This window comes from Rahnella sp. BCC 1045, assembly GCF_019049615.1.
GTDB lineage: Bacteria > Pseudomonadota > Gammaproteobacteria > Enterobacterales > Enterobacteriaceae > Rahnella > Rahnella contaminans.
In genome coordinates this window covers 1-115,343 of record NZ_JAFMOZ010000140.1, presented here as the reverse complement: position 1 = coordinate 115,343, position 115,343 = coordinate 1, and the positions used below count along the sequence as shown (strand labels likewise).

89 protein-coding genes and 1 riboswitch (1 of these 90 running past the window's edge) are annotated in these 115,343 nt (G+C 52.7%); of the genes, 55 read left to right on the top strand and 34 right to left on the bottom strand.

The window, feature by feature from the left end; genetic code table 11:
* The 4 genes from dnaK to nhaR all read left to right on the top strand — a co-directional run.
* Window positions 1-1,712: the 3' portion of a molecular chaperone DnaK gene (gene dnaK, locus J1782_RS21260; RefSeq protein WP_152325180.1), read on the top strand. The gene continues 190 nt to the left of window position 1, outside the view; the window shows 1,712 of its 1,902 coding nt (coding positions 191-1,902); its start codon lies off the left edge, out of view; its stop codon occupies window positions 1,710-1,712.
* A gap of 100 nt (window positions 1,713-1,812) precedes the next feature.
* Entirely contained in the window at window positions 1,813-2,946 is a 1,134-nt protein-coding gene (dnaJ, locus tag J1782_RS21255) for a molecular chaperone DnaJ (protein WP_165058956.1), read from the top strand.
* 239 nt (window positions 2,947-3,185) lie between these two features.
* The gene (gene nhaA, locus J1782_RS21250) at window positions 3,186-4,364 is read left to right on the top strand and encodes a Na+/H+ antiporter NhaA (protein ID WP_217153867.1); all 1,179 of its coding nucleotides are present in this window, start codon (window positions 3,186-3,188) and stop codon (window positions 4,362-4,364) included.
* 66 nt (window positions 4,365-4,430) lie between these two features.
* Window positions 4,431-5,318: a transcriptional activator NhaR gene (gene nhaR, locus J1782_RS21245; protein WP_152325177.1), complete on the top strand. Its 888-nt coding sequence runs from the start codon at window positions 4,431-4,433 to the stop codon at window positions 5,316-5,318.
* 88 nt (window positions 5,319-5,406) lie between these two features.
* Here the strand turns inward: nhaR and rpsT are convergent, their stop codons facing one another.
* Window positions 5,407-5,670 (bottom strand): 30S ribosomal protein S20, encoded by a 264-nt coding sequence (gene rpsT, locus J1782_RS21240; protein ID WP_104923385.1) that lies wholly within the window; start codon window positions 5,668-5,670, stop codon window positions 5,407-5,409.
* Window positions 5,671-6,109: 439 nt separating this feature from the next.
* On the opposite strand from rpsT, the gene ribF reads away from it, so the two are divergent.
* From ribF to ispH, 5 genes are all read left to right on the top strand, one after another.
* Window positions 6,110-7,048, top strand: a complete 939-nt coding sequence (ribF, locus tag J1782_RS21235; RefSeq protein ID WP_165058962.1) for a bifunctional riboflavin kinase/FAD synthetase — start codon at window positions 6,110-6,112, stop codon at window positions 7,046-7,048.
* A 62-nt stretch (window positions 7,049-7,110) separates the two neighbouring features.
* Window positions 7,111-9,927, top strand: coding sequence for an isoleucine--tRNA ligase (gene ileS, locus J1782_RS21230; RefSeq protein ID WP_217153866.1), 2,817 nt, complete (start codon window positions 7,111-7,113; stop codon window positions 9,925-9,927).
* Window positions 9,927-10,433 carry a signal peptidase II gene (lspA, locus tag J1782_RS21225; protein ID WP_101075118.1) on the top strand — a complete coding sequence of 169 codons (507 nt, stop codon included), beginning with the start codon at window positions 9,927-9,929 and terminating at the stop codon, window positions 10,431-10,433. The genes ileS and lspA overlap by 1 nt, the downstream gene beginning before the upstream one ends.
* A 5-nt stretch (window positions 10,434-10,438) precedes the next feature.
* Window positions 10,439-10,909, top strand: coding sequence for an FKBP-type peptidyl-prolyl cis-trans isomerase (gene fkpB, locus J1782_RS21220; RefSeq protein WP_165059691.1), 471 nt, complete (start codon window positions 10,439-10,441; stop codon window positions 10,907-10,909).
* Window positions 10,890-11,843, top strand: a complete 954-nt coding sequence (ispH, locus tag J1782_RS21215) for a 4-hydroxy-3-methylbut-2-enyl diphosphate reductase (RefSeq protein ID WP_152325174.1) — start codon at window positions 10,890-10,892, stop codon at window positions 11,841-11,843. The genes fkpB and ispH overlap by 20 nt, the downstream gene beginning before the upstream one ends.
* 65 nt (window positions 11,844-11,908) lie before the next feature.
* On the opposite strand, the gene J1782_RS21210 is transcribed toward ispH, so the two are convergent.
* Both J1782_RS21210 and J1782_RS21205 read right to left on the bottom strand, forming a co-directional pair.
* Window positions 11,909-12,784 (bottom strand): SMP-30/gluconolactonase/LRE family protein, encoded by an 876-nt coding sequence (locus J1782_RS21210; protein ID WP_208950026.1) that lies wholly within the window; start codon window positions 12,782-12,784, stop codon window positions 11,909-11,911.
* 159 nt (window positions 12,785-12,943) lie between these two features.
* Window positions 12,944-14,089 (bottom strand): porin, encoded by a 1,146-nt coding sequence (locus tag J1782_RS21205; RefSeq protein WP_152325172.1) that lies wholly within the window; start codon window positions 14,087-14,089, stop codon window positions 12,944-12,946.
* A 689-nt stretch (window positions 14,090-14,778) separates the two neighbouring features.
* On the opposite strand from J1782_RS21205, the gene dapB reads away from it, so the two are divergent.
* From dapB to kefC, 5 genes are all read left to right on the top strand, one after another.
* Window positions 14,779-15,600: a 4-hydroxy-tetrahydrodipicolinate reductase gene (dapB, locus tag J1782_RS21200; protein WP_195813697.1), complete on the top strand. Its 822-nt coding sequence runs from the start codon at window positions 14,779-14,781 to the stop codon at window positions 15,598-15,600.
* Window positions 15,601-16,077: 477 nt separating this feature from the next.
* On the top strand, window positions 16,078-17,250 hold the full coding sequence (gene carA, locus J1782_RS21195) for a glutamine-hydrolyzing carbamoyl-phosphate synthase small subunit (RefSeq protein ID WP_165058968.1): 1,173 nt from the start codon (window positions 16,078-16,080) through the stop codon (window positions 17,248-17,250).
* 18 nt (window positions 17,251-17,268) lie between these two features.
* Window positions 17,269-20,493, top strand: a complete 3,225-nt coding sequence (gene carB, locus J1782_RS21190) for a carbamoyl-phosphate synthase large subunit (protein ID WP_152325169.1) — start codon at window positions 17,269-17,271, stop codon at window positions 20,491-20,493.
* Window positions 20,494-20,617: 124 nt separating this feature from the next.
* Window positions 20,618-21,172, top strand: a complete 555-nt coding sequence (gene kefF / locus J1782_RS21185; RefSeq protein ID WP_152325168.1) for a glutathione-regulated potassium-efflux system oxidoreductase KefF — start codon at window positions 20,618-20,620, stop codon at window positions 21,170-21,172.
* A complete protein-coding gene (kefC, locus tag J1782_RS21180) occupies window positions 21,165-23,015 on the top strand; it encodes a glutathione-regulated potassium-efflux system protein KefC (RefSeq protein ID WP_217153865.1) in 1,851 nt (616 codons plus the stop codon). The genes kefF and kefC overlap by 8 nt, the downstream gene beginning before the upstream one ends.
* Window positions 23,016-23,077: 62 nt before the next feature.
* Here the strand turns inward: kefC and J1782_RS21175 are convergent, their stop codons facing one another.
* Entirely contained in the window at window positions 23,078-23,692 is a 615-nt protein-coding gene (locus J1782_RS21175) for a LysE family translocator (RefSeq protein ID WP_165058972.1), read from the bottom strand.
* Window positions 23,693-24,108: 416 nt separating this feature from the next.
* Between J1782_RS21175 and folA the strand changes: the two genes are divergently transcribed.
* Window positions 24,109-24,594 carry a type 3 dihydrofolate reductase gene (gene folA, locus J1782_RS21170; RefSeq protein ID WP_152325165.1) on the top strand — a complete coding sequence of 162 codons (486 nt, stop codon included), beginning with the start codon at window positions 24,109-24,111 and terminating at the stop codon, window positions 24,592-24,594.
* A 72-nt stretch (window positions 24,595-24,666) separates the two neighbouring features.
* Here the strand turns inward: folA and apaH are convergent, their stop codons facing one another.
* The 6 genes from apaH to lptD all read right to left on the bottom strand — a co-directional run bounded on the left by apaH (window position 24,667) and on the right by lptD (window position 31,495).
* Complete coding sequence (apaH, locus tag J1782_RS21165) at window positions 24,667-25,521, bottom strand: bis(5'-nucleosyl)-tetraphosphatase (symmetrical) ApaH (RefSeq protein ID WP_152325164.1); 855 nt, start codon at window positions 25,519-25,521, stop codon at window positions 24,667-24,669.
* Between the two features lie 5 nt (window positions 25,522-25,526).
* Window positions 25,527-25,904: a Co2+/Mg2+ efflux protein ApaG gene (apaG, locus tag J1782_RS21160; RefSeq protein WP_152325163.1), complete on the bottom strand. Its 378-nt coding sequence runs from the start codon at window positions 25,902-25,904 to the stop codon at window positions 25,527-25,529.
* A 4-nt stretch (window positions 25,905-25,908) separates the two neighbouring features.
* Complete coding sequence (gene rsmA, locus J1782_RS21155) at window positions 25,909-26,736, bottom strand: 16S rRNA (adenine(1518)-N(6)/adenine(1519)-N(6))-dimethyltransferase RsmA (RefSeq protein WP_152325162.1); 828 nt, start codon at window positions 26,734-26,736, stop codon at window positions 25,909-25,911.
* Between the two features lie 5 nt (window positions 26,737-26,741).
* On the bottom strand, window positions 26,742-27,749 hold the full coding sequence (gene pdxA / locus J1782_RS21150) for a 4-hydroxythreonine-4-phosphate dehydrogenase PdxA (RefSeq protein WP_208950022.1): 1,008 nt from the start codon (window positions 27,747-27,749) through the stop codon (window positions 26,742-26,744).
* Window positions 27,739-29,034, bottom strand: coding sequence for a peptidylprolyl isomerase SurA (gene surA, locus J1782_RS21145; RefSeq protein WP_152325160.1), 1,296 nt, complete (start codon window positions 29,032-29,034; stop codon window positions 27,739-27,741). The genes pdxA and surA overlap by 11 nt, the downstream gene beginning before the upstream one ends.
* A gap of 85 nt (window positions 29,035-29,119) precedes the next feature.
* Window positions 29,120-31,495 (bottom strand): LPS assembly protein LptD, encoded by a 2,376-nt coding sequence (gene lptD, locus J1782_RS21140; RefSeq protein ID WP_217153864.1) that lies wholly within the window; start codon window positions 31,493-31,495, stop codon window positions 29,120-29,122.
* A gap of 181 nt (window positions 31,496-31,676) precedes the next feature.
* On the opposite strand from lptD, the gene djlA reads away from it, so the two are divergent.
* Window positions 31,677-32,498 (top strand): co-chaperone DjlA, encoded by an 822-nt coding sequence (gene djlA, locus J1782_RS21135; protein WP_152325158.1) that lies wholly within the window; start codon window positions 31,677-31,679, stop codon window positions 32,496-32,498.
* Between the two features lie 62 nt (window positions 32,499-32,560).
* Here djlA and rluA read toward each other — a convergent pair whose 3' ends face one another.
* The 3 genes from rluA to J1782_RS21120 form a co-directional block, all read right to left on the bottom strand.
* Window positions 32,561-33,262: a bifunctional tRNA pseudouridine(32) synthase/23S rRNA pseudouridine(746) synthase RluA gene (rluA, locus tag J1782_RS21130; RefSeq protein ID WP_217153863.1), complete on the bottom strand. Its 702-nt coding sequence runs from the start codon at window positions 33,260-33,262 to the stop codon at window positions 32,561-32,563.
* Window positions 33,263-33,329: 67 nt separating this feature from the next.
* Complete coding sequence (rapA, locus tag J1782_RS21125) at window positions 33,330-36,227, bottom strand: RNA polymerase-associated protein RapA (protein WP_217153862.1); 2,898 nt, start codon at window positions 36,225-36,227, stop codon at window positions 33,330-33,332.
* A gap of 223 nt (window positions 36,228-36,450) precedes the next feature.
* Complete coding sequence (locus tag J1782_RS21120) at window positions 36,451-38,856, bottom strand: DNA polymerase II (protein WP_217153878.1); 2,406 nt, start codon at window positions 38,854-38,856, stop codon at window positions 36,451-36,453.
* Window positions 38,857-39,099: 243 nt separating this feature from the next.
* Here J1782_RS21120 and J1782_RS21115 point away from each other — a divergent pair, with 243 nt between their 5' ends.
* From J1782_RS21115 to J1782_RS21105, 3 genes are all read left to right on the top strand, one after another.
* Window positions 39,100-39,867 carry a DedA family protein gene (locus J1782_RS21115; RefSeq protein WP_217153861.1) on the top strand — a complete coding sequence of 256 codons (768 nt, stop codon included), beginning with the start codon at window positions 39,100-39,102 and terminating at the stop codon, window positions 39,865-39,867.
* A 409-nt stretch (window positions 39,868-40,276) separates the two neighbouring features.
* Entirely contained in the window at window positions 40,277-41,041 is a 765-nt protein-coding gene (locus tag J1782_RS21110) for an outer membrane protein OmpK (protein WP_152325154.1), read from the top strand.
* A gap of 44 nt (window positions 41,042-41,085) precedes the next feature.
* Window positions 41,086-42,342, top strand: coding sequence for a nucleoside permease (locus tag J1782_RS21105; RefSeq protein WP_217153860.1), 1,257 nt, complete (start codon window positions 41,086-41,088; stop codon window positions 42,340-42,342).
* Here the strand turns inward: J1782_RS21105 and thiQ are convergent.
* The 4 genes from thiQ to sgrR form a co-directional block, all read right to left on the bottom strand.
* Window positions 42,332-43,045: a thiamine ABC transporter ATP-binding protein ThiQ gene (thiQ, locus tag J1782_RS21100; RefSeq protein ID WP_217153859.1), complete on the bottom strand. Its 714-nt coding sequence runs from the start codon at window positions 43,043-43,045 to the stop codon at window positions 42,332-42,334. The two genes, J1782_RS21105 and thiQ, sit on opposite strands and share 11 nt — an antisense overlap.
* Window positions 43,029-44,639, bottom strand: coding sequence for a thiamine/thiamine pyrophosphate ABC transporter permease ThiP (gene thiP, locus J1782_RS21095; RefSeq protein WP_217153858.1), 1,611 nt, complete (start codon window positions 44,637-44,639; stop codon window positions 43,029-43,031). Before thiP ends, thiQ begins: the two co-directional genes overlap by 17 nt.
* On the bottom strand, window positions 44,615-45,598 hold the full coding sequence (gene thiB, locus J1782_RS21090) for a thiamine ABC transporter substrate binding subunit (protein ID WP_217153857.1): 984 nt from the start codon (window positions 45,596-45,598) through the stop codon (window positions 44,615-44,617). Before thiB ends, thiP begins: the two co-directional genes overlap by 25 nt.
* 43 nt (window positions 45,599-45,641) lie before the next feature.
* Window positions 45,642-45,896, bottom strand: a riboswitch (TPP riboswitch).
* Between the two features lie 40 nt (window positions 45,897-45,936).
* Complete coding sequence (gene sgrR, locus J1782_RS21085; protein WP_217153856.1) at window positions 45,937-47,598, bottom strand: HTH-type transcriptional regulator SgrR; 1,662 nt, start codon at window positions 47,596-47,598, stop codon at window positions 45,937-45,939.
* 101 nt (window positions 47,599-47,699) lie between these two features.
* On the opposite strand from sgrR, the gene sgrT reads away from it, so the two are divergent.
* Together sgrT and J1782_RS21075 are read left to right on the top strand one after the other, a co-directional pair.
* Entirely contained in the window at window positions 47,700-47,885 is a 186-nt protein-coding gene (sgrT, locus tag J1782_RS21080; RefSeq protein ID WP_152325148.1) for a glucose uptake inhibitor SgrT, read from the top strand.
* 260 nt (window positions 47,886-48,145) lie between these two features.
* Window positions 48,146-49,309 carry an MFS transporter gene (locus J1782_RS21075; protein WP_152325147.1) on the top strand — a complete coding sequence of 388 codons (1,164 nt, stop codon included), beginning with the start codon at window positions 48,146-48,148 and terminating at the stop codon, window positions 49,307-49,309.
* 60 nt (window positions 49,310-49,369) lie between these two features.
* Here J1782_RS21075 and leuD read toward each other — a convergent pair whose 3' ends face one another.
* Genes leuD through leuA form a run of 4 tightly spaced genes read right to left on the bottom strand, consistent with a single transcriptional unit; the run spans window position 49,370 to window position 54,068 of the window.
* Entirely contained in the window at window positions 49,370-49,972 is a 603-nt protein-coding gene (gene leuD / locus J1782_RS21070; RefSeq protein WP_152325146.1) for a 3-isopropylmalate dehydratase small subunit, read from the bottom strand.
* 10 nt (window positions 49,973-49,982) lie between these two features.
* Window positions 49,983-51,383 (bottom strand): 3-isopropylmalate dehydratase large subunit, encoded by a 1,401-nt coding sequence (gene leuC, locus J1782_RS21065; protein WP_101075152.1) that lies wholly within the window; start codon window positions 51,381-51,383, stop codon window positions 49,983-49,985.
* A 1-nt stretch (window position 51,384) separates the two neighbouring features.
* Window positions 51,385-52,476 carry a 3-isopropylmalate dehydrogenase gene (leuB, locus tag J1782_RS21060; protein WP_152325144.1) on the bottom strand — a complete coding sequence of 364 codons (1,092 nt, stop codon included), beginning with the start codon at window positions 52,474-52,476 and terminating at the stop codon, window positions 51,385-51,387.
* Window positions 52,477-52,478: 2 nt separating this feature from the next.
* Window positions 52,479-54,068: a 2-isopropylmalate synthase gene (leuA, locus tag J1782_RS21055; RefSeq protein ID WP_152325143.1), complete on the bottom strand. Its 1,590-nt coding sequence runs from the start codon at window positions 54,066-54,068 to the stop codon at window positions 52,479-52,481.
* 748 nt (window positions 54,069-54,816) lie between these two features.
* Between leuA and leuO the strand changes: the two genes are divergently transcribed.
* From leuO to lpxC, 21 genes are all read left to right on the top strand, one after another.
* Complete coding sequence (gene leuO / locus J1782_RS21045) at window positions 54,817-55,764, top strand: transcriptional regulator LeuO (protein ID WP_152325142.1); 948 nt, start codon at window positions 54,817-54,819, stop codon at window positions 55,762-55,764.
* Window positions 55,765-56,054: 290 nt separating this feature from the next.
* Entirely contained in the window at window positions 56,055-57,851 is a 1,797-nt protein-coding gene (locus J1782_RS21040) for a long-chain fatty acid--CoA ligase (RefSeq protein WP_217153855.1), read from the top strand.
* 419 nt (window positions 57,852-58,270) lie between these two features.
* The gene (ilvI, locus tag J1782_RS21035) at window positions 58,271-59,989 is read left to right on the top strand and encodes an acetolactate synthase 3 large subunit (RefSeq protein ID WP_152325140.1); all 1,719 of its coding nucleotides are present in this window, start codon (window positions 58,271-58,273) and stop codon (window positions 59,987-59,989) included.
* A gap of 2 nt (window positions 59,990-59,991) precedes the next feature.
* A complete protein-coding gene (ilvN, locus tag J1782_RS21030) occupies window positions 59,992-60,483 on the top strand; it encodes an acetolactate synthase small subunit (RefSeq protein WP_152325139.1) in 492 nt (163 codons plus the stop codon).
* 167 nt (window positions 60,484-60,650) lie between these two features.
* Complete coding sequence (gene cra, locus J1782_RS21025) at window positions 60,651-61,655, top strand: catabolite repressor/activator (protein ID WP_152325138.1); 1,005 nt, start codon at window positions 60,651-60,653, stop codon at window positions 61,653-61,655.
* Between the two features lie 707 nt (window positions 61,656-62,362).
* A complete protein-coding gene (gene mraZ, locus J1782_RS21020; protein WP_104923345.1) occupies window positions 62,363-62,821 on the top strand; it encodes a division/cell wall cluster transcriptional repressor MraZ in 459 nt (152 codons plus the stop codon).
* A 2-nt stretch (window positions 62,822-62,823) separates the two neighbouring features.
* The gene (gene rsmH, locus J1782_RS21015; protein WP_217153854.1) at window positions 62,824-63,765 is read left to right on the top strand and encodes a 16S rRNA (cytosine(1402)-N(4))-methyltransferase RsmH; all 942 of its coding nucleotides are present in this window, start codon (window positions 62,824-62,826) and stop codon (window positions 63,763-63,765) included.
* Window positions 63,762-64,082 carry a cell division protein FtsL gene (ftsL, locus tag J1782_RS21010; protein ID WP_152325136.1) on the top strand — a complete coding sequence of 107 codons (321 nt, stop codon included), beginning with the start codon at window positions 63,762-63,764 and terminating at the stop codon, window positions 64,080-64,082. Before rsmH ends, ftsL begins: the two co-directional genes overlap by 4 nt.
* Before the next feature lie 27 nt (window positions 64,083-64,109).
* Complete coding sequence (locus J1782_RS21005) at window positions 64,110-65,873, top strand: peptidoglycan glycosyltransferase FtsI (RefSeq protein WP_152325135.1); 1,764 nt, start codon at window positions 64,110-64,112, stop codon at window positions 65,871-65,873.
* On the top strand, window positions 65,860-67,347 hold the full coding sequence (murE, locus tag J1782_RS21000; RefSeq protein ID WP_165058999.1) for a UDP-N-acetylmuramoyl-L-alanyl-D-glutamate--2,6-diaminopimelate ligase: 1,488 nt from the start codon (window positions 65,860-65,862) through the stop codon (window positions 67,345-67,347). Before J1782_RS21005 ends, murE begins: the two co-directional genes overlap by 14 nt.
* On the top strand, window positions 67,344-68,705 hold the full coding sequence (gene murF, locus J1782_RS20995; RefSeq protein ID WP_217153853.1) for a UDP-N-acetylmuramoyl-tripeptide--D-alanyl-D-alanine ligase: 1,362 nt from the start codon (window positions 67,344-67,346) through the stop codon (window positions 68,703-68,705). The genes murE and murF overlap by 4 nt, the downstream gene beginning before the upstream one ends.
* The gene (gene mraY / locus J1782_RS20990; RefSeq protein WP_152325132.1) at window positions 68,699-69,781 is read left to right on the top strand and encodes a phospho-N-acetylmuramoyl-pentapeptide-transferase; all 1,083 of its coding nucleotides are present in this window, start codon (window positions 68,699-68,701) and stop codon (window positions 69,779-69,781) included. Before murF ends, mraY begins: the two co-directional genes overlap by 7 nt.
* Before the next feature lie 2 nt (window positions 69,782-69,783).
* Window positions 69,784-71,100 (top strand): UDP-N-acetylmuramoyl-L-alanine--D-glutamate ligase, encoded by a 1,317-nt coding sequence (gene murD / locus J1782_RS20985; protein WP_217153852.1) that lies wholly within the window; start codon window positions 69,784-69,786, stop codon window positions 71,098-71,100.
* Window positions 71,101-71,105: 5 nt separating this feature from the next.
* Complete coding sequence (gene ftsW, locus J1782_RS20980; RefSeq protein ID WP_370530255.1) at window positions 71,106-72,308, top strand: cell division protein FtsW; 1,203 nt, start codon at window positions 71,106-71,108, stop codon at window positions 72,306-72,308.
* Window positions 72,305-73,372 carry an undecaprenyldiphospho-muramoylpentapeptide beta-N-acetylglucosaminyltransferase gene (gene murG / locus J1782_RS20975; RefSeq protein WP_217153851.1) on the top strand — a complete coding sequence of 356 codons (1,068 nt, stop codon included), beginning with the start codon at window positions 72,305-72,307 and terminating at the stop codon, window positions 73,370-73,372. Before ftsW ends, murG begins: the two co-directional genes overlap by 4 nt.
* Window positions 73,373-73,450: 78 nt before the next feature.
* Window positions 73,451-74,926 (top strand): UDP-N-acetylmuramate--L-alanine ligase, encoded by a 1,476-nt coding sequence (gene murC / locus J1782_RS20970; protein WP_152325128.1) that lies wholly within the window; start codon window positions 73,451-73,453, stop codon window positions 74,924-74,926.
* Window positions 74,919-75,839 carry a D-alanine--D-alanine ligase gene (locus J1782_RS20965; RefSeq protein ID WP_217153850.1) on the top strand — a complete coding sequence of 307 codons (921 nt, stop codon included), beginning with the start codon at window positions 74,919-74,921 and terminating at the stop codon, window positions 75,837-75,839. Before murC ends, J1782_RS20965 begins: the two co-directional genes overlap by 8 nt.
* Before the next feature lies 1 nt (window position 75,840).
* Window positions 75,841-76,680, top strand: coding sequence for a cell division protein FtsQ (gene ftsQ, locus J1782_RS20960; RefSeq protein ID WP_217153849.1), 840 nt, complete (start codon window positions 75,841-75,843; stop codon window positions 76,678-76,680).
* Complete coding sequence (gene ftsA, locus J1782_RS20955) at window positions 76,677-77,933, top strand: cell division protein FtsA (protein ID WP_009634688.1); 1,257 nt, start codon at window positions 76,677-76,679, stop codon at window positions 77,931-77,933. The genes ftsQ and ftsA overlap by 4 nt, the downstream gene beginning before the upstream one ends.
* A 71-nt stretch (window positions 77,934-78,004) precedes the next feature.
* On the top strand, window positions 78,005-79,159 hold the full coding sequence (ftsZ, locus tag J1782_RS20950) for a cell division protein FtsZ (protein ID WP_217153848.1): 1,155 nt from the start codon (window positions 78,005-78,007) through the stop codon (window positions 79,157-79,159).
* Between the two features lie 98 nt (window positions 79,160-79,257).
* Window positions 79,258-80,175, top strand: a complete 918-nt coding sequence (gene lpxC, locus J1782_RS20945) for a UDP-3-O-acyl-N-acetylglucosamine deacetylase (protein WP_152325125.1) — start codon at window positions 79,258-79,260, stop codon at window positions 80,173-80,175.
* A 15-nt stretch (window positions 80,176-80,190) separates the two neighbouring features.
* Here lpxC and J1782_RS20940 read toward each other — a convergent pair whose 3' ends face one another.
* Window positions 80,191-80,715 (bottom strand): DUF721 domain-containing protein, encoded by a 525-nt coding sequence (locus J1782_RS20940; protein ID WP_152325124.1) that lies wholly within the window; start codon window positions 80,713-80,715, stop codon window positions 80,191-80,193.
* Window positions 80,716-80,741: 26 nt separating this feature from the next.
* Between J1782_RS20940 and secM the strand changes: the two genes are divergently transcribed.
* The 3 genes from secM to mutT all read left to right on the top strand — a co-directional run bounded on the left by secM (window position 80,742) and on the right by mutT (window position 84,581).
* Complete coding sequence (gene secM, locus J1782_RS20935) at window positions 80,742-81,269, top strand: secA translation cis-regulator SecM (RefSeq protein WP_152325123.1); 528 nt, start codon at window positions 80,742-80,744, stop codon at window positions 81,267-81,269.
* An 80-nt stretch (window positions 81,270-81,349) separates the two neighbouring features.
* Window positions 81,350-84,067, top strand: a complete 2,718-nt coding sequence (gene secA / locus J1782_RS20930; protein ID WP_152325122.1) for a preprotein translocase subunit SecA — start codon at window positions 81,350-81,352, stop codon at window positions 84,065-84,067.
* Between the two features lie 112 nt (window positions 84,068-84,179).
* Window positions 84,180-84,581, top strand: coding sequence for an 8-oxo-dGTP diphosphatase MutT (mutT, locus tag J1782_RS20925; protein WP_217153847.1), 402 nt, complete (start codon window positions 84,180-84,182; stop codon window positions 84,579-84,581).
* A 79-nt stretch (window positions 84,582-84,660) separates the two neighbouring features.
* Here mutT and yacG read toward each other — a convergent pair whose 3' ends face one another.
* Genes yacG through coaE form a run of 3 tightly spaced genes read right to left on the bottom strand, consistent with a single transcriptional unit; the run spans window position 84,661 to window position 86,248 of the window.
* A complete protein-coding gene (yacG, locus tag J1782_RS20920; RefSeq protein WP_152325120.1) occupies window positions 84,661-84,864 on the bottom strand; it encodes a DNA gyrase inhibitor YacG in 204 nt (67 codons plus the stop codon).
* Window positions 84,865-84,873: 9 nt separating this feature from the next.
* A complete protein-coding gene (gene zapD, locus J1782_RS20915; protein WP_152325119.1) occupies window positions 84,874-85,626 on the bottom strand; it encodes a cell division protein ZapD in 753 nt (250 codons plus the stop codon).
* A complete protein-coding gene (coaE, locus tag J1782_RS20910) occupies window positions 85,619-86,248 on the bottom strand; it encodes a dephospho-CoA kinase (protein WP_217153846.1) in 630 nt (209 codons plus the stop codon). The genes zapD and coaE overlap by 8 nt, the downstream gene beginning before the upstream one ends.
* A gap of 242 nt (window positions 86,249-86,490) precedes the next feature.
* Between coaE and J1782_RS20905 the strand changes: the two genes are divergently transcribed.
* Window positions 86,491-87,534, top strand: coding sequence for a GMP reductase (locus J1782_RS20905; protein WP_165059016.1), 1,044 nt, complete (start codon window positions 86,491-86,493; stop codon window positions 87,532-87,534).
* Window positions 87,535-87,595: 61 nt separating this feature from the next.
* Here the strand turns inward: J1782_RS20905 and hofC are convergent, their stop codons facing one another.
* From hofC to nadC, 4 genes are all read right to left on the bottom strand, one after another.
* Window positions 87,596-88,816, bottom strand: a complete 1,221-nt coding sequence (gene hofC / locus J1782_RS20900) for a protein transport protein HofC (RefSeq protein WP_165059018.1) — start codon at window positions 88,814-88,816, stop codon at window positions 87,596-87,598.
* Entirely contained in the window at window positions 88,813-90,309 is a 1,497-nt protein-coding gene (gene gspE, locus J1782_RS20895; RefSeq protein WP_217153845.1) for a type II secretion system protein GspE, read from the bottom strand. Before gspE ends, hofC begins: the two co-directional genes overlap by 4 nt.
* On the bottom strand, window positions 90,306-90,755 hold the full coding sequence (ppdD, locus tag J1782_RS20890; RefSeq protein ID WP_152325114.1) for a prepilin peptidase-dependent pilin: 450 nt from the start codon (window positions 90,753-90,755) through the stop codon (window positions 90,306-90,308). The genes gspE and ppdD overlap by 4 nt, the downstream gene beginning before the upstream one ends.
* A gap of 292 nt (window positions 90,756-91,047) precedes the next feature.
* The gene (nadC, locus tag J1782_RS20885) at window positions 91,048-91,941 is read right to left on the bottom strand and encodes a carboxylating nicotinate-nucleotide diphosphorylase (RefSeq protein ID WP_217153844.1); all 894 of its coding nucleotides are present in this window, start codon (window positions 91,939-91,941) and stop codon (window positions 91,048-91,050) included.
* A 94-nt stretch (window positions 91,942-92,035) separates the two neighbouring features.
* On the opposite strand from nadC, the gene ampD reads away from it, so the two are divergent.
* The gene (gene ampD / locus J1782_RS20880) at window positions 92,036-92,608 is read left to right on the top strand and encodes a 1,6-anhydro-N-acetylmuramyl-L-alanine amidase AmpD (RefSeq protein WP_152325112.1); all 573 of its coding nucleotides are present in this window, start codon (window positions 92,036-92,038) and stop codon (window positions 92,606-92,608) included.
* A 56-nt stretch (window positions 92,609-92,664) separates the two neighbouring features.
* On the top strand, window positions 92,665-93,519 hold the full coding sequence (gene ampE, locus J1782_RS20875; protein ID WP_152325111.1) for a beta-lactamase regulator AmpE: 855 nt from the start codon (window positions 92,665-92,667) through the stop codon (window positions 93,517-93,519).
* A gap of 67 nt (window positions 93,520-93,586) precedes the next feature.
* Here the strand turns inward: ampE and J1782_RS20870 are convergent, their stop codons facing one another.
* From J1782_RS20870 to aroP, 3 genes are all read right to left on the bottom strand, one after another.
* The gene (locus J1782_RS20870) at window positions 93,587-94,564 is read right to left on the bottom strand and encodes a family 43 glycosylhydrolase (RefSeq protein WP_217153843.1); all 978 of its coding nucleotides are present in this window, start codon (window positions 94,562-94,564) and stop codon (window positions 93,587-93,589) included.
* Entirely contained in the window at window positions 94,557-95,993 is a 1,437-nt protein-coding gene (locus J1782_RS20865) for an MFS transporter (RefSeq protein WP_152325109.1), read from the bottom strand. The genes J1782_RS20870 and J1782_RS20865 overlap by 8 nt, the downstream gene beginning before the upstream one ends.
* Window positions 95,994-96,205: 212 nt before the next feature.
* On the bottom strand, window positions 96,206-97,576 hold the full coding sequence (gene aroP, locus J1782_RS20860) for an aromatic amino acid transporter AroP (protein ID WP_165059021.1): 1,371 nt from the start codon (window positions 97,574-97,576) through the stop codon (window positions 96,206-96,208).
* Between the two features lie 429 nt (window positions 97,577-98,005).
* Between aroP and pdhR the strand changes: the two genes are divergently transcribed.
* From pdhR to yacL, 7 genes are all read left to right on the top strand, one after another.
* Entirely contained in the window at window positions 98,006-98,776 is a 771-nt protein-coding gene (pdhR, locus tag J1782_RS20855; RefSeq protein ID WP_013576986.1) for a pyruvate dehydrogenase complex transcriptional repressor PdhR, read from the top strand.
* 164 nt (window positions 98,777-98,940) lie between these two features.
* Window positions 98,941-101,604: a pyruvate dehydrogenase (acetyl-transferring), homodimeric type gene (gene aceE / locus J1782_RS20850; protein WP_217153842.1), complete on the top strand. Its 2,664-nt coding sequence runs from the start codon at window positions 98,941-98,943 to the stop codon at window positions 101,602-101,604.
* 13 nt (window positions 101,605-101,617) lie between these two features.
* On the top strand, window positions 101,618-103,513 hold the full coding sequence (gene aceF / locus J1782_RS20845; protein WP_217153841.1) for a pyruvate dehydrogenase complex dihydrolipoyllysine-residue acetyltransferase: 1,896 nt from the start codon (window positions 101,618-101,620) through the stop codon (window positions 103,511-103,513).
* A gap of 212 nt (window positions 103,514-103,725) precedes the next feature.
* Window positions 103,726-105,150 carry a dihydrolipoyl dehydrogenase gene (lpdA, locus tag J1782_RS20840; RefSeq protein ID WP_165059027.1) on the top strand — a complete coding sequence of 475 codons (1,425 nt, stop codon included), beginning with the start codon at window positions 103,726-103,728 and terminating at the stop codon, window positions 105,148-105,150.
* Between the two features lie 588 nt (window positions 105,151-105,738).
* Window positions 105,739-108,336, top strand: coding sequence for a bifunctional aconitate hydratase 2/2-methylisocitrate dehydratase (gene acnB / locus J1782_RS20835; RefSeq protein ID WP_152325104.1), 2,598 nt, complete (start codon window positions 105,739-105,741; stop codon window positions 108,334-108,336).
* Between the two features lie 381 nt (window positions 108,337-108,717).
* A complete protein-coding gene (locus J1782_RS20830; RefSeq protein WP_217153840.1) occupies window positions 108,718-112,839 on the top strand; it encodes an Ig-like domain-containing protein in 4,122 nt (1,373 codons plus the stop codon).
* A gap of 106 nt (window positions 112,840-112,945) precedes the next feature.
* A complete protein-coding gene (gene yacL / locus J1782_RS20825) occupies window positions 112,946-113,311 on the top strand; it encodes a protein YacL (RefSeq protein WP_217153877.1) in 366 nt (121 codons plus the stop codon).
* Window positions 113,312-113,314: 3 nt separating this feature from the next.
* On the opposite strand, the gene yddG is transcribed toward yacL, so the two are convergent.
* Window positions 113,315-114,193, bottom strand: a complete 879-nt coding sequence (yddG, locus tag J1782_RS20820; RefSeq protein ID WP_152325102.1) for an aromatic amino acid DMT transporter YddG — start codon at window positions 114,191-114,193, stop codon at window positions 113,315-113,317.
* Between the two features lie 101 nt (window positions 114,194-114,294).
* On the bottom strand, window positions 114,295-115,164 hold the full coding sequence (locus J1782_RS20815) for a hypothetical protein (RefSeq protein ID WP_254303132.1): 870 nt from the start codon (window positions 115,162-115,164) through the stop codon (window positions 114,295-114,297).
* Window positions 115,165-115,343 lie beyond the last annotated feature (179 nt).

Sequence of the window (115,343 nt, the reverse complement as noted above, 5' to 3'; positions counted from 1 at the left end):
ACACCTTGTTTGCGATCAAACGCCTGATTGGCCGTCGCTTCCAGGATGAAGAAGTACAACGCGATAAAGGCATCATGCCTTACCAGATCGTAGGCTCCGACAACGGCGACGCCTGGATCGACATTAAAGGTCAGAAAATTGCACCTCCGCAGATCTCTGCTGAAGTGTTGAAGAAAATGAAGAAAACTGCTGAAGATTATCTGGGCGAACCAGTAACTGAAGCTGTTATCACTGTACCTGCATACTTCAACGATGCTCAGCGTCAGGCAACGAAAGACGCCGGCCGTATCGCAGGTCTGGAAGTCAAACGTATCATCAACGAACCGACCGCAGCGGCACTGGCTTACGGCCTGGATCGTGAAGTCGGTAACCGCACTATCGCGGTATACGACCTCGGTGGTGGTACTTTCGATATCTCAATTATCGAAATCGACGAAGTTGACGGTGAAAAAACCTTCGAAGTTCTGGCAACCAACGGTGATACTCACCTCGGTGGTGAAGACTTCGACAGCCGTCTGATCAACTATCTGGTTGAAGAGTTCAAGAAAGAACAAGGTATGGATCTGCGTAATGATCCGCTGGCAATGCAACGTCTGAAAGAAGCGGCTGAAAAAGCGAAGATTGAACTGTCTTCTGCTCAGCAGACCGACGTTAACCTGCCGTATATCACTGCGGATGCAACCGGTCCAAAACACATGAACATCAAAGTGACCCGTGCAAAACTGGAATCTTTGGTGGAAGACCTGGTTAACCGTTGTATTGAACCACTGAAAGTGGCTCTGAAAGACGCAGGTCTGTCTGTATCTGACGTTCAGGACGTGATCCTGGTCGGTGGTCAGACGCGTATGCCAATGGTTCAGAAGAAAGTTGCTGAATTCTTTGGTAAAGAACCACGTAAAGACGTGAACCCGGACGAAGCTGTGGCAATCGGTGCAGCAGTTCAGGGTGGTGTGCTGGCAGGTGATGTTAAAGACGTTCTGTTACTGGACGTGACTCCGTTGTCTCTGGGTATCGAAACCATGGGCAGCGTGATGACTCCGCTCATCACCAAAAACACCACTATCCCGACAAAACACAGCCAGGTGTTCTCTACTGCGGAAGACAACCAGTCTGCAGTAACCATCCATGTGTTGCAGGGTGAGCGTAAACGTTCAAGTGATAACAAATCTCTGGGTCAGTTCAACCTGGACGGTATTCAGGCAGCGCCACGCGGTCAGGCACAGATCGAAGTGACCTTCGACCTTGACGCCGACGGTATCCTGCATGTGTCTGCGAAAGACAAAAATACCGGCCGTGAGCAGAAGATCACCATCAAGGCATCTTCTGGTCTGACGGAAGAAGAGATCCAGCAAATGGTCAACGATGCTGAAGCGAATGCTGAAGCCGACCGTAAGTTTGAAGAACTGGTTCAGACCCGCAACCAGGCGGACCACCTGATCCACGGAACCCGTAAGCAACTGGAAGAAGCCGGCGACAAACTGCCAGCTGAAGACAAAACTGCGGTTGAAGAAGCCCTGAAAGCACTGGAAGTTTCTGCTAAAGGTGAAGACAAGGCTGATATCGAAGCGAAAATCCAGGCGCTGGTTCAGGTTTCCGGCAAACTGATGGAAATGGCTCAGCAGCAAGGCCAGACCGAAGGCAGCGATGACAGCGCGAAGAAAGATGACGACGTTGTTGATGCTGAATTCGAAGAAGTTAAAGACAAGAAATAATCGCCCTTTAGCGGGCACAGTAAGAGTTCATTACTGAAAACCAGCACGGGCGTCGAGGAAACTCTACGCCCGTGCACGCATGTTGAGGGCAGGAAAAAGCATGGCGAAGCAAGATTATTACGAGCTGTTGGGCGTTTCTAAAACGGCCGATGAGCGCGAAATCAAAAAGGCCTACAAGCGCCTGGCAATGAAGCATCACCCTGACCGTAATCAGGGCGATAAAGAGTCTGAAAGCAAATTTAAAGAAATTAAAGAAGCTTACGAAATTCTGACCGATGCGCAAAAGCGTGCGGCCTATGACCAGTATGGTCATGCAGCCTTTGAACAGGGCGGCATGGGCGGTGGCGGTGGTTACGGCGGCGGCGGTGCAGATTTCAGCGACATCTTTGGTGACGTCTTTGGCGACATCTTTGGCGGCGGTCGCCGTCAGCGTGCCAGCCGGGGTTCAGATCTGCGTTACAACATGGATCTGACTCTGGAAGAGGCCGTTCGTGGTGTCACCAAAGAAATCCGCATCCCGACATTGGATGAATGTGACGTTTGCCACGGCAGCGGCGCGAAAGCGGGTAGCTCACCAACGACCTGTCCAACCTGTCACGGTGCGGGCCAGGTGCAGATGCGTCAGGGCTTCTTTACTGTGCAACAGGCATGTCCGACCTGTCAGGGGCGCGGTAAAGTTATCAAAGATCCGTGCAACAAATGTCACGGTCATGGCCGCGTAGAACGTTCGAAAACGCTGTCCGTGAAAATTCCTGCAGGTGTAGACACCGGTGACCGTATTCGTCTGGAAGGTGAAGGCGAAGCGGGTGAGCATGGCGCACCGTCAGGCGATCTGTACGTTCAGGTTCAGGTCAAAGCGCACAAAATTTTTGAGCGCGAAGGCAACAACCTGTACTGCGAAGTGCCAATCAACTTTGCGATGGCTGCACTGGGTGGCGAAATTGAGGTTCCTACGCTTGATGGTCGCGTGAGCCTGAAGATCCCAGCCGAAACGCAAACCGGCAAGATGTTCCGTATGCGCGGACGCGGTGTGAAATCCGTACGTGGCGGCGCGCAGGGCGACTTAATGTGCCGTGTTGTAGTCGAAACCCCGGTCAGCCTGAGCGAAAAGCAAAAACAATTGCTGCGTGATCTGGAAGAAAGCTTTGGTGGCGTATCGGGCGAAAAAAATAGTCCGCGCTCTAAAAGCTTTCTGGACGGCGTGAAAAAGTTTTTCGATGATCTGACACGTTAACCGGTTCCTGCAAACAGGAACGGTATAGTCCAGACAAATCCCCGGCAGCAATTCGCGCCGGGGATTTTTTTATGGGATTTTTTTAAAAAAACGGTGAAAGCGGCCAATAAATAATTCGTAAAAACCGAGGTATACTCCAGAAATAAACGAGTTTTTACGAAGTGAATCACTGCGTACAATTCGCGCATCCCATTGTGGCGTCCCGTTTTTAGCCACGCTTAATTAACAGGAGAGTCAGAATGTCGAATTTAATTCGTCGTTTTTTGCGTATGGAAGCTGCGGGCGGAATTGTGCTCATCATTGCCGCCGTTGTGGCACTGGTTATGGCAAACAGCCCGTTGCAGGGCGCTTATCAGGCGTTTTTAGATATTCCGGTCACGCTGCGCTTCTCTGAATTGCTGATCGACAAACCGCTTTTGCTGTGGATTAACGACGGCCTGATGGCGGTGTTTTTCCTGATGATTGGTCTGGAAGTTAAGCGGGAGATGTGTGAAGGCGCACTGGCCAATCGCGAGCAGGCGCTGTTCCCGGCTATCGCCGCGCTGGGCGGTATGATCGTTCCGGCGCTGATTTATCTGCTGTTCAACGGCAATGACGAAATTGCACGTCAGGGCTGGGCAATCCCGGCTGCAACGGATATCGCTTTTGCGTTGGGGGTTATGGCGCTGTTGGGATCACGTGTACCGACCGGGCTGAAAGTTTTCCTGCTGGCGCTGGCCATCATTGATGATCTGGGTGCCATCGTGATTATCGCGCTGTTCTACAGCCACGATATTTCGATGATGGCGCTGGGATTGTCGGCAGTCTGCGTCGCCGCGCTGGCCTGCCTTAACTGGCGCGGGGTCACTAAACTGACGCCTTACCTGCTGATTGGTGCAATTTTCTGGGTATGCGTTCTGAAATCAGGTATCCATGCGACATTGGCGGGCGTGGTTCTCGGGTTTCTGATCCCGCTGAATACTAAAAAAAATAAGGCTTCACCGGCACGCCGCCTGGAGCACGGAATTCATCCGTACGTTGCCTGGTTTATTTTGCCCATTTTTGCTTTTGCGAATGCGGGGATTTCTTTGCAGGGCGTGACGGCTTCCGGCGCATTTTCCCTGCTGCCAATGGGGATTGCGGCCGGCTTATTGCTGGGTAAACCGCTGGGCATCATGTTGTTCAGCAGCGTGGCGCTTAAATTGGGCATCACCCGTTTACCGTCAGGGATTTCATTCGGCCAGATTTCAGCCGTTTCCGTGCTGTGCGGCATTGGTTTCACCATGTCGATTTTCATTGGTTCACTGGCTTTCGCCCTGCGGGATCCGGCACTGCTGACTTACGCGAAAATGGGCATACTGATGGGATCAGTGGCTTCGGCACTGCTTGGATATGTGCTGTTGAGCCGTGCTTTGCCAAAGAAAGTTGTTAAACATTGACCGACAGGTTGCGCGCTGAGTCGCGCAACCTGATAGCAATCTCGTGCTTCAGAAAAGGATGAAACCATGCCTCATATTAACTACAACCATTTGTATTATTTTTGGCACGTGTGTAAATCAGGTTCTGTTGTGGGAGCCGCCGAGGCGTTGTATCTCACCCCGCAAACAATCACCGGCCAGATCAAATCACTGGAAGAAAGGCTCGGCGGTAAACTTTTTAAGCGGCAAGGGCGCGGGCTGATACCTTCCGAGCTGGGTCAGCTGGTCTATCGCTATGCGGACAAAATGTTCACCCTGAGTCAGGAAATGCTGGATATCGTGAATTACCGCAAAGAGTCGAGCCTGCTGTTTGATGTAGGCGTTGCGGATGCGTTGTCTAAACGTCTGGTCAGCCGTGTGCTGGAAGCCGCCGTACCAGAAAATGCGCAAATTCATTTACGCTGTTTTGAATCGACACACGAAATGCTGCTCGAACAGCTAAGTTTGCATAAGCTGGATATGATTTTGTCCGATTGTCCGGTGGATTCTACCCAGCAGGAAGGGCTATTTTCAGTCAAACTGGGCGAAAGCCCGATCAGCTTCTTTTGTTGCAAGCCGCTGGATGGCGTAGATTTTCCGGCCTGCCTTGAGCAACGCCCACTGCTTATTCCCGGCCGCCGTTCGATGTTAGGGCGTAAATTGCTGAACTGGTTTACGACACAGGGGCTGAACGTCAATATCCTCGGGGAATTCGATGACGCGGCGCTGATGAAAGCATTCGGAATGAACAACGATGCCATTTTTGTCGCACCGGCTATCTACTCCTCGACGGAGTTTCAGGATGAGAAAATTGAAGAGGTCGGGCGTGTAGAAGGGATCATGGAAGAGTATTACGTGATTTTTGCGGAAAGGATGATCCAGCATCCTTCGGTACAGCGGATTTGTCACACTGACTTTTCGGCGCTATTTACCTGAAACCGGAAACCGGAAACGACTCAAATTTCAGATATAAAAAAACCGGCCTGGGCCGGTTTTTTTATCAAAGCATTTCAGCGTAATGCGATTATTGCATTGCGTTGATTTGCGCAGTCAGGTTTGACTTATGACGCGCTGCTTTGTTTTTGTGGATCAGGCCTTTGCAAGACTGACGGTCCACAATTGGTTGCATTTCGTTAAATGCATTTTGTGCAGCAGTTTTGTCGCCTGCTGCGATAGCCGCGTGTACCTTTTTGATAAAGGTACGCATCATTGAACGACGGCTCGCGTTGTGCTTACGGCGTTTTTCTGACTGTACGGCGCGTTTCTTAGCTGATTTGATATTAGCCAAGGCCAACTCCCAAATATTTTTCTATTGATGAACAATTCAAAGGCCGAGGAATATGCCTTTTCGGTCTTCTTTTGTCAACGGATTTGTGCAAATAAGCGGCGCTTTTAAGCGTAAACTTTAATCGTCGCTTGTTACGTTGTGATGGCGCAGGATTTTAACAGCTTCCGGCATCGGAATACAGTCTTTCGCGAGAAAAATCGACAGGAGAGTGTACAAACTGCCCACTGCGGCCATTAACGCCTTGTTTATGCGAAAAGTCACGCATTCCCTGTATGCAACGAAAGATTTTCATCGCCACTCGTCCATTTGAACCGCAATATCTGCCGTATGCAAGGGAGAATGGTGTGATCCTGTGAATCGCTGGTTAACCTTGGAGGCTGTACAAGGTATAATCCGCCGATTTCCATCTTTATGAGTCAGCATTGGATTTGAGCCAGCTATGGAGCTAATTCGCGGAATACACAATATTCGAGCACGTCATCATGGATGTGTGCTGACTATTGGCAATTTTGATGGTGTACACCGTGGTCATCAGGCCCTGATCAAACAGCTAAAGCTGGAAGGTCAACGTCTGGGGCTGCCGGTGATGGTAATGATTTTTGAGCCACAGCCGCTGGAACTGTTCGCCGGTGATAAAGCACCTGCGCGCCTGACCAGTTTGCGTGACAAAGCCAAGTATCTGGCCGAGTGCGGAGTAGATTATCTGTTATGCGTACGCTTCGAACCCCGGTTCGCAGCGCATATTGCTCAGGAATTTATCTCTAAATTGCTGGTGGAGAAACTGGGCGTCAGATTCCTGACTGTCGGGGATGATTTCCGCTTCGGCGCGCGCCGTCTGGGAGATTTTGAGCTGTTACAGAAAGCCGGTGAAGAATATGGCTTTGAAGTGATCAGCACACAAACCTTCCGCGAAGGCGGCAATCGTATCAGCAGCACTGCAATTCGCGATGCGCTGCGCGATGACGATCTGGCGCTGGCCGAAAATTTACTGGGCCATCCGTTCAGTATCTCCGGCCGCGTTGTTCACGGCGACAAACTGGGGCGTACCATCGGCTTCCCAACGGCCAACGTGCCGCTCAAACGCGTGGTTTCACCCGTGCGCGGTGTTTATGCTGTGGACGTATTAGGCCTCGGGCCTGAGCCTTTGCCGGGCGTAGCCAATATTGGTATACGCCCGACGGTCGGCGGTGTGCGCAAGCAGTTGGAAGTGCACCTTCTCGACACCACATTAGATCTATACGGGCGCCACATTGACGTGGTGCTTCGCGCGAAATTGCGCAACGAACAGCGTTTTTCCTCGCTTGATGCTTTGAAGCAACAAATTGCGAACGATGAGGTGACGGCCCGGGAATTCTTTGGGTTAAAGACACCACGCTAAACATGTACTGACAGGCGTGTAACAAAGCCTGGAATCCAGCCGAAAAACGGAACCGAGAATCTATGAGTGACTACAAGAACACCCTGAATTTGCCGGAAACAGGGTTCCCGATGCGTGGCGATCTGGCCAAGCGTGAACCTGACATGCTGAAAAATTGGTATGACCAGGATCTGTACGGGATTATTCGTGCTGCCAAGAAAGGCAAAAAAACCTTTATTTTGCATGACGGCCCTCCGTATGCGAACGGCAGCATTCATATTGGTCACTCAGTAAACAAAATTCTTAAAGACATGATTATCAAGTCCAAAGGGCTTGCGGGCTTCGATGCGCCGTATGTTCCGGGCTGGGATTGTCATGGTCTGCCGATTGAGCTGAAAGTTGAGCAACTGATCGGCAAGCCAGGTGAGAAAGTGACGGCGGCTGAGTTCCGCGAAGCGTGCCGTAAATATGCCGCAGAACAGGTTGAAGGCCAGAAGAAAGACTTCATCCGTCTGGGCGTGTTGGGCGACTGGGATCACCCATACCTGACCATGGACTTCAAAACTGAAGCCAACATCATCCGTGCGCTGGGCAAAATCATCGGTAACGGTCACCTGCATAAAGGTGCGAAACCTGTTCACTGGTGTACCGATTGCGGCTCTTCACTGGCTGAAGCGGAAGTTGAGTATTACGACAAAACGTCCCCGTCTATCGATGTGATGTTTAACGCCACTGACGCAGCGGCTGTGGCAGCGAAATTCGGTGCGGCTTCCTTTAATGGCCCGATCTCTCTGGTTATCTGGACCACCACGCCGTGGACCATGCCTGCAAACCGCGCAATTTCCCTGAATCCTGAATTCTCTTATCAGCTGGTTCAGGTGGAAGGCCAGTGTCTGATTCTGGCAACCGATCTGGTTGAAAGCGTGATGAAACGCGCCGGTATCGCAGAATGGTCTGTGCTGGGCGAATGCAAAGGTGCAGATCTTGAATTGCAGCGCTTCAAACACCCGTTCCTGGGCTTCGATGTTCCGGCTATTTTGGGCGATCACGTTACGCTCGACGCAGGTACGGGTGCTGTTCATACCGCACCGGGCCACGGTCCTGATGACTTTGTTATCGGCCAGAAATATGGTCTGGAAGTGGCTAACCCGGTTGGCCCGAATGGTTGTTACCTGCCGGGAACTTACCCGACGCTGGACGGCAAGTTTGTCTTTAAAGCCAATGATTTGATCGTCGAACTGCTGCGTGAAAAAGGCGCATTGCTGCACGTTGAGAAAATCACGCACAGTTACCCATGCTGCTGGCGTCACAAAACGCCAATCATCTTCCGCGCCACGCCGCAATGGTTCATCAGCATGGATCAGAAAGGCCTGCGTAAGCAGTCACTGGAAGAGATCAAAGGCGTTCAGTGGATCCCGGACTGGGGTCAGGCGCGTATCGAAAACATGGTCGCTAACCGTCCTGACTGGTGTATCTCCCGTCAGCGTACCTGGGGCGTACCAATGTCTCTGTTTGTTCACAAAGACACTGAGCAACTGCATCCGCGCAGCCTTGAGCTGATGGAAGAAGTCGCAAAACGCGTTGAAGTTGACGGCATTCAGGCGTGGTGGGATCTGAACCCTGAAGATATTTTGGGTGCAGACGCCGCCGATTACGTCAAAGTGCCTGATACGCTGGACGTGTGGTTCGACTCCGGTTCTACGCATTCTTCTGTTGTGGATGTGCGTCCTGAGTTCAACGGCCATTCCCCGGATCTGTATCTGGAAGGCTCCGACCAGCATCGCGGCTGGTTCATGTCTTCACTGATGATTTCGACAGCCATGAAAGGCAAAGCGCCTTACAAACAAGTTCTGACGCACGGTTTCACAGTGGATGGTCAGGGTCGCAAAATGTCCAAATCCATCGGTAACACCATCGCGCCTCAGGACGTGATGAACAAACTGGGTGGCGACATCCTGCGTCTGTGGGTCGCGTCAACGGATTACACCGGTGAAATCGCCGTGTCCGACGAAATCCTCAAACGTGCCGCGGATTCTTACCGCCGTATCCGTAACACCGCGCGCTTCCTGCTGGCGAACCTTAACGGTTTCGATCCGGCGCTGCACAGCGTGGCTCCGGAAGACATGGTCGTTCTGGATCGCTGGGCCGTTGGCCGCGCGAAAGCCGCACAAGAAGAGATCATTGCCGCGTATGAAGCCTATGATTTCCACGGTGTGGTTCAGCGTCTGATGCAGTTCTGTTCCATCGAGATGGGTTCTTTCTATCTGGATATCATCAAAGACCGCCAGTACACCGCCAAAAGCGACAGCGTTGCACGTCGCAGCTGCCAGACCGCGCTGTATTACATAAGTGAAGCACTGGTTCGCTGGATGGCGCCGATCATGTCCTTCACAGCGGATGAAATCTGGGCTGAATTGCCGGGCCAGCGTGAAAAATTCGTCTTCACCGAAGAATGGTTTGACGGTCTGTTTGGCCTGACCGGTAACGAATCCATGAACGATGCGTTCTGGGATGAGCTGCTGAAAGTTCGTGGCGAAGTGAACAAAGTGATTGAACAGGCGCGTGCCGATAAACGTCTGGGCGGTTCTCTGGAAGCGGCGGTCACGCTGTATGCCGATGACGCTCTGGCGGCCGATCTGCGCTCACTGGGCAATGAACTGCGCTTCGTGCTGCTGACCTCCGGCGCTAAAGTGGCTGCGCTGTCAGAAGCTGACGAATCCGCTCAGCCAAGTGAATTGCTCAAAGGCCTGAAAATTGGTCTGGCAAAAGCAGAAGGCGACAAGTGCCCGCGCTGCTGGCATTACACCACTGACGTCGGCCAGAACGCGGAACACAGCGAACTCTGTGGCCGCTGTGTGACCAACATTGCCGGCGACGGCGAAGAGCGTAAGTTTGCATAATGAGTAAATCGATCTGTTCCACCGGACTCCGCTGGCTCTGGCTGGCGGTCGTGGTCATCATCGTGGATCTGGGCAGTAAGTTCCTCATCATGGGGAACTTCCAGCTTGGCGAATCCATGCCGCTGATCCCGTATTTAAACCTGTTCTATGCGCAAAACCACGGGGCAGCATTTAGCTTCCTGGCAGATAAAGGCGGCTGGCAGCGCTGGTTCTTTGCTGTGATTGCACTGGCAATCGTCGTGGCGCTGGTGGTACTGATGTACCGCGGTACCGCGAAGCAAAAACTCAATAACATCGCGTTTGCGATGATTATCGGCGGGGCGTTAGGTAATTTGTTCGACCGCCTGTATCACGGTTTCGTGGTCGACTTTATCGACTTCTATGTCGGCAACTGGCATTTCGCGACGTTCAATCTGGCTGACAGCTTTATTTGCGTCGGTGCAGCGCTGGTCGTGCTGGAAGGTTTTCTGGCAAAACCTAAAGAAGCGGAAAAGAGCAAAGGATAAGTATGATGTCTCAACAGGTGAAACATGACAGCGCCGTGCTGGTGCATTTTACGTTGAAACTGGAAGACGGTTCGACGGCAGAATCAACCCGCGCTAATGGGAAACCCGCGCTGTTTCGCCTTGGCGATGGCAGCTTGTCTGACGCGCTGGAGAATCAGCTGTTAGGCCTGACGGTGGGCGATAAACGCGCCTTTACCCTTGCACCTGAATCGGCGTTTGGCGGCAAAAGCCCCGACCTGGTTCAGTTCTTTTCGCGCCGTGATTTCCAGGAAACAGGCGTGCCGGATGTCGGCACGATTATGCTGTTTTCCGGACGTGACGGCAGCGAAATGCCTGGCGTGGTGCGTGAGGTGACGGAAGATTCTATCACTGTAGATTTCAACCATCCGCTGGCGGGCCAGCATATCGATTTCGATATTGAAGTGCTGGAAATTGATCCGCAACTGGAGGAGAAGCATGCAGATATTGCTGGCTAATCCGCGAGGATTTTGTGCGGGCGTTGACCGTGCAATCAGCATCGTAGAACGCGCGCTGGAAATTTACGGCGCGCCGATTTACGTTCGTCATGAAGTCGTACACAACCGCTATGTGGTTGACAGTCTGCGTCAGCGCGGTGCGATTTTTATCGAGCAAATCAGCGAAGTGCCCGATGGCTCGATTCTGATTTTCTCCGCGCACGGTGTGTCTCAGGCCGTCCGTGCTGAAGCGAAAGCGCGTGACTTGACCATGTTGTTTGACGCCACTTGTCCCCTCGTGACTAAAGTCCATATGGAAGTCGCGCGTGCCAGCCGTAAGGGTACGGAAGCGATTCTGATTGGTCATGCCGGTCACCCGGAAGTGGAAGGCACAATGGGCCAGTACAGCAACCCGAACGGGGGAATGTATCTGGTCGAGGCGCCGGAAGATGTCTATAAATTGCAGGTGAAAGACGAAAATAACCTGTGTTTTATGACACAAACTACGCTTTCTGTTGATGATACGTCTGCTGTGATTGATGCGCTGCGCGAGCGTTTCCCAAAGATTATCGGGCCGCGTAAAGACGATATTTGCTATGCGACAACTAACCGTCAGGAAGCCGTGCGTACGCTGGCTGATGGCGCGGATGTCGTGCTGGTGGTTGGGTCGAAGAACTCTTCCAACTCCAACCGTCTGGCGGAACTGGCACAGCGCGTCGGTGTGCCTTCCTATCTGATCGACTCTGCGGCAGATATTCAGGAAAGCTGGCTCAAAAATGCGAAAAGCATTGGCGTGACAGCTGGCGCTTCGGCACCGGATATTTTGGTACAGGACGTGATCAGCAAGCTGAAAGCATTTGGTGGCCTCGATGTAATTAATATCGAGGGGCGCGAAGAAAATATTGTCTTCGAAGTGCCGAAAGAGTTGCGTGTTGATGTGCGTCAGATCGACTGATGAAATGCATAAAATTAAAAAACCGGCTCACGTGGCCGGTTTTTTTACGTCTTTTTTGACACCCGTTACGGGTTTTCGAGTCTGAAAAGATTCTGCGGCGCGCCAACGGTCGCTGTTTTAGCGTGCAGCAGCGCTCCTTCCAGCGCGTGCGGGGCATTAAGGTTTTTACGTGCCGACGTGATAAATATCTCGGTCATATCCGGGCCGCCAAATGTACAGCAACTTGGCTGCGTGACGGGCACCGGCAGGGTGTCCAGCGTCAGCAGTTCGCCCTGATTGATCTGCTGGCGCAGCAGGCATTTTGAGCCCCAGCAGGCGGTGATGAGCCAGCCGTTTTGCGTCAGCGCCGAGCCGTCGGGGATTTTATCGCCGGAGGAGAAACAGGAAATTTTCAGAGGATTGATGCGGCGGGCGTTAGCGGAATAAAAGCGGTTTTTCCGGCTGTCTGCAAACCAGACTTTGCCTTCATACCAGACCAGCGTATTGGTCGTCCCCACGTTATCGAGCATGGTTTCAGGCTTTTCATCCCCGGCCTCAAAGCGGTACCACGCGCCGGTCATCTTTTCTTCTTCAATATCCATCGTGCCAAACCAAAGTGAGCCATCAGGTGCGACAGCGGCTTCGTTGGGGCGCGTTCCTTCCGCGCCGGGATAATCGCAGAGTTTCTGCCGGGTTTGAGATTCGTAATCGTAGAGGTGAACGCCGTCCTGAGAAATCAGCAAAAAGACGTTACGCTTTTGCGTTAACAATACGCCGCTGGTCAGGGAGGGGAGTTCGTGAATTTCAGTCTGGCCGGAAGCTGGCCAGTAACGTAATACGCGCTGAGCCAGGATATCGACCCACAATAATGACTGGGTGCGCTGGCACCAGACGGGAGTTTCACCCAATTCGGCTCGATAGTCGCCTACGGCAGTTATGTCGGACCGGAAAAATGCTGACATCGCAAAGCTCTCCTGCTGGCTGCAAAGTGGATATAGCGAAAAACTGTCTGTATTCAGTCTAGTCTGGCTTTGCCCGCAGGGATTAAGAATGGTGTAAAAAGAAAGGGCCAGCCCGTCAATAAGACGTAAAGCTGGCCCCTGAAGTTCAATCGTTAAGGCTTAGAAGTCGTATCTCAGACGGATCAGGTTCATGTCGCCGAGGTTATCGGTAGAAGACGTGAACACATGTTCGTAATCAACACGGAAGCCGTAATCGAGCTGGAAGGACACACCCAGACCGTTATCGATACGCTGATAATTGCGGCCAGTAACATAGGTCAGACGGTCACCCATGAAGTATGGCTGAATGGTTTTCACAGCGAACTGGTTGATTGGGAAAGCGTAACCCAGGAAGTATTCCAGACCGTATGCATCGCCTGCGAAGAAGTGATCTTCGGTTTTCAGGCCGGTGGTCAGGAAGTCATGGTAATAACCGCCACCGAAGGACGCTGTCCAGTTGCCTGGTTTCCAGCTCAGAGCGGTACCAACGATGCTCTGATTGTAGTCTTTGGAGGTGTTGTTATTTGGATTTTTCATTTCTGCGTCGGTGTAGTTGTACGCAGTACCCCATGTCAGTTCTTTGGTGATGTGGTAATCCACACCCACAGAACCGCCGCCATTACGTTTATAACGCAGGCTGTTTTTACCGGTCAGCAGATCGTTATCTGAGAACAGGTAAGAGGCATACACATCAGCATCGCCGAAGGTATTTTTGTATTTAAGCATCTTACGTGAACGGTAAGAACCGTCGTAGTCGCCGTTAACACCGTTGCCTGGTGCCTGAGCGAGCATGTCGTAGTCCCAGATATCGGTTTTCGCACCAACAACATCATAATAAACGCTGTTTTGCTGGCCGAAAGTCAGCTGACCGTAGGTTTTGCTTTTCAGACCGGTGTACAGCATACGACGGGTGGTGTTATGCGCGCCGGCAGCGTAGTGATTATCCCAGCCAGTCAGCGCAGGAATATTCACACCCAGCTCGTAATAGTTAATCCAGCTGATGTCATCAAACAGATAGTAGTCAGTGGAGAAACGGAAACGAGTACCGCCGTCAAAACCGTTGGTTTTATAGTTTTTGACGCCGTTCTGGAACTGGAACTGTGGACGAATACTCCCGCCAACCTGGAATTGCAGACGGCTCAGCGGATCGTTAGGCTGTGGGTCTTGTTTAATCAGGGTGATTTCTGCGTGTGAAGCAAAGGAAGCCAGACCGAACAACAGGCCAGCGGTCGCCACTTGCGTGACTTTGTTTAGTTTGAATTTCATGTTATGTCCCTGCGCCAATATACTTACCCGGAAGAACCGGTATGTGAACTGGCGATGTATTTTTATTATTTCCCCTTACCGGTAACTGTCTGGTCAGGGTGAAGACGCGCCTCATGGATCCAGGCTACTTATTTTAGCGATCCTAAAATCAAATTTAGGAGGTTAAAATTAGGTGGCTATTTATTATCACAATCATTGATTTTATCAATATTATTTCACCACATATAATAAAAATTTAATGTTTCAGATCTAAGAAATAGCGTGTTTGTTCTTTTATTTGTCTTTCGTGGCGGGGAGATACAGTGGTGATTATTGCTAACGTGGACTATTCCTGCGGCGCAGGAATGCTGTAATAAAGAGGGAAGTTCATTGAGTTCTCATGAAAGCCGGATAAGGTGCGACATTAGGTGCAGAACTGATGTCAGACGTTTATGCACTAAAGTGAATGATTATGCGAAGTACCCGGATGAAGAATTTTAAGGCGCATTTCTCAATCAGTTCCGCTTTTAAGAACCGTTTAACACAAAATCTTAGATTGCGTAACCTGAAAACAGATGGCTTTTACTGATGTTAACGGACCTATATCATAATTTTCTAATTATGAGGCAATTTCTCTGGCTCCTGGATCGCAGGGTCGATAACCTGATTCTGTTTCACGGCAGAACGACTATAAGAAGAGAGTAGTAATTATGAGTAACGCTGATATTCGCATGGCTATCGTTGGCGCAGGCGGTCGTATGGGCCGGCAACTGATTCAGGCCGTCTCTGATACTGACGGCGTGGTATTGGGCGCGGCGCTGGAACGTCCGGGTTCTTCCCTGGTCGGAGCCGATGCGGGCGAACTGGCGGGAACCGGTACATCCGGTATCCGGGTGAATGATGACCTCGATGCGGTGGCGAATGACTTCGATATTCTGATCGACTTCACCCGGCCGGAAGGCACGCTGGCGCACCTGGCTTTTTGCCAGAAACACCATAAAGGTATGATTATTGGCACTACGGGCTTCGATGACGCCGGTAAGGCCGCAATTAAACAGGCTTCAGAGAGCATTCCTGTGGTTTTTGCCGCTAACTTTAGCGTGGGCGTCAACGTCGTGCTCAAGTTACTGGAAAAAGCCGCGAAGGTGATGGGCGATTATACGGATATCGAAATTGTGGAAGCGCATCACCGCCACAAAGTGGATGCGCCTTCCGGCACCGCGCTGGCGATGGGCGAGGCGATTGCTGATGCGCTGGGCCGTGATCTGAAAGACTGCGCAGTGTATGCCCGCGAAGGACATACTGGCGAACGTGATCCGAAAAGCATTGGTTTTGCGACCATCCGCGCCGGGGATATTGTCGGTGAACACACCGCGATGTTTGCAGATATCGGTGAGCGCGTAGAGATTACGCACAAGGCTTCCAGCCGCATGACATTCGCAAATGGCGCAGTTCGTGCAGGAAAGTGGCTTTCCTCGCATAAAAATGGCCTTTACGACATGCGGGATGTGCTTGGGTTAGATGATTTATAGAATTTGATTTAGATGTGATGTGGTTGTTTTGGTCATAATGTTTTGATAAAAGGGCAGTTCCTTGATTGCCCTTCTCTTTTTTATTCTAAAATATCGATTTTGACTGTTATTTCCTTCCTGATTGCCATTTCTATAAATATTCATGCTTAACACCCCTCCTGATGTATGCTTTTTAAACAATGCAACTCCTCCGGTTTGTAATAATCTCGTTTACATCACCCTTTTCCAGACATCCCCTTCCGCAAACGGTTACTATACTGACTTGAGCTATGTTTTTATGGCAGTGACAGAGGCTTTTCGCTGAGTTGTGCAAAAAACAAAGAAATATTGGTGCTTTTAGTAGACAAACCCCATCGCCCTCTCTAAAATGCCGCCGTTTGCCAAAAATTGGCTTTGGGAGCGATTTTTGCATTGATTTAGATCCTGTTATCTGAATTAATATGCAAATATTGTGATTTATTATTCTTGGAGGATGCTTTGATAAAGTCAGCGCTATTGGTTCTGGAAGACGGAACCCAATTCCACGGTCGGGCCATCGGGGCAGAAGGGTCGGCAGTGGGGGAAGTGGTCTTCAATACGTCGATGACCGGTTATCAAGAAATCCTCACTGATCCTTCCTATTCCCGCCAAATTGTCACTCTCACTTATCCCCATATCGGTAATGTCGGCACCAATGCCGCTGATGAAGAATCCTCCGCAGTACACGCTCAAGGTCTGGTCATTCGCGATTTACCTCTGATTGCCAGCAACTACCGCAGTGAAGAAAACCTCTCTGATTACCTTAAGCGCCATAACATCGTGGCCATCGCCGATATTGATACCCGTAAACTGACCCGCCTTCTTCGTGAAAAAGGTGCGCAAAATGGCTGCATCATCGCGGGCGATTCACCGGATGCTCAGCTGGCGCTGCAAAAAGCCAAAGCATTCCCGGGGCTGAAAGGCATGGATCTGGCAAAAGAAGTCACCACTGCGGAATCCTACAGCTGGCAGCAAGGCAGCTGGACGCTCGAAGGTGAGTTGCCTGAAGCCAGGAAAAATGAAGAATTACCGTTCCACGTTGTGGCCTATGACTACGGCGCGAAACGCAATATCCTGCGTATGCTGGTAGACCGCGGTTGCCGCCTGACGGTGGTTCCGGCGCAAACTCCGGCGGCCGACGTGCTGAAACTCAATCCGGACGGCATCTTCCTGTCCAACGGCCCGGGTGACCCGGAGCCTTGCGATTACGCCATCGCCGCGATTAAAGCTTTCCTCGAAACCGACATTCCGGTGTTCGGCATCTGCCTCGGTCATCAGTTACTGGCTCTGGCCAGCGGCGCGAAAACGCTGAAGATGAAACTCGGCCACCACGGTGGTAACCACCCGGTTAAAGATATCGATAACAACGTAGTGATGATTACGGCGCAGAACCACGGCTTTGCGGTAGATGAAAATAATCTGCCTGCGAACCTGCGCGTGACGCACAAATCGCTGTTTGACCACACCGTTCAGGGCATTCACCGCACCGATAAAGCGGCGTTCAGTTTCCAGGGACACCCGGAAGCCAGCCCGGGCCCGCACGATGCAGCGCCATTGTTCGATCATTTCATCGAACTGATTAACGCTTACCGCGCTTCTCATAACAACAACGCCACTCTTATAAGCAAATAAATCAGGAGCGAATAAAAAATGCCAAAACGTACAGACATAAAAAGCATCCTGATTCTGGGCGCAGGCCCGATTGTTATCGGCCAGGCGTGTGAGTTTGACTATTCCGGCGCACAGGCGTGTAAAGCGCTGCGTGAAGAGGGTTACCGCGTCATTCTGGTGAACTCCAACCCGGCAACGATTATGACTGACCCGGAAATGGCTGATGCGACGTACATCGAGCCGATTCACTGGGAAGTTGTGCGCAAGATTATTGAGAAAGAACGTCCGGACGCCGTGCTGCCAACCATGGGTGGCCAGACTGCACTGAACTGTGCACTGGAACTGGAACGTCAGGGCGTGCTGGCAGAATTCGGCGTGACCATGATTGGCGCGACCGCAGACGCCATTGATAAAGCCGAAGACCGTCGCCGTTTCGATATTGCGATGAAGAAAATCGGCCTTGATACCGCTCGTTCAGGCATTGCGCATACCATGGAAGAAGCGCTGGTGATCGCGGCTGACGTCGGTTTCCCGTGCATCATTCGTCCTTCATTCACCATGGGCGGCACCGGTGGCGGTATCGCTTACAACCGTGAAGAATTTGAAGAGATTTGCGAACGCGGTCTGGATCTTTCCCCAACCAAAGAGCTGCTGATTGATGAGTCGCTGATTGGCTGGAAAGAGTACGAGATGGAAGTCGTGCGTGATAAAAACGACAACTGCATCATCGTTTGCTCAATCGAAAACTTCGATGCGATGGGCATCCACACCGGTGACTCCATCACCGTGGCACCCGCGCAGACCCTGACCGACAAAGAATACCAAATCATGCGTAACGCCTCGATGGCGGTACTGCGTGAAATCGGCGTAGAAACCGGCGGTTCCAACGTCCAGTTCTCGGTGAACCCGAAAAATGGCCGTCTGATTGTTATCGAGATGAACCCGCGCGTATCCCGTTCTTCCGCGCTGGCCTCTAAAGCGACCGGTTTCCCGATCGCCAAAGTGGCGGCGAAACTGGCGGTGGGTTACACCCTCGATGAACTGATGAACGACATCACCGGCGGCAAAACGCCTGCGTCGTTTGAACCGTCCATTGACTACGTTGTGACGAAAATCCCACGCTTCAACTTTGAGAAATTTGCCGGTGCAAACGACCGTCTGACCACGCAGATGAAATCCGTTGGCGAAGTGATGGCGATTGGCCGCACCCAGCAGGAATCGCTGCAAAAAGCCCTTCGCGGTCTGGAAGTGGGCGCAAGCGGCTTCGACCCGAAAGTGAGCCTGGACGACCCGGAAGCGCTGACGAAAATCCGTCGCGAGCTGAAAGAAGCGGGTGCGGAGCGTATCTGGTACATCGCTGACGCCTTCCGCGCCGGGATGTCCGTTGATGGTATCTTCAACCTGACCAACGTCGACCGCTGGTTCCTGGTGCAAATTGAAGAGCTGGTGAAACTGGAAAATGAAGTCGCCGAAGGCGGTTTCAACATACTGACGCCGGAATACCTGCGCATGCTTAAACGCAAAGGCTTTGCTGACCTGCGCCTGGCTAAACTGGTGGGTGTATCCGAAAGCGAAGTGCGCAAACTGCGCCACAAATACAATCTGCACCCCGTTTACAAACGTGTGGATACCTGTGCGGCTGAATTCTCAACTGACACGGCGTACATGTACTCCACGTACGAAGAAGAGTGCGAATCCAACCCGACTAACGACAAACCAAAAATCATGGTGCTGGGCGGCGGTCCGAACCGTATCGGTCAGGGCATTGAGTTCGACTACTGCTGCGTACACGCCTCACTGGCGCTGCGTGAAGACGGTTACGAAACCATCATGGTCAACTGTAACCCTGAAACAGTTTCTACCGACTACGACACTTCTGACCGTCTGTACTTCGAATCTGTCACGCTGGAAGACGTGCTGGAAATCGTGCGCATCGAGCAGCCGAAAGGTGTCATCGTGCAGTACGGTGGACAGACTCCGCTGAAACTGGCGCGGGAACTTGAAGCCGCTGGCGTACCGATTATCGGCACCAGCCCGGACGCCATTGACCGCGCCGAAGACCGCGAACGTTTCCAGCAGGCGGTTAACCGTCTGGGCCTGAAACAACCGGCTAACGCCACGGTAGCGACCATCGAACAGGCTGTCGAAAAAGCAGCAGGCATCGGTTATCCGCTGGTGGTTCGTCCGTCGTATGTTCTGGGCGGCCGCGCAATGGAAATCGTGTACGACGAAATCGACCTGCGCCGTTACTTCCAGAATGCGGTCAGCGTGTCCAACGATGCGCCGGTATTGCTCGACCGCTTCCTGGATGATGCTGTTGAAGTGGACGTCGATGCAATCTGCGACGGCGAGCGCGTGCTGATTGGCGGCATCATGGAGCACATTGAGCAGGCTGGCGTTCACTCCGGTGACTCCGCATGTTCTCTGCCGTGTTACACGCTGAGCCAGGAAATTCAGGACGTGATGCGTCAGCAGGTCGAGAAACTGGCCTTCGAGCTGAGCGTTCGCGGCCTGATGAACGTCCAGTTCGCGGTGAAAAACAACGAAGTCTACCTGATTGAAGTTAACCCGCGCGCCGCACGTACCGTCCCGTTCGTGTCTAAAGCGACTGGTGTGGCGCTGGCGAAAGTGGCCGCCCGCGTCATGGCAGGCCAGACGCTGGCGCAGCAAGGCGTGACCGAAGAAGTCATCCCGCCTTACTACTCCGTCAAGGAAGTGGTGTTGCCGTTCAACAAATTCCCTGGCGTTGACCCGATTCTCGGGCCGGAAATGCGTTCTACCGGTGAAGTCATGGGCGTTGGCCGCACCTTCGCAGAAGCGTTCGCGAAAGCGCAGCTGGGCAGCAACTCCGGCATGAAGAAAGCCGGTCGCGCATTGCTGTCTGTGCGTGAAGGCGACAAAGGCCGCGTGGTGGATTTGGCCGCGAAACTGCTTAAACGCGGTTTCGAGCTGGATGCGACACACGGTACGGCGGTGGTGTTGGGTGAAGCCGGGATTAACCCGCGCCTGGTCAACAAGGTGCATGAAGGCCGTCCGCATATTCAGGACCGTATCAAGAACGGTGAATATGTGTACATCGTCAACACCACGGCGGGCCGTCAGGCGATTGAAGACTCCAAGCTTATCCGCCGCAGTGCACTGCAATACAAAGTGCATTACGACACCACGCTGAACGGCGGTTTCGCCACGGCGATGGCGCTGTCTTCTGACCCGACTGAGCAGGTGATTTCAGTGCAGGAAATGCACGCGAAAATCAAAGGCTGATGGCATAATTGCCAGATGAAAGGCGCGGCGAAAGCTGCGCCTTTTTCATTTTATGCATCCGGTTTTCCCCCGAATGCCGAAAGTTGCGTATGCTGAAGTAAATAAAATAAGACAAGAGACCTGCATGATTCTAATAATTTACGCCCACCCTTATCCGCGCCATTCGCGGGCCAACCAGGGACTGCTCTCGGCGGTCAGTGATTTACCCAACGTTGAAGTGCGTTCGCTGTATGATCTATACCCCGATTTTAATATCGATATCGCCGCAGAACAGCAAGCCGTTGAACGCGCTGATCTGGTGGTATTCCAGCATCCGATCCAGTGGTACAGCCTGCCGCCGCTGATGAAATTGTGGATCGACAAAGTGCTTGAGCACGGCTGGGCATACGGTCACGAAGGCAATGCGCTGAACGGCAAACATTGTCTGTGGGCAGTGACGACCGGCGGTAACGAACATCATTTTGAACTGGGTGATCATCCTGATTTCGATGTGCTGGCCCAGCCTTTACAGGCGACGGCCATTTATTGCGGTATGCACTGGCTGCCGTATTTTGCGGTCCATAACACCTTCATTTGCGACGAAGTGGCGCTGAAAGCGGCGGGCGAAGAATATCGTCGTCGCCTGACGGCCTGCCTGAGCCTGAAAGAAGGCTGCCCGCCGGAGGTGAATCATGGATAATCATAACCTGATGATTGAGGGGCTGATTTATCTTGGCTCCGCGGCACTGTTTGTACCTATTGCTGTCCGCCTCGGGCTCGGCTCTGTGCTCGGCTATCTGATCGCAGGCTGCATTATCGGGCCGTGGGGATTGAAACTGGTTTCTGATGCCGAGTCGATTCTGACCTTTGCGGAAATCGGCGTGGTGCTGATGCTGTTTGTCATCGGGCTGGAACTGGATCCTAAACGGTTGTGGACCATGCGCGCCTCAGTTTTTGGCGGCGGCAGTATTCAGATGGTCGGCTGTGGCGTGGTACTCAGCGCGTTCTGTTATTTCCTCGGCCTTGACTGGAAAATTGCCTTGTTAATTGGCATGACGCTGGCGCTGTCTTCCACCGCGATTGCCATGCAGGCGATGAGCGAACGCAGTCTGACGCCGTCACCGCTAGGCCGCAGTGCGTTTGCTGTGCTGTTATTCCAGGATATTGCGGCAATCCCGCTGGTGGCGATGATCCCGCTTCTTGCCAGCACCGGCGAAGCCACAACGCTCCTGAGCTTTGGTCTGTCGGCGGCAAAAGTGGCCGGTGCGCTGGTGTTGGTGGTGCTGCTTGGGCGTTACGTTACGCGGCCTTTGCTGCATTTTGTTGCCCGTTCCGGCATGCGCGAAGTGTTCAGCGCCGTGGCACTTTTCCTGGTGTTCGGTTTCGGCATTCTGCTGGAGATGGCTGGCATGTCGATGGCGATGGGCGCGTTTCTGGCGGGCGTTTTGCTGGCGAGTTCGGAATACCGTCATGCGCTGGAAAGCGATATCCAGCCGTTCAAAGGTTTGCTCCTCGGCCTGTTCTTTATCGGCGTCGGAATGTCTATCGACTTCGGCACGCTGGTGCATCAGCCATTGCTGATCGCCACCTTGCTGGCAGGCTTTATGGCGCTCAAGGCGGCGCTGTTGTGGCTGATTGCGCCGTGGCTGAGTGTACCGAAAAAACAACGTGGTCTTTTTGCGATCTTAATCGGGCAGGGTAGTGAATTCGCTTTCGTGATTTTCAGTGCTGCAAAAATGGCCGGCGTGATGCCTGACGAATGGTCGAAAGCGTTGACGCTCGCCGTTGCGCTTTCAATGGCCGTAACGCCGCTGCTGCTGGTAATTGCGAACCGCATGGAGCGCAATGCGCCGAAAGATGACCGTCCACAGGACACCATTGATGACGAAAATGCGCAGGTCATTATCGCCGGATTCGGTCGTTTTGGTCAGATTGCCGGTCGTTTGCTGCTGGCCAACAATGTTCATACAGTCGTTCTGGACCACGATCCGGATCATATCGAAACGCTGCGGAAATTCGGCACCAAAGTGTTTTACGGTGATGCGACCCGCATGGATTTACTCGAATCGGCAGGCGCGGCGCAGGCTAAGGTGCTGATTAATGCCATCGATGACGTTGAAGCCAACCTGCAACTGACGGCGCTGGCGAAAGAGCATTTCCCGAACCTGAAGGTGATTGCGCGTGCCCGCGATGTTGACCATTGGTATCAGCTGCGTCAGTTGGGCGTGGAAGCACCGGAGCGTGAATTGTTCGAAGGCTCACTGCGCGTAGGGCGTGATGTGCTGGAAGAACTCGGTCTCGATGCGTATGAAGCGCGGGAAAAGGCTGATTTGTTCCGTCGCTATAACCTGAAAATGCTCGAAGCCACTATCGAGAATTACGAAGATACTGAATTCCGTATCGCCAGTATGCAACGTGCAAAGGACATGCTGACCGCGGCTATCGAGCAGGATCAGGAGCGTTTGTCATCGGTTCAGTCTGGCTGGCGCGGGAGTATTGATGGAAAAGCGCCGGAAAAGGATGTGATTGAAGCGAAAGGATAAACTCTGAGGATTCAGAGGGAGAACAGAAAGCCGGCACAGAATTGAAATGCCGGCTTTTTTGATCAGCTCAACGCCACTTTAATGCCCAAACCAATCAGCACGCCACCCAGCAGCTTATCGATAATTTTCTGCGCTTTTGCCAGACCGCGGCGAACCGGTGCGCTCTGGATTAACAGTGCCAGCGAAGGCCACCAGACCACAGATAAGCTGACAATAATCGACGCGTACCACAACTTTTCGCCCAGGGTGGAGTTGATCTGCAAGACCTGCGTAAACATCGCCAGGAAGAACAGCGTGGCTTTCGGGTTCAGCAGATTACACAAGTAACCCTGCACAAACGCGGTACGCAATTTGACCTGCTGCGGTTCCAGCCCGTCGAGATTCATCTTACTGTTGCTGCGCGAGAACAGCGCCTGAATACCCACCCAGATCAGATAAGCAGCACCGACGTATTTTAATAAATCAAACAGCCACGGCGTGGTGGTAATAACGACAGCCAGACCCGCGACGCAGTAAGACATATGCGTGATCACGCCACAAATCACCCCAAACGATGTCATCAGTGCCGCAACGCGAGGATAACGGGCCGCATTTTTGATGACCAGAAAGAAATCAGGGCCGGGAGAAAGCATGCCGAGGAACGCAATACTGGCAACAAAAAGGGTGGTTTCAAGCATGGAAATAACCGTCGTTAATGTTCAGAACAAAATGAAGGCCGCATGATACGCCAATCCTTAGCAAGATAAATCACTCTTATGGCTTTTTTTGCCCGACTGACATTTCGGTTAAGGGTGGAAAGGACGATGACTGTACCGTAATCGCCCCGGTGTGTAAGCTCAGTTGTACAAGCGTGATCGGAGGGGCAAACTACAGATCGCGTTTCCAGCATTTTCGGCTGGGTAAATGAAAATTCTTCCGGTTTTTAACCCCCTTTCATACCCGAAACTGGCACATCAGGCGGGTAAAATCCCGTCAGGGTAAGAGCGCTCTTATATCTTTGTAAAGCGTGAGTCTCCCTATCGACGGTTGATTGGGCTTTCCGTATAGTGTGGGCTCTTTTTTTGAGTCTCTTTAATCAACACAGGGCTTCTTAATGATTATCAGCCTGATCGCCGCACTGGCGACCGATCGCGTTATTGGCATGGAAAACGCAATGCCTTGGCATTTACCCGGTGATCTGGCCTGGTTTAAGCGTAATACGCTCAACAAACCTGTCATCATGGGGCGCAAGACGTTCGAGTCGATTGGGCGACCGTTACCTGGCCGGCTGAATATCGTCATCAGCTCAAAGCCTGGTGCGCACGATGGCGTGACCTGGGTGACGTCTGTGGAGGCCGCACTGACTGCTGCCGGTGATGTGGAAGAAGTGATGGTGATGGGCGGTGGCCGCGTATACGAGCAATTATTGCCGAAGGCGAACCGTTTATACCTGACCCACATTGATGCGGAAGTGGAAGGGGATACGCATTTCCCTGACTACGAGCCGGATGACTGGGAAAGCACTTTCAGCGAATTCCATGACGCTGATGAGCAAAACTCTCATGGCTACTGCTTCGAAATCCTTGACCGTCGCGCCTGATTTTTCAGGCTGACGCGCAAAGCAAAAAGGCACCTTTCAGGGGTGCCTTTTGACTTTTATCCCGCCCAAAAACTACAGTGCTTTCGGGAGTTCTGATTGCTCTTTTTCTTTATGACGGTTCGACGGCTGGGTGAAATAGGTTTTATCTTCCCAGCGCAGCATCGTTAAATCCCCGCCCCAGCAACAACCGGTGTCCAGCGCGTAAATGCCTTCCGGTGCGCCTTTTCCTTCCAGCGATGCCCAGTGACCAAACGCAATGCTGTAACCCGCTTCCTGCACCGGACCCGGAATATCAAACCAGGGTTTGAGGGGTTTTGGCGCGTTCTCGGGTACATCTTTGCAAATCATATCCAGCTGCCCGTTCGGGAAACAGTAGCGCATGCGGGTGAACGCATTGGTACTGAAACGTAAACGAGCCAGACCGCTCAGCTCCGGATGCCAGTTGTTCGGCATATCGCCATACATGGCATCGAGAAACAGCGGGTAAGTGTCGCTGCTCAGCACGGCTTCAACTTCGCGGGCGCACATTTTTGCGGTGTCGAGATCCCACTGCGGCGTGATCCCGGCGTGAGCCATCACCAGTTTCAGATCTTCATCTACCTGCAACACCGGCTGACGGCGCAGCCAGTTGATCAGCTCATCGGCATCTTCTGCTTCGAGTAACGGCGTAATACGATCTTTCGGCTTGTTAAAGCTGATGCCTGCGTAAACCGCCAGCAGATGTAAATCGTGATTACCGAGCACCATCCGTACGCAGTCGCCCAAACCACTGACAAAACGCAGGACTTCAACAGAAGACGGCCCGCGCGCGACGAGATCGCCCGTCAGCCAGAGAGCATCATTTTGCGGATCAAAATCCACCTGCGCCAATAGCGCCTTGAGTTCATCGATGCAGCCGTGAACATCACCAATAAGATATGTCGACATGTGGATTAATTTATCAGCGTAGGGATGGCGAGGCGGAAGACCGGGATCGGCACGCGGAAGCTTTCACCGTCGTGCGCGACCATTTCGTAATGGCCTTCCATCGTGCCCAGTGGCGTTTCTAAAACAGCGCCGCTGGTGTAGTGGAATTCGTTGCCAGGCAGGATCAGCGGTTGTTCACCGATAACCCCTTCGCCCTGAACTTCGGTCTGGCGGCCGTTACTGTTGGTGATCAGCCAGTAACGGCGAAGCAGTTGCACATTAAAACGCCCCAGATTGCGGATCGTGATGGTGTAGGCGAAAACAAAACGTTCTTCTTCCGGTATCGACTGTGACTCTACGTAGATACTTTGCACCTGAACACAAACACGGGGCGAATTAAGCATAACGCTACTCCTGAGGTTCCGGGGTTTTAGGCCGCGTGGACAACCAGTTAGCCAGTTTACAGTATTGCTCAACCGAAATATTTTCAGCACGCATGCTGAGATCTAAGCCCAGCTCCGTCATTTGCTCAGGAGTGAACAGATGGCCGAGGCTGTTACGCACAGTCTTACGACGCTGATTAAACGCGTCGGTGGTCAGGCGGCTCAGAATGCGGATATCAGAAACCGGATAAGGGATCACGTCATGTGGTACTAAACGCACCACGGCGGATTCCACTTTTGGTGCCGGTGTAAAGGATTCCGGCGGTACTTCCAGCACCGGGATAACGTTGCAGTAATACTGCGCCATCACCGTTAAACGACCATACGCTTTGCTGTTCGGGCCTGCAACCAGGCGGTTTACCACTTCCTTCTGCAACATGAAATGCATGTCTTTGATGGCGTTGGTGTAGGTGAACAGGTGGAACATCAGCGGCGTGGAAATGTTATACGGCAGGTTGCCGAATACGCGCAGCGGCTGACCAAGCTCTTCGGAGAGCTCGCCAAAATTGATTTTCATTGCATCAGACTGAATGACGCGCAGCTTGCCCTGAAACTTCGGATTGTTTTCCAGACGTGTAGCCAGATCGCGGTCGAGTTCGATGACCGTCATGCTATCCAGACGTGAAGCGACGGGCTCAGTTAATGCAGCCAGGCCAGGACCGATTTCGACGACAGATTCGCCCGGCATAGGATGAATGGCCGACACGATGCTATCGATAACAAACTGATCGGTTAAGAAGTTTTGCCCAAAACGTTTACGGGCAAAGTGACCTTGGTGGACTCTACTATTCATTGTTGTTATTTATCGTTGCTGTTATTTGCCATACGAATGGCGAGATTTATTGCTGTCTTGAAACTGCCTGCATCGGCTGTGCCGGTTGCAGCGAGTTCAAGGGCGGTGCCGTGATCAACGGAAGTCCGGATAAAGGGAAGGCCCAGCGTGATATTCACGGCGCGACCGAATCCCTGATATTTTAGCACCGGAAGGCCCTGATCGTGATACATCGATAAAACAGCATCGGCGTGTTGCAGATATTTAGGCTGGAATAACGTATCAGCGGGCAGCGGACCGATAAGATGCATTCCCTGCTGGCGCAGTTCTTCCAGCGCAGGGATGATGATGTCTATTTCCTCATGACCCATATGACCGCCTTCTCCGGCGTGCGGGTTCAGACCACACACGTAGATTTGCGGCTCGGCGATGCCAAATTTGGTTCTCAGATCATGATTCAAAATGGTGATAACTTCGTGGAGACATTCGCGCGTGATCGCACCCGGTACGGCTAACAGCGGTAAATGCGTGGTCGCCAGCGCGACGCGCAGTTCTTCCGTTGCCAGCATCATCACTACGCGGTTGCAATGGCTGCGGTCAGCAAAGAATTCGGTATGACCGATAAACGGGATACCGGCATCGTTAATGATGCTCTTTTGCACCGGGCCGGTAATCAGCGCGGCAAACTCACCGCTGATTGCGCCATCGCAGGCGCGGGCCAGCGTTTCTACCACGTATTGGCTGTTGGCGACATCCAGTTTACCGGGCGTGACAGGCACAGCCGTGCTGACCGGTAAAACCGTTAATGTCCCCGCGGCCTGAGGTTCTGCCGGGCTGTCTTTCAGGTATTCGCGCAGCTGGATCTTCAGACCCAGTTTTTCAGCGCGCTCAAGCAGCAGGGCCGGATCGGCACACACCACCAGCTCAACAGGCCATGCCTGCTGAGCCAGCGCCAGTACCAGATCCGGCCCAACCCCGGCAGGTTCGCCGGGGGTGATGACGACAGATTTCGTTGTCAGTGTTTTATTGTCCATTACCGTCCATAATTTTCACGTACGCTTCAGCACGTTGTTCCTGCATCCAAGTCTGGGCTTCTTCCGCAAATTTACGGTTGAACAGCATGCGGTAAGCACGTTCTTTCTGTGCCGCATCTGTTTTATCAACCTGGCGGGTATCCAGTAACTGGATCAGGTGCCAGCCGAAGGAAGAATGAACTGGCGCACTGATTTCACCTTTTTTCAGGTTCATTAGTGCATCGCGGAACGCAGGATCGTACATATCCGGAGACGCCCAACCTAAATCGCCGCCCTGATTTGCAGAACCCGGATCCTGAGAAAGCTGTTTCGCTTCATCAGCAAACGTTGCTTTACCGCTCTTGATATCCGCCGCAGCCTGTTCCAGTTTCGCGCGCGCCTGAGCATCGGTCATCACAACGGATGGCTTGATCAGGATATGGCGTGCATGGACTTCAGTGACGGAAACGCTTTTGTTATCACCACGGATATCGTTCACTTTCAGGATGTGGAAGCCCACGCCTGAACGGATCGGACCGATAACCTGGCCTTTCTGCGCAGTACTCAGCGCCTGAGCGAACAGGGAAGGTAATTCCTGCAATTTGCCCCAACCCATGTTGCCGCCTTTCAGCGCCTGGGAATCAGCAGAGTAGGTGATAGCCAGTTTGCCGAAGTCCGCGCCGTTGTTCAGATCAGCAACGATTTTCTTCGCCAGCTGTTCAGCCGTATCAACCTGATCCTGCGTTGGGTTTTCCGGCAATGGCAACAGGATATGGCTGAGGTTAAATTCAGCGCTGCTGCCGTTCTGAGCCGCAACCTGTTTGGACAGCTGATCCACTTCCTGAGGCAGGATCGTCACGCGACGGCGAACTTCGCTGTTACGGACTTCACTGATCAGCATTTCTTTACGGATCTGGGCGCGATAAGTGCTGTAGTTCAGACCGTCATAAGCCAGACGGCTACGCAGCTGGTCAACGGAAATATTGTTCTGCTGTGCAATACCGGCAATCGCTTTATCCACATCCTGATCCGTCAGCGTGATACCCATGCGGGTCGCCATCTGCAACTGGATCTGATCCATGATCAGACGATCAAGGATCTGGTGGCGCAACGTCGCTTCATCGGGCAGCTGTTGGTTTGCTTGCTTGGCCTGCTGCGTTACTGACTGATACAGGCTGTCTACGTCACTTTGCAATACGACGCCGTTGTTGACGACGGCGGCAACTTTATCAACTTCCTGAGGGGCTGCAAACGCAGTGCTGGCACAAAGCGTCACGCCGAGGAGAAGTGTTCTCCAGTTCTTCATACTTTTTCCATTTGTCTAATCCGCAAGCGCGGGTTTCAAGTTCACTGAGTTCGTAGAGTCTTAACTCATCAATCGTGGTATCGGCTTAGAAAGCGCGTTGATAAGGCAGTATGCCGCTGGCCAACATTTCTTTCGTTCCGAGGGTTTGATTGTTCCCCAGGCCTCTAAGTTCAATGTTGAATCCAATCTTATTGTCATACTTGCTTTCGGACTTAACAGTATCGTAGTTGGTGATCTTACGTTCGTAGCCCACGTTGATGGCCCAGCAGCAGGTGTTGTACTGCAAACCAATCAGCTGATCGGCAGATTGCTGTGCTTTGGTGTCGTAATAATAGGCCGCAACAATCGCCCAGCGGTCAGCAATCGGCCAGCTGGCGATCCCGCCCACCTGAGAAATACCATCCTGATATCCCGGGTTGGTCACGCTTGGCAGTGTCGCCTGAATATATTCCGGGCTGGCATAACGGTAGCTCAACTGAACCATTCTTTCTGAGTCAGCGCGGTATTCCAGAACGGCATCGCCCAACGCCAGTGCATCTAAACGGGTGTCGTACTGCACGCCACCACGAACGCCCCAGAAGTCATTGATTTTGTAATAGCTGTCACCAGCCCAAACCAGGCTGCCTCTGTCATCACTTTTATCCAGAGCACTGTTCACGTCGCCTGTGCGCGGTGGCTGGAAGTAGTAAATCTGACCGGCAGACGCATTGAAGCGCTCTTCCAGATTTTCGTCGTAAATACGGGTTGTTAAACCAGTTGCCACCTGGTTTGCCGAAGCAATTCGGTCCAGGCCGCTGTAGCTCTTATCGCGGAACAGGCCGGTATAGTCGGACTGTAACAGCGTCGAGTCATAGGTATTAATCCCGCTCTGGTTACGATACGGAATGTACAAATACTGTGCGCGCGGTTCGAGAGTCTGGGTGTAATCACTGTCCCAGTCCATCGTCCGGTCGAAGACCATTTTGCCGTCGGTTTTGAACTCAGGCATAACGCGGTTTACTGAAGAACGAAGTTTGGTGTCCGGGTTCGCATCGTAATACGCATCCGGAATATCCTGCTGATAGTGGGTCGCCATCAGCTTAACTTCGTTATCCAGACTTCCCCAGGCGTTACTCAGCGGCAGGCTCAGGGTCGGTTCGAAGTGAGTACGCACCGCTTCCGGGTTGTCAGGGTTAACGCTGGTGAATTTCACCGCCTGACCATAAAGATGCAGGTCGAAAGGGCCCACATCGTTTTTGTAATAGTTGATGTCCAGCTGTGGCTGGGCGCGGTAAGCATTGCTGTTACCGTAATCCGAAAACACCTGGAACTGCTTGCTGGCCAGCGTCACATCCCAGTTTTGGTTGGCATAACCTACGCTGAATTTTTGCGTGGAATAGCCGTCAGTGCTTGAACCGTATTTCGAATCGAAATCGGTGAAGTAGTACGGGTCACTGACCTTGGTGTAGTCGACATTGAAGCGCCAAACCTGATCGTATACGCCGGCATGACGCCAGTAGTACATCCAGCGCTTAGTCTTATCGCTGGTCCGGTTCTCATCATCCACGTACTGCTGATCGATTTTCTTATCGTCGCCCAGATAATCGAACTCCATCAGACCTGCACCGGCCACGGTCAGATAGCGGAATTCGTTCTGCAATTGCAGACCACGGTTGCTCATGTAGTTCGGCGTGATCGTGGCATCGTAATTTGGCGCGATGTTCCAGTACCAGGGAACCGTCAGGCCAAAGCCGTTACTGCTGCTGTATTTGGCGTTCGGAATAAGGAAGCCCGAACGGCGTTTGTCACCGATCGGCAACTGCATGTACGGGCTGTAGAACACCGGAACCGGGCCGATATGGAAACGGGCATTCCAGATTTCAGCCACTTCTTCCTGGCGGTCCTGAATCACTTCTGAACCCACCACGCTCCAGCTGTTATCGCCAGGCAGACAGGTCGTGAATGTGCCGTTATCCATGATGGTGTAGCGGTTGTTGTCACGCTGCTTCATCTTGTCAGCATTACCGCGGCCCTGACGGCCTACCATCTGGTAATCGCCATTCTGGACATCGGTATCTTTGGTGGTCAGGTTTGCAAAGCCTTTCGGCCCGTTCAGCTTGATCTGGTTATCGTTATAACGCACGTTCCCGGTCGCCGTGGCGGTACGGGTCGGAGTGGGCTGATTGGGATTGGCAATTTGGTTGAGCTGAACATGATCGGCATCGAGCGTACTGTTACCCTGAACGATATTAACGTTGCCGCTGAAAAGCGCGCTGTCAGGATAATTTCCGGTGGCCTTGTCGGCATTGATGGTCACAGGCAGTGAATTAGGATCACCCTGCACCAAAGGTTTGTCATAGGTCGGAACGCCGAGCATACATTGTTGCGCGAGGTCGGCCATTGCGCCGTGACTGTACAATACTGACCAGATTGTGGCAGCCAGCACTGTGGGTAAGCGTGTTTTCAGACGTCTGTTTTTCATACGTAAAATGGTGTTCCGTCATCAGAGGCATCATGCCGGCAAACGGTCAGAGACTATCTCACTCATCATGGTTGCGCTAGTGTTAAATCCAACCTGTTACGTTGCCGCCGTTAGGCACAACGATAAATGCCGGTTATGATAAAGCAATTTTTAAGCGACGGCATGGCGAATTGAGGAGTATATGCAGTATTGGGGAAAACTGCTCGGACTTATCCTGGGCTTATGGTCAGGTTTAGGCTTCTGGGGAATTGTTTCAGGGGTGTTGATAGGGCATATGTTTGATACTGCGCGTTCTGCGAAACGCCGGGGATATTTCGCCGATCAACAGACACGTCAAACTCTCTTTTTCCGCACCACATTTGAAGTGATGGGGAATCTGACTAAATCAAAAGGCAGAGTGACCGAGGCGGATATACAAATTGCCAGTCTTTACATGGAACGTATGCAGTTGCACGGTGAGCAGCGTGAAGCCGCCCAGCGTGCCTTCCGCGACGGGAAAGATGCGAATTACCCGTTGCGGGAAAAAATGCGGGCATTGCGCACTGCATGTTTCGGCCGCTTTGATCTGATCCGGACTTTTCTGGAAATCCAGATCCAGGCGGCGTATGCCGACGGTTCTTTGCATCCGAACGAGCGCGAAGTGCTGTATGTGATTGCTGAAGAGCTCGGGATCTCCCGCATGCAGTTCGATCAGTTCCTGCGCATGATGGAAGGTGGGCAACAGTTCGGCGCAAATCAGCAGGGCGGTCACTCTTATCGCGGCGGTTATCACCAGACACAGCAAGGCCCGACGCTGGCCGATGCCTGTAAAGTGCTGGGCGTGAATGCCACGGACGATGCAACCACAATCAAACGTGCGTACCGCAAGCTGATGGGCGAACATCATCCGGACAAGCTGGTCGCAAAAGGTTTGCCGCCGGAAATGATGGAAATGGCGAAAGAGAAAGCGCAGTCGATTCAGGCCGCGTATGACCTGATCAAAAGAGAGAAAGGTTTTAAGTAATCTTCTCCGACGCAAAAGTAAAAGGCGCTGAATTCAGCGCCTTTTTTGTGTCTTCCGGAAACTTAAAAATCCGGCTCACAGTTGAATACCAGCGGCGCGTCAGTGATCGGATGGTAAAACGACAGCTCCTGCGCATGCAGTTGCAGGCGGTCAGCGGCGGCCAGCGCCTGCGGATGTGCGTAAAACTTATCGCCCAGAATCGGATGCCCGAGCGCCAGTAAGTGCACGCGCAGCTGATGTGAACGTCCGGTAATCGGCCGGAGTTTGACGCGCGTCGTGCCGTCTTCATCCCAGGACATCACTTCGTATTGCGTCAGCGCTTTCTTCCCGGTCTCATGGCAAACTTTCTGTTTTGGCCGGTTGGGATAATCGCAAATCAGCGGCAAATCGATAATGCCGTAATCTTCTTCGACCCGTCCCCAGACCCGCGCGATATACACTTTCTTGGTTTCACGCTCGCGGAACTGACGTTTCAGCTCTCGTTCGGCTTCTTTGGTCAGCGCCACCACAATCACGCCGCTGGTCGACATATCCAGACGATGCACCGATTCCGCTTGGGGATATTGCTGCTGAATGCGCGTCATCAGGCTGTCCTGATGCTCGGCTAATTTCCCCGGCACCGAAAGCAACCCGCTTGGCTTATTCACCACCATGATGTGTTCATCCTGAAAAATCACCCGTAACCAGGGATCGGTCGGCGGATTGTAATTCTCCAGCGGCCGGGTTTTGGAAGGCTCAGGGATTGTCGGTTGATGTTCGCTCATAGCGGTTTCAGTCTGCATTCAGGGTGAAATAAAAGAAGGGATGCAGACCGGCTGCATCCCGTCAGGCTTACTGGTGGCTGACGACCACCAGACGGATCGCATCCAGACGCCAGCTGGCATCGTTCAGATTCGCCAGTACCTGCTTGCGGTTAGAGTCTACCGATTCCAGTTCGTCATCACGAATGTTCGGGTTCACTTCTTTCAGCGCTTTCAGACGATCCAGTTCTTTCGTCAGTTGCTCGTCCGCTTCAACTTTCGCCGCTTCAATGAGCGCACGCGCCTGCTCAGCAATTTCCGCTTCAGCCTGTTGCAGCATGGCGTGAACGTCCTGCTGCACAGCATTCACCAGCTTGCTGGAGTTGTGACGGTTAATCGCGTTCAGCTGACGGTTAAAGCTTTCGAATTCTACCTGAGCCGCCAGATTGGTGCCTTTTCTGTCCATCAGCATACGTACCGGCGTCGGTGGCAGGAAACGGGTCAGTTGCAGATGTTTCGGCGCCTGGCATTCCACCACGTAAACCAGCTCTGCCAGCAACGTACCGACCGGCAGCGCTTTGTTTTTCAGAATCGACACCGCACAGCTGCCGGTATCGCCGGACAGGATCAGATCCAGACCGTTACGCACGATCGGATGTTCCCAGCTGATAAACTGCGCATCTTCACGCGACAGCGCCTGTTCACGATCGAAAGTCACGGTACAACCGTCTTCCGGCAGGCCGGGGAAATCCGGCACCAGCATGTGATCGGAAGGTGTCAGCACGATCAAATTGTCGCTGCGATCTTCCTGATTAATACCAACGATATCGAACAGATTCAGTGCGAAATTCACCAGATTGACGTCGTTATCCTGCTCGCCAATTTCTTTCGCCAGTTGCTGCGCACGTTCGCCGCCGTTGGAATGCATCTCCAGCAGACGGTCGCGGCCATTTTCCAGCTTCTCTTTCAGCGCGTCATGTTCCGCGCGGCATTTGAGAATAAAATCGTCCAGACCTTCCTGCTCAGCCGGTGTGGCGATGAACGTAATCAGCTGATCGTAAGCGCTGTCATAAATCGTCCGGCCGGTCGGGCAGGTATGTTCGAACGCATCCAGACCTTCATGGAACCAGCGAACCAGCACCGACTGCGCGGTTTGCTCAAGGTAAGGCACCATGATATCGATATTGTTTTGCTGGCCGATACGGTCCAGACGGCCAATACGCTGCTCCAGCAGATCCGGGTTGAACGGCAGATCGAACATCACCATTTTGCTGGCGAACTGGAAGTTACGGCCTTCGGAGCCGATTTCTGAACACAGCAGAACCTGGGCGCCTTCTTCCTGCGAAGCGAAGTACGCGGCGGCACGGTCACGTTCGATGATCGACAAACCTTCGTGGAATACGGCGGCGCGGATCGCTTCGCGTTCACGCAGAACCTGTTCCAGTTGCAGCGCGGTGGCGGCTTTGGCGCAAATCACCAGCACTTTTTCGTCACGGTTGGCGGTCAGATAACCGAGCAGCCATTCCACGCGCGGATCGAAGTTCCACCAGGTGGCGTTTTCGCCTTCGAACTCCTGATAAATCTGCTCCGGATACAGCATGTCGTGCGCACGGGCTTCGGCGGTTTTCTTCGCGCCCATAATGCCCGAGACTTTAATCGCGGTCTGATACTGCGTCGGCAGCGGCAGTTTCACCGAATGCAGATGGCGCTCCGGGAAACCTTTTACGCCGTTACGGGTGTTACGGAACAGCACGCGGCTGGTACCGTGGCGATCCATCAGCATGGAAACCAGCTGTTTAGCGGCAACTTCGTCACCTTTATTGGCGGCGGTCAGCAGCGCGTCGGTGTCAGTATTGCCAACGCTTTCGCCCAGCAAGGCCAGCGCTTCCGGCGTCAGCGGCTCTTTATTGAGCAGCAGCGTCACGGCATCCGCGACCGGCTGATATTGCTGCTGTTCTTCAATGAATTCTTCGTAATCGTGGAAACGATCCGGATCCAGCAGGCGCAGACGCGCAAAGTGGCTTTCCTGGCCCAGTTGCTCCGGCGTGGCTGTCAGTAACAGGACGCTCGGGATTTGCTGGGAAAGCTGCTCGATTACCTGATATTCACGGCTCGGCGCGTCTTCGCTCCACACCAGATGGTGCGCTTCGTCGACCACCAGCATGTCCCAGGAGGCATCTGACAACTGCTCGAGGCGGGACTTATTGCGGCGCACGAAATCGAGGGAGCAGATAACCAGCTGTTCGGTTTCAAACGGGTTCGTTGCTTCATGCACGGATTCGGCATAGCGGTCATCATCAAACAGAGAGAAACGCAGGTTAAAGCGGCGCAGCATCTCAACCAGCCACTGATGTTGCAGGGTTTCAGGCACCACGATTAGCACGCGTTCGGCACGGCCGGACAGCAGTTGCTGATGAATAATCATGCCGGCTTCGATGGTTTTACCCAGACCGACTTCATCGGCCAGTAAAACGCGCGGCGCATGACGCTGGCCGACTTCGTAAGCGATGTGCAGCTGGTGCGGGATCAGACTAGCGCGCATACCGCGCAGGCCGCCGAACTCCAGACGGAACTGCTCGCGCTGATATTTACGTGCGCGGAAACGCAGGGCAAAACGATCCATACGGTCAATCTGACCGGCGAACAGGCGATCCTGAGGTTTGCTGAATGTCAGTTTGCTGTCGAGCAGCACTTCACGCATGGCAACGCCGGTTTCTTCCGTATCCAGACGGGTACCGATATAGGTCAGCAGGCCTTTGTCTTCAATGACTTCTTCGACTTGCAGCTGCCAGCCTTCGTGGCAACTGATGGTATCACCGGGATTAAACATCACGCGGGTGATCGGGGAATCATTTCGGGCATACAAACGGTTTTCACCGGTGGCGGGGAAAAGCAGGGTAACCATGCGCACATCCAGCGCGACCACGGTTCCTAATCCTAATTCGCTTTCCGTATCGCTTATCCAGCGTTGACCCAATGTAAACGGCATAATCTCTCTCTGTGTTATTTGCTCTGTGTACGACAACTGCGGCAGCGACTGCGCATTGCTCGCCATGCCTCTGATAATGCTTGGGCAATAGTTTTCTTTTCCCGTCAGCAGGCGGGAAGTGATTCACTGTGTGAGGATGATTCAGAAATGGGAAAGGGCGCTATGGTAATGGAAGGTAAGCGATTCGTCACCTTAGAATCACATCCGCAGCGCCTTCTTTTGCTTAAAATAACCCCATCTGACCTGTAATGAGTGTAGCAAAATCGTCATGAAGGAAAGGCAAAATGCCATCGGCCACCGGTTCCAGCTGGCGTTCGATGTAGTGGTCGTAATCGACCGGTGACTGGCGGTTCTCCAACGGCTCCGGCCCGGAGGTGGTCATCACGTAGCTTATCCACCCGCCGTTCTGGTACTGTTTTGCGCGACCATGCTGCACATTATACTCATCCGCCAGCCGGGCGGCGCGCACATGCGGCGGCACATTTTTCTCATAATCACTGAGCTTCCGGCGCAGGCGTTTACGGTACACCAGCTTGTCGTCCAGCTCGCCGTTGAGCGTGCGTGCCACATAATCGCGGACATAATCCTGATAGGGTTGCTGATGGAAAATCCGCTGATACAGCTCCTGCTGAAACTCCTGCGCCAGCGGTGTCCAGTCGGTACGCACCGTTTCCAGCCCCTTATAAACGATATGTTCGCCGTCGGCGTCTTTCACCAGCCCGGCATATCGCTTTTTACTGCCGGTTTCAGAACCGCGGATCGTCGGCATCAGAAAGCGTTGATAATGCGTTTCGAATTCCAGCTCCAGCGCGCTTTCCAGCCCGTATTCCTGCTGCAAATGCTTTTTCCACCAGGTGTTCACCTGCTCCACCAGACGGCGGCCAATCACATTGGCGTCTTCCTGTGAATGCGCCTGATTGAGCCAGACAAAGGTGGAATCCGTATCGCCATAAATCACCTGATAGCCTTCTGCCTCAATCAGCTCGCGGGTCTGGCGCATGATATCGTGCCCGCGCAGCGTAATAGAAGAAGCCAGACGCGGATCGAAGAACCGGCAGCCGCTCGAGCCTAGCACGCCATAAAAGGCGTTCATGATGATTTTCAGCGCCTGCGACAGGGGTTTGTTATTGTGTTTTTTCGCGGCTTCGCGCCCCTGCCAGATCTGGCTGACGATTTCCGGCAGGCAATGTTTTTCCCGTGAAAAACGGGCGTTGCGGTAGCCGGGAACAGAATGTTCATCGTCCGGCTGTTGCAGACCTGCCACCAGCCCGACCGGGTCGATCAGGAATGTACGGATAATCGACGGGTACAGACTTTTATAATCGAGCACCAGCACAGAATCGTATAAGCCGGGGCGGGAATCCATCACGAATCCGCCTGGGCTCATTTCACCTTCCAGCTCGCCCAGATTTGGCGCGACGTATCCTGCGCGGTGCATGCGCGGTAAATAGAGGTGGGTAAAGGCGGCGACTGAACCGCCGCTGCGGTCGGCGGCCAGCCCGGTTACCGACGCGCGTTCAAGAAGAAACGGCATCAGCTCGGTTTTGGCAAAAATGCGCGTGACCAGCTCGCAGTCTTTCAGGTTGTAACGTGCCAGCGCGGGTTTGTTTTCACGAAAACGTTGTTCGATTTCGGCCAGACGCTGATACGGGTTATCGCTGGATTTCCCTTCGCCTAATAAACTTTGCGAGACGAATTCAAGACTGAAGGAATTGAAGTTCCAGAAGGCGGATTTCAGGGCTTCAATACCGTCGATAATCAGGCGGCCTGCGGCGGCGGCAAAAAAATGCCCCTGTTTGAAGCCGTGCTCGCGCCATTCCAGCTCACCGCCGCCGCGCCCGAATTTGAGCGGGATTTTGTAGCGGTCGGCATGCTTTTGTAAAACGCGCAGATCGAACTGTATGACACTCCAGCCGATAATCGCATCCGGATCGTAAGTTTCCAGCCACTCGTTGAGCTTTTGCAGCAAATGCGGACGGCTGTCGACGTATTCGAGATTGAAATCGAACTGACTGTCCGGGTCACCGTTCGGCGGCCCGAGCATATAAACGTGGCGCTGCCCGCAGCCTTCCAGCCCGATGCAATACAACTCGCCGTTACCGCTGGTTTCGATATCCAGAGAACAGAGTTTCAGCGGCGGGCGGTATTCCTGCGCCGGTTTCATCTTCGTGTCGAGCAGCAGATTGCCCGCCCCCGGTTTGCCGCTGAACCACACCGGCGCGGTGATGTAACGCTCCATCAGAAAACGTTCCGGCGGGCGGATATCCGCTTCATAGACCCTGACGCCGTTCTCTTTTAACAGCTTTTCAATGCGCATTAACTGCCGGTGTTGCGGGCAATACAGGCCGAGAACCGGTCGGGAATGGAAATCCTGCAACGGTAATTCGCGCAAACTGACATTTTTTTCATCGGCCAGCAGACGTTCAGCCTGCACGCGCTGTTCCGCCGGAATAAAGGCCACCGACTCCTGCAACGGCAGACGAACTTTCTGCGGTCCGCTGTCAGTCGCCAGCCACAGTTCCACTTCCGTGCCACGCGGCGTGTCGCGCCAGTGGCGGGTCAGCACGAATCCCTGACGCGGTGACGTGTCAGTGGTACGTGTGGCGGAAGGAGTGGATTGTGCGTTAATAAGCGCCTCGCAAGCGGAATGAAAAATCAATGACAGAGTATGGTTATTTATACAGTCTTTGTCCACGACTCTGGATTCTGCCAAATACGCATACAATTACTGGGTTGACGGCAATACTTCAGGCGCTGACAATTCAGCCGCTTGATGTATTTACTACAATCAAAGTTCAGAAAACTGACACTAGTCTCATTATTTATCCGTACTGATGCTCTATGCCTTTTGCGTCACAATTACTGGGAATTTATGGAAGCCTATTTACAACATCTGGTCGCTCAGTCGGTGGGCTTTGCTTTAATTATTGTCGCCGTGGTGGCTTTTTTCGAATCGCTGGCGCTGGTCGGGCTGATTCTGCCCGGCACGGTGATGATGGCGACACTCGGGACGCTGATCGGCAGCGGTCAGGTCGGCTTGTACGAAGCGTGGCTGGCCGCCGGGCTTGGTTGCTTTTTGGGCGACTGGGCGTCTTACTTCATCGGACGGCGTTTTAAAGAACCGCTGCATCAGTGGAAATTCCTGCAACGCTATCAGTCATTGCTTGATAAAACCGGGCACGCGCTTGATCGCCACAGCTTTGCGACGGTGATTATTGGCCGCTTCATTGGGCCGACGCGTCCGCTGGTGCCGCTGGCTGCCGGTATGCTGAACCTGCCGCCGTATAAATTTGCGCCGCCGAATATCATCGGCTGCATCACCTGGCCGCCAGTCTATTTTTTGCCGGGAATTCTGGCCGGCGTCGCGATCGACATTCCGACCGGCCATAACAGCGCGGTCTTCAAATGGATGCTGTTTGCGGCCTTCGTGCTTCTCTGGCTGAGCGCCTGGCTTCTCTGGCGCTGGTTCCGTGCTGGAAAAGCCGCGCCGGACGCGATGACAAAATGGTTACCGCTGCCGCGCCTGCGCGTAGTTTGTGTGCTGAGTCTGGTCGCGACGGCGGTGAGCATCGTGATGCTCAGTAAACAGCCGATGATGCCGGTTTATGGTCATTTATTGTGGAAAGTGATTACCCGCTGACAGGAACGGCAATATCTTGCAAAAAGCCTTGTGCAGGATATTGCCGCATTATTTCGGTTTGCGTGAAAATAATATCGTCTGCTAATTGTTCGTGATAACGTGTCCCCGTAAACGCCTCGCCTTACTGTTTAATATTGACTTTATTTCCTGAATTTGAACTCACTCTCATATCTGACCGATAGTTTATTTCCCCTTTCGGTTTTGCTGCTTTGCGATATTTTATAATTATTTGTTTTGTATAGATAAAAATCCTCTTTTGGCTATTTATAGGTAAAAGCTATAAATGCCCCGCCAAATCAATATTGGTTTAGCCCTTTACTCATCGTGAATACTCCCAGCGCTCTGACATTTGAATCTTATATGCACATCTTTCTGGAATGTGCATTTCTGGCTAAGGGAATTAAGCGCGATGAAGAAATTAATTAAATATACATTACCTCTGGCATTAACATTTTTAGCGCCCGGCGCTCAGGCTGAATATTTATGGGGCTTCTTCGATACCGGTTTGCATTATCTGGACTGGACACAAAACACCACGCACCGGACCGGAATGAAATCGCATAAAGATGACTTTTTCTATCTTGAACTGGAAGGCGGTGCGGGATTTACCTGGGGCGAAACTTACGGCTTCTTCGATCTGGAAAATCCGCTGAATAAAGAGCATGACCAGCCGGGAGATGAACAGCGTTATACCTTCAAAAGCACCAACCGGTTCTATCTGGGTCATTCAGGTTTTAATCTTTACGGCCATTTATATGGCACCTACAGCGCGCCGCTCGGCGTGCATTTCCATGATGTCATGGCGTTATACGGAATAGGTTACAACATTAAAGCGGGTAACTTCTGGTATAAGCCTTTTATCGCCAAACGTTATACCGATCAGACGTATTACACCGGCGATAATGGCTATGTATTTGGCTGGGCCGCCGGATATGACTTTACCGCGTGGGGCGAGAATTTCAGCCTGACCAACTGGACGGAATATGAGTTTGACCGCGCCGACCAATATGCTGCCGGTAACGGCGGAAAAGAAGGCGTCAACGGCGGCGCGGGTTTCTGGTGGAAGCCCAATCCCAGCCTTACGGTCGGATTACAGTATCGCTATGCGGATAATAAATTGGGTGAAAGTTTCCTCCAGGACGGAATTATCTACTCCATAAAATATAACTTCTGATCTGCTCGCATCGCATTGTTCATGCTCTCCTGAAAGGAAATAAAATGACAATACAAATCCGGTTGAAAATTATGTTCTTTCTTCAATTCTTTATCTGGGGTTCCTGGCTGGTCACGCTGGGTTCTTATATGATCAACACATTGCATTTTACCGGGGCTCAGGTTGGATTAGTTTATGGCGCAAAAGGTATTGCCTGTATTATTATGCCCGGCATCGTCGGTATTATTGCGGACCGCTGGGTAAAGGCCAATAAACTGTATGCGCTATGTCATTTCTTCGGTGCGGTTGCCTTATTTATCGCGGCCGGTATTGCAGATCCTCATCTGATGTTCTTTGCGATGTTATTTAATGCCATGGTGTATATGCCGACCATCGCGTTATCCAATACCATTTCCTATATTTGCCTTGAGAAAGCCGGGCTGGATACGGTGAAAAATTTCCCTCTGGTCCGGGTGTTTGGCACGGTCGGGTTTATTTTTGCAATGTGGGTTATCAGCCTTTCCGGTTTTGAGCTCAGCAATATTCAGCTGTATATCGCATCGGGTCTCTCGGTGGCGCTGGCTCTGTACGCCTTAACGCTGCCGTCTTGCCCGACGTCCTGCGTGAAAAAAGGCAGCTCATGGGTGACCTTGCTGGGGCTTGATGCGTTTGTGTTGTTCCGCCAGAAGAAGATGGCCATTTTCTTCCTGTTCGCCATGCTGCTCGGCGTTTCCCTGCAGATCAGCAACACGTTTGCCAGCCCGTTTATGCATGATTTCTACCGCAATCCGCTCTTCCACGACAGCCTGGTGGTGAAGTATCCGTCCATTCTGTTGTCGATGTCCCAGATTGCCGAAGTCTTCTTTATTCTGACCATCCCGTTCTTCCTGTCCCGGTTTGGGATCAAGCGGGTCATGATGATCAGCATGGCGGCCTGGACGCTGCGCTTCGCACTGTTCGCTTTCGGCGATCCGTCGTTTGGTGGGATGATTTTCCTGTTGTTGTCGATGCTGGTGTACGGCTGCGCGTTCGACTTCTTCAACATTTCAGGGGCGATTTTCGTTGAAAAAGAAGTGGCGCATAATATCCGTGCCAGCGCTCAGGGCTTATTTATGACGATGGTGAACGGCGTCGGGGCGTATGTCGGTGCCATAGCCAGCGGGCATGTAGTCGATCACTTTACGGTAGATGGCGTGAAAGACTGGCAAAGTATCTGGCTTTCCTTTGCCGCTTATACCGTGGTTCTGGTGATCGTTTTTGCCTTCACGTTTAAGTACAAACATAACCCGAGAGAATTCACCAAACCGGTTCTCAGCCACTAATATCCGGCCGCCGGATGCCCAGCACTTTAGCTTCCGGCGCGGTACCGTCAGCCAGCGCCTGCGTCGGGCCATCGTAGAAAATCCTGCCATCCACAATCAGCAAGGTGCGCGGCGCAATCCGCGCCGCATCGTCCAGATTGTGCGACACCATCAGCAGTGTGAGATTACGCTGCTCACACACTTTATCCAGCAAACTCAGCATTTCGCTGCGCAGCGCAGGGTCGAGTGCCGAAAACGGCTCGTCGAGCAGCAAAACCGGCTGACTGCGTAGCAGACAACGCGCCAGGGCCACGCGCTGACGCTGCCCGCCGGAAAGCTGCGACGGCAGGCGTTCCAGACAATCTTCCAGCCCGACCTGCCGGGCGATTTCCTCTAATGCCTGCTTTTGCTGCGCGCTGAGTTTCAGCCCCGGGTGCAGCCCCAGTCCCATGTTCTGGCGTACGGTCAGATGCGAGAACAGATTGTTTTCCTGAAACAGCATTGAAACCGGACGTTTGGCCGGGGGCGTTGCGCTGTGATCGGCACAGTTCAGCAAAATCTGTCCGCTGACCGGCGTCAGAAAACCCGCCACCAGGCTGAGCAGGGTACTTTTCCCCGCACCGCTCGGGCCAAGGATCGCCACACGTTCACCGGCCGCGATGTGCAGATCAAAGCGCATCGGTAAATGTTCGTACAGGTAGGTCAGTTTATTCAGCGTCAGCATGGCGGCCCGGCAATTTCTCAATCAGGGTAAATAACAGGAAGCATAGCAGCAGGAGTAAAAGCGCCGTGACCGCACCGTCCTGGCTGCGATAGGAACCCATCTGCTGATACAGATAAAACGGCAGGGTGCGGAAATTCTCGTTGCCGAATAAGGCAATCACGCCGAAATCCCCCAGCGACAGCACACAGGCAAATGCCAGTGCCTGTGCGATCGGGCGTTTCAGCGCGCTCATTTCCACCCAACGCAGACGCTGCCAGCCGCGCATATCGAGCGAAATACACAGCGGGTTATAGCGCTCCGCCACATCACGCATCGGGTTATCCAGCACTTTTAATGCGTAAGGTACCGCCATCAGCGCATTGGTCATGATAACCAAAGGCCACGGGGTTTGCGGCAATCCGGTGGTATCACCGAGCAGCAGGAAAAAACCGGTCGCCAGCACGATGCCCGGCATCGCGAGGATCAGCATTCCGCTGAGATCCATCGCCTGCGCCCAGCCATTTTTCTGGCGTAAACGCAGCTCGCGGCTGCTCCACAGCAACATCATCGTCAGCAACACACACAATAATCCGCTGCCCAGCGCGATACGGACTGACGTCCATAAAGCCTGCCACAGCGCGGGCTGTTGCAGCACGCTGACGGCGGCGCGATTTATACCATCGAAAACCACGGCCAGCAGCGGCGGCAGGATCAGCAGTAAAGCCAGAACAATCAGCAGGCCGTCGGTAATGCGGCGCAGCGGGGAATCGTCCGGATTGCGCCAGCGCTGAGCATGGGTCTGACCGACCGGCAGCGCCTGGCTGAGTTTCTGGCTGAGCAGAACCAGCGTCAGACAACAAAACAGCTGGATGAGCGCCAGCGTGGCCGCGCGACTTAAATCGTAGTCGTAACTCAGTGCCTGATAAATGGCGAGTTCAATGGTGGTCGCCTGCGGACCGCCGCCCAGTGAAAGCACGGTGGCGAAACTCGCGAAACACAGCATGAATATCAGGGCAGCGGCGGGGAAAATCTGACGTCGGATCGCAGGCCATTCCACAAAGCGGAATTGCTGCCAGGCATTCATCCCGAGCTGCGCAGCCAGCTGCCGCTGTTCGATGGCGATATTTTCCAGCGCCTGTAATAAAAGACGGGTTGCCAGCGGCAGATTGAAAAATACGTGCGCCAGCAAAATGCCCTGTAAACCGTACGGCGAAAAACGGTAATCCACACCCAGCCAGTTGCAAATCTGCGCCAGCCAGCCCTGTCTTCCGTATACGCTGAGAATGCCGAACACCGCGACTAAAACCGGCAATACCAGCGTCATCGCGCACAATCGTAATAACAGCTGACGACCTGGGAAACGGCGGCGGAAGAGGGTGCGCGCCAGCAAAATAGCGGGCAGCACCGAGCAGAGCGCCGAAAGCAGCGCCTGCCAGAAGGTGAAACGGATGACGTGCCAGAGATACTGATCCTGCCACGCAGACACGCCGCTTATTTGTGGCGCATGACGCCACAACGAGCCTAATGCCAGCGCGGCGACCAGCAGCATCGCCAGTGACGCCACCGCGCCCGGCCACAGCCAGCGGGGGATCAACGGCTGACGGCGTTCTGCCATGCCTGAATCCATTCGCCGCGGTGAGAAGCTACATCCTGTGCGCTGTATTGCAGGGATTTTGCCGGTACGGTCAGCTGTTTGAAGGCATCAGGCAGTGGCGTGCTGATCACCGGATACATCCAGTTGCCGGTCGGAATGACTTTCTGGAAATCTTCAGTAGTGACGAATTTCATGAACTGTTCAGCCAGTTTCAGCTGTTTGCTGCTGGCCAGCTGACCCGCGACTTCCACCTGCATGTAATGACCTTCAGCGAAGTCAGCGGCGGCATAATTATCTTTCTTCTCTTCAACAATATGATAGGCCGGAGAAGTGGTGTAGCTCAGCACCAGATCGCTTTCGCCTTTGAGGAACAGGCCGTAAGCCTCGCTCCAGCCTTTGGTGACGGTCACGGTTTTCGCCGCCAGTTTTTGCCACGCTTCAGGCGCTTTGTCGCCATAGACTTTTTGCATCCACAGCATCAGGCCAAGACCCGGCGTGCTGGTGCGCGGATCTTCGTAAATCACTTTCCATTTCTGGTCGCTGTTGATCAGCTCATCGAGGCTTTTTGGCGGGTTTTTCAGTTTGTTTTTGTCATACACGAACGCGAAATAGCCGTAGTCGTAAGGCACAAACGTCGTGTTATTCCAGCCACCCGGCACCGTCAGTTGAGCATCAGTTTTCGGTGCTTTGGCAAACAGGCCGGTTTGCTCAGCGGCCTGCAACAGGTTGTTATCCAGACCGAGCACTACGTCCGCTTTAGTGTTTTTGCCTTCCATCCGCAGACGGTTCAGCAAAGATACGCCATCTTCCAGCGCGACATATTTCAGTTCGCAGCCGCACTGTGCCTCAAAGGCTTTTTTGATCGCCGGGCCGGGGCCCCAGTCGGCAGAGAAGGAATCGTAGGTATATACCGTCAGAACGGGTTTTGCAGCAAAGGCAGGTGCAGAAAGTAACAGCAGACAGGACAATATTTTTTTCAACTTTGCGCTCCAAAAAAGAAAAGGGGCAAAGGATTTTGAGTGAGCATCGCACAGTCTCAAATCCCTCCGCCGGGGTTAACCGGATCAGGTTCGACGGGTATCAGGTCTCAGCCATCTTTAAACGTGCTGCGCGTGTGTTGATCGGGCGTCGTGCAGTGCTCGAAATGCTCACGTACTTTGTGTACGCTCCGCTTTCTGTGCGCTGTACTTCACCCGCTGAACACGCGCTCGCGGCGTTTAAAAATCGAGGTCATTCTTCAATACAAAAGAAGTCACTCGGGCACCCCGTTGAGAACGGATGTCATTCTAGAGATTAACGGCGCAATGCGATAGTCCGATTAGCTGTCGGGTGGCGCGAACCAGGCAGATTTGAAGTCGAACCAGCCGAGGGTGTTCATCCGCACGCCGCGCATACTGCGCTGGCCTTGTAAAACCAGCCAGTGATGAAACAGCGGATGAATGTGATGGCAGGCGATCTGCTTCTGGCTCCAGTCGGCAATGGAAAGCTTTCCGGCGTGCCATAAAGCGGCGTCTTCATTCATCGTTTGCGGGAAACAATACGCCAGCAGCGGCAGTTCGTAGAATGAGGCAAACAGCGAAAACTCCAGCGGCAACGTGAAGTTGGCGCTACCCAGCCAGAGATCGGTTTTCACGCCGCCGCGGTACCACACCGCATAATCGACAATCTGGATCACCAGCTCAATGCCTTCTGCCGCCAGCAGCGGACGCAGCGCGTTGCAGATAGCGTGATGTTCTGAGTGCTCGTTATAAAACGTCAGCGTGACCTGCGTCAGACCGTCAGGTTTGGGCGGGTGGGGAAGCAGCGCTTTATGATGCCAGCGCGGCAACAGGCCGTACGCCGGCGACCAGTAACGCTGATAAACCGGCTCGGCAGCGTTGAGCAGCGCAATCGGATTGAACAAATCGCACAGCCACTGGCGCGTTTGTGCGTTTTGGCCGACCGGCGAACGCTGGTCGAAAAGCAGGAAATAACAACCTTCCTCAAGGCGGCTTTCAAGCTCGCTTTTGCCGGATTCATCGGCCTGAAGCTGGACGCCGGAATGCACCAGTTCCTCACTGAGTTCAGGTAGAACCCAGATATTGACCTCATCGATCAGCGCCCGGAATCCAAAATATTCGTCAAACGCGCGGATCCGCAGCTGCGTTTTCTGATTTCGTACCACGGCATACGGGCCGGTTCCCACCGGATGGCGGGCAAAATCGGGCAACGACTCCCACTCTTGTGGCAGGATTGTCGCGTGGATATTCCCGAACAGCCACGGCAGCCAGTGGTCGGGCGCGTTCAGATGAATGTCGATGACGTTTGGCGTTAATGAGATCACCGAGACGATATTGCCGAATAAGCGGTGTGATTTGAGACGAGCGAAGGTGGTAATAATATCGGCCATTTCCAGCTCACGACCATGATGAAAATGAATAGCCGGACGCAGATAGAACCGCCAGTGCAGCGCAGAGATTTCCTGCCAGTGATGGGCCAGATCGCCTTCTACTTCCCCGTTTTCCTCATTTATGCGCGTCAGCCCGCTGAAAATCTGTCGCGCGATGTGTGTTTCTGAGCGGCGCAACATGGTGCCGGGCAGCAGATTAAACAGCGGGCGATAGTACAGCACGCGAAGAATATGTTTGCCCTGACGGAAGCTGCGTCCCAGCTGGGATAACAGCATCTGGCGCACCATGTTTTTATCGCCAACCAGTTGTACCAGCTGATCAATCCGATCCTGTTCAAGCAGTTCTTCGGCACGTTGCTGCTGAAGCGCCAGACCGGTGTACAAAAAGGTCAGCTTTGACCGCTTACCGCGCCCGGCTTCTGCATCCCAGTTGAGCCAGCCCTGTTCCTGCATGGTGCTGAGCAATGATCGCATATGCCGCCGCGAGCAGTTCAGGATTTCCGATAACGCCAGCAAAGTGGTTTCGGTTTCTTCGCCGTGGCAGCTTTGCCACAATCTGATGAACTGCTGTTGCAAACGGGACGAGGTCATAAAAGAGGAACTCCGGAGGAAATCTCATCAATTTATCTTTCCTCATATTACCCCGATACTGATCTCCAACGAAAGCCAGTCATCAAGGTCAGGAGGTCATCATGAAAAACACGCTAACCGCCCGTTTCTATCAGCGTTACTTCGCTGCCGTCAGCAGAAATGCGGGCAGAAATCATGCTGACTGGCTGTCATGGGTTCCGGTGGAATACCGTTTAGACATTCTCTCCCGCCTGACGCAGTGGGACATCGCCTCGCAGGACGATGAGCAATACCGCCGTCATCTATAACCCGCAGGCGCGGCCGGATTCGATTTTCTGAGTAATGGTGTAATGTCACCAGCCAGTGGGGTAACTCACTGGTTTTTTTCTATTGATTATCCCCTTCACCCTTCGAGCCGCAAATGCGTTGGCCGCTCTTGCTCACCCGAATCACTGACTCATTTCAGCTCATCGGGATTCGCGAGATTGCCGCCTTCCTGCAACTCGAATTGTTTTGGGTATACACTGTATGTTTCGTTGTAAGACTTTCATTTCTCAGGGATGGCGTTATGTCTAAACCTCGTATTAATGCAATTTATGTCACCTTTCTGGTGGTGTCCTTGCTGTGTGGTGTCGCGGGCGCGTTGCAGGCGCCGACGCTTAGCCTGTTTCTGACCAATGAAGTGAAAGTCCGGCCAATGTGGGTCGGTTTCTTTTATACCGTCAACGCGATTGCCGGGATTGCGATCAGCTTTCTGCTGGCTAACCGCTCGGATAATAAAGGCGACCGCCGCAAATTGCTGATGTTTTGCTGCCTGATGGCCATCGGCAACAGCCTGGTATTTGCTTTCAGCCGTGATTATCTGGTGCTGATCACCGTTGGTGTTTTGCTGGCGGCCATCGGGAATGCGGCGATGCCGCAGCTGTTTGCGCTGGCGCGTGAACACGCCGACCGTTCATCCAGCGAAGTCGTCATGTTCAGCTCTATGATGCGTGCGATGCTCTCACTGGCGTGGGTACTGGGCCCGCCGTTGTCGTTCATGCTGGCGCTGAATTACGGTTTCACGCCGATGTATCTGAGTGCGGCCGCGGTGTTTGTCGGCAGCATACTGATGATTGCGTTTTTTCTGCCGTCCGTGCCACGCCTCGAACAACCGGTGGATGAAAAAGTCGTGCCGGTCAGCGCGTGGCGGAACAAAGATGTACGTCTGCTGTTTTTCGCGTCATTGTTGATGTGGACGTGCAATATCATGTACATCATTGATATGCCGCTGTATATCACCAGTGAGTTAGGTTTGCCGGAAGGGCTGGCGGGCTTATTGATGGGAACGGCGGCAGGGCTGGAAATTCCGGCTATGCTGGTAGCAGGCTATCTGGTTAAGCATTTTGGTAAGCGAAAACTGATGTTGTACGCGGTGGCAAGCGGGGTTATTTTCTATGCCGGTCTGGTGGCATTCCCGTTCAAAGCCGCACTGATGATCCTGCAACTGTTTAACGCGATTTTCATTGGCATCGTGGCCGGTATTGGCATGCTGTATTTTCAGGATCTGATGCCGGGACGCGCCGGTTCGGCGACCACGTTATTCACCAATAGCATCTCAACCGGCGTGATTTGCGCAGGTTTGCTGCAGGGCGTGATCGTGGAGAACTTTGGCCATTATCCGGTGTATTGGGCTGCGACCGTTCTGGCGGTTCTGGCGCTTGGCCTGATGTTTAAAGTCAAAGACGTCTGACCGCACTAAAAGAAGAAACCCGCGAAGTTCGCGGGTTTTTTTATGTCTGACGTACGGTAATCAGTGCATAAATGCAGGCTGATTTTTCTCGTAGCCGGAGATGTTCTCTTCGTGCTGCAAGGTCAGGCCGATGCTGTCCAGACCGTTAATCATGCAGTGACGGCGGAAGCTGTCGATGACAAACGGATAGCTTTTGTTACCGGCTTTCACGGTTTGCGCTTCCAGATCCACTTCGAACTGAATGCCTTCGTTGTCTTTCACCAGTTGGAAAAGCTCGTCGACTTCCGTTTCGCTCAGCGTGATGGGCAGCAACTGGTTGTTGAACGAGTTGCCGTAGAAGATATCAGCAAAACTCGGGGCGATCACCGCATGGAAACCGTAATCAGTCAGTGCCCATGGCGCATGCTCACGGGATGAGCCGCAACCAAAGTTTTCGCGCGCCAGCAAAATGCTCGCGCCTTTGTAGCGCGGTTTGTTCAACACGAAATCCGGGTTAGGCACCTGACCGGCGTCATCCAGAAAACGCCAGTCATTGAACAGATGCTGGCCGAAACCGGTGCGGGTCACTTTCTGCAAAAACTGTTTCGGGATAATCGCATCGGTATCGACGTTAGCTGCATCCAGCGGAACCACCAGACCGATGTGTTGGGTAAATTTAGCCATGGTGTTTTCCTCAGTTCAGTTCACGGATATCAGCGAAGTGGCCGGTGACCGCTGCTGCGGCAGCCATTGCCGGGCTGACCAGATGCGTGCGTCCGCCACGGCCCTGACGGCCTTCGAAGTTACGGTTGCTGGTAGACGCGCAACGCTCGCCCGGTTCCAGGCGGTCGTTGTTCATCGCCAGACACATGGAGCATCCAGGCAGACGCCATTCAAAACCGGCTTCGATGAAGATCTTATCCAGACCTTCTTCTTCCGCCTGCGCTTTTACCGGACCGGAACCCGGAACCACAATCGCCTGCACACCCGTCGCGACTTTACGGCCTTTGGCAATCGCTGCCGCAGCACGTAAATCTTCGATACGGGAGTTGGTGCAGGAACCGATGAAGACTTTGTCGATTGCGACGTCGGTCAGTTTAATACCCGGCTGTAAATCCATGTACGCCAGCGCTTTCTCAGCGGAAGCGCGTTCTACCGGATCGGCAAAGGAAGCAGGATTTGGGATCACCTGATTAACGGCCATCACCTGACCCGGGTTGGTGCCCCAGGTAACCTGTGGCGCGATTTCAGAGGCGTCCAGCGTCACGATGGTGTCAAACTTCGCGCCGTCTTCGGTTTTCAGGGTTTTCCAGTATTCTACAGCGGCGTCCCAGTTCTGCTCTTTCGGCGCAAACTGGCGGCCTTTCAGATAAGCAAACGTGGTTTCATCCGGCGCAACCAGACCGGCTTTCGCACCCATTTCAATCGCCATATTGCACAGGGTCATACGACCTTCCATGCTCAGCGCTTCAATGGCTTTACCGCAGAATTCCACCACGTGGCCGGTACCACCCGCACTGCCGGTTTTACCGATAATTGCCAGTACGATGTCTTTCGCCGTGATGCCCGCAGGCGCTTCGCCGGTGACTTCAATCTTCATGGTTTTCGCGCGACCTTGTTTCAGGGTTTGCGTCGCCAGAACGTGTTCAACTTCAGACGTCCCGATACCGAAGGCCAGTGAACCAAATGCACCGTGCGTAGCGGTATGGGAGTCGCCGCACACGATGGTCATGCCCGGCAACGTCATACCCTGCTCAGGGCCGATGACGTGAACGATGCCCTGGAACGGGTGATTCAGGTCATACAACTGCACGCCAAATTCCGCACAGTTTTTGATTAATTCCTGCATCTGAATGCGCGCCATTTCGCCACTCGCATTGATGTCTTTGGTTTGGGTGGATACGTTGTGATCCATCGTCGCAAAGGTTTTGCCCGGCTGACGCACAGGACGCCCCATCGCGCGCAAGCCGTCGAATGCCTGCGGAGAGGTCACTTCGTGAACCAGATGGCGGTCGATGTATAACAATGGCGTTTCGTTTTGCGCTTCGTAAACGACGTGAGCATCAAACAATTTTTGGTACAAAGTCTTGGCCATGTTACGCCCCTTCTTTCACAAAGCGGGCAATAATGTCGCCCATTTCACTGGTGCCCAACGCCTGCTGGCCGTTCGCCAGATCACCGGTACGGTGGCCTGCTTCCAGTGCTTTATTGACGGCCTGTTCGACTGCATTTGCCGCGTCATCCGCGCCCAGGCTGTAACGCAGTAACAGCGCTGCAGACAGGATTTGTGCAATCGGGTTAGCGATGTTTTTACCGGCGATATCCGGTGCAGAACCGCCTGCCGGTTCAAACAGACCAAACGCCTGCTCGTTCATGCTGGCAGAAGGCAACATACCCATAGAACCGGTGATCATCGCGCATTCGTCGGACAGGATGTCGCCGAACAGGTTGGAACACAGCAGCACGTCAAACTGGGACGGATCTTTAATCAGCTGCATGGTCGCGTTGTCGATATACATGTGGCTCAGGCTGACGTCCGGATAATCCTTCGCAATTTCGTTGACCACTTCGCGCCACATAATAGAGGTCTGCAACACGTTGGCTTTATCAATGGAGGTCACTTTGCTGCGGCGTTTGCGCGCAGATTCAAACGCGATACGTGCAATACGTTCAATTTCGAAGCGGTAATAGACTTCGGTATCAAACGCTTTTTCGTGCTGACCCTGACCTTCGCGGCCTTTCGGCTGACCGAAGTAAATACCGCCGGTCAGTTCGCGGACACACAGAATGTCGAAGCCTTTTGCGGCAATGTCGGCACGCAGCGGGCAAAACTCTTCCAGTCCCTGATACAGACGGGCAGGGCGCAGGTTGCTGAACAATTTGAAGTGCTTACGCAGTGGCAATAATGCGCCACGCTCAGGCTGATCGTTTGGTGGCAAATGTTCCCATTTCGGGCCGCCGACGGAGCCAAACAGAATGGCATCAGCTTGTTCGCAACCCGCAACGGTGGCTTCCGGCAACGGGCTGCCGTGTTTATCGATGGCTGCGCCACCGACGTCATATTCGCTGGTGGTAATTTTCAGGCCAAAGCGCTGACGCACTGCGTCCAGAACTTTATAGGCCTGGGCCATAACTTCAGGGCCAATTCCGTCTCCGGGTAAGACGGCAATATGATGGGTCTTGCTCATGTTCACACCGTTTCCTGATTATTTTGAATGTTGTTGTGTTGCTGACTTTGCTGCTGCAAACGTTGTTTTTCGATCTCAACTTGTTTGCTGCGCCAGATGTTGTTCAGTACGTGCACCATCGCTTGTGCGGAGGATTCGACGATGTCTGTCGCCAGACCCACGCCGTGGAAGCGGCGGCCATTAAAGGAGACGACAACATCGACCTGGCCCAGTGCGTCACGGCCCTGACCTTTTGCACTCAGCTGGTATTTGACCAGCTCAATCTGATAGCCGGTGATGCGGTTGATGGCCTGATAGACAGCATCGACCGGGCCGTTGCCGGTGGCGGCTTCGGTCATGATTTCTTCGCCACAGGCCAGATTCACAGAAGCCGTTGCGGTAATTTTGGAACCTGACTGCACGCTGAAGTTATCCAGACGATAGAATTCCGGCTCTTCCTGCTGCTTATTAATGAAGACCAGTGCTTCTAAATCGTAGTCGAAAACCTGACCTTTTTTGTCGGCCAGCTTCAGGAATGCGGTATACAGATGATCCATGTTGTAATCGGATTCTTTATAGCCCATTTCTTCCATACGATGCTTCACGGCCGCGCGGCCGGAGCGGGAAGTCAGGTTCAGCTGAATCTGGTTCAGACCGATAGATTCCGGCGTCATGATTTCGTAGTTTTCGCGGTTTTTCAGCACACCGTCCTGATGAATACCCGAGGAATGTGCGAACGCATTAGACCCGACAATCGCTTTGTTGCCAGGGATAGGCATATTGGTAATCTGGCTGACAATCTGGCTGGTACGGTAGATTTCTTTGTGATTGATGTTGGTATGAACGTTCATGTAGTCGCTGCGTGTGCGGATTGCCATGATCACTTCTTCCAGCGCGGTATTCCCGGCGCGTTCGCCGATACCGTTCAGCGTGCCTTCAACCTGACGCGCACCGGCCTGAATGGCGGCGATGGAGTTACCGACCGCCATGCCCAAATCATCATGGCAGTGAACGGAGATAATCGCTTTATCGATGTTAGGCACGCGTTCGTACAGGTTAGTAATGATGCCGCCGAACTGAACCGGCGTGGTGTAACCGACCGTATCAGGAATGTTAATGGTGGTCGCACCGGCTTTAATCGCAGCTTCTACGACGCGGCACAAATTGTCCAGCGGCGTACGGCCTGCATCTTCGCATGAGAATTCAACGTCATCGGTGTAGTTACGGGCGCGTTTCACGGAGTGAATCGCCATATCCAATACCTGATCAAACGAACGCTTCAGTTTGGATTCAATGTGCAGGGTAGAGGTTGCCAAAAAGACGTGGATACGGAACGCTTCGGCCACACGCAACGCTTCGGCTGCGGCATCAATGTCACCGTCTACGCAACGGGCCAGACCGCAAACACGGCTGTTTTTAATCTGGCGCGCGATGGTTTGTACAGACTCGAAATCGCCAGGAGAAGAGACCGGGAAGCCGACTTCCATGACATCCACGCCCATTCTTTCCAGCGCCATTGCAATTTGAATCTTCTCTTTCACACTCAGGCTGGCCTGTAACGCCTGTTCACCATCACGCAGTGTGGTATCGAAAATAATGACTTGCTCGCTCATGGGTTATTCCTTGTCTGTTTTATTTTCGCGCCCTGCGGGGAGATAAAAAAAAACCCGCGCATCGGCGCGGGTTTATTGTCTGTGGAAGTTAAAATCAGTTGTGATTTTCGCCCACTGGCTTACCGCGCAAATTTTCTGCGTTGAGTAGTAGGCCTAGGAGACGGGTAATCATGAACATGTTTTCAGCTTCTCATAATCGGGTGGTAAGAACGGATATCGTCCAAACAGTGCCTAAAGTGATACGGGAATGTCCTTTGTATGTCAACCTTCACTGTGTGGAAAACGCGAAAAACCTTGCAAATGATATTTTGTCTCATTTAGCATAAAAAACTGGTTGCCGAAGCCTGTCCGGCGCAAAGCTTTTTGCGGTTTTTTCCCTCGCTCTGCGTATATAAAAAGGCCAAAAAGAGACACCAGTTTTAAACAGCGAGGTAAATTACCTTTCTAATACAGGAGATTAGGAATGATGTAGTTTTGCTTAACTTATTATTCATTTTTCGCATGTTGTTTACCCAACTATTTTATTGTCTTATATCATCAGTTTTTAAGGGGGAAGTGAGATTCATATTTCCCTTTATGATTATTAGGAAAGACGTTTCTATATCTTTTCCTAATTAACATGATGAAATTTCACGGATTTACCGGTCATTGTTTCTGCAGGTCTGATATTCCTCCAAGTCCTGTTTTTATAAAGCAAGTTATTAACGTCATGACTCCTTTTATTGGAGTCATTTTGATGGAGAACTTCATGTCAGATATCACTACAGAAATTAAAACTAAGCAGCCGGAAGCCGAAACACATCTTCGTAATGTGGATTTGAATTTACTCACGGTATTCGATGCTGTAATGCAATTACAGAATATTACCCGTGCTGCCAATATGCTGGGAATGTCCCAGCCCGCAGTCAGTAATGCAGTAGCCCGGCTGAAAGTGATGTTCAATGATGATTTATTTGTGCGTTATGGCCGTGGCATTCAGCCCACCATGCGCGCCCGCCAACTTTTCGGACCTGTCCGCCAGGCTTTGCAACTGGTCATGAATGAGTTGCCCGGTGCCGGTTTTGACCCCAATATCAGTATGCGCCAGTTTAATGTGGCGATTTGCAGCCCGCTGGATAAACGCCTGACGTCTCAGGTTTTAAATGCCATTGATACATTATCAACCGGCGTCAGCATCAAATTGCAGACCATCGTCAATGATAATATCGAGCATCAGCTGCGTTACCAGAATATTGAGTTTATGATCAGTTATCGTAAATTTGAGCGTGCCGATTTTTGTAATCAGGCATTATTTAATGACGAACTCGTTCTGGTCGCCGCGAAAAATCATCCGCGTATTAGCCCGCATATGTCAGATGAAAAATATCTGAAAGAAAAACACGCCGTGATGGTTCTGGATCGTTTCTATTCCTTCAGTTCGGCTTATTACGACGATCCTGAGTTGCAATCTCTAATTACTTATCAGGGAACCGATCTTTTCAGCGTAATGGAAATTGTGTCTAAGACTGATATGGTCGCCCTGGTTCCGCGCTGGCTGGCACAATCAAATGCCGGAATGCTCAATTTATCCGTGATCCCTCTGCCGTGGATGAAGAATCATCTGACCTGCTACCTTTCCTGGCATGAATCTTCCAGCAAAGATAAAGGGAATATGTGGATGAAATCTTTATTAAGCCAATGCGTTCTGTCCTTGTAGTAAGCCAACGAATCACACTTTTACTGAGGCTTAGGCTGAAGTAAAAGTGGCTGGTTATGAAGTTCTTTGGAGTTTTTTATCCTGCCTGTTTTTTTAACCTCGTTAAAAACAGGCAGGTTTTTTTTGCAATAAAAAACGTCCGTTTCCCTTTCCAAAAGCGCGTTGCGCACCCACAATTTAATTTCACCGTGCACGGTTTGCCGGTAGACTGCGTTAAATTTTTGTAATGACGTTATGCAGTCAGATCCTCCTCCTTTCCTGATTACGCTGGATGCCGGTACAAACACTCAATGAATCCAACCTTAAATAACTATCATCTGATTACCCGTTTTCGCCAGCAAATCAGTGCCCGTGCTGAGCAGATTGCTTTCCGTGAATGGTCCCCTGCGACAGAAACCTCCCTGACCTGGCGCGAGCTTGGCGAAAAAGTGGATGCCCTGTCCGACGTGTTATTGCAGGAACAGGTGAGTGTTCAGGAACGCATCGCGATTTGCGGAAATAACTCCATGGCGTGGGCCATCGCCGATCTGGCGATCCTCCAGTTACGTGCCGTGACCGTGCCCATTTATGCAACGAATACGCCTTCCCAGTCGGCTTATGTGCTCAATGATGCCGATATCCGCATTCTGTTTGTTGTGGGCCAGAAACAGTATGACGCGGCGGTTGCCTTGCGCGATTTGTGTCCACAGCTGAAACATATTTTTGTGTTGGACAGCAGCGTTGACCTGCGCGGTATCGCGATGGCCCGTCACGTTTCCCAGCTTGTTCCGCAAGACCGGCTGATTTCTGCCGAACGTGAAGTCCGCGTCAATGCCAGCAATCTGGATGATTTATTCACGCTGATTTACACCTCGGGCACCACCGGCGAGGCGAAAGGCGTCATGCTCGATTACACCAGCATGGCGACGCAACTCCGGCAACATGAAGAACGCCTGAGCATTTCGGACAGCGATGTTTCGCTGTGTTTTCTGCCGCTGGCGCACGTCTTTGAACGGGCCTGGAGTTTTTTTGTGCTCCACTCCGGCGCGCAGAATGTTTTCCTGCGGGAAACCGATCTGGTTCGCGATGCGTTGCAGGCAGTTAAACCAACGGTCATGTGCGCCGTTCCGCGCTTCTATGAAAAAGTCTTCAGCGCGATCCACGATAAAGTTGCGCGTTCTGGCTCGCTGAAAAAACGACTTTTCCACTGGGCTGTGGCGCAGGGCAAAGAAAAGTATCTGACGGAACGTCGCGGCGAACGTTATTCGTTCTGGCTTTCTCCGGCTCATTTTCTGGCGGATAAGCTGGTGCTGAAAAAGCTGCGTGAATTACTCGGCGGGAATTTGCGTTTTCTGCCTGCTGCCGGTGCGAGCCTTGATGACAATGTCATTCTGTTTTTCGAATCTCTCGGGCTGCACATTAAATACGGTTATGGCCTGACGGAAACCTGCGCCACGGTGACCTGCTGGGAAGAAAAAGATTTTCGTTTTGGATCTGTAGGAACGGCGTTGCCTGAGATCGAAGTGCGCATTGGGGATGAAAATGAAATCCAGGTGCGCGGCCCGACGTTGCTGCGGGGTTATTTTAATAAGCCAGCTGAAACTGCCGCCAGTTTTACCGCTGATGGCTGGTTCAAAACCGGCGATGCGGGGAAAATGGACGAGCAGGGCAACGTATTCATTACTGAACGTCTCAAAGATCTGATGAAAACGTCGGGCGGAAAATACATCGCGCCGCAACGGATCGAAGGCACGCTGGTGCAGGATCGTTACATTGAACAGGCGGCGGTAATTGCCGATGAACGGCATTTTGTTTCCGCGCTGATCGTGCCGGATTTTGATGTGCTGAACATGTATGCACAGGCGCATCACATTGATTATTTCAACCGCGACGGGCTGGTGAAAAACGAACAGATCCTGTCGCTCTTTGCGCATCAGTTGCGTGAAATCCAGCACGATCTGGCCGGTTTTGAGCAGGTGAAAAAGTTCGTGCTACTGACCAAACCTTTCACGATGGAAGCCGGTGAGCTGACGCCGACGCTCAAACTGCGACGGAAGATCATTTTCAGCCGCTATCAGCAGGAAATTGATCAGCTTTATCGCGAGTAACTGCGAACCTGCCGTTTACCGCTTTTCTGCTAAAAAGACCGGCCGACGCCCGTTTGCCGGTTTCCTCCTGATTTCTATGTCAGCCCCGGACATAATTTAATACTGTAATTTTTCCGACCTTCCTGATATTTCTGACTGGTTCCCGCACACAGGCAGTGTTTTGTCCCGAACGGGCGAGTGAAGGCAGCGTGAGGCAAAAAAACAACAGTTCCGGACAATTTTTGGCGTTTGCCTGACTCAGGTTCTGACGCTAAGGTACTGAGTTAGATTCGTGAACGCCAATAAGAACAGCAGGGTTTTTTAAGCCCGAAAGAAAGTCCTAAAATTCAGCGAATTATCATTAAATCGTTGCCTGATAGAACAGCTAGCTGAAAGAAAAGTCATCCTATAAAAGAAGCAAAAAGCCTGGAGGCAAAACCATGGAGATGTTGTCAGGAGCCGAGATGGTCGTCCGGTCGTTAATCGACCAGGGCGTTAAGCACGTATTCGGTTATCCCGGCGGAGCGGTGTTGGATATCTATGATGCCCTGCATACGGTCGGTGGGATTGATCATGTGCTGGTGAGACATGAACAGGGTGCTGTTCATATGGCAGACGGTTATGCGCGCGCCACGGGCGATGTGGGCGTGGTGCTGGTGACTTCCGGTCCTGGCGCAACCAATGCTATCACCGGTATTGCCACGGCTTATATGGATTCCATTCCACTTGTGGTGCTATCCGGCCAGGTACACAGTTCACTCATTGGGTATGACGCGTTCCAGGAATGCGACATGGTGGGGATTTCCCGTCCGGTGGTGAAACACAGTTTTCTGGTAAAACGCGCGGAAGATATTCCGACTGTATTGAAAAAAGCGTTTTATCTGGCATCAACCGGCCGCCCTGGTCCGGTGGTGGTCGATTTACCGAAAGACGTGGTGAACCCGCAAATCAAGCTGCCTTACGCCTATCCTGAGCAGGTCACGATGCGTTCCTATAACCCGACCGTGCAGGGCCATCGCGGTCAAATCAAACGTGCGGTTCAGACTCTGCTGAACGCGAAAAAACCGGTGCTGTATGTCGGCGGCGGCGCGATCAACTCTGAATGTGATGCTGAATTACTGCAACTGGCTGAGAAACTGAATCTGCCGGTGACCAGTTCCCTGATGGGGCTGGGGGCGTTCCCGGGCACGCATCGTCAGAGCCTCGGCATGCTGGGTATGCACGGTACGTACGAAGCTAATATGGCGATGCACAATGCGGATCTGATCTTCGGTGTGGGCGTGCGTTTCGATGACCGGACCACCAACAATCTTGCGAAGTACTGCCCGAATGCGACGGTCATGCACATTGATATCGACCCGACCTCTATCTCCAAAACAGTTAATGCGGACATCCCGATTGTCGGCGATGCGAAGCAGACGCTGATTCAGATGGTGGAACTGCTGGCGCTAAGCGATGAGAAGCAGGAGTTCGATGCGCTGCGTGACTGGTGGCAGAATATTGAGAACTGGCGCGGGCGCGAATGTCTGAGCTATGACAAAAATACTGGCACCATCAAACCGCAGGCGGTTATCGAAACGCTGCATCGTCTGACCAAAGGCGAGGCGTATGTGACGTCTGACGTTGGCCAGCACCAGATGTTTGCTGCGCTGTATTACAAGTTCGACAAACCGCGCCATTGGATCAACTCCGGTGGCCTTGGCACGATGGGCTTTGGCCTGCCCGCTGCGCTGGGTGTCAAACTCGGACTGCCGGATGAAACCGTGATTTGTGTGACTGGTGACGGCAGTATCCAGATGAATATTCAGGAGCTTTCTACCGCACTGCAATACGATTTGCCGGTGATTGTCGTCAACCTGAACAACGGTTATCTCGGCATGGTGAAACAGTGGCAGGACATGATTTATTCCGGCCGCCATTCCCAGTCTTACATGCAGTCACTGCCTGATTTCGTCAAACTGGCGGAAGCTTACGGACATGTGGGTATTGCTATCCGTAAGCCTGAAGAGCTGGAAAGTAAACTGGCGCTGGCACTCGAACAGAAAAATCGTCTGGTATTTGTCGATATCAGCATTGATGAAACAGAACACGTTTACCCGATGCACATCCGTGGCGGTGCGATGGACGAAATGTGGTTAAGCAAAACGGAGAGGACCTGATCATGCGCCGGATTTTATCAGTATTACTGGAAAACGAATCGGGCGCGTTGTCCCGTGTAGTCGGCCTGTTCTCTCAGCGTGGGTATAACATTGAAAGCCTGACCGTCGCACCCACCGACGATCCGACGTTGTCCCGCATGACGATTCAGACCGTCGGTGATGCCAAGGTGCTTGAGCAAATCGAAAAGCAACTGCATAAGCTGGTTGACGTACTGCGTGTAACTGAACTGATCCAGGGCGCGCACGTTGAACGTGAAATCATGCTGGTGAAGGTACAGGCTTCCGGTTATGGCCGTGAAGAAGTGAAACGTTCCACCGAGATTTTCCGCGGGCAGATCGTCGATGTCACCGCCACGCTTTACACCGTTCAGCTTGCAGGAACCAGTGACAAGCTTGATGCGTTTTTAGCCAGCATCCGTGATGTGGCAGAAATTGTGGAAGTGGCGCGCTCCGGTGTGGTCGGTGTTTCACGCGGCGACAAGATCATGCGTTAAAGTGTAAATAATCAGCAAGATGTAACATTTGTCTGCTCACTGAAAGCCCAACCCTTACGTTGGGCTTTCTTTTTTGCGAGTCAGGTGAAGCGATTCGGTAAAACACCTTGCCCGGCAGGGGCTTCTGCGGTTAGATAAAGCATTATCTTTATTAAGGGGTTTTCTCAGTGAAGCTGGATGAGATCGCGAGGTTAGCGGGCGTTTCGCGTACGACGGCCAGTTATGTCATTAACGGCAAGGCGAAACAGTATCGTGTCAGCGATAAGACAGTCGAAAAAGTCATGGCTGTCGTGAAGGAACATAACTATCACCCGAATGCGGTGGCAGCAGGTTTGCGTGCCGGCCGTACACGTTCAATTGGTCTGGTGATCCCCGATCTGGAAAACACCAGCTACACCAAAATCGCCAATTTCCTCGAGCGTCAGGCCCGTCAGCGCGGCTATCAGCTGCTGATCGCCTGTTCTGAAGATCAGCCGGATAACGAGATGCGGTGCATCGAACATCTGCTTCAGCGGCAGGTTGATGCGATAATTATCTCCACGTCATTACCACCGGAGCATCCTTTCTATCAACGCTGGGCCAACGATGATTTCCCGATCATTGCGCTCGACCGTGCGCTGGATCCTGAGCATTTCATCAGCGTCGTGGGCGCTGATCAAGACGACGCCCTGATGCTGGCGCAGGAACTGCGCACATTCCCGGCTGAGTCAGTACTCTATCTCGGCGCACTGCCGGAGCTTTCCGTGAGTTTCCTGCGCGAGCAGGGCTTTCGCCAGGCGTGGGCAGAAGATTCACGCCAGCCAAAATATCTGTACGCCAATGCGTACGATCGCGAATCAGCGGCGGTTGTTTTCGCCGACTGGCTGAAAACCAACCCGATGCCGCAGGCGTTGTTCACCACGTCGTTCCAGCTGTTGCAGGGCGTGATGGACGTGACGCTGAAAACCGAAGGGCGTCTGCCGGTGGATCTGGCGATTGCGACTTTCGGCGATAACGAGCTGCTAGATTTCCTCGAATGTCCTGTTCTGGCGGTCGCTCAGCGTCATCGTGACGTGGCTGAACGCGTGCTGGAGCTGGTGCTGGCTTGTCTTGATGAGCCGAAGAAACCGAAAGCCGGACTGACGCGAATCCGCCGTAATCTGTTCCGCCGTGGCCGTCTGAGTCGCAAGTAAACACCGCAACGGGCATTCTTCCTGAGTGCCCGTCACTATCCTCCCCGCACGCTCCAATCTCTTTTTCAGTAATTCGGCTTATTCTGTGGATAATACAATTATGAAAATTCCCATAGGAGATGAATGGGTAATTTAGGAGCATTCCCAGACAACTGAATTATTAAGAAATGTTTTCGCGCTTCCGTTGCCGATATAAACCTCCTAATCAATTTCTAAAATACGTTAATGCTGCCAGCAAAAGTCCTGTAGAATTCCCCGCTTAATTTCCCTCAGCATGGGTTTTGAAGAACGCTGATGGTTTTTAAAACGCCTCAAAGGCTTATGCCATGCGGGCTGGCAGACAAAATGATGATGATTTAGCAGTGATAGCCAAAAAAAAATTGAGAATGATTTTTTTTATGGCAAACCGGTCAAGAAATGAGAGTTAGATAGCAGAAGAATATAAATAGTTAAATAATGTTCAGTTTGGTTTTTTTTTAAACGAAATTATTAACCCTGCGAAATTTCTTCAACTAATCATGACGTTATTTTCTATCCCTCCTCTAAAACACCTCACTACACTGCGCAGTGCTTTCGTTTAGCTGCGTAAATATTGCCAAACCGCCTCTGCTCTGGCTTGACAAGGTTTTAAAACCATCCGTAAACTCTTTTCTGTGGGAATTTGTGGGGGAAAGTGGTGAAAAGGGTCACAGAGGGGTAGATCGGTCATGTTTCGTGGCGCGACGATGGTTAACCTCGACAGCAAAGGGCGACTTGCCGTACCCACCCGTTATCGGGATTTGCTGAGCGAAGAATCGCAAGGTCAAATGGTGTGCACCATAGACCTCCATCACCCATGTCTCCTCCTTTACACCCTCCCTGAATGGGAAGTAATCGAACAAAAATTGTCCCGTCTGTCGAGCATGAACCCCGTCGAGCGCCGTATTCAGCGCCTTTTACTCGGGCATGCCAGTGAATGTCAGATGGATAATGCCGGGCGTTTACTGATTGCAACCACACTGCGTCAGCACGCCGGGCTCGCAAAAGAAGTGATGCTGGTTGGACAGTTCAACAAGTTTGAGCTGTGGGATGAACAGACCTGGTATCAACAAGTTAAGGAAGACATCGACACTGAACAATCGTCTCAGGAACCGCTTTCTGAGAGATTACAGGACTTGTCATTATAAGCATGGTTGAAAACTACAAACACACTTCCGTTTTGCTGGATGAAGCCGTCAACGGCCTCAACATTCGACAGGACGGCATTTACATAGACGGAACTTTTGGCCGTGGTGGCCATTCACGTTTGATTCTGTCCCAGCTTGGGCCGGACGGACGCTTGCTGGCGATTGACCGCGATCCACAGGCGATCAAAGCCGCAGAAGCTATTAAAGACTCACGGTTCTCGATTGTTCACGGACCGTTTTCCGATCTTGCAGAGTATGTACGGGATCGTGGCCTTGAAGGCAAAATTGATGGCGTGCTGCTGGATCTGGGTGTTTCTTCACCGCAACTGGACGATGCCGAACGCGGCTTCTCTTTCATGCGCGACGGGCCTCTGGATATGCGTATGGATCCAACCCGGGGTTATTCAGCCGCAGAATGGCTGATGAAAGCGGAAGAAGAGGACATCACCTGGGTATTGAAAACGTTTGGCGAAGAGCGTTTCGCGAAGCGTATCGCGCGCGCGATTGTCGAGCGTAACCGTGAATTGCCAATGACCCGTACTAAAGAACTGGCGGATTTGATTGCGAATGCCTCACCGTTTCGTGAAAAGCATAAGCATCCGGCTACGCGCAGTTTCCAGGCGATCCGTATCTACATCAACAGCGAGCTGGAAGAAATTGAACGTGCGCTGGACGGCGCGCTGGAAATTCTGGCACCAAAAGGGCGTTTGTCCGTGATCAGCTTCCACTCGCTGGAAGACCGTATCGTGAAGCGCTTTATCCGCCAGCACAGCCGTGGCGCTCAGGTTCCGGCGGGTATCCCGATGACCGAAGCGCAGATCGCTGAACTCGGTGGGCGTTCGCTGAAATCTGTTGGAAAAATGATGCCGTCCGAAGCGGAAGTTTCGGAGAACCCGCGGGCCCGCAGTTCTGTTCTGCGTTTTGCTGAGAGAACGAGCGCGTGATTGGCAACGAACGCCACGGACTGGTGGGAGTCATTGCCAGCGATATTCTTCGCAACGGCAAGATCCCAATGATTCTGCTGATCGCCGTTCTGGTCAGCGCAATATTCGTTGTGACCACGGCGCACCGTACGCGTTTACTGACGGCGCAGCGTGAACAACTGGTACTGGAAAGGGATGCGCTGGACATTGAATGGCGCAACCTGATCCTCGAAGAGAACGCTCTCGGCGATCACAGCCGGGTAGAACGCATCGCAACGGAGAAATTGCAGATGCAGCACGTTGATCCATCTCAAGAAATTATTGTGGTTCAGCCTTAAAATGCGCACGGAGAATACAGGCAGCTAATGAAAGCAACACGCACCGCGAAGTTAAAGCGTCCCGAAGATCAAGCCAGCTTTATCAGCTGGCGTTTTGCGTTGTTGTGCGCCTGTATCCTTCTGGCTCTGGTTGGCCTGATGTTGCGTGTGGCTTATCTGCAAGTCATTAACCCTGACAGGCTGGTCAAAGAAGGGGATTTGCGTTCCCTGCGCGTCCAGACCATCCCAACATCTCGCGGCATGATCACCGACCGTTCAGGCCGTCCCCTGGCAGTGAGCGTTCCGGTCAATGCGATCTGGGCCGACCCGAAAGAAATTAACGATCGCGGTGGTATCACGGTTGATACGAAATGGAAAGCACTGGCCGACGCGCTGAACATGCCGCTCGATCAGCTTTCAGCACGTATCAATGCAAATCCTAAAGGCCGCTTTGTGTATCTGGCGCGTCAGGTGAATCCGGCCGTTGGCGAATATGTCCATAAACTCAAGCTGCCGGGTATTTCCCTGCGTCAGGAATCCCGTCGCTATTATCCGGCCGGGCAGGTTACGTCGCACGTTATTGGCGTCACCAACATTGACGGCGAAGGCATTGAAGGCGTTGAGAAGAGTTTTGACCGCTGGCTGACGGGTAAACCAGGTGAACGTACCATCCGTAAAGACCGTTTTGGCCGCGTTATTGAAGACATCTCCACCGTCGACAGCCAGGCTGCACATAATCTGGCGCTGAGCATTGATGAACGTCTGCAAGCGCTGGTGTATCGCGAGCTGAATAACGCCGTGGCTTTCAACAAAGCGGAATCCGGCACTGCGGTATTGGTCGATGTGCAAACGGGTGAAGTGCTGGCGATGGCTAATAGTCCGTCCTATAACCCGAACAACATGCCGGATACGCCGAAAGACGTGATGCGTAACCGCGCGATTACTGACATTTTCGAACCGGGTTCTACCGTTAAACCGATGGTCGTCATGACCGCGTTGAAAAATGGCGTGGTTCGTGAGAACAGCGTGCTCAATACGCTGCCGTACCGGATCAACGGTCATGAGATTAAAGATGTGGCCCGTTACGCGGAGCTTTCCGTGACGGGTATCTTGCAGAAGTCGAGTAACGTCGGTGTTTCACGACTGGCGTTATCGATGCCGTCCGCAGAGCTGGTAGACACTTACTCGCGATTCGGATTGGGAAAACCAACCAATTTGGGGCTGGTTGGAGAAAGCAGTGGCTTATACCCTAAAAAACAACGGTGGTCTGACATAGAGAGGGCCACCTTCTCTTTCGGCTACGGGCTAATGGTGACACCTCTCCAGCTAGCGCGAGTCTATGCCACGATCGGCAGTATGGGCATTTATCGTCCGTTGTCGATCACACGTGTTGATCCGCCGGTTTCCGGCGAACGCGTGTTCCCTGAACCTCTGGTGCGCACCGTCGTTCATATGATGGAAAGCGTTGCGTTGCCAGGCGGCGGCGGCGTGAAAGCCGCTATCAAGGGTTACCGTATTGCGATTAAAACCGGTACTGCGAAGAAAGTCGGTCCGGATGGCAAATACGTCAATAAATACATTGCCTACACCGCAGGCGTTGCGCCGGCCAGCAATCCAAAATTTGCTCTGGTGGTCGTCATTAACGATCCGCAGGCAGGGAAGTATTACGGTGGGGCCGTTTCCGCACCGGTGTTTGGCGCCATCATGGGCGGAGTATTACGCACCATGAACGTTGAACCTGACGCGCTGACTGCCGATGAAAATGCAGACATAGTAAATAATCAAAAAGAGGCAACAGGTGGCAGATCGTAATTTGCGCGACATCTTAGCGCCCTGGGTGAGTGAAGCCCCGGCAGTAGCGCTAAAAGACATGATCTTAGACAGCCGCATTGCGGCTGCTGGCGATCTGTTTGTCGCGGTCTCAGGCCATACCAGTGATGGGCGTCGTTTTATTCCCCAGGCAATTGCTCAGGGCGTCGCAGCCGTCGTGGCCGAAGCAAAAGATGAACAAGAGCACGGAACGGTCTGCCAGATGCATGGTGTACCGGTGATTTATCTTGAGGATCTCAACGTCCTGCTTTCCGAACTGGCAGGACGTTTTTATCAGCAGCCAGGCAAATCATTGCGTCTGGTTGGCGTGACAGGCACCAACGGTAAAACCACTACCACACAACTGCTGGCGCAGTGGAGCCAGCTGCTGGGCGAAACCAGTGCGGTGATGGGTACCGTGGGGAATGGCTTGCTCGATAACGTGGTTCCGGCGGAAAACACCACCGGTTCTGCCGTTCAGGTCCAGCATATTCTGGCTGATTTAGTGAAACAGGGTGCCACCTTCGCCGCGATGGAAGTCTCTTCCCACGGGCTGGTGCAGCATCGTGTAGCCGCGCTGCCGTTTGCTGCCGCTGCGTTTACCAACCTGAGCCGCGATCATCTGGATTACCACGGTGACATGCAGAGCTACGAAGAAGCCAAATGGCTGCTCTTCTCCTCGCATCCGGTCGGTCAGAAAATTATCAATGCTGACGATGAAGTCGGGGCGCGCTGGCTGGCGAAAACCCCGGATTCCGTTGCGGTCAGCATGGAAGACAAAATCCCGGCGGGCTGGAAAGGCCGCTGGCTGGTTGCCCGTAGCGTGAACTATCACGACAATGGCGCGACTGTAAATATCGATTCAAGCTGGGGCGAAGGCAAGCTGGAGAGCCGCCTGATGGGCGCGTTCAATGTCAGCAATCTGCTGGTTGCACTGGCGACTCTGCTTTCCCTTGATTATCCGCTGGCACAATTGCTGGCGACGGGTTCCCAGTTACAACCTGTTTGCGGGCGTATGGAAGTCTTCAACGCGCCGGGTAAACCGACCGCCGTTGTCGATTACGCACATACGCCGGATGCGCTGGAAAAAGCGCTGGCAGCTGCCCGTCTGCACTGCAAAGGGCAACTGTGGTGCGTGTTCGGTTGCGGTGGCGATCGCGATAAAGGCAAACGTCCTCTGATGGGTGGGATTGCCGAACAATTCGCCGATCGCGTTATTGTGACCGATGACAACCCTCGCAGCGAAGAACCTCGCGCCATCGTGGCGGATATTCTTGCCGGATTGCTTGATGCTGGCCGTGCGCAGGAAATCCATGGTCGTGCGGAAGCGGTAACCAGCGCCATCATGCAGGCGCAGGAAGACGACGTCGTTCTGATTGCCGGCAAAGGCCATGAAGATTATCAGCTGGTGGGAAATCAGCGTCTTGATTACTCCGACCGGGTGACTGTCGCACGTTTGCTGGGGGTGATCGCATGATCCGCGTTTCTCTGCAAACTCTGGCCGACGCGCTTAACGCTGAACTTGTCGGCGCGGATACACAAATTGACAGCGTGACGACGGATACCCGTCAGATCACCGAAGGCTGTTTATTTGTCGCGCTGAAAGGCGAAAAATTCGATGCCCACGATTTTGCGGCAGATGCCGTTAATGCGGGTGCAGGGGCTTTGTTGGTAAGTAAGCGCTTACCGGTGGAGGTCCCTCAGTTAGTTGTCGCTGACACCCGCATTGCGCTGGGTCAACTCGGCGGCTGGGTTCGCCAGCAGGTTCCTGCCCGCGTGGTCGGCCTGACCGGCTCCTCCGGCAAGACTTCTGTGAAAGAAATGACCGCGGCGATTTTGCGTGAGTGCGGTAACGTCCTGTACACCGCAGGCAATTTCAATAACGACATCGGCGTACCGCTGACGTTACTGCGCCTGACCGCAGAGCATGATTTTGCCGTTATTGAGATGGGCGCAAACCATCCGGGCGAAATCGCCTATACCACCGCGCTGGCACGTCCTGAGACTACGCTGATCAACAATCTCTCTGCGGCTCATCTTGAAGGTTTTGGTTCGCTGGCCGGCGTTGCCCGCGCAAAAGGCGAGATTTTTGAAGGTTTGCCGGAAAACGGTATCGCGGTGATCAACGCTGAGAGTAATGATTGGGCAAACTGGCAGCACAAACTGACCGGTAAAACCGTCTGGCAGTTCTCTTCTGCAAAAAATGAGGGCATCGATTTCAACGCGACCGACGTCAGACTCAGCCCGCTGAACACCGCTTTCACCCTGCATTCACCAAAAGGCAGCATTGATGTTTCGTTGCCGGTGCCGGGACGCCACAACATTGCCAACGCTTTGGCTGCGGCTGCGCTGGCGCTGTCTGTCGGCGCTTCGCTTGAAAACGTGCGTGCTGGCTTGAAAACCCTGCAATCCGTCAAAGGACGTTTGTTCCCGATTGCGCTTAGCGAAGGCAAAACCCTGCTCGACGACAGCTATAACGCGAACGTCGGTTCAATGACCGCAGCGGCACAAGTGTTGTCAGAAATGCCGGGCTACCGCGTGATGGCCGTTGGCGATATGGCTGAACTGGGCGCTGAAAGCGAAAGCTGTCACCGTCAGGTCGGCGAAGCGATCCGTGCAGCAGGTATCGATAAAGTATTCAGTATTGGTCACGACAGCCGCATCATCAGTGATGCCAGCGGATGTGGTGAGCATTTAGAGGATAAGGCAGCCCTGACGGCCCGTTTAACGAGCTTACTGTCTGAACACGCGGTAATTACCGTTTTGATTAAAGGTTCACGTAGTGCCGCAATGGAGCAGGTAGTACGCGCGTTACAGGAGAATGCAACATGCTAGTTTGGCTGGCCGAACACTTGGTCAAATATTATTCCGGCTTCAACGTCTTTTCCTACCTGACGTTTCGCGCCATTGTCAGCCTGCTGACTGCTTTGTTCCTGTCTTTGTGGATCGGACCACGGATGATTGCCCGTCTGCAAAAAATGTCTTTTGGTCAGGTTGTCCGTAACGACGGCCCGGAATCGCATTTCAGTAAACGCGGGACGCCAACGATGGGCGGCCTGATGATCCTGGCATCCATCACAATTTCCGTCCTGATGTGGGCTTACCCGTCTAACCCGTATGTCTGGTGCGTGCTGTTTGTTCTGCTGGGCTACGGTGTTGTCGGTTTTATCGATGACTACCGTAAAGTGGTGCGTAAAGACACCAAGGGCCTGATCGCCCGCTGGAAATACTTCTGGCAGTCAGTTATCGCACTTGCCGCCGCCTTCACGATGTATGCCATCGGGAAAGACACGCCAGCCACTGAGCTGGTAGTGCCGTTCTTTAAAGACGTCATGCCGCAGCTGGGGCTGCTGTATATCCTGCTGAGCTACTTCGTGATTGTCGGAACCAGTAACGCCGTTAACCTGACCGATGGTTTAGACGGCCTGGCGATTATGCCAACCGTGTTCGTCGCAGCTGGCTTTGCGCTGGTGGCCTGGGCGACCGGTAACATGAATTTTGCCAGCTACCTGCACATTCCTTACCTTCGCCACGCGGGTGAACTGGTGATCGTGTGTACCGCCATTGTCGGCGCCGGTCTTGGCTTCCTGTGGTTCAACACCTATCCGGCTCAAGTTTTCATGGGTGATGTCGGTTCACTGGCTCTGGGCGGTGCGCTGGGGACTATCGCCGTGTTGCTGCGTCAGGAATTCTTACTGGTGATTATGGGCGGTGTGTTCGTGGTTGAAACACTGTCGGTCATCTTGCAAGTCGGGTCCTTTAAGTTACGTGGTCAGCGCATTTTCCGTATGGCGCCGATCCATCATCACTACGAACTGAAAGGCTGGCCGGAACCGCGCGTCATCGTGCGCTTCTGGATTATTTCGCTGATGCTGGTCCTGATTGGCCTGGCGACGCTGAAGGTGCGGTAATTATGGCTGACTATCAGGGTAAAAAAGTGGTCATCATCGGGCTGGGTCTTACCGGCCTGTCCTGTGTTGATTTCTTTGTGGCACGGGGCGTGACGCCGCGTGTTATTGATACCCGCGTCAGCCCGCCCGGACTGGATAAACTCGCGGATAACATTGAACGTCATCTGGGTTCGCTCAATGAAGACTGGTTGCTCGATGCGGACCTGATTATCGCCAGCCCCGGTATGGCGCTGGCGACTCCTGCACTGAGCGCTGCCGCCGATGCGGGCGTGGAAATAATCGGTGATATCGAGCTGTTCTGCCGCGAAACGCAAACGCCGATTGTGGCGATCACTGGTTCTAATGGTAAAAGCACTGTAACAACGCTGGTCGGCGAAATGGCGAAAGCTGCCGGATGGCGCGTCGGCGTGGGCGGTAACATTGGTCTGCCAGTACTGACCATGCTTGATCATGAATACGATTTGTTTGTGCTCGAACTGTCCAGTTTCCAGCTTGAAACGACGCACAGTCTGCACGCGGCGGCCGCGACGATCCTCAACGTGACCGAAGATCATATGGATCGCTATCCGTTTGGTTTGCAGCAGTACCGTGCGGCAAAACTGAAAGTTTATGAAAACGCTGCGCTGTGCGTCGTCAATGCTGATGATGCGCTGACAATGCCGGTGCGTGGCGCTGATAAACGTTGCGTGAGTTTTGGTGTGGATGTCGGTGATTACCATCTGACACGCCAGCAGGATGATATCTGGCTGCGTGTGCGTGGCGAGAAAGTACTGAATACCAAAGAAATGCCGCTGACAGGCCGCCACAATTATACCAACGCGCTGGCTGCACTGGCACTCGCGGATGCCGTGGGCATTCCTCATGCTTCAGGCCTGAAAGCCCTGACGACCTTTACCGGACTGGCGCACCGTTTTCAGGTAGCGTGGCAACACAATGGCGTCCGTTGGATCAACGATTCCAAAGCGACCAACGTCGGTAGCACCGAAGCAGCCCTCAACGGCCTGCACGTTGAGGGTACATTGCATCTACTGCTGGGCGGTGACGGGAAATCTGCGGATTTCTCGCCTCTGACGAAATATTTGCAGGGCGATAATCTGCGCATCTACTGCTTTGGCCGTGACGGCGCGGAGCTGGCAGATTTACGTCCTGAAGTTTCTTCTCTGTTTGAAACGATGGAACAGGCGATGCGTGATATCAGCACGCGTGTGGCGTCAGGCGATATGGTTTTACTGTCTCCGGCCTGCGCAAGTCTTGATCAGTTCCGCAGTTTTGAACAACGCGGTGATGTTTTCACTGCGCTGGCGAAGGAGCTGGGTTAATGCGGATCCGTATCCCGGGGCTGAGCCTCGTCGGAAAATTTAACGACTGGGTGATGGGGTCGAAAGAAAACGACTCGCTGACGCTGGTGCTGTATGACCGGACGCTGCTGTGGCTGACATTTGGTCTGGCAATTATCGGCTTCGTGATGGTGACATCGGCTTCGATGCCGATCGGCCAGCGTCTGGCTGATGACCCGTTTTTGTTTGCCAAACGTGATGCGATTTACCTTGCCCTGGCCTTCGGGCTTTCGCTGGTCACGCTGCGTGTACCAATGGCGATCTGGCAGAAATACAGTAACGTTCTGCTGCTGCTTTCCGTGGTGATGTTGCTGGTTGTGCTGGTGGTGGGGAGTTCGGTTAACGGGGCATCACGCTGGATTTCACTGGGGCCATTGCGTATTCAGCCCGCAGAGTTTTCCAAGCTGTCACTGTTTTGTTATCTCGCCAGCTATCTGGTGCGAAAGGTTGATGAAGTCCGGAGCAACTTCTGGGGTTTTTGTAAACCGATGGGTGTAATGGTGGTTCTGGCGGTTCTCCTGCTGGCCCAGCCTGACCTCGGTACCGTCGTAGTACTGTTTATTACCACGCTGGCGATGTTGTTCCTGGCGGGGGCAAAAATGTGGCAGTTCCTGGCCATCATCGGGTCCGGTGCTTTCGCCGTTGTGTTGCTGGTTCTGGCCGAACCGTACCGTATGCGCCGCGTAACGTCGTTCTGGAATCCGTGGGCCGATCCGTTTGGCAGTGGCTACCAGTTAACCCAGTCACTGATGGCGTTTGGTCGCGGTGAATTCTGGGGCCAGGGGCTCGGGAATTCGGTGCAGAAACTGGAGTATTTACCGGAAGCGCATACCGACTTTATCTTCTCCATTTTGGGTGAAGAATTGGGGTATTTCGGTGTGGTTTTGGCTTTGTTGATGGTATTCTTCGTCGCTTTTCGCGCCATGTCCATCGGGCGTCGCGCACTGGAGATTGACCAGCGTTTTTCCGGATTTTTGGCCTGCTCAATTGGCGTGTGGTTCAGCTTCCAGGCGCTGGTTAACGTCGGGGCCGCTGCGGGGATGCTACCAACGAAAGGTCTGACCTTACCGCTCATCAGTTACGGTGGTTCGAGTCTGTTAATTATGTCGACGGCAATCGTGTTATTGCTGCGAGTGGATTTTGAAACGCGTCTGGCAAAAGCCCAGGCGTTTGTAAGGAGCGCCCGATGAGTGGCAATACCCGGCGTTTGATGGTGATGGCAGGCGGTACCGGCGGGCACGTTTTCCCCGGTCTGGCAGTCGCACATCATCTTATGGCGCAAGGCTGGGAAGTTCGCTGGCTGGGCACGGCAGACCGAATGGAAGCGGATTTGGTGCCAAAGAATGGCATCGAGATTGATTTCATTAAAATCTCAGGATTACGTGGGAAAGGTCTGAAAGCGCAACTCACTGCCCCTGTTCGCATATATCATGCCTGGCGCCAGGCGAAAGCCATCATGAAGCGCTTCCAGCCTGATGTGGTTTTAGGTATGGGCGGTTACGTTTCCGGCCCCGGCGGTCTGGCGGCATGGTCACTGGGTATTCCGGTGGTGCTGCATGAACAAAATGGTATTGCGGGCATGACCAACAAAGGTTTGTCTCATATTGCCACCAAAGTATTGCAGGCGTTCCCCGGTGCTTTTCCAAAAGCAGATGTCGTGGGAAATCCGGTGCGCATCGATGTGCTGGCGCTGGAATTGCCGGAAACGCGCTTAGCCGGGCGCGAAGGCCCGATCAGGGTTTTAGTGATTGGAGGCAGCCAGGGCGCGCGCGTGCTTAATCAGAGTATGCCGGAAGTGGCCGCTCTGATGGGCGATAAAATTACGTTGTGGCATCAGGTGGGTAAGGGCGCACTGGGGTCAGTGAATCAGGCTTACGAAAAAGCCGGTCAGACGCAGCATAAAGTCACCGAATTCATTGATGACATGGCAGCGGCTTATGCCTGGGCTGATGTAGTGGTATGCCGCTCCGGCGCGTTAACGGTCAGTGAAATTGCTGCCGCAGGTTTGCCGGCCATTTTTGTGCCATTCCAGCATAAAGACCGCCAGCAGTACTGGAACGCATTGCCGCTTGAAAAAGCTGGTGCTGCAAAGATTATTGAGCAGAAAGATTTTAGTGCCGCAGCCGTCGCTGACCTGATGGCCGGATGGGACAGAACCCATCTGATGGAAATGGCAAGAGCTGCGCGTGCCGCCGCCATTCCTGATGCGACAGAACGTGTAGCCGCAGAAGTGGTTGCCGCCAGTAAAAAATGAAATTGAACGGGCCATGCGAAGCGTGGTCCCAGCCGTAAGAAACGGATTAATCAGTAACCTGAAATAGTGAATAAAAACGTGAATACACAACAATTGGCGAAACTGCGTACCTTCGTGCCCGAGATGCATCGTGTCCGGCACATTCACTTTGTTGGCATCGGTGGTGCCGGCATGGGTGGTATCGCCGAAGTGTTGGCCAATGAAGGCTATCAGATTAGCGGTTCTGACTTAGCGCCGAACGCGGTCACTCAGCAACTGACTGCACTGGGCGCGACAATTTATTTCAATCACCGCCCGGAGAATGTGCTGGATGCCAGCGTGGTGGTGGTTTCGACGGCAATCTCTTCCGATAACCCGGAAATTGTTGCTGCCCGTGAAGCGCGCATCCCGGTTATCCGTCGCGCGGAAATGCTCGCAGAACTGATGCGTTTTCGTCACGGCATCGCCGTGGCAGGGACACATGGTAAAACCACGACCACGGCGATGGTCACCAGCATTTACGCAGAAGCCGGGCTGGACCCGACTTTCGTAAACGGCGGCCTGGTTAAAGCAGCCGGAACGCATGCGCGTCTGGGTTCCAGCCGTTTTCTGATTGCAGAAGCGGATGAAAGCGATGCGTCGTTCCTGCATCTGCAACCGATGGTGGCGATTGTGACCAACATCGAAGCGGATCACATGGATACGTATCAGGGCGATTTTGAAAACCTGAAACAGACGTTTGTGAATTTCCTGCACAACCTGCCGTTCTACGGACGTGCGGTGATGTGTATTGATGATCCGGTGATCCGTGAGCTGATCCCGCGTGTAGGCCGCCATATGACGACCTACGGTTTCAGCGAAGATGCGGATGTCATTATCGAAAATTACCGTCAGGTTGGCGCGCAGGGGCACTTTACGATACGTCGTCAGGATCTGCCGCTGATCAGCGTAACCCTGAACGCACCGGGCCGACATAACGCCCTGAATGCCGCTGCGGCCGTTGCTGTTGCGACAGATGAAGGTATCAGCGATGACGCAATTTTGCGTGCGCTGGAAGGCTTCCAGGGAACGGGTCGTCGTTTTGATTTCCTGGGCGATTACGCGCTGGAAAATGTAAACGGAAAAACCGGAAGCGCAATGCTGGTTGATGACTACGGTCACCATCCGACAGAAGTGGATGCGACAATCAAAGCAGCGCGCGCGGGCTGGGCGAACAAGCGTCTGGTGATGATTTTTCAGCCTCACCGTTACACGCGTACCCGCGATTTGTACGACGACTTCGCGAATGTGCTGTCTCAGGTCGATGTGCTGATCATGCTTGACGTTTACCCGGCAGGTGAAGCGCCAATTCCGGGTGCCGACAGCCGCTCGTTATGCCGCACCATTCGTGCGCGAGGCAAGCTGGATCCTATTCTGGTTTCTGATATTGACGCAGTACCTGAAAGTCTGGCGCAGATCCTCGAAGGTGACGATTTAGTGCTGGTGCAGGGTGCCGGTAACGTTGGCAAAGTGGCCCGAAAATTGGCTGATCAAAAGTTGCAGCCAGTGAAAAAAGGTGAAGAACATCATGTCTGAGAAAGTAGCGGTATTGTTGGGTGGTACTTCCGCAGAACGCGATGTGTCATTGCAGTCCGGCGCTGCCGTGCTGGCAGGTTTACGCGAATCAGGTGTGGATGCGCATGGCATCGACACCAAAACATTCAACGTGGCGCTTCTTAAAGAAGAAGGGTTCAGCAAAGTCTTTATCGCGCTGCATGGCCGCGGCGGTGAAGACGGTACGTTGCAAGGATTGCTCGAGCAAATCGGCCTGCCGTATACCGGCAGCGGCGTGATGGCTTCCGCGCTGACCATGGATAAATTCCGTACCAAGCTGGTGTGGCAGGCGCTGGGTTTGCCGGTTGCCCCGTTCGTGGCATTGCATCGTTCACAAATTGAAGAAGCAGGGCAGGGCGCTCTGGCGGCTAAAATCGCCGAGTTAGGCCTGCCGGTTATCGTCAAACCGAGCCGCGAAGGTTCGAGCGTCGGCATGAGCAAAGTGACAACGGAAAAAGAGTTGTTGCCAGCCCTGCAGGAAGGCTTCCGTCATGACGATAACGTACTGATTGAAAAATGGTTAAGTGGCCCGGAATACACGGTAGCTATCGTGGGCGATCAGGTTATGCCATCAATCCGCATCCAGCCAGCCGGAACGTTTTATGACTATCAGGCGAAGTATCTTTCTGACGAAACACAGTATTTTTGCCCGAGCGGTTTAAGCGAGGAGCAGGAAAAACAGTTATCTGCGCTGGCCTTGCAGGCTTATCAGGCACTCGATTGCAGTGGCTGGGGGCGTGTTGACGTGATGCAGGATGGTGACGGCAGCTTTAATTTGCTGGAAGTGAATACTTCGCCAGGAATGACCAGCCACAGCTTAGTGCCGATGGCGGCTAAACATTCCGGGCTGAGCTTCCCGCAACTCGTTTTCCGTATTCTGGCTTTGGCTGACTGATATGTCTCAAGCCGCCCTGAATACCCGAGAGCGTGAGACGGCCGAGAGCAACAGCGGCCGTCGCAGTAACGGTGGCCAGCTGGCAGGGATTGTGTTCTTGCTGTTGGTGGTAGGAACTATTTTATGGAGTGCGTGGGCCGTTATTGGCTGGATGCAGGATGCGAGCCGGTTGCCGTTGTCTCAGCTTGTGGTTACGGGAGAACGTCATTACACGACCAACGATGATATTCGTCAGGCGATTCTGTCCTTAGGGGCACCGGGAACGTTCATGACGCAGGATGTAAACGTCATTCAGCAGCAGATTGAACGTTTACCCTGGATAAAACAGGTCAGCGTCCGCAAGCAATGGCCGAATGAATTGAAGATTCACCTGGTGGAGTATGTGCCGGTCGCACACTGGAATGATCTGCATATGGTTGATGCCGATGGCAAATCATTCAGCATACCCGCTGAACGTGTGGTCAAACAGAAAATGCCGTTGCTTTACGGTCCGGAAGGCAGCGAACAGGATGTTTTGCAGGGCTTTCAAACGATGAGCCAGGCGCTGGCCGCCGGGAAATTCACGCTGAAGGCAGTAGCAATGAGTGCGCGTCACTCGTGGCAGTTAACTCTGGATAGCGACGTCCGGCTGGAATTGGGGAGAGATGACCGGATGGGGCGTTTACAACGTTTTATCGAGCTTTACCCGCGATTCCAGCAACAGGCTGAAGCCGATAAAAAACGCATTACGTATGTCGATTTACGTTATGACAGCGGTGCGTCGGTAGGTTGGGCTCCGGAGTTTATTGACCAGCAAAACAGTAATCAGCAACAGAATCAGGCACAGGCTAAACAACAATGATCAAGTCGACGGACAGAAAACTGGTAGTTGGGCTGGAAATCGGTACGGCAAAAGTCGCCGCATTGGTGGGGGAAGTTCTGCCCGATGGCATGGTCAATATTATCGGTGTGGGCAGTTGCCCGTCCCGGGGCATGGACAAGGGTGGCGTGAATGATCTGGAATCGGTGGTGAAGTGCGTACAGCGCGCCATCGATCAGGCTGAACTGATGGCGGATTGCCAGATTTCCTCTGTTTACCTTGCTTTGTCTGGTAAACATATCAGTTGCCAGAATGAAATAGGGATGGTTCCTATTTCAGAAGAGGAAGTCACGCAGGAAGATGTAGAGAACGTTGTGCATACCGCGAAGTCGGTACGCGTACGTGACGAACATCGTGTTCTGCATGTGATCCCTCAGGAATACGCCATTGATTATCAGGAAGGGATCAAAAACCCTGTCGGACTTTCCGGCGTGCGTATGCAGGCAAAAGTTCACCTGATTACCTGCCATAACGATATGGCGAAGAACATTGTGAAAGCGGTTGAACGCTGTGGCTTGAAAGTTGACCAGCTGATTTTTGCCGGTCTGGCTGCCAGTTATGCGGTTCTGACCGAAGATGAGCGCGAATTAGGAGTCTGTGTCGTCGATATTGGTGGTGGAACCATGGATATCGCGGTTTATACCGGTGGCGCACTACGTCATACTAAGGTTATCCCTTATGCAGGGAACGTGGTCACCAGCGACATCGCTTATGCGTTTGGAACGCCACCGACCGATGCCGAAGCTATCAAGGTTCGCCACGGTTGTGCATTAGGTTCGATTGTCGGCAAAGACGAAAACGTCGAAGTGCCGAGCGTAGGCGGACGCCCTCCGCGCAGTCTGCAACGTCAGACATTGGCTGAAGTCATCGAGCCTCGTTATACAGAATTGCTGAATCTAGTGAACGACGAAATTTTGCAATTGCAGGAGCAGTTACGTCAGCAAGGCGTAAAACATCATCTGGCCGCCGGTATTGTTTTGACAGGCGGCGCAGCACAAATTGATGGTCTGGCAGCTTGTGCGCAGCGGGTATTCCATACCCAGGTGCGTATCGGGCAACCTCTGAACATCACAGGGCTGACAGATTATGCGCAGGAACCTTACTACTCAACGGCTGTAGGGCTGCTGCACTATGGAAAAGAGTCTCACCTGAGCGGTGAGGCCGAAGTGGAAAAACGCGCCTCAGTGGGCAACTGGTTCAAAAGAATCAACAGCTGGCTGAGAAAAGAGTTTTAATGTTTTAACAACGGGATCATGCTGTTATGGTTTTTGATCCCGACGCGACAGGCACAAAACGGAGAGAAACTATGTTTGAACCTATGGAACTGACCAACGACGCGGTGATTAAAGTCATCGGCGTCGGCGGTGGCGGCGGTAACGCTGTCGAACACATGGTGCGTGAGCGCATCGAAGGTGTTGAATTCTTTGCCGTTAACACAGACGCCCAGGCGTTGCGTAAAACGGCTGTAGGCCAGACAATTCAGATCGGTAGCGGTATTACCAAAGGTCTGGGTGCTGGCGCGAACCCTGAAGTGGGTCGCAATTCTGCAGAAGAAGACCGTGAAGCCCTGCGCGCTGCGCTTGAAGGTGCTGACATGGTCTTTATCGCAGCGGGCATGGGCGGCGGTACCGGTACCGGTGCTGCGCCAGTGGTAGCTGAAGTTGCAAAAGATTTGGGTATTCTGACCGTTGCTGTCGTGACTAAGCCTTTCAACTTTGAAGGCAAGAAGCGTATGGCATTCGCGGAGCAGGGTATCGCTGAGCTGTCCAAGCATGTGGACTCCCTGATCACTATCCCGAACGACAAACTGTTGAAAGTTCTGGGTCGCGGTATCTCTCTGCTGGACGCTTTCGGTGCGGCCAATGACGTGCTGAAAGGTGCGGTACAGGGTATCGCAGAGCTGATCACCCGTCCGGGTCTGATGAACGTCGACTTTGCTGATGTGCGCACCGTAATGTCCGAAATGGGTTATGCCATGATGGGTTCCGGCGTGGCATGTGGTGAAGACCGTGCTGAAGAAGCGGCTGAAATGGCGATCTCCAGCCCGTTGCTGGAAGACATCGACTTGTCCGGCGCGCGCGGCGTACTGGTCAACATTACAGCGGGCTTCGACCTGCGTCTGGATGAATTCGAAACTGTGGGTAACACTATCCGTGCTTTCGCTTCTGACAACGCCACCGTAGTTATCGGTACTTCCCTTGACCCGGAAATGAATGACGAACTGCGTGTTACCGTGGTTGCGACCGGCATCGGCATGGACAAACGTCCAGAGATCACTTTGGTGACCAACAAGCCAGCCAGCCAGCCAGTGATGGATCACCGTTACCAGCAGCACGGGATGTCTCCGTTGCCGCAGGAAAACAAGCCAGCGGCTAAAGTGGTGAATGATCAAAGCGCGCAATCTAATAAAGAGCCCGACTATTTGGACATCCCGGCCTTCCTGCGTAAGCAGGCAGACTAGTCCGAATTGTAGGATCTCCGCTCTTTGTGCTAAACTGTCCCACCGATCTTAAGGTAAGCTTAGGTCGGTTGGATGGATAACATTGCGAGATAAATACGATGATCAAACAACGTACATTAAAACGTATCGTTCAGGCGACGGGCGTCGGTTTGCATACCGGCAAGAAAGTCACCCTGACTCTGCGTCCTGCACCGGCAAATACCGGGGTCATCTATCGTCGCACTGACTTGAATCCACCGGTTGATTTCCCGGCAGATGCAAAATCCGTGCGTGATACCATGCTCTGTACTTGCCTGGTCAATGAGCATGACGTACGCATTTCTACGGTTGAACACCTTAATGCGGCATTAGCGGGTCTGGGCATTGATAACATTGTTATCGAAGTCGATGCGCCTGAAGTGCCGATTATGGACGGTAGCGCCGCGCCTTTCGTCTATCTGTTGATGGACGCTGGGATCGAAGAACTGAACAGCGCGAAGAAATTTCTGCGCATCAAAGAAACTGTGCGTGTTGAAGACGGTGATAAGTGGGCGGAGTTCAAACCATTCAATGGTTTCTCTCTGGACTTCACTATCGACTTTAATCACCCGGCGATTGATTCCAGTTCACAGCGTTACAAAATGAACTTCTCCGCAGAAGCATTTGTTCGCCAAATCAGCCGCGCACGTACTTTTGGTTTCATGCGTGATATCGAGTACCTGCAGTCACGTGGTTTGTGCCTGGGTGGCAGCTTTGATTGCGCGATTGTTGTGGATGATTACCGTGTGCTTAACGAAGATGGCCTGCGTTTTGAAGATGAATTCGTTCGTCACAAAATGCTTGATGCTATCGGTGACCTGTTCATGTGTGGGCATAACATCATTGGTGCGTTTACCGCATTCAAGTCTGGCCATGCGTTGAACAACAAGTTATTGCAAGCGGTATTGGCTAAGCAGGAAGCCTGGGAATTAGTAACCTTCCAGGATGAAGCTGAAATGCCTCTGGCTTTTAAAGCACCTTCCACAGTATTGGCGTAATCGGTACTGATATCATTACTTATTACGACTGGTTGTTTTGGCACCCTCTCCGGCCAATTCAGCCAGTCGTTCTAATGCCTTTCTGAGTTTTTCCGGGCTACGGCTCGCCAGTCCCCGTAATTCTTCCGCACTCTGCGCACTCAAATGTCTGACCGGCATCGATTCAGATGCGATCGCTTTATTTTTAACCGCAATCTGCGACGCATTTTCCATTTTCGCCATGAGCGAAGGATTAATCCTGATGTCGATTGACGACAATGATGGTAGAATTTGCGCTCGAAGTGCAGAGAGTAATGCGGGTTGTTCATAGCGTAAGCGCATCATCCAGCTGGCATTAGCTATCTCAAGTACTAAAACTCCCTGTCGATAATTACCGACACGACACCATGGTTGCATGGGCGCCGGTAACAGACCTTTCACTGCGCGGTTAAGTTTTAATAACGCCGCAGCACGCTGTTGAACAATACGCAGCGGGCTTTGCTCTGTGGAAGAGGCATCATCGAACAGGATATCTAATAATTGTGGGCGGCTATCGCGCATGATGGGCTCCGGCGGATTGTAAACTTGTGATTGGTATTCTAAATCGTTGGCGACAATTTGGCAGAAGGTATTTTTGGCCGCATCTCCTGTTGGGGATGGTAGCGGCGAGCCTTGGCGTGTCAACGAACCTCTCGCAAACGGAACTGCCTGCGGTTCCCAATACGTCCTCAAGTCTAAACCGACTTAACATCGGCAGTACAGGGCTGAGTAACCTCGCGTTGCTCCAGGCAAATCGCCGCCCGTCTTTCGGTGTGGATTACTGGCAGCAGCATGCACTGCGCACGGTCATCCGTCATCTTTCTTTTGCGCTGGCACCGCAGGTGGTTTACACCGCGGCTCAACCTGAAATTGTCGCACAGCAAGCAGAACCTCTTCACGTACAGCAACTTGCGCTGCTGGTGACCCTGAATGCATTACTGACGCATGAGTCCAAACCGCCTGTTATCATCCGTCACACGCAACAACCTTTCCTGAATTTCTCTTCATCGCATCAAACCGGACTGTGGTTAGCACAGGTGCAAGGCATTCGTGCCGGCCCGGCCTTCCTGATTTAACAGACTGTAAATTTAAACTCTATCTATAAATCAATAAATTAGTGGCTGCATTTAATGGCCTCCAAGAGATATTAAGCATCATGTTAATCAAATTATTGACCAAAGTTTTTGGTAGCCGTAACGATCGTACACTGCGCCGTATGCGTAAAGTTGTGGACCTTATCGGCCGCATGGAACCTGAAATTCAAAAGCTGACCGACGAACAACTGCGAGCTAAAACCGATGAGTTCCGTGAGCGTCTGGCGAAAGGCGAAGTCCTGGAGACTCTGATCCCGGAAGCCTTTGCGGTGGTTCGCGAATCCAGTAAGCGTGTCTTCGGTATGCGTCACTTTGACGTCCAGTTACTCGGCGGTATGGTGCTGAATGAGCGCTGCATCGCGGAAATGCGTACCGGTGAAGGTAAAACGCTGACCGCAACGCTGCCGGCTTACCTGAACGCACTGAGCGGTAAAGGCGTTCACGTTGTGACCGTCAACGACTACTTAGCCCAGCGTGACGCCGAAAATAACCGTCCATTATTTGAGTTCCTCGGTCTGAGCATCGGTATTAACCTGCCAGGCATGCCTTCTCCGGCTAAACGCGCTGCTTACGCTGCCGACATCACTTACGGTACAAATAACGAATACGGCTTTGACTACCTGCGCGACAACATGGCTTTCAGCCCTGAAGAACGTGTACAACGCAAACTGCACTACGCGCTGGTGGATGAGGTTGACTCCATCCTGATCGATGAAGCACGTACTCCGCTGATCATTTCCGGTCCGGCAGAAGACAGCTCAGAGATGTACACCCGCGTGGACAAACTGATCCCTAAACTGATCCGTCAGGAAAAAGAAGATTCCGACACCTTCCAGGGTGAAGGCCACTTCTCCGTGGATGAGAAAGCACGTCAGGTTCATCTGACCGAACGCGGTCTGGTTCTGATCGAAGAGATGCTGGTGGAGGCAGGCATTATGGAAGAGGGGGAATCTCTGTATTCCCCGACCAACATTATGCTGATGCACCACGTCACCGCTGCACTGCGCGCGCACGTGCTGTTCACCCGAGATGTCGATTACATCGTGAAAGACGGTGAAGTTATCATCGTTGACGAACACACAGGTCGTACCATGCAGGGTCGTCGCTGGTCTGATGGTTTGCACCAGGCAGTGGAAGCGAAAGAAGGCGTTGATATTCAAAACGAAAACCAGACGCTGGCTTCTATCACTTTCCAGAACTATTTCCGTCTGTATGAAAAACTGGCCGGTATGACCGGTACTGCGGATACTGAAGCGTTCGAATTCAGCTCCATTTACAAACTGGATACCATCGTTGTGCCAACGAACCGCCCTATGGTGCGTAAAGACATGGCCGACCTGGTGTACATGACCGAAATGGAAAAAATTGGCGCGATTATCGAAGATATCCGTCAGTGTACTGCCAAAGGCCAGCCGGTTCTGGTGGGTACCATTTCGATTGAGAAATCCGAAGTCGTTTCCAATGAACTGACTAAAGCGGGTATTGCGCACAGCGTACTGAACGCCAAGTTCCACGCCAAAGAAGCAGATATCGTCGCCCAGGCTGGTCAGCCAGGCGCAGTAACCATTGCAACCAACATGGCCGGTCGTGGTACCGATATCGTGCTGGGCGGCAGCTGGCAGGTTGAAGTTGAAAACCTCGGTGAAGAAGCAACCGACGAGAAAATCGCAGAAATCAAAGCAGCCTGGCAGATTCGCCACGATGCGGTTCTGGCTTCCGGCGGTTTGCACATTATCGGTACTGAGCGTCATGAATCACGCCGTATTGATAACCAGCTTCGCGGCCGTGCAGGCCGTCAGGGTGACGCCGGTTCATCACGCTTCTATCTGTCTATGGAAGATGCCCTGATGCGTATCTTTGCGTCTGACCGTGTGTCGAGCATGATGCGTAAATTGGGTATGAAACCGGGCGAAGCGATTGAGCACCCTTGGGTGACCAAAGCGATTGCCAATGCTCAGCGTAAGGTTGAAAGCCGTAACTTTGATATTCGTAAGCAATTGCTGGAATACGATGATGTCGCCAGCGATCAGCGTCGTGCGATCTACAGCCAGCGTAACGAATTACTGGACGTGTCTGATGTCAGTGAAACCATCGCCAGCATCCGTGAGGACGTGTTCAAAGCAACTATCGACAGCTACATTCCGCCGCAGTCTCTGGAAGAAATGTGGGATGTTCAGGGTCTTCAGGATCGCCTGAAACAAGATTTCGAGCTGGAAATGCCGATTGCAGAATGGCTGGATAAAGAGCCTGAATTGCATGAAGAAACCCTGCGCGAACGTATTATGGAAATCGCGAAAGAATCTTACGCCCGTAAAGAAGAAGTGGTTGGCGCAGAAATGATGCGTAACTTCGAGAAAGGCGTGATGCTGCAAACGCTTGATTCCCTATGGAAAGAGCATCTGGCCGCGATGGACTACTTGCGTCAGGGCATCCATTTACGGGGTTATGCGCAGAAAGATCCTAAGCAGGAATACAAACGCGAATCCTTTGCTATGTTTGCCGCCATGCTGGAATCACTGAAATACGAAGTGGTCAGCGTGCTGAGTAAAGTTCAGGTTCGTATGCCTGAAGAAATCGAAGCAATGGAAATTCAGCGCCGCGAAGAAGCCGAACATCTGGCCCGTCAGCAGCAGCTGAGCCATCAGGATCAGCAAGAAATTGAAGTGGCTGAAGCTGCACGTCTTGCCGCATCTGGCGAGCGTAAAGTCGGCCGTAACGATCTCTGCCCATGTGGTTCCGGTAAGAAATACAAACAATGCCATGGCCGCCTGCAAAAGTAAGATCTCAGGCTAAGTCATCGTGTTAATCTTAAAGGCGGCTAATCACCGCCTTTATTTTTGTGTAAAAATCCTTATATAAGACAGTCATTATAGTCAGTCAATAGGTGGAAAAGTGACGCTTAAACAGCTGAATATCGCAGCCGGTATTATCCGGAATTCTGGTAAAGAAATCTTTATTACTCAACGTGATGCGTCTTCACACCTGGCGGGGTTCTGGGAATTTCCGGGCGGTAAAATAGAAGCGGGTGAAACGCCTGAGCAGGCTGTCATTCGTGAGTTGCAGGAAGAAGTGGGCATTGAAGCGAAAGCACCTGTTTTGCTGAAAACCCTTGAACACAGATTTCCGGATCGCATTATCATGCTTTACTTCTTTCTGGTTGAAGAGTGGCAGGGCGAGCCATATGGAAAAGAAGGGCAACCAAAGCGCTGGGTTAAGCAGTCAGATCTGAAAGCGGAAGAATTTCCTCCCGCCAACGAAGCTGTCGTAAGCGCCTTAAAAAACAACGAATTCTGATTTTCTGAGCATCAGGGCGCCCACAAAAAAGGGGCCACGCCCCTTTTTAACATTTGCTAAATGCGACATCTTACAGATGTCAGTGTGAAATCTCTTCTTCGCTCCAGTCATCCAGATCATTCACATCCCCTTTGCTCGGAATGCGTTTCTCTTCGTCGGCCCACTCACCGAGATCGATAAGCTGGCAGCGCTTGGAACAAAAAGGACGGTAAGGGCTTTCTTCGCCCCAGACCACCGTCTTGTTACACGTCGGGCAATTTACTTCAATAATTTCAGGATCCATTTGCAACTCCTAGCAGCAGGCAAGTTCAAAATTCAGTCGTGCCGGAACCACGCCATGCTCGCTGTCTAACGGTAAGAAGCGGATGGCATAACGGGTTTTGTGCCCGGAAACTTGCGGATAAAGCAGGTTTTCCAACGAGAGGCGCAAGCGTAACAGATCTGCACCTTCTGCGTTATCTTGGAAAAAACCATTCAGGCTGATTTGATTACGAAAAGCGCCGGACTGGCGAATTAAACCCAGCACCATCGTGAGTGAGTTGTTGAGTGGCGCCAGTGTTTCAAGCCAGTTCTGGACTTCGCTGTCGCGCTGAGATTGAGCCAGATGAAGCCAGATATGCAGCGTCGGCAAATCAAAACTACAGCAACCACCGGGAATACTCTGACGCTGACGAACCAAAGCAATCAGACGATCTTCTTTCAGCGCCTGACCGATTCGCGGTGCTTTCATCAATACGGAAGCGCACTGTTTCAGTTCGGCACGCAATCCGTCAATTCGCGACGCATCTACCCCAGGAACATCCTGCCATTGGGATAATTTCTGTTGCTGGCGTTCCAGTTCTTTCAGCAAATCGGTGCGGACTTCTCCGCGCTCCAGCACGTCGAGTAAATCAGACGCGGTGCGGAAGAACAGAAGGGCTGAAGCCGCAGCAGTAATTTGTGCATTCGCGTGCATCTGCTGTAGCAGGAATTCGATACGCAACCAGGTACGCATTTTTTCATTCAGAGGATGTTCAAAAAGAACGGTTGCAGCTACATCAGTCATGCTTGGCAATATCCTGTCTGTTTTCGCCCGCTGCCAGTTTCAGATAGCAGCGATGTAATTGGGCAACACGCGGTTCGATCGTTTGAGGATCTCCGCTGTTATCAATGATGTCATCCGCGCAGGCCAGGCGTTTTTCACGGCTCACCTGCGCGGCAATAATACTTTCAGCCTGATGGCGGTCAATGCCGTCGCGCAACATGGTGCGGGAAAGCTGAATTTGTGGCTCGACGTCCACCACCAGAACGCGATCAGCCTGCGTTTGCAATCCGTTTTCAATCAGTAACGGCACTACCCAAAGCACGTAAGGCGTATCGGCTTGCGCAATAAGGTGCTGTGTCCGGGCGTGAATAATAGGGTGTAATAATTTATTAACCCATTCTTTTTCAAGCGGATTACTAAAAATACGTTCCCGTAACGCCGGGCGATTCAGTGAGCCATCGTTAAGAATGATACTTTTGCCAAATCGTTTGCCCAGCTCTTCCAGAGCCTGTTCACCCGGCGCTACAACCTGACGGGCAATAATATCTGCATCGACAATGCTTACGCCATGACGGCTGAAGCTTTCGGCAACGGTACTTTTGCCGCTTCCGATACCTCCGGTCAATGCAACGATATAGCTCATACTGGCGCTCTGATAAAATTAGTTAGGTAAATGATAAAGAGATTATGAGTAAGTGCAAGCCAAGGTCGTCTTGGTTTTTGATGCGAAAAATTATTCGCCAACGCAATCAAAAGTCTGTGATGTCTGTTGTAAAAGCATCCTTGCCGTTGTCATTTTCCTGTGTATGATAAAACCACTGGAAAGGGTGTCTAAAATTTGTTGTACGCCCTAGCGATCCGTCGCCAAACCAGGACAAAGCCGTCATGCGTATTGAAGAAGATTTGAAGTTAGGTTTTAAAGACGTACTCATCCGCCCTAAACGTTCTACCCTCAAAAGCCGCTCCGAAGTTGAACTTGAGCGCACGTTCACATTCAAACACTCCGGTATCAGTTGGTCAGGCACGCCGATTATTGCTGCCAATATGGACACTGTGGGTACTTTCCGCATGGCGACGGTACTGGCGTCTTTTGGTTTGCTGACGGCGGTGCATAAGCATTACAGCGTTGAGCAATGGCAGGCTTTCATCACCTCCGCTGAAGAGTCAGTATTAAAAAATGTGATGGTGTCGACTGGCACGTCGGAAGCTGATTTTGTTAAAACACTGCAAATCCTCGCGCTTTCTCCGCTGCTGAAATTTGTCTGCCTTGACGTGGCTAACGGCTATTCCGAACACTTCGTCGGTTTTCTGCAACGCGTTCGTCAGGCCTGCCCGGACAAAGTCATTTGCGCCGGTAACGTGGTCACAGGCGAAATGGTTGAAGAGTTAATTCTTTCTGGCGCAGATATCGTTAAAGTCGGTATCGGCCCGGGTTCTGTGTGTACCACGCGTGTGAAAACCGGTGTTGGCTATCCGCAACTTTCTGCCGTTATCGAATGTGCGGATGCTGCTCACGGGCTGGGCGGACAAATCGTCAGTGATGGCGGTTGTGCCGTTCCTGGGGATGTGGCGAAAGCTTTCGGCGGCGGCGCAGACTTCGTGATGCTTGGCGGTATGCTGGCAGCACACGAAGAATGTGAAGGTACTGTCGTTGAAGAAAATGGTGAAAAATTCATGCTCTTCTACGGTATGAGCTCAGAATCGGCAATGAAACGCCACGTTGGCGGTGTCGCCGAATATCGCGCTGCGGAAGGCAAAACTGTAAAACTGCCTTTGCGCGGACCGGTCGAAAATACCGTTCGTGACGTTCTTGGCGGCCTGCGTTCTGCCTGTACCTATGTCGGCGCAGAACGTCTCAAAGAACTGACCAAACGTACTACCTTTATTCGTGTCGCAGAGCAGGAAAACCGCCTGTTCGGCAGCAAATAAATCGGTAAAATTATCCGCGGCGAAATACGTTTTCGCCGCAATTATTTTCCCCGTGCCATCGTCATCCCATCACCGAACCCAGCTGAAAAATGGGCAAGTACATCGCAATCACTAATCCTCCAACAATCACGCCCATCACTGCCATCAGTACTGGCTCAATCGTTTGAGATAACGTATCCGCCAGCGAATTTGCCTTGTTATTATGCAACAGCGCCAGCTTAAGTAACAGCTCATCGAGCGTTCCTGATTCCTCACCGATTTTTATCAACTGCTGACATAACGCAGGAAACAGCGGTGACCCCTGAAACGCTTTATGTAATGGCGTCCCCTGCATAATTTTTTCGCGAATCACGTCGAGAGCTGTCTGGAAATGTAAGTTTGACACAGATGCCGACGCGGCAGTCAGCCCGGAAATCAGTGTCATTCCGGCGCGTTGTGTCATCGCCAGCGTTTGAAAAACCTGACTGAGGCAACTGTCAGTGACCAGCCGTGAAGTCAGTGGCAATCGCAAAAGCAGCTTTTGTTCGCGCAACTTCCAGCGAATGTGCGGATGCAACTTTTGCTGATAGCCAAAACAACAACACGAGACAATACCGGTCAGCCATGGCCCTGAGCTGACCAGCACGTCGGAAACACCGATCAACATACGGGTAAACCAGGGCAACTGCGCATCAAAGGTGGCATAGATTTTCGCAAACTCCGGCAGAACCAGCGTCAGCATTAACAGTGTGACGAAGGTAGCGATGACGCTGACAATCAGCGGATAGCGCAGCGCCTTTTTCACTTTCGCTTTCAGTTCCGCCTGTTGTTCCTGTTGCGCCGCCAGTTGCAAACAGCATTGGTCTAACTGACCGGTCAGCTCGCCGATAGAAACGAGTTGCCGGTAAATCGGCGGGAAAACGTCAGGGTAAGCACTCAGCATAGCCGATAACGGTTTGCCTTCCCTGACGCCTTTCGCCACGTTATGCAAAACGCAGTGCCAGGCGGGTTTCGGATGTTCGTTTGCCAGCAGCGTCAGGCTGCTGACCAGCGGCAATCCGGCCTGTAGCAGTGTAGCGAGTTGCCTGACAACGGAAATACGCTCCTGATTTTTCCAATAACCGGATGTCAGGCGCCGGATCATTGTGATCTTCAGTGGTTGTAAACCCGCAACAAAAAGTTGCTGATAAATGCTGTCTTTGGTTATCTCAATGGCATCGCCTTGCTGGATGTTTCCCTGAGTATCAATAGCCTGCCAGTGAAAAAGCCGCCATTTTGGAGCGATCACTGGCGTTTCACTCATGCGCAATGACCTTCTCCGGTCACCCGATAAAGCTCTTCAAGTGAGGTGATACCTTGTTCAACCAGCAACATTCCCGCTTCCTGTAATGTCTTTTGCCCCTGTTCACGGGCGATTTTACTCAGCTCGCTGACACTGGCATCGGCCACCAGTGCCTGCTGGAGCCGGGGAGTGATGTTCAGTATTTCGTAAATCCCCATCCTGCCGTAATAGCCGGAAAAGCATTGATTGCAGCCCGCTGCCCGCCACATTGGCGCGGGCCCGCTGTTGCCGTCCGGCCCGTTTACGACCAGGGACAGATGTGGCTTCCGGCAGTGCGGGCACAGTTTTCGCACCAACCTTTGGGCAATGACCAGACGCAAACTGGCTGCGATATGGAAACCTTCAATGCCCATCTGCCGCAGACGGGTCAGTGTTTCACACGTTGAGTTGGTATGCAGCGTGGAAAGCACCAGATGGCCAGTCTGTGCGGCTTTAACGGCGATCTCAGCCGTTTCTCTATCACGAATTTCGCCGACCATGATCACATCCGGATCCTGTCGCAACAATGCACGCAGAACGCTGGCAAAACTCAGATCCGTCTTGCTGTTGATCTGCGTTTGATTGATGCCACTGACCGGGATTTCAACCGGATCTTCAACGCTGCTGATATTGCGTGAGATGGCGTTGAGATGGCGTAATCCGCTGTAAAGTGTCACCGTTTTGCCGCTGCCTGTCGGCCCTGTCACGAGGATCAGCCCCTGCGGATGCTTGAGCGCGGCTTTAAAGTATTCCAAATCGCGCAGCGTGAAGCCTAACTGAGACATCGCCAGATCCTGCTGGGTCATGTGCAGGATCCTCAGAACGATTTTTTCACCATGCAGGGTGGGCAGGGAAGAGACGCGCATGGAATAACGCTGATTTTGCAGCATGACGGAAAGCTGGCCGTCCTGCGGCAAGCGACGCTCGGCGACGTTAAGTTGCCCCATGATTTTCAGCCGCGCGCAAACACCCGCTGCCATCGAAAATTCAGGACCGGGGATTTCCTGCAACACGCCGTCAATTCTCACCCGTACGCGGAAACTGTTTTCGTAGGGTTCAAAATGGATATCCGACGCCCTGCGGCTGATTGCCTGCCGCAGAATCTGGTTGAGGACGTTCACCACCGGTGCATCGCTTTGGTCATTCAGCGCATTATCTTCAGGGCTTCCTGACGATGGGGATTGCTCCCCGGTGGCGGATTCCTGCTTCACATTCGCCGGGCTCTTTTCCTTGTGTTGTTCCATTCTGGCCTGCGGCCAGCGTTCCACCTGAACTTTCAATCCGCTGGCAAAGCGCAGCACGTTACTCAGCGTTTCTGTCTCAGCTTCCGCTTCATGACAGGCAACGCGGATCGTCTGTTTATCGCGATGCACAATGATGGCTTTGTAACGCTGACAAAGGGCGTCCAGCGAGGCATCGCTGTGCTGCCTTTGGCTATCTGTTGGTGAAACAGGATTGAGCGGGATATCGGTCATTTTACGGCTCCCGTGGTATCAAAACGGAAAACGCTTTCGCAGGCTTCTACCATTGCGGCATTGCCGGCGCTGGTGCAGGTGCGGTTCCAGATAATGCCGCCGGCCTGAGCATCTACAGAGGGGGTCATGACAACGCTTAGCCCGTTGAGTGCCTGCTGGCCAGTCAGTGAAATCACGCCTGCAGTGACCTGCGTTTTACTGACATAACGGCTGGTGGCGACTGCCGGAATACCTTCGTTGCCTGCATTGCAGCTGCTTAATGAGCCGGTATCAATGACGCACAGCTCGACACCGGTTTTATACGGCACCATGGTTTGCAGCATGTCGGTCATTGCGGCTTTCTGGATGTAACTTTGGTAAGCGGGAATACCAATGGCGCTCAGAATCGCAATTATTGCGATCACGACCATCAGTTCAATGAGGGTAAATCCTTGTTGCCGTTGCATGGCGTTCTCCATTTGTGAGGCTGCTGGGTTGTTGCTCGGCAGCAAACTAAATGGGGAAGAAAATTTCTGCCAGTGCCTTTGGTGAGTTTTCCAGGATGCCTTCCACGGTCTTTACCGGAGACGACAAACGCGTCAAAACTTTTGCGGCACGTCTCGCAGCAATGAAAGACAAATGAAAAAGAGGCTGGCGGTCAGAAGTGTTGAGTGGGAGGGTAGTGCGGCAAGATGAAATAGACCGAAGGGAAGTCGTGTTGCCCCTGAAATGGAATTCAGGGGCAACAGCGCAGAATGCTCAGCTAAAACGCATTGAGAGATCCATTGCGCGGACATGCTTGGTCAGGGCACCCACGGAGATGTAATCCACACCCGTTTCGGCAAATTCACGCAGCGTTTTCTCTGTGACGTTGCCGGAGACTTCTAGCAGCGCACGGCCAGCGGTCAGGGCAACACCTTCACGCATCATCGGAACGGTGAAGTTATCGAGCATGATAATGTCAGCGCCGGCATCCAGCGCCTGCTGAAGTTCGTCGAGTGATTCCACTTCCACTTCGACAGGAACATCCGCGTGGATCCACAATGCGCGTTCAACGGCAGCTTTAATCGAGCCACAGGCAATAATGTGGTTTTCTTTAATAAGAAATGCATCGGCCAGGCCGAGACGATGGTTGCTTCCGCCACCGCACAGGACGGCATATTTCAGCGCTGTACGCAGCCCCGGCAATGTTTTGCGCGTGTCCAGCAACCGGGTTTTGGTGCCTTCGAGGATTTTCACGTAGTGATTTACTTCGGTAGCCACGCCCGAGAGTGTCTGGACGAAATTCAGTGCGGTGCGTTCGCCGGTTAGCAGCATACGCGCAGAGCCGGTCAGCTCACATAATCTCTGATTTTCAGAAACAACATCGCCGTCTTTGACGTGCCATTTTACAGAAACTTTTTCACCGGCCAGTTGGTGGAAGACTTCATCCAGCCAGCGTTGTCCGCAAAAAATACCGACTTCGCGGGTGATGATCGTCGCGCTCGCATCTTTATCCTGCGGCAGAAGCTGTGCGGTTAAGTCGTTGTTAGCGTTGGCCTCGCCCCCGAGGTCTTCGCCAAGCGCCTGAGTCACAATGGCGGGGATATCATGCTGAATACGTTCGAGTAACTGTGCGCGGCGACTTTCAGGGCTGTAGCTGCGTGTAGACATACAAATACTCCGAAATGGCGGATAAGAAGGACAAAAAAACATGCTACCCTGTTGCTGTGATAAGTACCACACAAGCACATCATTGAGGCCTTTGATGCACTTAGAACATGGCTGGATTGCCGGAGCCCGGCAGGTCGTTTCCCCTCATTTTGATCTCCGTCCTGACGACGAGATCCCTTCTTTGCTGGTCGTCCATAACATCAGCCTGCCACCCGGAAAGTTTGGTGGCCCTTACATTGATCAATTATTTACCGGTACGCTGGATCCGCAGGATGATCCTTACTTTGAAGGGATCCACCAGCTGCGCGTAGCGGCACATTGTCTGATCCGACGAAATGGCGAGATTGTTCAATATGTTCCGTTTGATAAACGCGCGTGGCATGCCGGTGTTTCCAGCTGGCGCGGGCGTGAGCGCTGCAATGATTTTTCGATTGGTATTGAGCTGGAAGGCACCGATTTTGTGCCCTTTACGCAGGCGCAGTATCGCAGCCTTGCTGACGTTACCGGCTTGTTAATTAAGCACTATCCGATTAGTCTGGACGCCATTACCGGGCACAGCGATATTGCGCCGGGGCGTAAAACAGATCCCGGCCCTGAGTTCGACTGGGCATTATATCGCAAGCTGTTGGCATCGCCGGTAGGGCAAAATGAGTCTTCTGACCAGTGAGTGAAAAGGCCGCCGGTTTTTTTTGTTTTAAGAATATGTAGAGAGAGTGATAGTCGATGACGTTATTTACTTTGCTGCTGGTGCTGGCTTGGGAGCGGTTGTTCAAACTGGGTGAACACTGGCAGCTGGATCATCGGTTTGAGTTCATTTTCCGTCGCGGGCGGCAGACTTCCTTAGTCAAAACGCTGGCGATTACGATTGTCTGGATGGCGATTATCTGGGCCATTTTGCGTGCCCTGCACGGGTTATTCTTTGGCGTGCCTTCCCTCGTTATCTGGGTGATTTTATGTCTGCTGTGTATCGGCGCAGGCATCAAACGCAAACATTACCGCGCCTATTTGAAATCTGCCCGTCAGGGAGATGCGGACGCCTGTAAAGAGATGGCGGAGGAGCTGGCGCTGATCCACGGTTTGCCGAGTGATTGCACGGAAGAAGCCCGTTTGCGAGAACTGCAAAACGCACTCTTGTGGATAAACTACCGTTATTATCTCGGACCGTTGTTCTGGTTTGTGGTCTGCGGGCCTTTCGGGCCTGTTGCATTAGGCGGATATGCCGTTCTCCGGGGTTATCAGACCTGGCTGGCGCGGCACATGACGCCGCTTAAACGTTCGCAGTCGGGCGTCGACAGCCTGTTGCATGTTCTTGACTGGATCCCTGTTCGTCTTGCCGGTGCGGCGTATGCGCTGCTCGGGCATGGTGAGAAAGCGTTACCGGCATGGTTTGCCTCGCTCGGCGATATTCATTCCTCGCAGTATCAGGTGCTGACACGGCTGGCGCAGTTCTCACTGGCGCGTGATCCGCATACCGATCCTGTACAAACTCCCCGTGCTGCGGTAAGTCTGGCACGTAAAGTGACGATGATTATTCTGGTGGTCGTTGCACTGCTGACGATTTACGGCACGCTGATTTAACGAAAATTCTATTCTACAGGTCGAATTAAAAAGCCCGGTACATTTTCATGTCCGGGCTTTTGGCTTTTTATCCGCGCTGCTTTTGTAAGGTCAGCGGGCGGTTATCGGCGGCGGGTTCGCCGAAATCTGGCATCCCGTTTTCATCCCAACGGAAGGTTTTGATGCGCGTATGCCGGTTCGGGTCATACAGCGGATCGCCTTCAATTTCCGTGTAGTTTCGTGCGTGATACACCAGCACATCTTCGCCCTGTTCGTTGCGGGTAAAGCTGTTGTGGCCGGGACCGAACTGTTTGTTCTGCGCCTGAGTGCTGAATACCGGATGCTGAGATTTATGCCAGTTAGCCGTGTCCATCAGATTGCTGTTGAGATCTGCCCAAAGCAGGCCAATGCAGTAATTTTCATCTGTGGCGCTGGCGGAATAAGTAATGAAAATTTTATCGCCATGCGTAACTACGGCGGGACCTTCGTTGACCCAGAAACCGATAATTTCCCAGTCCAGCTCCGGTTTGCTGAGCATGACGGGAGGTGATTTCAGTGTCCACGGATTTTCCATTTCAGCCAGATATAAGTTGGAATTTCCGCGAATTTCCGGGTCTTTCTGTGCCCACAGATAATAGCTTTTTCCCAGATGCTCAACGTGCGTGGCATCAAGCGAGAAGCTGTCGATCGGGGTCTGAATGCGGCCTTTCTCCTGCCATTTTCCTGTGAGAGAATCTGCCTCCTCACACACCAGCGCATACATCCTGTGCTGGAACAATCCGTCCACAATCTCCTGTGATGGCGCAGCGGCGAAATAAATAACCCATTTACCGTCGATGAAATGCAGTTCCGGCGCCCATATAAGCGCGCTCATCGGGCCGGTTTCAGGCTTATGCCAGACAACCGTGGCTGGCGCATCGGCAAGTCCGGTCAGTGTTGACGAGCGGCGGATCTCCAGCCGGTCATATTCCGGAACCGAGGCAATAAAGTAATACTGGCCATCGCGGTGCTGCCAGATATGAGGATCCGCGCGTTGTTCAATCAGCGGATTCGGGTAATTACTCATGTTTCAGCTCCTTGCTGTGAAGGGGGACAGAGGCAAGTTCTTGCGCCTGCTTTTCATCATGATATTCATTGAGTTCGCGATAGTTGCGACGGCGAATTTCCAGGTCAGCCTGAATTGTCCGCATGGTTTCGCGATCCACTTTCAGCAGGCGTACAACCCCTGCCGTAATGAGATAACCGACGCCGGGAATGACGGTAAACAGCAGAACAATCCCGTTGATTGCGTGATCACTTTGCTGCGTGGCTCCGGCATTGTAGCCATAAGCGGAGAGGAGGAAGCCGACCATCGCACCGGCGACTGCCAGTCCGCATTTGAGGAAGAACAGATTACCGGAGAAGCTTATGCCGGTGACGCGTTTACCGGTTTTCCATTCGCCGTAATCATCCACATCGGCCATCAGTGACCAGTGCAGCGGGGAAGGGAGCTGATGCATGATGTTCAGGATGAAGTACGCCACCAGAATCAGTGTTGTTGCATGGGGATCAAGGAAATAGAAGCCGCAGGAGAAAATGGTCAGGATGATGTTGGCCCAGAAGAAGACTTTCAGTTTGCAGTATTTGTCCGTCAGCGGTTTCGCCAGCGCGCTGCCAATCATCATGCCGACTACGCCGAGACTGATAAACATACTGGCGAATGACGTCGATTTTTCCATCACCCAGGTGACGTAATACATGGTGGCCGCCATGCGGATAAAGCCCGGACACACGTTACAGAAAGTCAGCAGCAGAATGCGAACCCACTGGTCGTTTTTCCACACGTCTTTCAGGTCAGATTTTAAGGCGTGTTTGGACGGTACGGCAGGCTGGATGCGTTCTTTCACAGAACTGAAGCAGAACAGGAACATAAACAGCGCGATGATCGCCATCACGCCCATCGACATCTGGTAGCCCTTAGCTTTGTCCGCGCCCCCGAAGAAATCGGCCATGGGCAAAAGGGTTGAAGACAAAATTAGCGTCGCGATACCGACCATAAAGAAGCGGTAAGACTGGCAGGCGACGCGTTCGTGCGGGTCGGCGGTAATCACGCCGCCCAATGAACAGTACGGAATATTGATGGCGGTATAAGTCAGCGACATCAGGAAATAGGTGATGAAAGCATAGATAACTTTGCTGTTGTAGCTCCATTCCGGTGTGGTAAACATCAGCACACTGAACAGAACGTAGGGCACCGATATCCATAATAAATACGGACGGAACCGGCCCCAGCGGGTGGTGGTGCGGTCAGCAATCGCTCCCATTATCGGGTCAGTGACGGCGTCGATAATACGCACCGACAACAGCAATACGCCGACCAGCGCCGGGGCAAGGCCGAAAACATCGGTATAAAAATAATTGAGAAACAACATGATGGCGCCGCCAATCATATTGCAGCCCGCATCTCCCATTCCGTACGCTACTTTTTCTTTGAACGACAGCGCGCCTTCCTTCATGGATGTTCTCCGGCTATTGGTTAAAAAGGTCAGTTGTTAAAAAACTGTTTGATAGCGTTGAGTATTGGCTGGAGAAGCGAAGAGGAGTCAGGAGGTAAGAGTCGTGAAGATGGACGATTTGGTCATCTGGGAAAAAGTGTGACCTGTATAACAAGACGCCCCGGTAAGTGACTTAGCCGGGGCGTCTGAGGATTTTAAATTATTACGATTGCTTAAGCGTTTACGGATTTCCCGCTTTGCTGATTCTTGATCCAGTAACCCACGCCCAGAACCACCAGCCAGACAGGGATCAGCCATACGGAGATAGCCATGCCAGGGGTGATCGCCATAATGACCAGAATCGCGGCCATGAACAGCAGACAGATGTAGTTACCGGCCGGGTACAGCAGCGCTTTGAACTTAGGTTCCACGCCTTCACGACGCTTCGCCTGACGGAATTTGATGTGCGCCAGGCTGATCATCGCCCAGTTGATGACGAGTGCAGAAACCACCAGCGCCATCAGCAAACCAAAGGCTTCGGCTGGCATCAGATAGTTGATCAGAACGCACAGTGCAGTAGTGACCGCAGAAACGAGGATAGAAGCCACAGGTACACCACGTTTGTCGACTTTCATCAGGGCTTTAGGGGCATTGCCTTGCTGTGCCAGACCAAACAACATGCGGCTGTTACAGTAAACGCAGCTGTTGTAGACCGAAAGTGCGGCTGTCAGGATCACCACGTTCAGGGCATTCGCAACCAGCGCATCACCCAGTTCATGGAAAATAAGGACAAACGGGCTGGTGTCCGGCCCGACGCGGGTCCACGGCATCAGGGAAAGCAGTACTGCCAGTGAGCCCACATAGAAAATCAGGATGCGGTAGATAACCTGATTGGTCGCTTTAGGAATGCTGACTTCAGGATTATCGGCTTCTGCCGCAGTAATCCCCACCAGCTCAAGGCCGCCGAAGGAGAACATGATGATCGCCATCATCATTACCAGCCCGGTCATACCATGCGGCAGGAATCCGCCTTGTTCCCACAGGTTACGTACGGTCGCCTGCGGACCGGCAGTGTCGCTGAACAGCAACCAGCCGCCGAACAGGATCATCGCCACAACCGCAACCACTTTGATGATTGCAAACCAGAATTCCATCTCACCGAAGACTTTAACATTGGTGAGGTTGATGGCGTTGATCAGTACGAAGAAGGCCGCAGCAGAAACCCAGGTAGGGATTTCCGGCCACCAGAATTGGATGTATTTACCGACCGCTGTCAGCTCTGCCATCGCCACCAGCACGTACAGCACCCAGTAGTTCCAGCCGGATGCAAACCCGGCAAATCCGCCCCAGTATTTATAGGCAAAATGGCTGAATGACCCGGCAACCGGCTCTTCAACGACCATCTCGCCTAACTGGCGCATAATTAAAAACGCAATAAAACCAGCGATTGCGTAGCCGAGAATAATCCCAGGGCCCGCAGACTGGATGACGGAGGCGCTGCCCAGAAACAGACCTGTCCCGACAGCCCCACCCAGCGCGATCAACTGAATATGCCGGTTTTTCAGGCCGCGCTTCAGCTCATCGCCTTGTTGTTGATCAACCATTTACCTGTCCTCTGTCATTGGGGCAAAACCCATAACATTCTGCGTGTTAGAAAGAATGTAAGGCGATAATTACACTTTTTGTATTTAATTATTTACGGCTGGATTGTGCCTAAAAAGCAGCATCATCTACCGTTCGGGCAAGAATAGTGGTATGCGCAAAAGTTTGCACGGGGTTTATGCTCCGTCTGCATAACAAATAGCCAAATTGACTGGAAATTTGTTCAGGATCTAAAAAATGTGATCTGACGCAGAGAAAAATCGAGAAATGATAAGAATTTGTTAAATTGTGCGAGGGCGACGCATTTACTGGGTCACCATATGGACACAAGGTGAATACTTTGTTACTTTACGGCCACGTTTTTTAAATTGGTATTACCAATTGACTCCGGCAACTTACAGAGTCGCTACTCGCAGAGAACAACACATATTATGGCTTACAGCAAAATCAGACAGCCTAAGTTATCCGATGTGATCGAGCAGCAACTTGAGTTCCTGATCCTCGAAGGCACCTTGAGACCCGGGGAAAAGCTTCCGCCAGAGCGCGAACTGGCCAAACAGTTTGATGTTTCGCGACCTTCTCTGCGAGAGGCTATCCAAAGCTTGGAAGGGAAGGGACTGCTCCTGCGCCGCCAGGGTGGTGGTACTTTCGTCCAAAGTAATCTGTGGCAAAGCGTGAGTGACCCGCTGGCTGAGTTACTGGCCGACCATCCTGAATCACAATTCGATCTCCTTGAAACACGCCATGCCCTTGAAGGGATTGCTGCGTATTACGCAGCGCTTCGTGGCACAGAAGAAGATTTGCAGCGCATTCGCGATTGTCATGTGGTCATTCAGACCGCACAAGACAGCGGAGACCTGGACGCAGAAGCCGACGCGGTGATGCAGTATCAGGTTGCTGTAACAGAAGCAGCGCATAATGTTGTGCTGTTGCATCTGGTTCGTTGTATGGGGCCGATGCTTGAGAAGAACGTTCGACAGAACTTTGAATTGCTTTACTCACGCCGGGAAATGCTGGCGACGGTAAGCAACCACCGCGCCAGTATTTTCGAGGCGATTGTTGCACGGGAACCAGAAATAGCACGTGCCGCATCTCACCGTCACCTGGCGTTCATTGAAGAAGTTTTGCTGGATCTCAGCAGGGAACACACCCGGCGGGATCGGTCTTTACGACGGCTCCAGCAACGAAAAGATGAAAGTTAACCTTCGGGGTTAATTTTGAGAGCCTTCATTTGAGGGCTCACGGCAACTACATGACGGGCCTGTCTTCGTGCGTTTTGTTCCGTATGAAGAGCTTTTTAAGCAAGAGCGCAGGAAGACAGGCTCCAGATAAACCAACGTATAAGATACAGATAAGGAAAAGCACCATGTCAGAACGTGTAAATAATGACGTGGATCCGATCGAAACTCGCGACTGGCTACAAGCGATCGAATCGGTCATCCGTGAAGAAGGTGTTGAACGTGCGCAGTTCCTGATCGATCAGGTTCTGAGTGAAGCGCGCAAGGGCGGCGTTAGCGTCGCTGCTGGTGCAGCCAGCCGTAACTACGTCAATACCATCGCTGTTGAAGACGAACCGCAATACCCGGGTAACCTGGAGCTGGAACGTAATATTCGTACCGCAATCCGCTGGAACGCCATCATGACCGTTCTGCGCGCTTCCAAGAAAGACCTGGAACTGGGCGGCCACATGGCTTCCTTCCAGTCTTCTGCGACCGTGTACGAAGTGTGTTTCAACCACTTCTTCCGCGCACGCAACGAGAACGACGGCGGCGATCTGGTGTACTTCCAGGGCCACATCTCTCCGGGCGTTTACGCGCGTGCTTTCCTTGAAGGCCGCCTGACCGAAGACCAGATGAATAATTTCCGTCAGGAAGTTCACGGAAAAGGTCTGTCTTCTTATCCGCACCCTAAACTGATGCCTGAATTCTGGCAGTTCCCGACCGTATCCATGGGTCTGGGTCCGATCGGTGCAATCTATCAGGCTAAATTCCTGAAGTACCTGGAACACCGCGGTCTGAAAGACACCTCCGCACAGCGCGTTTACGCGTTCCTGGGCGACGGTGAAATGGACGAGCCAGAATCCAAAGGTGCGATCACCATCGCGACCCGTGAGAAACTGGACAATCTGTGCTTCATCATCAACTGTAACCTGCAGCGCCTTGACGGCCCTGTCACCGGTAACGGCAAAATCATCAACGAACTGGACGGCATCTTTACAGGCGCTGGCTGGAACGTGATCAAAGTCATCTGGGGCAACCGCTGGGATGAACTGCTGCGTAAAGACACCAGCGGCAAACTGATCCAGCTGATGAACGAAACCGTGGATGGCGACTACCAGACCTTCAAGTCCCGTGACGGCAAATACGTTCGTGAGCACTTCTTTGGCAAATACCCTGAAACCGCTGCGCTGGTCAAAGACATGACCGACGACGAAATCTGGGCGCTGAACCGTGGTGGTCATGATCCGAAGAAAGTCTTCGCTGCACTGAATAAAGCACAGAACACCAAAGGCCAGCCTACCGTAATCCTTGCGCATACCATTAAAGGTTATGGCATGGGTGATGCGGCCGAAGGTAAAAACATTGCTCACCAGGTGAAGAAAATGAACATGGATGGCGTTCGCTATATCCGTGATCGTTTCAGCGTGCCGGTAACAGATGAAAATCTGGAAAAACTGCCGTACATCACTCTGGAAAAAGACTCTGCAGAATACAAATATCTGCATGAGCGTCGTGCTGCGCTGAAAGGCTACCTGCCGACTCGTCTGCCAAAATTCACTCAGAAGCTGGAAATGCCGAAACTGGAAGACTTCTCACAGCTGCTCGAAGAGCAGAAGAAAGAAATCTCTACCACTATCGCTTTCGTCCGTGCCCTGAACGTGATGCTGAAAAACGACTCCATTAAAGACCGTCTGGTTCCGATCATCGCCGACGAAGCGCGTACATTCGGTATGGAAGGTCTGTTCCGTCAGATTGGTATTTACAGCCCGAACGGCCAGCAATACACCCCGCAGGACCGTGAGCAGGTTGCATACTATAAAGAAGACGAGAAAGGTCAGATCCTGCAGGAAGGTATCAACGAACTGGGCGCCGCTTCTTCATGGCTTGCCGCAGCGACTTCTTACAGCACCAACGATCTGCCAATGATCCCGTTCTACATCTACTACTCCATGTTCGGTTTCCAGCGTATCGGCGACCTGTGCTGGGCAGCGGGTGACCAGCAGGCGCGTGGCTTCCTGATCGGCGGTACTTCAGGTCGTACTACCCTGAACGGCGAAGGTCTGCAGCACGAAGATGGCCACAGCCACATTCAGTCTCTGACTATCCCTAACTGCATTTCTTACGACCCGTCTTACGCTTACGAAGTCGCTGTCATCATGCATGACGGTCTGGTTCGTATGTACGGCGACGCGCAGGAAAACGTCTACTACTACATCACCACGCTGAACGAAAACTACCACATGCCAGCTATGCCGGAAGGCGCGGAAGAAGGCATCCGTAAGGGTATCTACAAGTTAGACACTCTGGAAGGCAGCAAAGGTAAAGTACAGCTTCTGGGCTCCGGTTCTATCCTGCGTCACGTTCGTGAAGCGGCTGAAATCCTGTCCAAAGACTACGGCGTAGGCTCTGACGTTTACAGCGTAACTTCCTTCACCGAACTGGCCCGTGACGGTCAGGACTGTGAGCGCTGGAACATGCTGCACCCGACCGAAACGCCACGCGTTCCGTACATTGCCCAGGTGATGAGCGACGCGCCAGCGGTTGCGTCTACCGACTACATGAAACTGTTTGCTGAACAGGTTCGTACTTACGTTCCGGCCAGCGATTATCGCGTTCTGGGTACGGATGGCTTCGGTCGTTCAGACAGCCGCGAAAACCTGCGTCACCACTTCGAAGTGGATGCTTCCTACGTTGTGGTTGCTGCGCTGGGTGAATTGGCTAAACGCGGCGAAATCGAAACTTCTGTAGTGGCTGAAGCCATTAAGAAATTCGATATCAATCCAGAAAAAGTTAACCCGCGTCTGGCATAAGAGGTAAAGACAGATGGCTATTGAAATTAACGTACCGGACATCGGTGCAGATGCAGTGGAAGTCACCGAAATCATGGTGAAGGTGGGCGATAAAGTCGAAGTTGAACAATCGCTGATCACCGTTGAAGGCGATAAAGCTTCTATGGAAGTGCCTTCTCCACAAGCAGGCGTGGTCAAAGAAATTAAAGTTGCGGTCGGCGATACCGTCGAAACCGGCAAACTGATCATGATCTTCGAAGCCGCTGACGGTGCTGCTGATGCAGCACCTGCGAAACAGGAAGCGAAAGCAGAAGACAAACCTGCTGCTGCCGCACCTGCTTCCAGCGAAAGCAAAGAAGTGAACGTGCCAGATATCGGTGGCGACGAAGTTGAAGTCACCGAGATCATGGTCAAAGTGGGCGACACCGTGTCAGCTGAACAATCGCTGATCACCGTAGAAGGCGACAAAGCTTCTATGGAAGTCCCTGCTCCGTTCGCGGGCAAAGTCAAAGAAATCAAAATCGCTACGGGCGACAAAGTCAGCACCGGTTCTCTGATCATGGTCTTCGAAGTTGCAGGCTCCGGTGCAGCAGCACCGGCAGCGGCAGAAGCCAAATCAGACGCGGCACCTGCTGCACCGGCTCAGTCCGGCAGCAAAGAAGTGAACGTGCCTGATATCGGTGGCGACGAAGTTGAAGTCACTGAAATCATGGTAAAAGTCGGCGACAAAATCAGTGCGGAACAATCACTGATCACCGTTGAAGGCGACAAAGCTTCAATGGAAGTCCCGGCTCCGTTCGCGGGTACCGTGAAAGAAATCAAAATCGCTGCGGGCGACAAAGTCAGCACCGGCTCTCTGATCATGGTCTTCGAAGTTGATGGCGCTGCGCCTGCTGCTCCGGCGGCTAAGAAAGAAGAAGCGGCTGCTCCTGCCAAACAGGAACAGAAAGCGGCGGCTCCGGCAGCAGCTAAAGCTGAAAGCAAAGGCGAATTTGCTGAGAACGACGCTTACGTTCACGCCACGCCGGTTATCCGCCGCCTGGCCCGTGAATTCGGCGTTAATCTGGCGAAAGTGAAAGGGACAGGCCGTAAAGGTCGCATCCTGCGCGAAGACGTTCAGACTTACGTGAAAGACGCGGTCAAACGCGCTGAAGCCGCTCCGGCTGCTGCCACTGGCGGCGGTATTCCGGGCATGCTGCCTTGGCCGAAAGTGGACTTCAGCAAGTTCGGCGAAATCGAAGAAGTGGAACTGGGCCGTATCCAGAAAATCTCCGGTGCAAACCTGAGCCGTAACTGGGTGATGATCCCGCACGTTACACACTTCGACAAAACCGATATCACTGAGCTGGAAGCGTTCCGTAAACAGCAAAATGACGAAGCAGCGAAACGCAAACTGGACGTGAAATTCACGCCAGTGGTCTTCATCATGAAAGCCGTTGCCGCAGCACTTGAGCAGATGCCACGTTTCAACAGTTCACTGTCTGAAGATGGTCAGAAACTGACGCTGAAAAAATACATCAACATCGGTGTGGCGGTAGATACGCCTAACGGCCTGGTTGTTCCTGTCTTCAAAGACGTGAACAAGAAAGGTATCGCTGAGCTGTCCCGTGAGCTGATGGCTATCTCCAAGAAAGCCCGTGACGGTAAGCTGACTGCTGGCGAAATGCAGGGCGGTTGCTTCACTATCTCCAGCCTCGGTGGTATCGGGACGACCCACTTCGCGCCAATCGTCAACGCGCCTGAAGTGGCCATCCTCGGTGTCTCCAAGTCTGCGATGGAACCGGTCTGGAACGGTAAAGAGTTCGTACCGCGTCTGATGATGCCAATGTCGCTCTCCTTCGACCACCGTGTGATTGACGGTGCCGATGGTGCGCGTTTCATCACCATCATCAATAACGTGTTGTCTGACATTCGCCGCCTGGTGATGTAAGCGAAAAGCCGGCCAAACGGCCGGCTTTTTTCTGATAATCTCTTCATGCTGTTTGAGATTTTCCGGGGCTAAGCACAAATCGTATGCCGTTTGTTGTTTCAAATTTGTTAACAATTTTGTAAACTGCGGGCGGATAGAACGACCCGGTGGATGATGGGCGTTGCAGCATAAAAATGACGTCTGACCCGCCGGAAATAAATTAAGAGGTCATGATGAGTACTGAAATTAAAACTCAGGTCGTGGTACTTGGGGCGGGCCCTGCAGGCTATTCTGCTGCTTTCCGTTGCGCTGATTTAGGTCTTGAGACCGTTCTGGTTGAACGTTATTCCACCCTGGGTGGCGTGTGCCTGAACGTTGGCTGTATCCCTTCTAAAGCTCTGCTGCACGTTGCTAAAGTTATTTCTGAAGCAAAAGCTCTGGCAGAACACGGTATTGTTTTCGGTGAGCCGAAAACCGATATCGATAAAGTGCGTCTCTGGAAAGAGAAAGTCATCAACCAGCTGACCGGTGGTCTGGCAGGTATGGCGAAAGGCCGTAAAGTCAAAGTCGTTAACGGCTTGGGCAAATTTACCGGTGCAAATACTCTGGTTGTTGAAGGCGAAAATGGTCCAACGACTATCACTTTCGACAATGCCATCATTGCGGCGGGTTCCCGTCCAATCAAACTGCCATTCATTCCTCATGATGACCCGCGCGTATGGGATTCCACCGACGCACTGGAACTGAAAACCGTCCCTGAGCGTCTGCTCGTTATGGGTGGCGGCATCATCGGTCTGGAAATGGGCACCGTTTACCACGCGCTGGGTTCTCAGATTGACGTGGTAGAAATGTTCGATCAGGTTATCCCTGCGGCTGATAAAGATGTGGTGAAAGTCTTCACCAAGAAAATCAGCAAGCAATTCAATCTGATGCTGGAAACCAAAGTGACTGCCGTAGAAGCCAAAGAAGATGGCATTTACGTCACCATGGAAGGCAAAAAAGCGCCAGCCGAACCACAGCGTTATGACGCTGTGCTGGTGGCAATCGGTCGCGTACCTAACGGTAAGCTGCTGGAAGCCGGCGCTGCGGGTATCGAAGTTGACGACCGTGGCTTCATCCACGTCGACAAACAAATGCGTACCAACGTGCCACACATCTTTGCTATCGGCGACATCGTCGGTCAGCCAATGCTGGCACACAAAGGTGTTCACGAAGGTCACGTGGCAGCCGAAGTTATCTCCGGTAAAAAACACTACTTCGATCCGAAAGTCATTCCGTCAATTGCCTACACTGAGCCAGAAGTTGCCTGGGTTGGCCTGACTGAGAAAGAAGCGAAAGAAAAAGGCATCAGCTACGAAACCGCCACCTTCCCGTGGGCAGCTTCTGGCCGTGCTATCGCTTCCGATTGTGCAGACGGTATGACCAAACTGATCTTCGACAAAGAATCTCACCGTGTTATCGGTGGTGCGATTGTCGGGACTAACGGCGGCGAGCTGCTGGGCGAAATTGGTCTGGCAATCGAAATGGGTTGTGATGCAGAAGATATCGCGCTGACCATCCATGCTCACCCGACTCTGCATGAGTCCGTGGGTCTGGCAGCAGAAATCTACGAAGGCAGCATTACCGACCTGCCAAACCCTAAAGCGAAAAAGAAATAATTCAGCTTTAACGGTTTGAGAACGGCACCGAAAGGTGCCGTTTTTTTATGTCTGAAAAACGGCGCCCGATATTTTGGAAAGCATCTCGCAAAGACTATTTCCGGGGGGTGTTTTTTGCGCGTTTTTTTGGCACTATGCAATCCCTCTGTAGCGCTTAATTGTTCCGATTCCCCCGGTGCCTGCTAACACTTTGGCAATACAAATTGACCGTTTTTTGAGACGGTTTTTTTGTGCCTTTTTTCTCCCTTTTCGACCATTTATTCCCTTGTGCCAATAAGGTTGTTGTGATGATCTAGAAGGCGAATTGGGATGAACAGCCGATCCGTCTGTGCTCAACGATTCAGCAAAGATTTAATGTTGCTTTTATGTGAACGAATTAACAAGCGGGCAAAATCCTGCTATGCTGCTTCGGCGCTAAAGGGCACTGTGCTCAGGTTCAGGACGTAAAGTTTCCGATCAAGAAACCCTCTTACCCGCAGTGTCCCCGATTCATCAGACAGCTTTAATCTCCCTGTCCCTACAGGCATGACGTGATGCTGATGATGGAAGCCAGGCATAATAAATGACAATGAGAGCGAGGAGAAAGTCGTGCTAGAAGAATACCGTAAGCACGTAGCCGAGCGTGCTGCAGAGGGCATCGTCCCTAAGCCACTTGATGCTTCACAGATGGCAGCGTTGGTTGAGTCCCTGAAAAATCCGCCAAAAGGCGAAGAAGAAACTCTGTTAGACCTGCTGATTAATCGTGTTCCGCCGGGCGTTGACGAAGCCGCCTATGTAAAAGCCGGATTCCTGGCTGCCGTCGCCAAAGGCGAAACTACCTCCCCGTTGGTCACTCCTGAAAAAGCCATTGAACTGTTAGGCACCATGCAAGGTGGCTACAACATTCATCCGCTGATCGACGCACTTGAAAACGAAACGCTGGCGCCAATTGCCGCCAAAGCGTTGTCCCATACGCTGCTGATGTTTGATAACTTCTACGATGTGGAAGAAAAAGCGCATGCAGGCAACGAACACGCTAAGAAGATTTTGCAGTCATGGGCTGATGCCGAATGGTATCTTTCACGCCCGCAGCTGGCTGAAAAAATCACCGTCACCGTCTTCAAGGTGACCGGTGAAACCAACACCGATGATTTGTCACCGGCTCCGGATGCCTGGTCCCGTCCAGATATTCCATTGCACGCGCTGGCAATGCTGAAAAACGAACGCGAAGGTATTCACCCGGATCAACCTGGCAGCGTCGGCCCGATCAAACAGATCGAAGAACTGAACAAAAAAGGCTTCCCGCTGGCCTATGTCGGTGACGTGGTCGGTACCGGCTCTTCCCGTAAATCTGCGACAAACTCTGTGCTGTGGTTCATGGGCGACGATATCCCTCATGTGCCGAACAAGCGCGGCGGCGGCGTAGTGCTGGGCGGCAAAATTGCGCCAATCTTCTTTAACACCATGGAAGATGCCGGTGCGTTGCCGATTGAAGTGGATGTTTCTAACCTCAATATGGGCGATGTGATCGACATCTATCCGTACAAAGGTGAAGTCCGTAACCACGAAACCGGTCAGGTGATTGCCACTTTCGAACTGAAAACTGACGTTCTGCTGGACGAAGTTCGCGCCGGGGGCCGTATTCCGCTGATCATCGGACGTGGTTTAACCACCAAAGCCCGTGAATCGCTGAAACTGCCTCAGAGCGAAGTATTCCGCATCGCGAAACCGGTTGCTAAGAGCAACAGAGGCTTCTCGCTGGCGCAGAAAATGGTGGGGCGCGCCTGTGGCGTTGCCGGTATTCGTCCAAACGAATATTGCGAACCAAAAATGACGTCTGTGGGTTCTCAGGATACCACCGGCCCGATGACCCGTGACGAGCTGAAAGACCTGGCGTGCCTGGGTTTCTCGGCTGATTTAGTGATGCAGTCATTCTGTCATACCGCCGCGTATCCTAAGCCGGTTGACGTGACCACGCACCACACGCTGCCGGACTTCATTATGAACCGCGGCGGTGTTTCCCTGCGTCCAGGTGACGGTATCATCCACTCATGGCTGAACCGAATGCTGCTGCCGGACACTGTCGGTACCGGCGGTGACTCCCATACCCGCTTCCCAATCGGGATTTCGTTCCCTGCGGGCTCCGGTCTGGTGGCGTTTGCCGCAGCGACCGGCGTAATGCCGCTGGATATGCCAGAATCCGTTCTGGTGCGTTTCAAAGGTGAAATGCAGCCGGGTATCACCTTGCGTGATCTGGTTCATGCCATCCCTTACTACGCCATCAAAGAAGGTCATCTGACCGTTGAGAAGAAGGGTAAGAAAAACCTCTTCTCTGGCCGTATTCTGGAAATCGAAGGCTTGCCGGAACTGAAAGTTGAACAGGCATTTGAACTGGCGGATGCGTCCGCAGAACGTTCAGCGGCCGGTTGTACGATCAAACTGGATCAGGCGCCAATCAAAGAATACCTGAGCTCTAACATCGTGCTGCTGAAGTGGATGATCTCTGAAGGTTACGGCGATCGTCGTACCATTGAGCGCCGCATTAAAGGCATGGAAGAGTGGCTGGCGAATCCAAGCCTGCTCGAAGCCGATGCGGATGCGGAATACGCAGCGATCATCGAAATCGATCTGGCGGATATCAAAGAGCCAATTCTTTGTGCGCCGAACGATCCGGATGACGCACGTCTGCTCTCTTCCGTACAAAACAGCAAAATCGATGAAGTATTCATCGGTTCGTGCATGACCAACATCGGTCACTTCCGTGCCGCAGGTAAACTGCTCGACAGCCATAAAGGCGCGTTGCCAACCCGTCTGTGGGTTGCTCCTCCGACCAAGATGGACGCCGCGCAGCTGACAGAAGAAGGCTATTACAGCGTCTTTGGTAAGAGCGGTGCGCGTGTTGAAATTCCGGGCTGTTCACTGTGTATGGGTAACCAGGCGCGAGTAGCCGACGGTTCGACCGTGGTTTCCACTTCAACGCGTAACTTCCCGAACCGTCTGGGCAACGGCGCCAATGTTTATCTCGCTTCCGCTGAACTGGCGGCTATCGCGTCTTTGCTGGGGCGCCTGCCAACGCCGGAAGAATATCTCGGCTATATGGCTGAAGTCGATAAGACGGCGGTGGATACTTACCGTTATCTGAACTTCGATAAACTGAGTGAATATACCGATAAAGCTGACGGTGTGATTTTCCAGACCGCAGTCTGACTAGTAAACATTCACTACACTAATTTAAGGGAGGCTTATGCCTCCCTTTTTTTATGAATCCATTTTGTTATATTAAATGGGTTGCTATATTAATAATTTCAATTGCACATTGATTTTAATAATGTTTCTGTTTTACTAAAGTATTCATTAAGTAGTAACAAAATATTTTATCGTTTAAATTTAGTTCCCCGCGAACTATAGCTGCAGTCTGCAATTTATTTCGCTTTCATCGAAAACTATAAAGTGAAATAAACAATGCGCGCCTCAAAAATAATTTGCTTTTTACAAATCGGTGTTCAGTTTTTTTATTCTTCTCTATGCGTGTATGCCTTTTCTTTTGAAGCCGTTGCTGAAACCAATCCCTCTGTAGTCGCCGGGCAAATGCCGGGTGAAAAATTACCCTCTGGCAATAATACCGGCACGCCTTCTGCCTCCGGTGTGACTCCCGACAGCGAACAGGATGCCTCGCTGGCGGGGCTTGCCGCTCAGTCTGGTGCGTTGCTTTCCGGTGAGTCGTCAGGCGATGCCTTGAAAGGTATGGTGGCTTCGGGGGCTGCTGGCAAGGCGGCGCAAAGCGTTGAGTCCTGGCTGAATCAATTTGGCACAGCACGCGTAAAAGTTTCAGCAGATAATAATTTCTCTCTGGAAGAGGTGGAATTAGACATTCTGTTACCGATATACGACGACAAAACTAACCTGTTATTTACTCAGCTGGGCGGCCGCCGCGCGGACGATCGAGATATTATCAATGCGGGTGTGGGGTATCGTCATTTCAATGAGCGCTGGATGTGGGGCGCAAATACATTCTATGACCGTCAGTTATCGCAAAATCATCATCAGCGTATGGGCGTTGGCGGCGAATTAGGTTGGGATTATTTAAAAATATCCGCCAATGGTTACCTGCGTCTCACGGAATGGATGGCATCAGAGCGCTTTCAGGATTATGACGAGCGCGCGGCCAATGGATTTGATATCCGCACTGAAGGTTATTTACCTGCGTGGCCACAGCTTGGCGCAAGCGTGATATTTGAGAAGTACTACGGCGATAACGTTGATCTGTTTAACGATGAAGATAACCGTCAGAAAGACCCTTATGCGGTCACTGTCGGTCTGAACTACACGCCGTTTACGCTCATGACGGCAGGCGTTAGCCAGAAAATAGGCAAAGGCGATACGCAGGATACTCAGTTTAACCTGAGTTTCAGTTATGCACCGGGCGTCAGTCTCGACAAGCAGCTGGATGCGTCACAGGTGGCGGTGAAGCGCTCGCTGCTCGGTAGTCGTATGGATCTGGTCAACCGTAACAACACGATTGTGCTGGATTATCGCAAACAGGATCTGATTTCGCTGGGTTTACCCGCCAGAATAGAAGGCGCAGAAAGCGCCAGCTTCCCGATTTCTGTTGTGGTTAACAGCAAGTACGGACTGGATCGTATTGACTGGCAGGCGGATGAACTCCTGCAACACGGCGGTAAAATTACCGAAGATAAACACTCTGGCCAGTACAGCATCACGTTGCCAAATTATCAGTACGGCGGGGTGAACAATCATTACATCGTCAGAGGTAAAGCCTTTGACGCCAAAGGCAACGGCTCGAACAATAGCGAAATGGAAGTCTACGTGACAGGCTATGACGCGGCGACATGGCTGTCTTCCACCACGGTCAGCCCCGATACGTTACTGGCCGATGGCATCAGCACCTCCACAGTGACACTGCGTATTACCGGCGCCGATCAGTTACCGGTGACCGCCATTGCTCCGCAACTGGCGGCTACTGTGAAGTTAACACCGGCCACCAGTGCCGGCACAGCGTCCCAAACTGCAGTGAAAAACCCCCTTATTTCTAACTTCAGCGAATCAGCGCCCGGCGTTTATATCGCGACCTTTACCAGCGGCAATGTCGCGGGGACTGCTGATATAACCCCGATGGTCAGCGGTAAAAATGCCCTGCAAACCGCGCAAATAGTGCTGCAAAATGCGCAGGTCTGGCCTTCGTTGAGTTCGCTGAACGCATCGAAAACCCTGGCGCTGGCAAATGGCACCGATACGGTCACCCTGACGGCTGAAGTGCTGACGGCAGAAGGCTTGCCAGATCAGGGCGTCACTGTCTCCTGGAAAGCGGATAATGCCGCCATCGGGCTGTCAGCGCCACAAAGTACGACCGATGAAAAGGGTATGGCGACAGTGACGGTCAGCAGTCTGAACGTTGTGGATACACGGGTCAGCGCGACGATCGAGGGAGGGAGTGTACTGCAAAGTGAACCGCTCAGCTTTGGCGCCGATGCTTCCACTGCGCAGGTGATGAACCTGAACGCGGACAAAATGCAGGCAACGGCAAATAATGCCGATAAAGTCACGCTGATCGCGAGTGTGGTGAATGCCCAAAATCAGCCGCTGCAAGGCGCAACCGTTGACTGGAAAGTGGAGCAGGGGAGTGCAACGCTGAGTGCGCTGCAAGGTTCGACGGACGAACTGGGGAACGCGCAAATCACGCTGGCTTCACAGGTGGCGGGTGACGTGAAAGTCTCTGCCCGCGCCGGAACAACAGAAGCCAAAATGACCGACCTCATCTCATTTACTGCCGACAGTGCCAGCATGAATATTACCGGGCTTGAGCAGGACAAAACGCAGGCGCTGGCTAACGGCACCGACGCCGTCACCTACACCCTGACGGTGACTGATGCTAACGGCAACAAAGTACAGAATGCACCGGTCAGCTGGAGCAGCGATCAGCCCACTGCGCAGCTTTCCGCCAGCACCGTCAACACCGATGCACAGGGGCAGGCGCAGGTGAGTGTCTCGACTATTCATGCCGGCGACGTGGTTATTTCGGCGCAACTGCCGGGCGGCACCGCCAGCATCGCGCCCGCAGCGTCATTTAATGCGGATGTGAGTACGGCGCAGTTTAGCGCGATGTCTGCTGATAAAACTCAGGCAGTGGCAAATGGCACCGATGTTATCACCCTGAGTTCAACGTTAACGGACGCTAACGGTAATCCGCTGGCGGATGCTGATATCGACTGGCTGGCGAGCCCGACCGGCGGTACGACGTCAGCCAGCAGTACTAAAACCAATGCGCAAGGTGTAAGCACTATCCGGTTAACCTCTTCAGAGGTCACGGATTACACCGTGAAAGCGTCGTTTAACGCCGCCAGTATAACGTCCTCAACCTTGTCATTTACGGCAGACGTAGCCAGCGCGACGATAAGTTCGCTGGTCGCGGACAAAACTGCGTCCGTAGTGGCGGGTAAAGACACGGTCGGCCTGACCGCAACGGTGCTGGATGCTAATAATCATCCGGTTCAGGGGGCTGCGGTCACCTGGAGCAGTGACAATGCGGCAGGTGTTTTAACGCCGGTATCCGGAGTGACGGATGTCAACGGCGTAGCGACGGCTACGCTGATCTCAACACTGGCGCAAAATACCGTTGTGACCGCCAGCACCGGCAGCAGTCAGAAAACATTGCCGGTAGATATAGTGGCTGATGCCAATACCGCGCAGCTGACCCTTGCCTCTGATAAAACTCAGGCGCTGGCAAATGGCACGGATGTTATCTCCTGGACGGCAACGGTTAAAGATGCCAACAACAACCCGGTGAATGCGGTCAGCGTAGACTGGAGTGGCAATAATCCGAACGTGATTCTGGCGGGCAGTAATACGCAAACTACGCAGGCGGGCACGACAACAGTGACAGGCACTTCGCTCAAAGCCGGTACGGCGATTGTGACAGCAACGCTCAGCCAGCAGCAGCAAACCGCAAGTGCAGGTGAGGTGAGCTATATTGCCGACCTCAGCACGGCGGAAATTGCCACACTGACGCTGGACCGGCCGGTTGTTTCCAATAACGGCAACGACGTGACGACATTTACTGCCACGGTGAAGGATGCAACGGGTAATCCGATCCCCAATGTGACAGTTAACTGGGCAACTACGCGCAATACACTGGGACAAAGCACCAGCGTGGCCAACGCGTCCGGCGTAGCCACTATGACGATTTCGGGTACCGAAGAAGGGGATGCGACGGTAACAGCCACGTACGGCACAAGTTCTAAATCGGCGATAACGACATTCATCGGTTCATTTAATGTGGACTGGGCAGTCAGCGGCGCTTCCGGTAAATATACGACCCCGTTATTTACGGCTTACAATGAGTTAGGTTTTATCGCGGTGTCGCCGACTACCGGCCCATCGTCTCTGGTGTGGTCTGGCGCGGCAAATACAAATTCGCCGCTGACAACGCCGCTGACTGACCAACACGGAAACGAGGTGGTCGTCACCTTTGGTGGCATGCGGCAGTCTTATTGTACGACTCGTACGTTCAACTCAGCTGTCTCTTGTGACGCTGGGCCGGGTACTCACGCTATATTGAACTATTCATCAGCGGACAATCCGGGCCTGCCTGCCGGTGTTTATCGGGGTGTCATCCGCTTTGCGGGGGTAAACTGGTTAAGCACGAAGCCATCCTTCTCCTATGAAGTCAGCGTCAGCCTGACCGTGGATTAATCTTCTCCGGGGTTCAGAAACTGGAAAGGCGGAAGAAATTCCGCCTTTTTTATTGGTATCATGCAGCAGGTATGAGTGGCTTTTGATGATATTTGAGGACGGCATGATGGATTACGATTTTCTGCGCGATATTACCGGTGAGGTCAAAGTGCGCTTTTCTATGGGCCACGAAGTGCTTGGTCACTGGCTGAATGAAGAAGTGAAGGGCGATCTGACGGTGCTGGATGCTGTCGAAGCTGAGCTGGCCGCGCTCCAAGGCAGCGAACGGCAGACCCAGCGCGTCGGCCACGAATATACGTTGCTGCTGGCCGATGACGAAGTGATGATCCGCGCCAACCAGCTGGATTTCGACGGCGATGAGATTGAAGAGGGCATGAGCTACTACGACGAAGAGAGTCTGGCGTTTTGCGGCGTCGAGGACTTTCTGCAAGTCCTCGCCAAATACCGTGCTTTCGTCACGACTTATCGGTAAAACTTACTTTCCCCGTGAGGCGGTCCAGCAAAGCAGCGAACCTCCGACCACCATCAGCACGCCCGGCCAGAAACTCGCGCCCGGCAACGTGTGCAGCCACAATCCGGCAATCAGAATCGAAGAGAGCGGTGTGAAGTACGACAGCGCCGCGACCAGTGTCGCATTGCCTTTTTTCATCGCCAGATCCCAGCACTGATAAGATATTGCCGTCACCGCGCCCATCGCCAGCAACTCCAGAATGGCCGGTAGCGTCAGGCTAATGCGATTCGAAGAATACGTGAAGTACAGCGCCCACAGCACCGCACCGGTCGCCAGCAGAAACAGCGGTAGCACGCCTTTACCCTTGCATAAAACGCGGACCAGATTGGAATACAGCGCCCAGGAAACGGCGGCACCCAGCGCCAGACTGTAGGCCACCGGATTACCGCGCACGTTGCGCATCAGCTGATGAATATCCAGCCCGTGGCCGCCGCTGATCGCCCACAGCACGCCGGTAAAAGCCAGTACGACACCCGGCCAGATCCACCAGCGCACCCGCAGTTTTAATAACGGAACGGCAAAAAGCAGCGTCAGGCTCGGCCAGAGATAATTAATCAGCCCGAGTTCCAGCGTCTGCTGGCGGGTATGTGCCAGACCAATCGCCAGTGAAAACGCCACCATATAAAAGATAAACAGCAGGCCGCAGACAATCAGATATGACGCAGATTCTCCGCGCAGCGACGGTCTTCCGCCCGCCATCCAGACCATAATCCCGCTGACGGTATAAATTGATGCGGCGGCGCCAAAAGGCCCCAGCGATTCAGACAGACTGCGGGTGAGCGCCACGCTCATGCTCCACAGCAAAATGGCAAGAACGCCAAACAGCGTTGCGAAACGATCCATCGGAAAGGTAAGCCTCAGAAGAAGAAGGCTTTAAAGATAAGCGATTGTTGCGTTGGTGGAAACCGCAACAATCGACTTAACAGGCTCTTTAGGAGAATGCATTAAAAGTAGAAACCGACTTCGAGGCCGAGTGTGGACGTGGTGGTCGCAGGCTGGTAATAACCCACGGTACTTCCGTTCAGGTCACCCTGTTTTTCGTCCGATTTACCGTATTTCTGATGCACGTAGCTGGCTTTCACAAAGACGTCGTCGTTGATATTCCAGGTCAGACTGGTGAATGGCGAGAGCTTAGATTTCGGCTCCAGCCAGACTGAACCCTGATTACTGTGTGTCCAGGTTTTAATCGGATACAATGCCCCGCCTTCCAGACTCAGACGGGAATCGGCGGTCATCTGCCAGTTCGCGCCCAGTGATGCTTTGGCATAAGGCTGCATAGACACTTCCACGGCGGTGTACTGGCGCGTTCTGTCCTGTGAAGCGATATAGACATCGTCAGAGCGGATATTTCGCAACCATGCCTGGCCGCCGAGTGCGCCTTTCACATCAAAAGACACACTCTCTGATGCCCGGTAACGATAGCCACGCGTCATATCCGCACTGTAGCCGGTGTAATAGGTTTTGCCTTTCAGCGATCCGTTCGGCACATTGGCCTGATCGTCCAGCGTGCTGCCTTTATAGCGGACGATCCCGAACATCACGCTCATATCCCAGGCTTTTAATAAGCCGCTTTGGGTATCGAGATAATTATTGGATCCGAAATTAACACGCAGGCGCGGGCCGTGTTCAGCAACATATTTACCGTCCATATTATCGACGGATTCGTCCCACTTATAATATTCAGCACCATAACTGACGTAGTGCCGCATCCCTTCAGTATTATTGCTTAACAAACTTTCCCCGGCCCGGGAAACCCCGGAAACCAATAAAGAACTCGTGACCAGCAGGCTGGATACGGTCTTTAATTTACTCATTGTCATTTTTTATTTCTGCTTTCTGGTGGATGGAGCTGGTTGCTTAGTAAGCAATAGGGGGATGCTAATAAACGGAGGGGTATAGATAAAGGAATTTATCGAATTTTAAGAAAATAGTGATCTTTTGATCTGCGGTAAGTTAAATTAATGGCGATATATAAGTTTGATTTGATTTATAG

Excerpts from the sequence above, each read along its gene's own strand:
- lpdA (WP_165059027.1), top strand. The coding sequence starts at position 103,726 with ATGAGTACTGAAATTAAAACTCAGGTCGTGGTACTTGGGGCGGGCCCT.
- pdhR (WP_013576986.1), top strand. The coding sequence starts at position 98,006 with ATGGCTTACAGCAAAATCAGACAGCCTAAGTTATCCGATGTGATCGAG.
- lspA (WP_101075118.1), top strand. The coding sequence starts at position 9,927 with ATGAGTAAATCGATCTGTTCCACCGGACTCCGCTGGCTCTGGCTGGCG.
- J1782_RS20830 (WP_217153840.1), top strand. The coding sequence starts at position 108,718 with ATGCCGGGTGAAAAATTACCCTCTGGCAATAATACCGGCACGCCTTCT.
- mraZ (WP_104923345.1), top strand. The coding sequence starts at position 62,363 with ATGTTTCGTGGCGCGACGATGGTTAACCTCGACAGCAAAGGGCGACTT.
- J1782_RS21115 (WP_217153861.1), top strand. The coding sequence starts at position 39,100 with ATGGAAGCCTATTTACAACATCTGGTCGCTCAGTCGGTGGGCTTTGCT.
- rluA (WP_217153863.1), bottom strand. The coding sequence starts at position 33,262 with ATGAGCGAACATCAACCGACAATCCCTGAGCCTTCCAAAACCCGGCCG.
- J1782_RS21110 (WP_152325154.1), top strand. The coding sequence starts at position 40,277 with ATGAAGAAATTAATTAAATATACATTACCTCTGGCATTAACATTTTTA.
- J1782_RS20905 (WP_165059016.1), top strand. The coding sequence starts at position 86,491 with ATGCGTATTGAAGAAGATTTGAAGTTAGGTTTTAAAGACGTACTCATC.
- nadC (WP_217153844.1), bottom strand. The coding sequence starts at position 91,941 with ATGTCTACACGCAGCTACAGCCCTGAAAGTCGCCGCGCACAGTTACTC.
- kefC (WP_217153865.1), top strand. The coding sequence starts at position 21,165 with ATGGATAATCATAACCTGATGATTGAGGGGCTGATTTATCTTGGCTCC.
- nhaR (WP_152325177.1), top strand. The coding sequence starts at position 4,431 with ATGCCTCATATTAACTACAACCATTTGTATTATTTTTGGCACGTGTGT.
- aceE (WP_217153842.1), top strand. The coding sequence starts at position 98,941 with ATGTCAGAACGTGTAAATAATGACGTGGATCCGATCGAAACTCGCGAC.
- ftsQ (WP_217153849.1), top strand. The coding sequence starts at position 75,841 with ATGTCTCAAGCCGCCCTGAATACCCGAGAGCGTGAGACGGCCGAGAGC.
- ispH (WP_152325174.1), top strand. The coding sequence starts at position 10,890 with ATGCAGATATTGCTGGCTAATCCGCGAGGATTTTGTGCGGGCGTTGAC.
- J1782_RS20940 (WP_152325124.1), bottom strand. The coding sequence starts at position 80,715 with ATGCGCGATAGCCGCCCACAATTATTAGATATCCTGTTCGATGATGCC.
- ppdD (WP_152325114.1), bottom strand. The coding sequence starts at position 90,755 with ATGCAACGGCAACAAGGATTTACCCTCATTGAACTGATGGTCGTGATC.
- J1782_RS21175 (WP_165058972.1), bottom strand. The coding sequence starts at position 23,692 with ATGCTTGAAACCACCCTTTTTGTTGCCAGTATTGCGTTCCTCGGCATG.
- djlA (WP_152325158.1), top strand. The coding sequence starts at position 31,677 with ATGCAGTATTGGGGAAAACTGCTCGGACTTATCCTGGGCTTATGGTCA.
- sgrT (WP_152325148.1), top strand. The coding sequence starts at position 47,700 with ATGAAAAACACGCTAACCGCCCGTTTCTATCAGCGTTACTTCGCTGCC.
- rsmH (WP_217153854.1), top strand. The coding sequence starts at position 62,824 with ATGGTTGAAAACTACAAACACACTTCCGTTTTGCTGGATGAAGCCGTC.
- yacL (WP_217153877.1), top strand. The coding sequence starts at position 112,946 with ATGGATTACGATTTTCTGCGCGATATTACCGGTGAGGTCAAAGTGCGC.
- mraY (WP_152325132.1), top strand. The coding sequence starts at position 68,699 with ATGCTAGTTTGGCTGGCCGAACACTTGGTCAAATATTATTCCGGCTTC.
- secA (WP_152325122.1), top strand. The coding sequence starts at position 81,350 with ATGTTAATCAAATTATTGACCAAAGTTTTTGGTAGCCGTAACGATCGT.
- murG (WP_217153851.1), top strand. The coding sequence starts at position 72,305 with ATGAGTGGCAATACCCGGCGTTTGATGGTGATGGCAGGCGGTACCGGC.
- ftsZ (WP_217153848.1), top strand. The coding sequence starts at position 78,005 with ATGTTTGAACCTATGGAACTGACCAACGACGCGGTGATTAAAGTCATC.
- ampE (WP_152325111.1), top strand. The coding sequence starts at position 92,665 with ATGACGTTATTTACTTTGCTGCTGGTGCTGGCTTGGGAGCGGTTGTTC.
- ftsA (WP_009634688.1), top strand. The coding sequence starts at position 76,677 with ATGATCAAGTCGACGGACAGAAAACTGGTAGTTGGGCTGGAAATCGGT.
- J1782_RS20815 (WP_254303132.1), bottom strand. The coding sequence starts at position 115,164 with ATGAGTAAATTAAAGACCGTATCCAGCCTGCTGGTCACGAGTTCTTTA.
- J1782_RS21205 (WP_152325172.1), bottom strand. The coding sequence starts at position 14,089 with ATGAAATTCAAACTAAACAAAGTCACGCAAGTGGCGACCGCTGGCCTG.
- pdxA (WP_208950022.1), bottom strand. The coding sequence starts at position 27,749 with ATGGACAATAAAACACTGACAACGAAATCTGTCGTCATCACCCCCGGC.
- J1782_RS21105 (WP_217153860.1), top strand. The coding sequence starts at position 41,086 with ATGACAATACAAATCCGGTTGAAAATTATGTTCTTTCTTCAATTCTTT.
- thiP (WP_217153858.1), bottom strand. The coding sequence starts at position 44,639 with ATGGCAGAACGCCGTCAGCCGTTGATCCCCCGCTGGCTGTGGCCGGGC.
- J1782_RS21005 (WP_152325135.1), top strand. The coding sequence starts at position 64,110 with ATGAAAGCAACACGCACCGCGAAGTTAAAGCGTCCCGAAGATCAAGCC.
- rapA (WP_217153862.1), bottom strand. The coding sequence starts at position 36,227 with ATGCCGTTTACATTGGGTCAACGCTGGATAAGCGATACGGAAAGCGAA.
- J1782_RS20870 (WP_217153843.1), bottom strand. The coding sequence starts at position 94,564 with ATGAGTAATTACCCGAATCCGCTGATTGAACAACGCGCGGATCCTCAT.
- dapB (WP_195813697.1), top strand. The coding sequence starts at position 14,779 with ATGAGTAACGCTGATATTCGCATGGCTATCGTTGGCGCAGGCGGTCGT.
- apaH (WP_152325164.1), bottom strand. The coding sequence starts at position 25,521 with ATGTCGACATATCTTATTGGTGATGTTCACGGCTGCATCGATGAACTC.
- folA (WP_152325165.1), top strand. The coding sequence starts at position 24,109 with ATGATTATCAGCCTGATCGCCGCACTGGCGACCGATCGCGTTATTGGC.
- J1782_RS20865 (WP_152325109.1), bottom strand. The coding sequence starts at position 95,993 with ATGAAGGAAGGCGCGCTGTCGTTCAAAGAAAAAGTAGCGTACGGAATG.
- leuB (WP_152325144.1), bottom strand. The coding sequence starts at position 52,476 with ATGAGCAAGACCCATCATATTGCCGTCTTACCCGGAGACGGAATTGGC.
- carB (WP_152325169.1), top strand. The coding sequence starts at position 17,269 with ATGCCAAAACGTACAGACATAAAAAGCATCCTGATTCTGGGCGCAGGC.
- kefF (WP_152325168.1), top strand. The coding sequence starts at position 20,618 with ATGATTCTAATAATTTACGCCCACCCTTATCCGCGCCATTCGCGGGCC.
- apaG (WP_152325163.1), bottom strand. The coding sequence starts at position 25,904 with ATGCTTAATTCGCCCCGTGTTTGTGTTCAGGTGCAAAGTATCTACGTA.
- leuC (WP_101075152.1), bottom strand. The coding sequence starts at position 51,383 with ATGGCCAAGACTTTGTACCAAAAATTGTTTGATGCTCACGTCGTTTAC.
- ilvI (WP_152325140.1), top strand. The coding sequence starts at position 58,271 with ATGGAGATGTTGTCAGGAGCCGAGATGGTCGTCCGGTCGTTAATCGAC.
- murD (WP_217153852.1), top strand. The coding sequence starts at position 69,784 with ATGGCTGACTATCAGGGTAAAAAAGTGGTCATCATCGGGCTGGGTCTT.
- lptD (WP_217153864.1), bottom strand. The coding sequence starts at position 31,495 with ATGAAAAACAGACGTCTGAAAACACGCTTACCCACAGTGCTGGCTGCC.
- yacG (WP_152325120.1), bottom strand. The coding sequence starts at position 84,864 with ATGGATCCTGAAATTATTGAAGTAAATTGCCCGACGTGTAACAAGACG.
- J1782_RS20965 (WP_217153850.1), top strand. The coding sequence starts at position 74,919 with ATGTCTGAGAAAGTAGCGGTATTGTTGGGTGGTACTTCCGCAGAACGC.
- leuD (WP_152325146.1), bottom strand. The coding sequence starts at position 49,972 with ATGGCTAAATTTACCCAACACATCGGTCTGGTGGTTCCGCTGGATGCA.
- dnaJ (WP_165058956.1), top strand. The coding sequence starts at position 1,813 with ATGGCGAAGCAAGATTATTACGAGCTGTTGGGCGTTTCTAAAACGGCC.
- nhaA (WP_217153867.1), top strand. The coding sequence starts at position 3,186 with ATGTCGAATTTAATTCGTCGTTTTTTGCGTATGGAAGCTGCGGGCGGA.
- ilvN (WP_152325139.1), top strand. The coding sequence starts at position 59,992 with ATGCGCCGGATTTTATCAGTATTACTGGAAAACGAATCGGGCGCGTTG.
- murF (WP_217153853.1), top strand. The coding sequence starts at position 67,344 with ATGATCCGCGTTTCTCTGCAAACTCTGGCCGACGCGCTTAACGCTGAA.
- J1782_RS21040 (WP_217153855.1), top strand. The coding sequence starts at position 56,055 with ATGAATCCAACCTTAAATAACTATCATCTGATTACCCGTTTTCGCCAG.
- leuA (WP_152325143.1), bottom strand. The coding sequence starts at position 54,068 with ATGAGCGAGCAAGTCATTATTTTCGATACCACACTGCGTGATGGTGAA.
- sgrR (WP_217153856.1), bottom strand. The coding sequence starts at position 47,598 with ATGACCTCGTCCCGTTTGCAACAGCAGTTCATCAGATTGTGGCAAAGC.
- J1782_RS21210 (WP_208950026.1), bottom strand. The coding sequence starts at position 12,784 with ATGTCAGCATTTTTCCGGTCCGACATAACTGCCGTAGGCGACTATCGA.
- leuO (WP_152325142.1), top strand. The coding sequence starts at position 54,817 with ATGTCAGATATCACTACAGAAATTAAAACTAAGCAGCCGGAAGCCGAA.
- yddG (WP_152325102.1), bottom strand. The coding sequence starts at position 114,193 with ATGGATCGTTTCGCAACGCTGTTTGGCGTTCTTGCCATTTTGCTGTGG.
- ampD (WP_152325112.1), top strand. The coding sequence starts at position 92,036 with ATGCACTTAGAACATGGCTGGATTGCCGGAGCCCGGCAGGTCGTTTCC.
- fkpB (WP_165059691.1), top strand. The coding sequence starts at position 10,439 with ATGTCTCAACAGGTGAAACATGACAGCGCCGTGCTGGTGCATTTTACG.
- thiQ (WP_217153859.1), bottom strand. The coding sequence starts at position 43,045 with ATGCTGACGCTGAATAAACTGACCTACCTGTACGAACATTTACCGATG.
- rsmA (WP_152325162.1), bottom strand. The coding sequence starts at position 26,736 with ATGAATAGTAGAGTCCACCAAGGTCACTTTGCCCGTAAACGTTTTGGG.
- aceF (WP_217153841.1), top strand. The coding sequence starts at position 101,618 with ATGGCTATTGAAATTAACGTACCGGACATCGGTGCAGATGCAGTGGAA.
- J1782_RS21075 (WP_152325147.1), top strand. The coding sequence starts at position 48,146 with ATGTCTAAACCTCGTATTAATGCAATTTATGTCACCTTTCTGGTGGTG.
- lpxC (WP_152325125.1), top strand. The coding sequence starts at position 79,258 with ATGATCAAACAACGTACATTAAAACGTATCGTTCAGGCGACGGGCGTC.
- gspE (WP_217153845.1), bottom strand. The coding sequence starts at position 90,309 with ATGACCGATATCCCGCTCAATCCTGTTTCACCAACAGATAGCCAAAGG.
- coaE (WP_217153846.1), bottom strand. The coding sequence starts at position 86,248 with ATGAGCTATATCGTTGCATTGACCGGAGGTATCGGAAGCGGCAAAAGT.
- ribF (WP_165058962.1), top strand. The coding sequence starts at position 6,110 with ATGGAGCTAATTCGCGGAATACACAATATTCGAGCACGTCATCATGGA.
- ileS (WP_217153866.1), top strand. The coding sequence starts at position 7,111 with ATGAGTGACTACAAGAACACCCTGAATTTGCCGGAAACAGGGTTCCCG.
- zapD (WP_152325119.1), bottom strand. The coding sequence starts at position 85,626 with ATGACTGATGTAGCTGCAACCGTTCTTTTTGAACATCCTCTGAATGAA.
- hofC (WP_165059018.1), bottom strand. The coding sequence starts at position 88,816 with ATGAGTGAAACGCCAGTGATCGCTCCAAAATGGCGGCTTTTTCACTGG.
- surA (WP_152325160.1), bottom strand. The coding sequence starts at position 29,034 with ATGAAGAACTGGAGAACACTTCTCCTCGGCGTGACGCTTTGTGCCAGC.
- aroP (WP_165059021.1), bottom strand. The coding sequence starts at position 97,576 with ATGGTTGATCAACAACAAGGCGATGAGCTGAAGCGCGGCCTGAAAAAC.